The 95,528-nt window shown below is 42.6% G+C and carries 89 protein-coding genes, 1 rRNA gene and 1 pseudogene (1 of these 91 running past the window's edge); 10 read left to right on the top strand and 81 right to left on the bottom strand.

The genetic code is table 11. The features are described 5' to 3' along the window. Both ACPUYX_RS03410 and ACPUYX_RS03405 read right to left on the bottom strand, forming a co-directional pair. Positions 1-226: ribosomal RNA gene (locus ACPUYX_RS03410) — 16S ribosomal RNA — on the bottom strand; the annotation flags it as partial. A 448-nt stretch (positions 227-674) separates the two neighbouring features. Then, entirely contained in the window at positions 675-2,339 is a 1,665-nt protein-coding gene (locus tag ACPUYX_RS03405) for a ribonuclease J (protein ID WP_088224822.1), read from the bottom strand. 427 nt (positions 2,340-2,766) lie between these two features. Here ACPUYX_RS03405 and ACPUYX_RS03400 point away from each other — a divergent pair, with 427 nt between their 5' ends. Beyond that, positions 2,767-2,910 carry a DUF1540 domain-containing protein gene (locus ACPUYX_RS03400; RefSeq protein WP_088187445.1) on the top strand — a complete coding sequence of 48 codons (144 nt, stop codon included), beginning with the start codon at positions 2,767-2,769 and terminating at the stop codon, positions 2,908-2,910. A gap of 472 nt (positions 2,911-3,382) precedes the next feature. On the opposite strand, the gene dapA is transcribed toward ACPUYX_RS03400, so the two are convergent. The 45 genes from dapA to ACPUYX_RS03175 form a co-directional block, all read right to left on the bottom strand. Further along, positions 3,383-4,321 (bottom strand): 4-hydroxy-tetrahydrodipicolinate synthase, encoded by a 939-nt coding sequence (dapA, locus tag ACPUYX_RS03395; RefSeq protein WP_426378287.1) that lies wholly within the window; start codon positions 4,319-4,321, stop codon positions 3,383-3,385. Positions 4,322-4,363: 42 nt separating this feature from the next. Beyond that, positions 4,364-5,593, bottom strand: coding sequence for an aspartate kinase (dapG, locus tag ACPUYX_RS03390; RefSeq protein WP_426378286.1), 1,230 nt, complete (start codon positions 5,591-5,593; stop codon positions 4,364-4,366). Between the two features lie 121 nt (positions 5,594-5,714). Next, complete coding sequence (locus ACPUYX_RS03385) at positions 5,715-6,704, bottom strand: aspartate-semialdehyde dehydrogenase (protein ID WP_426378285.1); 990 nt, start codon at positions 6,702-6,704, stop codon at positions 5,715-5,717. 88 nt (positions 6,705-6,792) lie between these two features. Further along, positions 6,793-7,380, bottom strand: coding sequence for a dipicolinate synthase subunit B (locus ACPUYX_RS03380; protein ID WP_426378283.1), 588 nt, complete (start codon positions 7,378-7,380; stop codon positions 6,793-6,795). Between the two features lie 18 nt (positions 7,381-7,398). Beyond that, positions 7,399-8,310, bottom strand: a complete 912-nt coding sequence (gene dpsA / locus ACPUYX_RS03375; protein WP_426378282.1) for a dipicolinate synthase subunit DpsA — start codon at positions 8,308-8,310, stop codon at positions 7,399-7,401. 85 nt (positions 8,311-8,395) lie between these two features. Next, positions 8,396-9,199, bottom strand: coding sequence for a 4-hydroxy-tetrahydrodipicolinate reductase (gene dapB, locus ACPUYX_RS03370; RefSeq protein WP_426378281.1), 804 nt, complete (start codon positions 9,197-9,199; stop codon positions 8,396-8,398). A gap of 112 nt (positions 9,200-9,311) precedes the next feature. Beyond that, on the bottom strand, positions 9,312-9,581 hold the full coding sequence (locus ACPUYX_RS03365) for a YlmC/YmxH family sporulation protein (RefSeq protein ID WP_426378280.1): 270 nt from the start codon (positions 9,579-9,581) through the stop codon (positions 9,312-9,314). A 7-nt stretch (positions 9,582-9,588) separates the two neighbouring features. Beyond that, complete coding sequence (locus ACPUYX_RS03360; protein ID WP_426378279.1) at positions 9,589-9,903, bottom strand: hypothetical protein; 315 nt, start codon at positions 9,901-9,903, stop codon at positions 9,589-9,591. A gap of 133 nt (positions 9,904-10,036) precedes the next feature. Next, on the bottom strand, positions 10,037-10,486 hold the full coding sequence (gene dut, locus ACPUYX_RS03355; protein WP_426378278.1) for a dUTP diphosphatase: 450 nt from the start codon (positions 10,484-10,486) through the stop codon (positions 10,037-10,039). Between the two features lie 14 nt (positions 10,487-10,500). Further along, positions 10,501-11,772 (bottom strand): M16 family metallopeptidase, encoded by a 1,272-nt coding sequence (locus tag ACPUYX_RS03350; RefSeq protein ID WP_426378277.1) that lies wholly within the window; start codon positions 11,770-11,772, stop codon positions 10,501-10,503. Positions 11,773-11,785: 13 nt separating this feature from the next. Then, a complete protein-coding gene (locus ACPUYX_RS03345; protein ID WP_426378276.1) occupies positions 11,786-13,024 on the bottom strand; it encodes a D-alanyl-D-alanine carboxypeptidase family protein in 1,239 nt (412 codons plus the stop codon). A 22-nt stretch (positions 13,025-13,046) separates the two neighbouring features. After that, positions 13,047-13,805 (bottom strand): polysaccharide deacetylase family protein, encoded by a 759-nt coding sequence (locus ACPUYX_RS03340; RefSeq protein WP_426378275.1) that lies wholly within the window; start codon positions 13,803-13,805, stop codon positions 13,047-13,049. Between the two features lie 68 nt (positions 13,806-13,873). Beyond that, positions 13,874-16,027: a polyribonucleotide nucleotidyltransferase gene (locus ACPUYX_RS03335; protein WP_426378274.1), complete on the bottom strand. Its 2,154-nt coding sequence runs from the start codon at positions 16,025-16,027 to the stop codon at positions 13,874-13,876. 197 nt (positions 16,028-16,224) lie between these two features. Continuing rightward, positions 16,225-16,491, bottom strand: a complete 267-nt coding sequence (gene rpsO / locus ACPUYX_RS03330; RefSeq protein ID WP_088224808.1) for a 30S ribosomal protein S15 — start codon at positions 16,489-16,491, stop codon at positions 16,225-16,227. A 136-nt stretch (positions 16,492-16,627) separates the two neighbouring features. Next, positions 16,628-17,551, bottom strand: a complete 924-nt coding sequence (locus tag ACPUYX_RS03325; protein ID WP_426378273.1) for a bifunctional riboflavin kinase/FAD synthetase — start codon at positions 17,549-17,551, stop codon at positions 16,628-16,630. Positions 17,552-17,569: 18 nt separating this feature from the next. Further along, entirely contained in the window at positions 17,570-18,454 is an 885-nt protein-coding gene (gene truB, locus ACPUYX_RS03320) for a tRNA pseudouridine(55) synthase TruB (RefSeq protein ID WP_426378272.1), read from the bottom strand. Then, the gene (locus ACPUYX_RS03315; RefSeq protein ID WP_426378271.1) at positions 18,438-19,418 is read right to left on the bottom strand and encodes a DHH family phosphoesterase; all 981 of its coding nucleotides are present in this window, start codon (positions 19,416-19,418) and stop codon (positions 18,438-18,440) included. The genes truB and ACPUYX_RS03315 overlap by 17 nt, the downstream gene beginning before the upstream one ends. Then, on the bottom strand, positions 19,411-19,785 hold the full coding sequence (rbfA, locus tag ACPUYX_RS03310) for a 30S ribosome-binding factor RbfA (protein WP_088224804.1): 375 nt from the start codon (positions 19,783-19,785) through the stop codon (positions 19,411-19,413). Before rbfA ends, ACPUYX_RS03315 begins: the two co-directional genes overlap by 8 nt. A 20-nt stretch (positions 19,786-19,805) precedes the next feature. Then, complete coding sequence (gene infB, locus ACPUYX_RS03305) at positions 19,806-22,682, bottom strand: translation initiation factor IF-2 (RefSeq protein WP_426378270.1); 2,877 nt, start codon at positions 22,680-22,682, stop codon at positions 19,806-19,808. 44 nt (positions 22,683-22,726) lie between these two features. Continuing rightward, complete coding sequence (locus ACPUYX_RS03300; RefSeq protein ID WP_426378269.1) at positions 22,727-23,023, bottom strand: L7Ae/L30e/S12e/Gadd45 family ribosomal protein; 297 nt, start codon at positions 23,021-23,023, stop codon at positions 22,727-22,729. Continuing rightward, positions 23,020-23,283 carry an RNase P modulator RnpM gene (gene rnpM, locus ACPUYX_RS03295; protein WP_426378268.1) on the bottom strand — a complete coding sequence of 88 codons (264 nt, stop codon included), beginning with the start codon at positions 23,281-23,283 and terminating at the stop codon, positions 23,020-23,022. Before rnpM ends, ACPUYX_RS03300 begins: the two co-directional genes overlap by 4 nt. Positions 23,284-23,304: 21 nt before the next feature. After that, the gene (nusA, locus tag ACPUYX_RS03290) at positions 23,305-24,636 is read right to left on the bottom strand and encodes a transcription termination factor NusA (protein WP_426378267.1); all 1,332 of its coding nucleotides are present in this window, start codon (positions 24,634-24,636) and stop codon (positions 23,305-23,307) included. Positions 24,637-24,675: 39 nt separating this feature from the next. Next, positions 24,676-25,134 carry a ribosome maturation factor RimP gene (gene rimP / locus ACPUYX_RS03285; RefSeq protein WP_088224800.1) on the bottom strand — a complete coding sequence of 153 codons (459 nt, stop codon included), beginning with the start codon at positions 25,132-25,134 and terminating at the stop codon, positions 24,676-24,678. 235 nt (positions 25,135-25,369) lie between these two features. Next, positions 25,370-27,094 (bottom strand): proline--tRNA ligase, encoded by a 1,725-nt coding sequence (locus tag ACPUYX_RS03280; RefSeq protein WP_426378266.1) that lies wholly within the window; start codon positions 27,092-27,094, stop codon positions 25,370-25,372. 90 nt (positions 27,095-27,184) lie between these two features. Further along, complete coding sequence (gene ispG / locus ACPUYX_RS03275) at positions 27,185-28,264, bottom strand: flavodoxin-dependent (E)-4-hydroxy-3-methylbut-2-enyl-diphosphate synthase (RefSeq protein WP_426378329.1); 1,080 nt, start codon at positions 28,262-28,264, stop codon at positions 27,185-27,187. 27 nt (positions 28,265-28,291) lie between these two features. Then, positions 28,292-29,362, bottom strand: coding sequence for an RIP metalloprotease RseP (gene rseP, locus ACPUYX_RS03270; protein WP_426378265.1), 1,071 nt, complete (start codon positions 29,360-29,362; stop codon positions 28,292-28,294). 149 nt (positions 29,363-29,511) lie between these two features. After that, on the bottom strand, positions 29,512-30,651 hold the full coding sequence (locus ACPUYX_RS03265) for a 1-deoxy-D-xylulose-5-phosphate reductoisomerase (RefSeq protein ID WP_426378328.1): 1,140 nt from the start codon (positions 30,649-30,651) through the stop codon (positions 29,512-29,514). 55 nt (positions 30,652-30,706) lie between these two features. Then, positions 30,707-31,810 carry a sporulation integral membrane protein YtvI gene (gene ytvI, locus ACPUYX_RS03260; RefSeq protein WP_426378264.1) on the bottom strand — a complete coding sequence of 368 codons (1,104 nt, stop codon included), beginning with the start codon at positions 31,808-31,810 and terminating at the stop codon, positions 30,707-30,709. Between the two features lie 10 nt (positions 31,811-31,820). Next, positions 31,821-32,603 (bottom strand): phosphatidate cytidylyltransferase, encoded by a 783-nt coding sequence (locus ACPUYX_RS03255; RefSeq protein ID WP_426378327.1) that lies wholly within the window; start codon positions 32,601-32,603, stop codon positions 31,821-31,823. 10 nt (positions 32,604-32,613) lie between these two features. Continuing rightward, positions 32,614-33,378, bottom strand: coding sequence for an isoprenyl transferase (locus ACPUYX_RS03250; protein ID WP_426378263.1), 765 nt, complete (start codon positions 33,376-33,378; stop codon positions 32,614-32,616). A gap of 74 nt (positions 33,379-33,452) precedes the next feature. Next, entirely contained in the window at positions 33,453-33,671 is a 219-nt protein-coding gene (locus tag ACPUYX_RS03245; RefSeq protein WP_426378262.1) for a hypothetical protein, read from the bottom strand. Continuing rightward, on the bottom strand, positions 33,668-34,225 hold the full coding sequence (gene frr / locus ACPUYX_RS03240) for a ribosome recycling factor (RefSeq protein ID WP_088224794.1): 558 nt from the start codon (positions 34,223-34,225) through the stop codon (positions 33,668-33,670). The genes ACPUYX_RS03245 and frr overlap by 4 nt, the downstream gene beginning before the upstream one ends. Beyond that, on the bottom strand, positions 34,222-34,947 hold the full coding sequence (pyrH, locus tag ACPUYX_RS03235; protein WP_088224793.1) for a UMP kinase: 726 nt from the start codon (positions 34,945-34,947) through the stop codon (positions 34,222-34,224). Before pyrH ends, frr begins: the two co-directional genes overlap by 4 nt. Before the next feature lie 98 nt (positions 34,948-35,045). After that, a complete protein-coding gene (tsf, locus tag ACPUYX_RS03230; RefSeq protein ID WP_426378261.1) occupies positions 35,046-35,699 on the bottom strand; it encodes a translation elongation factor Ts in 654 nt (217 codons plus the stop codon). A gap of 131 nt (positions 35,700-35,830) precedes the next feature. Beyond that, positions 35,831-36,565 (bottom strand): 30S ribosomal protein S2, encoded by a 735-nt coding sequence (gene rpsB / locus ACPUYX_RS03225; RefSeq protein WP_426378326.1) that lies wholly within the window; start codon positions 36,563-36,565, stop codon positions 35,831-35,833. A gap of 227 nt (positions 36,566-36,792) precedes the next feature. Then, a complete protein-coding gene (locus ACPUYX_RS03220) occupies positions 36,793-37,251 on the bottom strand; it encodes a hypothetical protein (protein WP_426378260.1) in 459 nt (152 codons plus the stop codon). Positions 37,252-37,275: 24 nt separating this feature from the next. Beyond that, on the bottom strand, positions 37,276-38,067 hold the full coding sequence (gene codY, locus ACPUYX_RS03215) for a GTP-sensing pleiotropic transcriptional regulator CodY (protein ID WP_047811196.1): 792 nt from the start codon (positions 38,065-38,067) through the stop codon (positions 37,276-37,278). A gap of 38 nt (positions 38,068-38,105) precedes the next feature. Further along, a complete protein-coding gene (gene hslU, locus ACPUYX_RS03210; RefSeq protein ID WP_426378259.1) occupies positions 38,106-39,488 on the bottom strand; it encodes an ATP-dependent protease ATPase subunit HslU in 1,383 nt (460 codons plus the stop codon). Positions 39,489-39,505: 17 nt separating this feature from the next. Next, a complete protein-coding gene (hslV, locus tag ACPUYX_RS03205) occupies positions 39,506-40,036 on the bottom strand; it encodes an ATP-dependent protease subunit HslV (protein WP_426378258.1) in 531 nt (176 codons plus the stop codon). A gap of 84 nt (positions 40,037-40,120) precedes the next feature. Continuing rightward, on the bottom strand, positions 40,121-41,035 hold the full coding sequence (gene xerA / locus ACPUYX_RS03200) for a site-specific tyrosine recombinase/integron integrase (protein WP_426378257.1): 915 nt from the start codon (positions 41,033-41,035) through the stop codon (positions 40,121-40,123). Then, positions 41,029-42,357 (bottom strand): methylenetetrahydrofolate--tRNA-(uracil(54)-C(5))-methyltransferase (FADH(2)-oxidizing) TrmFO, encoded by a 1,329-nt coding sequence (trmFO, locus tag ACPUYX_RS03195; protein ID WP_426378256.1) that lies wholly within the window; start codon positions 42,355-42,357, stop codon positions 41,029-41,031. The genes xerA and trmFO overlap by 7 nt, the downstream gene beginning before the upstream one ends. Positions 42,358-42,387: 30 nt before the next feature. After that, on the bottom strand, positions 42,388-44,478 hold the full coding sequence (gene topA / locus ACPUYX_RS03190; protein WP_426378255.1) for a type I DNA topoisomerase: 2,091 nt from the start codon (positions 44,476-44,478) through the stop codon (positions 42,388-42,390). 214 nt (positions 44,479-44,692) lie between these two features. Beyond that, positions 44,693-45,814, bottom strand: a complete 1,122-nt coding sequence (gene dprA, locus ACPUYX_RS03185; protein WP_426378254.1) for a DNA-processing protein DprA — start codon at positions 45,812-45,814, stop codon at positions 44,693-44,695. A gap of 110 nt (positions 45,815-45,924) precedes the next feature. Further along, positions 45,925-46,824 carry a Ku protein gene (locus ACPUYX_RS03180; RefSeq protein WP_426378253.1) on the bottom strand — a complete coding sequence of 300 codons (900 nt, stop codon included), beginning with the start codon at positions 46,822-46,824 and terminating at the stop codon, positions 45,925-45,927. A 440-nt stretch (positions 46,825-47,264) separates the two neighbouring features. Continuing rightward, positions 47,265-47,873 (bottom strand): DUF3786 domain-containing protein, encoded by a 609-nt coding sequence (locus ACPUYX_RS03175; RefSeq protein WP_426378252.1) that lies wholly within the window; start codon positions 47,871-47,873, stop codon positions 47,265-47,267. A 248-nt stretch (positions 47,874-48,121) separates the two neighbouring features. Between ACPUYX_RS03175 and ACPUYX_RS03170 the strand changes: the two genes are divergently transcribed. Beyond that, positions 48,122-48,307, top strand: a complete 186-nt coding sequence (locus ACPUYX_RS03170; protein ID WP_426378251.1) for a protein sspF — start codon at positions 48,122-48,124, stop codon at positions 48,305-48,307. 284 nt (positions 48,308-48,591) lie between these two features. Here ACPUYX_RS03170 and ACPUYX_RS03165 read toward each other — a convergent pair whose 3' ends face one another. From ACPUYX_RS03165 to ACPUYX_RS03130, 8 genes are all read right to left on the bottom strand, one after another. Beyond that, complete coding sequence (locus ACPUYX_RS03165) at positions 48,592-50,058, bottom strand: hypothetical protein (protein ID WP_426378250.1); 1,467 nt, start codon at positions 50,056-50,058, stop codon at positions 48,592-48,594. Beyond that, complete coding sequence (locus tag ACPUYX_RS03160; RefSeq protein ID WP_426378249.1) at positions 50,051-51,445, bottom strand: ATP-binding protein; 1,395 nt, start codon at positions 51,443-51,445, stop codon at positions 50,051-50,053. The genes ACPUYX_RS03165 and ACPUYX_RS03160 overlap by 8 nt, the downstream gene beginning before the upstream one ends. Before the next feature lies 1 nt (position 51,446). Further along, positions 51,447-52,145 (bottom strand): winged helix-turn-helix domain-containing protein, encoded by a 699-nt coding sequence (locus ACPUYX_RS03155; protein WP_426378248.1) that lies wholly within the window; start codon positions 52,143-52,145, stop codon positions 51,447-51,449. A gap of 342 nt (positions 52,146-52,487) precedes the next feature. Continuing rightward, positions 52,488-54,248: an adenine deaminase gene (gene ade / locus ACPUYX_RS03150; RefSeq protein WP_426378247.1), complete on the bottom strand. Its 1,761-nt coding sequence runs from the start codon at positions 54,246-54,248 to the stop codon at positions 52,488-52,490. Positions 54,249-54,353: 105 nt separating this feature from the next. After that, the gene (locus tag ACPUYX_RS03145; protein WP_426378246.1) at positions 54,354-55,286 is read right to left on the bottom strand and encodes an ABC transporter permease; all 933 of its coding nucleotides are present in this window, start codon (positions 55,284-55,286) and stop codon (positions 54,354-54,356) included. A gap of 4 nt (positions 55,287-55,290) precedes the next feature. Further along, complete coding sequence (locus ACPUYX_RS03140; RefSeq protein ID WP_426378245.1) at positions 55,291-56,364, bottom strand: ABC transporter permease; 1,074 nt, start codon at positions 56,362-56,364, stop codon at positions 55,291-55,293. Next, on the bottom strand, positions 56,354-57,874 hold the full coding sequence (locus ACPUYX_RS03135) for an ABC transporter ATP-binding protein (RefSeq protein ID WP_426378244.1): 1,521 nt from the start codon (positions 57,872-57,874) through the stop codon (positions 56,354-56,356). The genes ACPUYX_RS03140 and ACPUYX_RS03135 overlap by 11 nt, the downstream gene beginning before the upstream one ends. A gap of 82 nt (positions 57,875-57,956) precedes the next feature. After that, complete coding sequence (locus ACPUYX_RS03130) at positions 57,957-59,093, bottom strand: BMP family ABC transporter substrate-binding protein (RefSeq protein WP_426378243.1); 1,137 nt, start codon at positions 59,091-59,093, stop codon at positions 57,957-57,959. Positions 59,094-59,716: 623 nt separating this feature from the next. Between ACPUYX_RS03130 and mch the strand changes: the two genes are divergently transcribed. From mch to ACPUYX_RS03110, 4 genes are all read left to right on the top strand, one after another. Further along, a complete protein-coding gene (gene mch, locus ACPUYX_RS03125) occupies positions 59,717-60,691 on the top strand; it encodes a methenyltetrahydromethanopterin cyclohydrolase (protein ID WP_426378242.1) in 975 nt (324 codons plus the stop codon). A gap of 36 nt (positions 60,692-60,727) precedes the next feature. Then, positions 60,728-61,636: a ribonuclease Z gene (locus ACPUYX_RS03120; RefSeq protein WP_426378241.1), complete on the top strand. Its 909-nt coding sequence runs from the start codon at positions 60,728-60,730 to the stop codon at positions 61,634-61,636. Between the two features lie 129 nt (positions 61,637-61,765). Continuing rightward, on the top strand, positions 61,766-62,872 hold the full coding sequence (locus tag ACPUYX_RS03115; RefSeq protein WP_426378240.1) for a DUF362 domain-containing protein: 1,107 nt from the start codon (positions 61,766-61,768) through the stop codon (positions 62,870-62,872). A 19-nt stretch (positions 62,873-62,891) separates the two neighbouring features. Then, the gene (locus ACPUYX_RS03110; RefSeq protein ID WP_426378239.1) at positions 62,892-63,284 is read left to right on the top strand and encodes a MerR family transcriptional regulator; all 393 of its coding nucleotides are present in this window, start codon (positions 62,892-62,894) and stop codon (positions 63,282-63,284) included. A 109-nt stretch (positions 63,285-63,393) separates the two neighbouring features. Here ACPUYX_RS03110 and ACPUYX_RS03105 read toward each other — a convergent pair whose 3' ends face one another. Both ACPUYX_RS03105 and ACPUYX_RS03100 read right to left on the bottom strand, forming a co-directional pair. After that, positions 63,394-64,365, bottom strand: coding sequence for a polysaccharide deacetylase family protein (locus ACPUYX_RS03105; RefSeq protein ID WP_426378238.1), 972 nt, complete (start codon positions 64,363-64,365; stop codon positions 63,394-63,396). A 248-nt stretch (positions 64,366-64,613) separates the two neighbouring features. Further along, entirely contained in the window at positions 64,614-65,237 is a 624-nt protein-coding gene (locus tag ACPUYX_RS03100; protein WP_426378237.1) for a hypothetical protein, read from the bottom strand. Positions 65,238-65,667: 430 nt separating this feature from the next. On the opposite strand from ACPUYX_RS03100, the gene ACPUYX_RS03095 reads away from it, so the two are divergent. Further along, positions 65,668-66,672 (top strand): G1 family glutamic endopeptidase, encoded by a 1,005-nt coding sequence (locus tag ACPUYX_RS03095; RefSeq protein ID WP_426378236.1) that lies wholly within the window; start codon positions 65,668-65,670, stop codon positions 66,670-66,672. 76 nt (positions 66,673-66,748) lie between these two features. Here the strand turns inward: ACPUYX_RS03095 and ACPUYX_RS03090 are convergent, their stop codons facing one another. Then, the gene (locus tag ACPUYX_RS03090) at positions 66,749-67,024 is read right to left on the bottom strand and encodes a hypothetical protein (RefSeq protein ID WP_088187492.1); all 276 of its coding nucleotides are present in this window, start codon (positions 67,022-67,024) and stop codon (positions 66,749-66,751) included. A gap of 205 nt (positions 67,025-67,229) precedes the next feature. Beyond that, positions 67,230-68,498 carry a two-component system sensor histidine kinase NtrB gene (locus tag ACPUYX_RS03085; RefSeq protein ID WP_426378235.1) on the bottom strand — a complete coding sequence of 423 codons (1,269 nt, stop codon included), beginning with the start codon at positions 68,496-68,498 and terminating at the stop codon, positions 67,230-67,232. A 405-nt stretch (positions 68,499-68,903) separates the two neighbouring features. Between ACPUYX_RS03085 and ACPUYX_RS03080 the strand changes: the two are divergent. Together ACPUYX_RS03080 and ACPUYX_RS03075 are read left to right on the top strand one after the other, a co-directional pair. Next, positions 68,904-69,494, top strand: a pseudogene (locus ACPUYX_RS03080) (transposase); the annotation flags it as partial. An 86-nt stretch (positions 69,495-69,580) separates the two neighbouring features. After that, positions 69,581-69,805: a ferritin family protein gene (locus ACPUYX_RS03075; protein WP_426378234.1), complete on the top strand. Its 225-nt coding sequence runs from the start codon at positions 69,581-69,583 to the stop codon at positions 69,803-69,805. A 110-nt stretch (positions 69,806-69,915) separates the two neighbouring features. Here the strand turns inward: ACPUYX_RS03075 and ACPUYX_RS03070 are convergent, their stop codons facing one another. The 9 genes from ACPUYX_RS03070 to ACPUYX_RS03030 all read right to left on the bottom strand — a co-directional run bounded on the left by ACPUYX_RS03070 (position 69,916) and on the right by ACPUYX_RS03030 (position 79,483). Beyond that, complete coding sequence (locus ACPUYX_RS03070; RefSeq protein ID WP_426378233.1) at positions 69,916-70,173, bottom strand: TIGR03905 family TSCPD domain-containing protein; 258 nt, start codon at positions 70,171-70,173, stop codon at positions 69,916-69,918. A gap of 245 nt (positions 70,174-70,418) precedes the next feature. Continuing rightward, complete coding sequence (locus ACPUYX_RS03065; protein WP_426378232.1) at positions 70,419-71,933, bottom strand: methyl-accepting chemotaxis protein; 1,515 nt, start codon at positions 71,931-71,933, stop codon at positions 70,419-70,421. A gap of 201 nt (positions 71,934-72,134) precedes the next feature. After that, a complete protein-coding gene (locus tag ACPUYX_RS03060; RefSeq protein ID WP_426378231.1) occupies positions 72,135-73,583 on the bottom strand; it encodes an MFS transporter in 1,449 nt (482 codons plus the stop codon). A gap of 365 nt (positions 73,584-73,948) precedes the next feature. Beyond that, positions 73,949-75,157, bottom strand: a complete 1,209-nt coding sequence (locus ACPUYX_RS03055; RefSeq protein ID WP_426378230.1) for an ABC transporter permease — start codon at positions 75,155-75,157, stop codon at positions 73,949-73,951. 1 nt (position 75,158) lies between these two features. Next, entirely contained in the window at positions 75,159-76,322 is a 1,164-nt protein-coding gene (locus ACPUYX_RS03050; protein ID WP_426378229.1) for an ABC transporter permease, read from the bottom strand. Continuing rightward, on the bottom strand, positions 76,315-77,022 hold the full coding sequence (locus ACPUYX_RS03045; RefSeq protein ID WP_426378228.1) for an ATP-binding cassette domain-containing protein: 708 nt from the start codon (positions 77,020-77,022) through the stop codon (positions 76,315-76,317). Before ACPUYX_RS03045 ends, ACPUYX_RS03050 begins: the two co-directional genes overlap by 8 nt. 2 nt (positions 77,023-77,024) lie before the next feature. After that, a complete protein-coding gene (locus ACPUYX_RS03040) occupies positions 77,025-78,092 on the bottom strand; it encodes an HlyD family secretion protein (RefSeq protein ID WP_426378227.1) in 1,068 nt (355 codons plus the stop codon). A gap of 6 nt (positions 78,093-78,098) precedes the next feature. Further along, entirely contained in the window at positions 78,099-78,758 is a 660-nt protein-coding gene (locus tag ACPUYX_RS03035) for a TetR/AcrR family transcriptional regulator (RefSeq protein ID WP_426378226.1), read from the bottom strand. A gap of 302 nt (positions 78,759-79,060) precedes the next feature. Continuing rightward, complete coding sequence (locus ACPUYX_RS03030; RefSeq protein ID WP_426378225.1) at positions 79,061-79,483, bottom strand: metal-dependent transcriptional regulator; 423 nt, start codon at positions 79,481-79,483, stop codon at positions 79,061-79,063. Between the two features lie 169 nt (positions 79,484-79,652). Between ACPUYX_RS03030 and ACPUYX_RS03025 the strand changes: the two genes are divergently transcribed. Beyond that, positions 79,653-80,939 carry an Nramp family divalent metal transporter gene (locus ACPUYX_RS03025; RefSeq protein WP_426378224.1) on the top strand — a complete coding sequence of 429 codons (1,287 nt, stop codon included), beginning with the start codon at positions 79,653-79,655 and terminating at the stop codon, positions 80,937-80,939. 232 nt (positions 80,940-81,171) lie between these two features. On the opposite strand, the gene ACPUYX_RS03020 is transcribed toward ACPUYX_RS03025, so the two are convergent. The 13 genes from ACPUYX_RS03020 to ACPUYX_RS02960 form a co-directional block, all read right to left on the bottom strand. Next, positions 81,172-81,978, bottom strand: coding sequence for an undecaprenyl-diphosphate phosphatase (locus ACPUYX_RS03020; RefSeq protein WP_426378223.1), 807 nt, complete (start codon positions 81,976-81,978; stop codon positions 81,172-81,174). A gap of 341 nt (positions 81,979-82,319) precedes the next feature. Further along, positions 82,320-83,888 (bottom strand): YifB family Mg chelatase-like AAA ATPase, encoded by a 1,569-nt coding sequence (locus tag ACPUYX_RS03015; protein WP_426378222.1) that lies wholly within the window; start codon positions 83,886-83,888, stop codon positions 82,320-82,322. 82 nt (positions 83,889-83,970) lie between these two features. After that, the gene (locus tag ACPUYX_RS03010; RefSeq protein WP_426378221.1) at positions 83,971-85,803 is read right to left on the bottom strand and encodes an ATP-binding protein; all 1,833 of its coding nucleotides are present in this window, start codon (positions 85,801-85,803) and stop codon (positions 83,971-83,973) included. After that, positions 85,803-86,492 carry a response regulator transcription factor gene (locus tag ACPUYX_RS03005; RefSeq protein WP_088224741.1) on the bottom strand — a complete coding sequence of 230 codons (690 nt, stop codon included), beginning with the start codon at positions 86,490-86,492 and terminating at the stop codon, positions 85,803-85,805. Before ACPUYX_RS03005 ends, ACPUYX_RS03010 begins: the two co-directional genes overlap by 1 nt. 103 nt (positions 86,493-86,595) lie before the next feature. After that, entirely contained in the window at positions 86,596-86,955 is a 360-nt protein-coding gene (locus tag ACPUYX_RS03000; protein WP_426378325.1) for a YraN family protein, read from the bottom strand. Between the two features lie 260 nt (positions 86,956-87,215). Then, positions 87,216-88,661 (bottom strand): NADH-quinone oxidoreductase subunit N, encoded by a 1,446-nt coding sequence (locus ACPUYX_RS02995; RefSeq protein ID WP_426378220.1) that lies wholly within the window; start codon positions 88,659-88,661, stop codon positions 87,216-87,218. Next, positions 88,661-90,202, bottom strand: a complete 1,542-nt coding sequence (locus tag ACPUYX_RS02990; protein ID WP_426378219.1) for a complex I subunit 4 family protein — start codon at positions 90,200-90,202, stop codon at positions 88,661-88,663. The genes ACPUYX_RS02995 and ACPUYX_RS02990 overlap by 1 nt, the downstream gene beginning before the upstream one ends. Beyond that, on the bottom strand, positions 90,202-92,145 hold the full coding sequence (nuoL, locus tag ACPUYX_RS02985) for an NADH-quinone oxidoreductase subunit L (RefSeq protein WP_426378218.1): 1,944 nt from the start codon (positions 92,143-92,145) through the stop codon (positions 90,202-90,204). Before nuoL ends, ACPUYX_RS02990 begins: the two co-directional genes overlap by 1 nt. A gap of 21 nt (positions 92,146-92,166) precedes the next feature. Then, entirely contained in the window at positions 92,167-92,511 is a 345-nt protein-coding gene (gene nuoK / locus ACPUYX_RS02980) for an NADH-quinone oxidoreductase subunit NuoK (RefSeq protein ID WP_426378217.1), read from the bottom strand. Beyond that, entirely contained in the window at positions 92,508-93,011 is a 504-nt protein-coding gene (locus tag ACPUYX_RS02975) for an NADH-quinone oxidoreductase subunit J family protein (RefSeq protein ID WP_426378216.1), read from the bottom strand. Before ACPUYX_RS02975 ends, nuoK begins: the two co-directional genes overlap by 4 nt. Before the next feature lie 2 nt (positions 93,012-93,013). After that, positions 93,014-93,418, bottom strand: a complete 405-nt coding sequence (locus ACPUYX_RS02970) for a NuoI/complex I 23 kDa subunit family protein (protein WP_088228445.1) — start codon at positions 93,416-93,418, stop codon at positions 93,014-93,016. A 4-nt stretch (positions 93,419-93,422) separates the two neighbouring features. Beyond that, positions 93,423-94,466, bottom strand: a complete 1,044-nt coding sequence (gene nuoH, locus ACPUYX_RS02965) for an NADH-quinone oxidoreductase subunit NuoH (RefSeq protein WP_426378215.1) — start codon at positions 94,464-94,466, stop codon at positions 93,423-93,425. Between the two features lie 24 nt (positions 94,467-94,490). Then, positions 94,491-95,528 carry the 3' portion of an NADH-quinone oxidoreductase subunit D gene (locus tag ACPUYX_RS02960; RefSeq protein WP_426378214.1) on the bottom strand. 66 nt of this gene lie beyond the right edge of the window, so only the last 1,038 of its 1,104 coding nucleotides appear in the window; the start codon falls outside the window, past its right edge; the stop codon is at positions 94,491-94,493.

Below are 95,528 nucleotides of genomic sequence, written 5' to 3'. Positions count from 1 at the left end.
TCAGAGGCCACCTTTCCTTATAAGTTGATGCCAACTTATAAGCGTATCCGGTATTAGCCCTCGTTTCCAAGGGTTGTCCCGGTTTGTTGGGTAGGTTACCCACGCGTTACTCACCCGTCCGCCACTAAGATCTTTCTAAGTAAACTCAGAAATTTCTCCGTTCGACTTGCATGTGTTAGGCACGCCGCCAGCGTTCGTCCTGAGCCAGGATCAAACTCTCCAAAAAAGTTATCTCAACTTCTTTAAAGAAGATGATATCTTGCTCATGATTTCATGATTCTTTTTGAAACTCTTGCGAGTTTCTCTCATTGGCTGTCCTTGTTGTTTAGTTTTCAAAGACCACGGAATTTCATTTTAACATTCACTCTTAATACTGTCAACAACTATTTTCTTCAATCAACAGGCTTGAGAGAATTTAAAAGGCGCTGTTCTCGAGCGCTTTGTTATAATACCACTTCTTCCTTACCTATGTCAACACTTTTTATTTATTTTTTCTTGAGGAAGTGAATTTTTTAAAACTGTTTTCTAAAAAACAGTGAAAACAATAGAATTCATAGTAATTATCCGGTTTTATCTTAAAAATCCTGACATAACTATGAATTCTGTAATTCAGCTATTTACTTGCGCTTAACTCAATCAATTAAGGCTATTCAACGATGACAAGGAAGATAAATCTATTCGACTTCTTGAATAATTGGCAGAATCATAGGTCTGCGACGGGTTTTTTCATAGAACTGCTTACTTAAGGCGTCCCTAATTTGACTTTTAAGAACAGCCCATTCCGTAATATGATTCTCACGGCAGCGTGCCATGGTTTGCTTAACCTTTAATTTGGCTTCATCCAGCATAGACTCTGATTCTCGAACATAAACGAAGCCACGAGTCACTACATCGGGTCCGGCAACAATCGCACCTGTTGAGCGACTAATCGTCATAACGACAATCAGAATACCATCCTGAGACAGCTGTTTGCGGTCTCTGAGAACAATATTGCCTACGTCGCCAATACCTAATCCATCTATCAAAACCTTGCCAGCTGTAACCTTGCCCCCTATAGCTGCTCCGTGACGTGTAAACTCAACAATTCCTCCATTTTCAGAAACGAAAATATCTTCGCGCGGAACACCCAGTTGTTCAGCTAATTGAGCATGCTTAATCAGCATCCGATATTCACCGTGAACTGGCATAAAGTATTTAGGGCGTACCATATTTAGCATCAATTTTTGTTCTTCCTGACTTGCATGACCAGAAACGTGCATTCCCTCCGCCGATTCATAGATAACGTTGGCACCGAGTTTAAATAACTGATCAACAGTTCTGGCAACAGATTTTTCATTGCCTGGTATCGGGCTTGCAGAGATTATGACGGTATCTCCAGGCTGGATAGCTACATGACGATGATCATGATTTGCCATCCTAGTCAGCGCGGACATGGGTTCTCCTTGACTCCCTGTTGTTAGAATGCAAGCTTGATTACCAGGCAAGCCGATAATCTCATCGATATCAACCAACGTACCATCGGGTATATCTAAGTATCCTAATTCTGCAGAAATTCCAACAATATTAAGCATGCTTCGACCTACAACTGCCACCTTACGATTGGTTTTGACCGCTGAAGTAATAGCCTGCTGTAAGCGATAAACATTTGACGCAAAGCTCGCCAGAATAACCCGTTCTTTGGCATTACGAAACGCCTCGTCGATCATCTCTCCAACATTTCTTTCTGACGGGGTAAATCCAGGCCTTTCCACATTGGTACTATCGGAGAGAAGGCACAATACTCCTTTATCTCCCAACTCGGAAAATTTATGAATGTCTAATATTTCTCCTGATACAGGCGTGTGGTCCAATTTAAAGTCGCCGGTATGAACAATAGTCCCCAAGGGAGTATGGATAGCCAATCCAACAGAATCCGGAATGCTATGATTGACTCGAATAAATTCAATTCTAAATACTCCAAGCTTGATCGTATCTCGCGGTTGGACCACAGTAGCCTTGATATTATTTAAATTACTCTCTTTCATTTTAGATTGAATAATACCTAACGTGAGACGAGTTCCAAAAATAGGTACATCAATATCTCGCAAAAGATAAGGTAATGCACCTATATGATCTTCATGTCCGTGAGTTATTAAGATACCAAGAAGCATCTCTTTGTTTTCAATCAAATATGAATAATCAGGTATAACAATATCAATTCCAAGCATCTCATCTTCAGGAAATGCAAGGCCAGCATCAACAAGTACCATCTGGTTATCATAACGTATGACGGTCATGTTTTTGCCGATTTCCCCAAGTCCGCCCAAGGGGATAATTTGTAGTTTATGCTCTTTGGGCAATAAAATCTACCTCCAGTAAATTATTTTATCTCTTGATTGTGCCTTAAAAGCTAAGGAGATCCCCGTGGTTTCTTTTGACGCCAAAATTAGGGCAACAAAAAAAGCGAAATACTCTAAGCGAACACAATGACGTCCAGTGTTCGTCAGTATTTCGAAAGCATCTATGAAACTAGCCGCACAACAAATATACTTCATTATAGCGCGCAAATCCCTTACTGGCAAGTTCCTTCAATGCTTTCGGGGTAATAGTAAAAAATCTTACAATTTATTAGAAGATTTGATCCAGTTTTCTCTAATAGTCAAGCAATCCGATCCTCTCCAAAGTATTGTGCCAAATCCATATGCTAATGCCCTAATATGGAATAAAGTCATTTATTCTGGAGACTATAGTCTTAGATTTTGTTTGAGAAAGGTGGTTAAATTTATCATGCCTAATACAAATGTAGTATGCTCTGCTACAGACTGCAGCCACAATGAAGAAGGTCATTGCCAACTGGAGACACTTAGTGTAACGTCAAGTGTTGCAGATCGTGAAGCTGAATGTGCTTTCTATGAACCAAGCGAAACATAAATGTTGCTATTAATCAGAGGAATCGTCCAGCTTAGTAGTATATTAGTCATTACTCCTTAGGGGTAATGGCTATATCTTTTTTAAACATAATATGAATTTAGAAATAGCATACTTCTTCTGAAATCAAAGTATTCTTTAAAATCGGTAAAAGCATAAGAAAATCATTGTTGAAATGGTTACATTTCCTCTAAGGTTTCCATAAGCGAATATAACACTTGGTCAAAGTATGACTTATTCATTATGATTATGCTCTTCAAACCATCTCATTTAGAGTGACTAAAAATTTTTATTAAAATTAATCCTTCAGTAATCAAAGACAATGGATTTTGCGAATCGCAGGCAAAAAAATAAACTCCGTACCACCATTCCGAAATGGGTACGGAGTTGAGTTAACTAATTTATTCTATTAAATTCTTTGATCTTCATAGGGGACTAAAAGAATCAAATAAGCTGATTACTAATAAACCTATTCTCAGACCATTTGCTCCATGGCTCTTCCGGAGGCTGCTTTAAGTTCCAATCTTTGCATAAGCTCTATCCGTTTAACGTTAGTCATAAGATCCTGCAAAAATTTAAGTTCCTCTGCTGTCGCCTTAACTAAGGGCAGACGTACCCCCCCAACCTTGTGACCATACATGTTCAGGAGAGCTTTGATAGGAACAGGGTTAGCGGTGATAAAAATTCCTTTAAAAACTGGAAACAGTTCAAGATGCCAATCTGTGGCTTTGACTGTATCTCCGGCAAACCAAGCATCAACCATGGCTTTCATTTCGTCTCCGATCACATGGGCTGCCACGCTGATAATCCCGCTGCAGCCTAACGCTAACATCGGCAATGTCATAGAGTCATCTCCGCTATAAACTGCAAAGCTGGCTGGCAACATTCTTTTAAGTTCACTTACCTGATCAAGAGATCCTGCCGCTTCTTTTAAAGCAACAATGTTAGGTATTTCTGACAATCGTTTTACAGTTAAAGGCATGAGATTAGCTGACGTTCTTCCCGGAACATTGTATAACATCAAAGGTAAAGGCGTTGCTTCGGCAATTGCCTTAAAATGCTGAAACATCCCTTCTTGAGAAGGCTTATTATAATATGGCACAACTGCCATTAAACCGTCTACGCCCGTGGCTGCGGCTTTACGGGCCAGAGATATGCTTGCGTCTGTGGAATTTGTACCGATTCCTGCAATGACCGTACCCTTAGATCCCACGGCCTCTTTGACAACTTTAAAAAGTTCAATTTTTTCCGTCTCAGTAACGGTCGGAGATTCTCCTGTTGTTCCACAAACGACAATCCCATCAGAACCATGGGCAATCAAATACTCCGCCAAGTGTTTTGCTTCTTGATAGTCTACCTCCATCGTATCGCTCATAGGAGTCACCATGGCCGTGAGTATTCTTCCAAAAGACATTTTACTCATCCTTTCTCAATAACATCCAGTTCTCTCCTCTTTCTAACAAACACCTAACCGAAACTTTTGATGTAAAGCCTGTACCGCAGTTGCCATGTCTTCCTTATGAACTAAAACCCAAATAGTAGTATGTGAATCTGCTGATTGCAAGATTGTTACACCAGCGTCTGAAAGTGCTTCGACCATATCAGCCATCACACCGGGTACACCAGCAATTCCGGCTCCAACTATGGATACTTTTGCACAACTCGGAATAACACCCGGCTCAAAGCCCATATTCTGTAATATTTTAATGGCCTTCGAGGCTACTTCATCAGAAACAGTAAACTCTACGGCTTCCGTCTGAACACTAATAAAATCTACGCTTATATCGGCGAGCGCCAATGCCTTAAAAATCCGTTTGTCTGTTAGATGAAGATCCGGAGTATTCTCAGTTAACACTTTCAATTGAGTGACATTGGGAGTATGAGCAATCCCCGTTATAATACGATCATTAGTTATATCTGTACCTACTCCTCGATCCGGAAGCATATTTGTAACTAAGGTCCCTGGTGCATCGGAAAACGTGGATTTTATCCTCAGTGGGATGTTTCGCTGCATCGCAATTTCCACAGCTCTGGGGTGAATCACTTTAGCTCCTTGATAAGCTAATTGACATATTTCATTATAGGTTACTGTATCAATAATCCGTGCGTCTTCTACAATTCTTGGATCAGCTGTCATGATGCCATCAACATCGGTGTAGATATCTATCGTCTCAGCTTCCAGAGCAACTCCTAAGGCTGAAGCAGTAGTGTCGCTTCCTCCGCGCCCAAGAGTCGTAATCTGACCATCTTCCGTTATGCCCTGAAAACCTGTTACAACAACCACTTTCCCCTTCTCCAATTGTTCTAAAATAGCTCCCGGCTCTACTCGAACAATCCGTGCATCGCCAAAATCATCGTTGGTAATAATTCCGGCATGCGCTCCGGTGAAAAGCACAGCTTCGAAGCCAATGCTATTAAGAGTGCTTACTAAGACTGTTCCGGAAATAACTTCCCCGCAGCTCATCAACAAATCTAATTCCCGTTTGGGTAAATCTGAATAAATTCCTTTTGCCAAATTGAGAAAAGTGTCCGTGGCATAGGGGTCCCCGGATCTGCCTATCGCCGAAACAACAACCACCGGAGAATATCCGCTATGCACAGCTTCTGAAACTTTAGATGCCACTTGAGCCCTGCGTTCTGGTGTCGCTACAGAAGTTCCTCCAAACTTCTGAACCAATATCCGCAAAACAACCCCCTCTTTCGAGGTCCGATTCTCGAACCTTACCCTTTACATTAATTCTTTTTATAATTAAGATCTAAGTTCATAGCAACACAAAGTCATTGTATGTTACGTAGTTGCAGATAAATTACAGTAAAAGTTCTGCGATCTGCACAGCATTTGTAGCCGCACCTTTACGAATTTGATCTCCTACCACCCACATATTGATTCCTTGAGCAATTGAAAAATCCTTCCGCAATCGTCCGACATAAACTTCATCGGTATCTGCACTAAACCATGGCATAGGATAACGATCACTGCTGGGATCATCATCAACGATAACACCGTTAGCCTTACTTAAAGATTCACGTATTTCGGCAATACTAACGAGTTTTTCAGTTTCGACATTGATTGATTCAGAATGACTGCGGAAAACCGGCACTCGAACAGTCGTTGCGGTAATTGCCATATCCGGTGCATGGAAAATTTTCTGTGTCTCTTTAACCATTTTCCACTCTTCTTTGGTATAGTCACCTTCTTGAAATACATCAATGCGCGGAATAAGATTAAAGGCAATTTGATATGGAAAAACAGCTGGCGTTATTTTATCTCCTTTTGACCAGGCTTTAACCTCACCTTCCAATTCTTCGATCCCTTCACGCCCTGCTCCGGACACAGCTTGATAAGTCGATACCACAATACGCCGGATACCTGCCAAATCAAAAATCGGTTTTATAGCCACGGCCATAATAATGGTCGAACAATTAGGGTTGGCAATAATCCCTTTATGTTTTTTTACATCCTCGGGGTTAACCTCTGGGACAACCAATGGAACTTCCGGATCGAGACGAAAAGCACTGCTGTTATCGATTACAACTGCACCGCTTTTTACGGCCGAAGGAGCAAATTCCGTACTTGCAGAACCACCGGCAAAAAGCGCTATGTCGATACCTTTGAAACTCTCATGAGTTGTTTCTTGAACCTCAAGTTCTTGACCTTGCCAAAATACTCTTTTCCCTGCAGATCGTTTCGTGGCCAATAGCCTTAACTCTTCAACAGGAAAGTGACGTTCGGCTAGGATCTTTAAAAATTCCTGCCCGACTGCACCCGTGGCGCCAACAATTGCTACATTTGACATTCGTATATTCCTCCTTAAGTTGGGTTGATCAGGTGGGTGCCTTGTTTTGAACAAGGCACCCTCTCACAATTTAATTAAACCAATCGATTTATCGATAATCCCAAAGAACAGGCTGAATCTGTTTCCCTTCAAGCGCCATGAGGATTGTTTCGGGAACTTTATCCATATGAGCGACCAATGAATTGGCTTTTGTTGCAGGATTATCTTGCCCAAATGGTACCAAATAGATATTCTTTGTTATAAGCAGCGTTCCAATATTACGAGCATTTAATCCTAGTCCATCATTCGTTGATACAGCTAAGACCACAGGTCTTTGATTACGAAGATGGGATTTGGCGGCCATAAGAGCCGGAGTATCAGTTATCCCATTCGCTAACTTAGCGAGGGAATTTCCAGTACATGGAGCAATCACAACACAATCAAACATTTTTTTAGGCCCTACAGGTTCGGCGCCAGGTATTGTGTGAATAATTTCCTGCTGAGTTATTTCCTTAAATTGACGTTTCCAATCATCAGCGTTTCCGAAACGAGTGTCCATAGTATCTACAGAATACGAGATAATTGGTGTTACAGTCGCACCTTCATCTACCAAACGTTTCATTACTTTGACCACTTCATGTAACATACAGTGTGATCCAGTAAGAGCAAACCCGATTTTTAACCCGTCAAACTGCATCCCTTCGCACCTCCACATTTAAGACTGAACATTGGCAATCATGGTGGTCAAGTGACGAAGAATAAGTTGCGGATAAATTTGAGCAAGAATTCTGCCGGCAGATTTGGGAGCTACAATACCTGGGAGACCCGGAGCAAGGATCGCTTTGATGCCCAGCAATTGAGCAAACTCAAAATCTGTTCCTCCCGGGATAGAAGCCAAATCAACGATAACAGCATCCTTTGCCACCTTTTCCAACATTACGCGGTCTAAAATAAGATGAGGGACTGTGTTAAATATGATTTCCGCACGCCCAATCTCTTCTTCCAAATCCGCAAAATGTACCCCTTTGATTCCCATTTCAACTGCACGGGCTAAATCTGTTGGCTTACGGGCTACTCCTGTGACGTGGGCTCCAATTCCTTTCAGCATTCTCGCTAAGGACCAGCCGGTACGTCCCAAACCCAGAACGAAACTTTCACTCCCGTGAATAGTAATGTTCGTAGCTTCCATAGCCATTTGGATAGCTCCTTCAGCAGAAGGAATGGAATTTAAAATGGCAAGTTCATCAAGATAAATCGTTTCTACTAACTGGATTCCCATTTTTTCTGCAGCGGACTTCAAAGCCGGACGCGCAAATCCGATAATCAGCGGAACGCGTGTTGGAATAGCCTGAAGTACGTCTTTGTTAAGCATAATTGGAGAAGCCGAGTATTTGGCTTTAACTGTCCCACGTTCATCGGTACCGAACATTGGAAAAAGCAACACATCCACCTTATCAACCGCTTCGATAAGGGATGATACAAATGTCACCCCCGGAATGGGCGAAGCTTTTTCAAATCCGACCCCGACTATGTAGGCCCCCAGTTTTTGAAGTTCGGGAATTAAATATAGTTCCCTTTCATCCCCCCCAATTACCGCTACACGAATTCCTTTCAGATCCGCACTCATCTTTATGCCCCCTTTGAGACAGTGTCCCATTGACTACTATCCATTATATGAGGGAGGAAGAGCAGCGGTTACGCATGACAATTACCTAATCGAGGAAATTCTCCAGGCCAACCACAAGATCGGTTAAGTCAACAGCTTTACGTATGGCCAGCAAAACCCCCGGCATATAAGTCTCTCTTGTATAGGCGTCATGCCGAATTGTTAAAGCTTGTCCTAATCCACCAAATAAAACTTCTTGATGAGCTATTAGTCCCGGCAGCCGAACTGAATGAATGTGAATCCCGCCTATATCTGCGCCGCGGGCTCCAGGAATTTTCTCATATTCATTCGGGTGTCCTTGTACCATCGGGGGACGAACTTCAGAAATGAGTTCAGCAGTTTTTAAAGCAGTTCCAGAAGGAGCATCAAGCTTTTGGTCATGATGCAACTCAAGAATATCTACATGAGGGAAATATTTGGCCGCCTCTCGTGCAAATCTCATCATCAATATTGCTCCAATAGAAAAATTTGGTGCAATAAATGCCCCTACCCCTTCCTTTACTGCCAGAGTTCGAATCTCTTCGAGTTCAGCGTCATCTAAACCCGTCGTACCAACTACTGGAACAACTCCAGCAATAATTGCGGTTTTAGCATTCTTTAAGACCGATTGAGGATTTGTAAAATCCACTAAAACATCGGCATTGGAAGTACGCAAACATTCTACATCTAAAGGACCAGAAATATCTAAACCCATTCGCGGAAGGCCCACAACAAATCCAACATCCATTCCTTGATGACGTGTATCTGAAGCTCCTGCCAGAATTAGGTCATCCTCTTTAACAAGAGATCGTATCACTTCCTGTCCCATTTTCCCACTTGCCCCAGCTACAAAAACTCGGATTTTCTTCAAAGGAAACCCCTCCTGCGATAATAAGGCAAAACCCCGTTGCCAAACGCAATGCGGGGTTAAAGCTTTTCCCTTCATTTTATTGGGTATCCCGTTCTCTGTCAAATTGAATATTTTAGCGATTATTGTCAAACTTGTCGTGCAAATCAATAATAATTACCTCTGAACCCACTTTTTTTATGGTTTGCCAGGGAATTACCAGCTGGTCGTGGTCTCGATCCCCTCTTGAACTCCAAAACCCGGAAAATCCTCCTCGGGAGGCAAGAATGATCGCTTCAACAGTTCCATTTAATGAGATATCAAGGTCTGCATCTCCGACAAGCCCCAGTTTCGCACCGTCATGTAAATTTATTATTTCCTTCCCGGCCAGATCACTTAATAACATTCGCTCTTTACCTCCCTATCTTCTTCAGCCTTAGCCAGACCTTTAAGCCAAAAGGTTGCAAGATAGCTAATATTAATGAAAAGACAGCTAAGGGTTCAACAAAAAAGCTTGAGCTATTCCACCAATCCTCGGGAATTTTCAAAAAAGAGAATAAAAGTTCAAGGGAAAGATATATGCCTCCGGCTGTACCTACTAACTGACTTAAGGCAGTAGCTAACTGGTTATTTGATGAGGGCTTAGAGCGCCACATGATCATAAATTTTCGCTCACGTACTGAAATTATCACCCCGATAATTAATAACGTAACCCCAAGGGCCTGCATGTTCATTCCCCCTCATGGGGATTGTATGATTTAGCTTATCACCCTAGAACAAGAAAAAGAAGGATATAATAGTCCTTCTTTTTCTCCTTTTCGTATTTTTATGTTCAGCATTAGCAGTACGACTTCACTAAGTTCAGATCCCAGTGGAGCCAAAACCACCTGATCCCCGATTCGATTCTCCCAGCTCTGATACTTCTTGCCACTGAACCTGAAATATAGGCATAAAGACCATTTGAGCGATACGATCCCCCGGATTTATAGTAACCGTCTTCGCGCCGAGATTCTGCAGCAACACTTGAATTTCTCCGCGATAATCGGAATCGATGACTCCAACTCCATTGGTTAAGCCAATCCCAGATCGATTTGCCAATCCGCTCCGAGCAAAAACTAAAGCAACAGCATCTTGACACGGGAGCTCAATTGCTATACCCGTCGGGATCTTCACATTGTCACCTGGATTAAGAAGGAGTTTTTCTTCAAGGCAAGCACATAAATCTACACCCGCTGAGGCTGAAGTTGCATAAGCCGGAAGGGACACAGAAGGTGACAGTTTTTTGATCTTAACGTTAAGCAAATTTGTCATCTGAAACTCCCACCTTAATCATCCCAGCCTATCTTCTTCAACAAATCTGCTAATACAACTTCATGACCAGCCGGGCCTAAGGTCATAATACTGATTTTATCCTTCTGCCAAAGACGCCCAATTACCCGTATGACGTCCTCTTGGGTCACATTTTCAAGCTTTTCTACTACTTCTTCCGGAGAGAGTACCCGATTATAGGTTAATTCTGTTTTCCCTAAACGGCTCATACGACTACTCACGGATTCCAGTCCTAAGTACAAACCACCCTTAATCTGGGCTTTTGTCCGTTCTAGTTCCTCTGTAGTAATTCCCTTATTCCGAATGGTCATAATTTCTTCAAGAATACACTCAATAACTTCCTGTGTATTGTTGGGACTAGTGCCCGCATAAACAGCAAACAAACCCGTATCTACATAGGTTGAATGATAAGAGTAAACAGAGTAAGCAAGTCCGCGTTGTTCCCTAATCTCCTGGAACAAGCGAGAACTTAATCCTCCCCCTAAAACATTATTAACGATATGCATGGCATGAATATCCTCATCATCTTGACCCAAGCCAGGAACACCGATGAGAATATGCATCTGTTCCGTATCTTTCGTTTGGTAGCGTTCTACCTGCTGTCCGACCGGTGTTTCCTCAAGAATTCGGCGTCCCCCTCGTTTAAAGGTCCCAAAGTGAGCAGAAAGTTTAGCTACAATATCATTATGTTTAATCTTTCCTGCTACAGATATCACGACATTGTCCGGAGCATAATGTTCGGAAAGATAAGTCAAGATTTTTTCCCGATTTAAAGCACGAATGCTCTCTTCTGTTCCTAAAATGGGTTTGCCTAAAGGATGATCATTCCAAACCTGTTCGGAAAAAATATCATGAATCAACTCATCCGGAGAATCTTCATACATTTTGATTTCTTCGATGACTACGTTCTTTTCTTTTTCGATTTCTTTTTCTTCAAATAGCGAGCCAAAGAACATATCACTCAAAACATCAATGGCCAAATCGAGATCTTCATCAAGTATTTTGGCATAGTAGCACGTGTATTCTTTCGTTGTAAATGCATTCAGCTGGCCTCCAACGGCTTCAAGAGACTCAGCCAGAGCACGGGCATTTCTATGTTCAGTGCCTTTAAAAAACATGTGCTCAATAAAGTGTGAGATTCCCTCATATCCGGTCTTTTCATCTCTCGAGCCTGCTCCAACCCAGATTCCTATGGCAGCCGATCTCACATGCTCGATTTCTTCAGTTATAATTCTAACTCCATTCGGTAATACCATCTTTTGATACAATTAACTCACTCCCCTATTTCCCAAAGGAATAGAAACTTAACAACGAGTGATTCTTAGCAACGTCACACTCACTTAATAACGGAACAGTGCCTAGTTTTTGTTTTCCTAGCCAAATTTCCCAGCGTCCTAGTCTCTCTCCGGCCTCTAGCGGCAGATCTCCATTCTTTTCCCATACAATATGAGTTTGAAGTTTCAAACGTTCTGTTTTAGGGATACTTACATCTACAGGAGCTTCTGTGAAAACTCGAACCGGATCCTTAGACTTAGTAAACTCTGTAATCGTCTGTCCGGCATTTGCCAAGTGTACAATCTCAGTATTGTTAAAACCCCACTCCAATAATTTCTTAGCATCTCCAAAACGATCGGGTGCATGAAGTACCACGACTAATAGTTGACGTCCGTCCTTAGTCGCCGAAGCAACAAGACATTTTCCCGCTGCTGTGGTCGTTCCGGTTTTAACCCCGTCTGCATAGGGATAGTTCCAAAGCAGTTTATTCGTATTGCGCAAATCCATCATCACATCGGGTTCCAGAAAATGAATCTCCGTTTCTTTTTGGCGAGTAATTGAGGCGAATTGAGGTATAGATAATCCATGCCGGGCCATAAGGGCAAGATCATAGGCTGTGGAATAATGATCCTTAAGAGGTAATCCGTTAGTATTTCCGAAATGCGTGTTTTGAGCGCCTAAAGCCAAGGCTTTCATATTCATCAACTGAACAAATCGCTCCTCGCTTCCAGCGACGTGCTCTGCAATCGCTACACAAGCATCGTTTCCGGATTTAACCAAGGCCCCGGTAATTAGTTCATAAAGATTAATTTTCTCTCCCGGGTCAAGATGTAAGGTTGCTTCACCAACATTGGCAGCCTTTTGACTAACAGTAACAACTTCATCCGAATTTCCAAGTTCAAAGCCTAAAATTGCCGTCATGATTTTAGTAGTACTGGCAGGGGGACGGCGTTTGTTTTCTTGTTTTCCAAAGAGAATGTCCCCTGTTTTAACGTCCATAAGCACTGCCGCATCTGCGCTAATTCTGCCAGGTCCCTGCTGGTCGGCAACTGATTTTTCAGATGCTGCAGACTTCGTCGGGTTCGTGCGCTTTGCGGGTTGTTTTGGCCGAGCAGCTTTTGACGATTTTATTGATTTAACGGCTTGACTAGAAGAGGCATAGGCGGGTTCTACCCCACAGAAAGCGAAACATGTGATACAAAGAAAGACGCAGCACCAAGCACGCGTCCACGTTCGACTGATCATCAAACCACCTCAACTTTTAAGTTCATCGTGAGGTAGTATTTCCGATCTGATCAAATGTTATTAGTGCATCGAGAGTTTGGAAGGTAAATCCTTCGCGAGTCAACTGGCCTAAAATAATCGGTAAAGCCTTTACTGTATTTAATTTCGGATGCATTAAAACGATGGCACCATTTTTTTCAGGCTTGATGCCAAACCGTACAGCTGGATTAATAACTCTTTGAGCAATGATTCCCGGTGTGCTTCCCTCGCGCCAATCCACAGTATCTAAGGTCCACAAAATTGTCTGATACCCTAACAGATCCGCCGCCCGTAATCCTGGCGTTCCCTTTTCTCCATAGGGCGGCGCATAGAAGTGAGTTCTTCTGCCGATAATCCCCTGGATAATACTCTCTGTTTTTTTGATCTCTTCCTGGTTTGCTCCAACTGATAAATTATCAGGATGGGGATGGGAATAACCATGATTTTCAATCTCATGACCGCGATTTGCTATCTCTTTTAACAATTCCGGGTTTTTTTTAGCCCAGCGGCCCGTTACAAAAAACGTAGCCTTCGCATGGTCATTATCTAAAGCTTCTAACATTGCCGGAATAAACTCTTCTCCCCAATCAACATTGATTGTAAGGGCCATGACTTTCTGATCCGTATTAATTTGTTCCACAGGCTTAGAAACATGGGAATTGGAAAGCACCATCTTATGCTCAACGATAATTCCAAGCAACAAGAGAAAGAAAATCCCGCCTAACGAGAGAATTCGTCGCGAGATTTTTAAGTTAATAAACATTCGCGTCCCCCCTTCCATAAATTTATGCTCAGAGGGGAATTAACAGACTGATCATTAAAAAATATTAGCTACTTTGATGAACTAACAGCAGGGTCCTTGCGAGCACTTGCCATCGCTTCTTTACGAGAAAGATTCAATCGACCCTGTTTATCAATGGCCGTAGCCTTCACCGTAATTTCATCGCCAACTTTTACAACATCTTCAACCTTTTCGACTCGTTCCTGAGACAGTTGTGAAATATGCACTAACCCTTCTTTTCCGCTCAGTCCAAGGACTCCGGGAATAACCTCTACAAAAGCTCCGAAATCCATAACTCGGGTAACTTTTCCTTTATAGATTTTACCAACCTCGACGTCTTGAGTTAAAGCCTGAATAATTCTTAAAGCTTGCTCCCCGCCTTCTCCGGCAACAGAAGAGATAAAGACGCGGCCATCATCCTCAATATCAATTTTAACGCCCGTTTCCTCAATAATTTTCTTGATGGTTTTTCCACCTGGTCCAATAACATCGCGTATTTTATCTGGATGTATTGAGGCAGTAATAATGCGCGGTGCATAGATTGAAAGTTCTGGTCGAGGTTTGTCAAGAACGGCCAGCATCTTATCGAGAATAAAGAGTCGACCAGCTTTGGCCTGAGTGAGTCCTTGGGCAAGAACTTCGCGGGAAACTCCTTTAATTTTTATATCCATTTGCAGAGCCGTTACCCCTTTGCTGGTGCCTGCAACTTTGAAATCCATATCTCCGAAGTGATCCTCTAGTCCCTGGATATCTGTAAGAATTGCGAAATTATCGCCTTCTTTAATTAGGCCCATGGCCACGCCGGCAACTGGTGCCGTAATCGGAACACCGGCATCCATCAGGGAAAGAGTACTTCCGCAAACCGAGGCCATAGAACTGGACCCATTGGATTCCAATACTTCCGATACCAGACGTATCGTATAGGGGAATTCGTTTTCATCTGGTAAAACTGGAACAAGCGCTCTTTCTGCCAAGGCTCCATGTCCAATCTCCCTGCGGCCCGGTCCACGCATGGGTCGTGTTTCTCCGACACTGTAGGGCGGAAAGTTATAGTGATGTATGTAACGTTTTGAACGTTCTAATCCTAAACCATCGAGAATTTGTTCATCTCCAGCAGCCCCTAACGTAGCGACGGTTAATACTTGAGTTTGCCCCCTGGTAAAGAGACCTGAGCCATGAGTACGAGGTAAAATTCCTGCCTCAATACTAATCGGACGTACTTCATCAACAGCCCGTCCATCAGGGCGAATATGTTCATCTGTAATTAATTTACGAACAATTAAATGGACCATGTCCTCTAAAACGGTTTCTACCGCCTTCATATCATCGGGGAACTCAGCCTCAAAGAATTTCAGAGCATCGACTTTTACTTCATCAATAGCACTTTCCCTGGCCTTTTTCTCTTCGACGCGGACAGCAGCATCTAACCTGGTATAGGCATAGGCTTTAACTGCCTCAACAATGGTTTCAGGAATTTTATCGAATTGGACTTCCATTTTTTCCTTTGCCAAGCCCTTCTGCAAAGCTTCTTCACGATACTCTGCAATGAACTTAGCAAGTTTTTTGATTTCAGAATGTCCAAACATAATAGCTTCCAGCATTAACTGTTCTTCGACTTCTTGAGCACCGGCTTCAACCATCATAACCGCTTCTTCTGTTCCAGCTACTGTTAGATGCATCTTACTCTTGCCGCTTTGTTCAATTGTAGGATTAATTATGAACTCCCCATCCACAAGTCCCACTGTGACCGCCGCAACAGGTCCCTCGAAAGGAACATTGGAGACAGCTAGAGCGGCTGATGCGGCATTAATTGCCGTAATATCGGTCGCACAGTCCTGATCAACTGACATGACAGTCGCTACTACTTGAACATCATTACGAAACCCTTCAGGAAATAACGGACGAATGGGACGATCTATTAAACGGGCAGATAAGGTCGCCTTTTCGCTAGCTTTTCCTTCACGTTTAATGAATCCGCCTGGAATCTTACCAGCGGCATACATACGTTCTTCGAATTCAACTGTGAGGGGAAAGAAATCAATACCCTCCCTCGGTGCTGGACTACATGTTGCAAAAGCAGATACTACCGTATCCCCATAACGAAGGAAAATTGCGCCACCAGCCTGCTTGCCAATTTTTCCGGTTTGGAAAGTCATCGTTCGTCCGCCGACGGAGATTGACTTTTCAAATACTTCCTGTTTCACAATGGAACCTCCTTAAAACTTTCAATCCTTCTTTTTAACTTGTTTCCTCTTCGACATATTATTATTATTTCCTGCAATTTGTAAAAAAAACTCTTTACCCGAGAATATCTCTGAATTATACGTAAATATAAGGGAAAACTTTTAAAAACGTTAAAAGAAGTGGATCAAATGACCCACTTCTGTAGTACTTGTCTTTATTATTTTCTCAAACCAAGGGCGGTAATAATATTACGATAACGTTCAAAATCAACTTTTTTCAGATAGTTTAATAACGAACGTCTGGAACCAACCATTTTTAAAAGTCCACGCCGCGAATGATGGTCTTTTTTGTGAGTTTTAAAATGTTCCGTTAAATAGGTGATACGTTCCGTAAGGAGAGCAATCTGGACTTCCGGTGAACCAGTATCTCCTTCGTGTTGAGCATATTTAACTATAATCTCTTGTTTCTTTTCAGGTGTCAGCATGTTGATTTCCTCCAATAATTAATATTCCCTACTACCCAGCACACCGTCGGAGCTTCGATAAGCCGAGTCAGCGGGTCCCATAGGTTCTATGATAGTATACATGGTTCTTTGGCTTTTGTAAAGTTCCGGGCCTTCTTTAGAACAATCCCTTGAGAAGGCTCTGAGCTTTTATTTTATCGGTTTTCAATTGAAGGAGAAGTTCGTTAATGCCATCGAATTTTCGCTCGTCACGCAACCGTTCCTCAATATGAATTGTTAATTCTTGGCCGTATAAGTCTCCGTTAAAATCGAAGAAATTCACTTCAACACTCGTCCCATACATATCATGAAACGTTGGCTTCATACCAATATTCATCATACCAGGTACAAAGGCACCATTAATAGTTGACCAAACAGCATAGACGCCTCGTTTGGGAATTAGTATGTCCTCATTTGGACGAAGGTTTGCGGTTGGATAACCCAATAATCGTCCGCGTTCTTCCCCATGAATCACTGTTCCGCTTAAGCTGGGAGAACGGCCCAGGAGGGCACTCGCCAAAGCAATATCTCCTTGCAGTAACGCTTTACGGATACTGCTCGAAGAAATAACCCTTCCTTCAAGCATCTGTGCTTGAAGAACGCTTACTCCAAATCCATATTGCTTGCCTAATAGCTGGATTAGTTCTGGATTTCCCTTGCCATGAGCACCAAACGAATAGTTAAAACCCACAACAACGCGAACTACCCCTAAGGGCATAAGAATCCTGATGACAAAGTCTTCCGGTGAGGTATTGGCCATCTCACGAGTGAAAGGAATGAGAAATACTGTGTTTACCCCGATCTCCTCAAAATATTTCAAACGTTCTTGATTCGCCGTGAGTAACTGAATTCCTCGTTCAGGCTGGAGAACTTTCAATGGATGGGGCTCAAAGAGCAAAACACTAAGACCTACTCCCAAACGTTCAGCTTGTCTCAATCCATGCTCAAGCAAACGACGATGTCCAAGGTGCACTCCATCAAAATTTCCTAATGCCAATACACAAGGCTCTTTATTAGTTGGCATATTTGTTTGAACTTGCACGGACTTTGACCTCCTAAATCATCCAATAACCTTATAGGGAAAGAGAGAATTTTCACGCCACACTCCTATTCCAATTAACAGTTCTCCCTCAAGAACTTGAACCTGAGAATTTGAAATAGGGTCTGAGGTCCTGACTAGTTCTCTCTTAGTTGATAACCCATTGCGAAAAGCATTAGCCCGGGCAGCTGATAAGTAGACCTTGGGAAGATCAATGCCGGCTGTTAAAGGCAAAAGAAAGGGAACCGGTGATATTTGAACTGTCTCATCGATCTCTTCGAGAGTCCAGCTGTCTTGAATTTCAAAGGGGCCGGACCGAACCCGAAGCAAGTAAGACATATAAGCCCCACAGCCTAAGTCCTCACCTAAGTCATGACACAATGTTCGAATATAAGTTCCTTTGGAACACTCGATATATAAAATTGCCCTCGGAAATTCACCTTCATACCACTTTTTAAGCTCGATCTTATAAAGAGTTACCTCACGCGGCTCTCGTTCTATAGAAATTCCTTGCCGAGCAAATTCATATAAGCGCTTGCCGTCTTTGTGTACCGCTGAGAACATGGGAGGAATTTGAGAAATTTTGCCTGCAAATTTCCTTAACACTTTCTCAACTTCAGTTCGTTGAAGAAAAGGCTGTTTCTCGTAGACCGTTTTCCCAAAAGAGTCTTGAGTGTCAGTTTTAATTCCAAAGGTGACCTCCGCAAGATATGCCTTCCCCTGCTCAGTAATGTATTCAGCAAGACGAGTTCCTTTTCCAATACAGATGGGCAAAACTCCGACAACTCCAGGATCTAAAGTGCCGGTGTGACCAATTTTCTTTGTCTTCAGTGTTCTGCGCATCCAAGCAACAACATCCGCAGAAGTCATCCCCGGCGGTTTAAGGACATTAACAATGCCGTCCAAGGATTAACCCCTCCTCAATGGCACTAATGACCTGTTGCTTAGCCTCAGTTAGTGAAACCTTGAATGTACAGCCGGCGGCACGCTTATGTCCCCCGCCGCCAAATTGCGCTGCAGTTTTATTGACATCAAACCATAAGTTGGAGCGAAAACCACTCTTAATCTCTTGTACTCCCACTTCTTTGAGCAGGACGGCTACCTCAACCCCTTTAATGCTCCTAGCATGATTAACCAATCCCTCACTGAGTTCCTGGTCAGCTGCGCTTTGCAGGAAATCCTCAAGAGTTAAGGTCATGACTGCCAGCTGACCTTCAGCATAAAGCTCCAGACTATTTAAGGCTGCTTGCAAGAGCTTTACCTGCTCAAGCGGTTTCTGGTCAAACAAATGATAATGGATGGCTGCTAAATCCAATCCTGTCTCAATAAGTTCTGCGGTCAGGCGATGAGTGTGCGCTGTTGTATTGCTATATTGAAAACATCCTGAATCAGTCACAATACCTGTATAGAGATTTGTCGCTATTTCTCGATTAATAGCTACTCCCAATTGTTTAAGCAACGTTAGACAAATTTCAGCACAAGCGCTCGCCTGATCATTAATCCAGTTTAAATGTCCGAACTTTTGATTGGAAATATGATGATCAATATTAATAACAATGCTATCATCTAAATAATCTGGAGTTAATTGTACACGTTTTAGATCCGTACAATCCACAAAGACTAAAACTTGAGGCATCGGGTCCGGCAAGGTTTGCCGAATACGATCAGAACCCGGCAAAAAGGCTAAAGCCATCGGTACGCGGTCCGGGTTAAAGAACGTTACCTTTTTGCCCATTGTTTCGAGGGCAAGTCCAAGAGCCAACATGGACCCTAAGCAATCGCCATCCGGCGAGACATGGGAGAAAAGCGCCACCGATGGCGCTTTTCTCAGAACTTCTAGTATTTCTTCCGTTAACAGACGTTCACTCATGCGATTCATCCTTGTCTGCAGTATCCGCTGCACCAACATCGCGCAGCAACTTAGCAATATGCGCACCATGTTGGATTGATGGATCGTTGACGAAAACTATGGCCGGTGCATGTCGCAAACGAATTCGTTTCCCAATTTCACTTCTCATAAAACCGGCCGCTCTATTAAGGGTATCTAAAGATGTTTTAGTATCCTCTTCATTGCCCATAACACTGACATAGACTTTAGCATGAGCTAAATCATTAGCCACATCCACACTTGTTACTGTGACAAAGCCTATTCGAGGATCTTTGAGTTCAACTAAAATCATTTGAGATATTTCTTCTTTAAGGGTTTCAGCCAAACGGTTAGGTCGATGTTTTGACATAGGTATCCCTCCTGGGATTACTATAATGTTCGTTTTTCCTCTTCTAGAGCAAATGCTTCAAGGATATCTCCTTCTTTAATGTCATTATATTTTTCAATTCCAATTCCACATTCAAAGCTCTCTAAGACCTCTTTGACATCATCTTTGAAGCGTCGCAGAGATTCCATTTCTCCTTCATGAACCACAATGCCATCCCTGATAACCCGCACCTTTGCCGAACGAAGAATTTTTCCTTCTGTTACCATACAACCGGCAACAGTTCCTGCTTTGGGAACTTTGAAAACTTGGCGAACTTCAGCTTTACCAAGAACGACTTCCTTAAAGGTTGGATCCAGGAGACCAGTCATAGCTGCCTTAACATCTTCAATGGCGTCATAGATAACTCTGTAAAATCGCAAATCAACGCCTTCAAGATCTGCTGTAGCTTTCATATTGGAATCTGCCCGAACATTAAAGCCAATGATAATCGCGTTGGAGGCAGAGGCTAACATTATGTCATTTTCATTAATTGCACCAACACCGCCATGAATAGGATTTACGCGGACTTCATCCGTTGAAAGCCTCAATAGGGATTGTCTAAGGGCTTCTACAGAACCTTGAACATCGGCCTTAATGATGATATTGAGCTCTTTAATTTCTCCTTCTTTGATCTTATCAAAGAGGTCCTCCAAACTGACTTTTACGACAGTACGCTTTGACTCTTCAACCTTTCTTACTGCAGTCCGTGCCGAGGTAATTTGACGCGCTAATTTTTCATCAGCTACCACAGCAAAAGGTTCTCCGGCTTCAGGTACTTCTGACAGACCCTGTATTTCGACAGGCATAGACGGACCAGCCTTTTTAACACGTCGGCCCTTGTCATCGACCATAGCTCGAATTCGGCCAAAGGCACAGCCAGCAACAGCAACATCCCCAACATTGAGTGTTCCCTTGGAAACAAGTACTGTGGCTATAGGTCCCTTCCCTTTATCCAGCTCAGCTTCGATGACGGTTCCTGCTGCCAGTCGGTTAGGATTGGCCTTAAGGTCACGAACTTCTGCAACAAGGAGTATCATTTCCAAAAGCTGCTCAATATTAACCTTTGATTTGGCCGATACGGGGACAGCAATCGTGTCTCCGCCCCATTCTTCGACCACTAATCCGTATTCGGTTAATTCTTGCTTAACTCTTTCGGGGGTAGCATTTTCCTTATCGATTTTATTTATAGCTACAATAATCGGGACTTCTGCGGCCTTGGCATGATTAATGGCTTCAACGGTTTGAGGCATAACTCCATCATCAGCAGCAACCACAAGTACCGCTATATCTGTTACTTGAGCACCGCGTGCCCGCATTGCCGTAAAGGCCTCGTGACCGGGTGTATCTAAAAAGGTTATTTTCTGACCCTTGATTTCTACCTGATAGGCACCGATATGCTGGGTAATTCCTCCAGCTTCGGAAGACGTAACATTTGTAGTACGAATTGCATCCAACAGAGAGGTCTTTCCATGGTCAACATGCCCCATTACTGTAACCACCGGCGGGCGGAAAGCAAGATCTTTGGGATCATCTTCTATATCTACAATAACAGCTAACGATTTTTCTGCCTTTACTTCAACCGTGACGCCCATTTCATTGGCAAGAATGGTTGCTGTTTCCGAATCCAGTTCTTGATTTATGGTTGCCATAACTCCTAAATTCATGAGATGTTTTATGAGTTCTCCGGCTTTGCGGCTCATTTTAATGGCTAAATCTTGAACAGAGATTGATTCCTGAATGACGATGTGTTTTGGAGTAGTATCTTTAACTTCTTTCTTTGGCTGTTTTTGAACGCGCCTATGGGGCGCGCGGAGCACACTTTCGCGTTCTTTTTCCATTTCGCGTTTTCGTTCATAGGCTTTATCTTGCGCTTTTTTGCTGGCTGGTGTTTGTCGTTTCACTTGCTCCGTTATTACCGGAGCTGCTGGGATACCTGCCCCAGCTCGGGGAGATGAAGAACGCGGTCCTTGGGATTGTCCCTGATAGCCTTGTCTTGGCCCTTGGGATTGTCCCTGATAGCCTTGTCTTGGCCCTTGGGATTGTCCCTGATAGCCTTGTCTCGGCCCTTGGGATTGCCCCTGATAGCCTTGTCTCGGCCCTTGGGATTGTCCCTGATAGCCTTGTCTCGGCCCTTGGGATTGCCCCTGATAGCCTTGTCTCGGCCCTTGGGATTGCCCCTGATAGCCTTGTCTCGGCCCTTGGGATTGTCCCTGATAGCCTTGTCTTGGCCCTTGGGATTGTCCTTGATAGCCTTGTCTCGGCCCTTGGGATTGTCCCTGATAGCCTTGTCTCGGCCCTTGGGATTGTCCCTGATAGCCTTGTCTCGGCCCTTGGGATTGTCCCTGGTAGCCTTGTCTTGGCCCTTGGGATTGTCCCTGATAGCCTTGTCTCGGCCCTTGGGGTTGTCCTTGATAACTGGGGCGTGGTCCTGGTGGTTGTCCTTGATAGCCTTGTCTCGGGCCTTGGGATTGCCCTTGGCCATGATATCCTGGGCGTGGGCTTTGAGTACCCGTGCGGGGTCCTTGAGACGGTCCTTGGGCATTAGGCCGCGGACCTTGGTTATGGACTTGATTTGAACGAGAACCTTGCGGCGGTTGTCCTTGATAAGCGGGACGTGACATTGAAGTCCGCCCTTCCGCTGTCCGTTCTTCTTGACCGATTTCAGATGTTTTAGTTTTTATTTCCTCAGAATTTTTGCGTTCAGAATGATCCAAATTTATCTCCTTTCCCTTCAGTTGATCCCTTAAACGATCTGCATCTTTTTGATCGACAGTACTTAAATGATTTTTAACATCTGTTCCTAAAGCTAAGAGTCTTGTAATCACTTCTTTACTGCTAAAGTTTAATTCCTTTGCTAATTCATGAACACGAATACTCATTTAACCACCCCCACATATTCGGCTCCCCCATTACGCTCCAAGCATCAGCTCCTTGCTAGTGAAATAGCTTTTGCAAACCCCTGATCTAATATAAGAACTGCTGAACGCGGCGAAAGTCCTATTGAATGCCCTAACTCTTGCTTAGTTCCAGTGACAACCACTGGCAATTTTAAATCTTTTGCCCATTGATCAAACTTTTTATAAGCCCCTGGTGCATCTTCGGCTAAGATAAGGCAATATCCCTTCTTCTTTTTTAATAATGCCTCAACTTGTGCTTCCCCGGAGGCTATTTTGCCCGCTCGGCGTGCGAGTCCCATTAAGGCCTGGATTCGTGAATTCACGGAGAAATCTTCCCTTCCAAATCTGCAAAAACCTTAGGATCAATATCCACTTCAAAGGCTTTTCTGAACCGATGCTCACGAACTGCTGTTCTAAAGCAAGTCAAGTCAGAGCAAATGTATGCTCCACGTCCATTCTTTTTCCCCGTAGAATCGAGTTCCACAGTTCCTTCTGGAGTTCTCACAATTCGCAGAAGCTCTTTTTTAGGTTTCATTTGTTGACAACCCAAACACATCCGCATGGGAACTTTCCGTGTTTTCATACCTTCACCCTCTCTCTTTCATTATTTCTTCTCAGAAGTAATGGTTTCGTTCAAATCGTCCTCAGACACCCAATCCAAAATATCATCCATGTCTTGATCGGAAAGTTGTTTAATTGATTCCTCGTTGTATTCGTCAGAGTCTTGATAGTCGTTAGTATCATCATTATCTAAAGCCGACTCATCTTCAACGTATTCCTGTTCATCATCCTGACTTTGATCTATATCTGCAAATTCATCATATTCCATATACTCTTCATATTCGCCATAGTCCTCAAAATTTTCGCCCCCATCCTCTGGGTTTTCCGAAACAAGATTTAAAGTAACTGCTTGAGATTCGCTTTTGATATCGATCTTCCATCCTGTTAATTTAGCTGCTAAACGGGCATTTTGCCCTTCTTTGCCGATAGCAAGAGATAACTGATAGTCAGGAACAACAACGACAGCTACTTTCTCATTAGTTTTCGGATAGACTCCCACAACCTTAGCCGGTGAAAGGGCATTAGCGACAAATTCATGAGGGTCGGTGGAAAAATTAACAATGTCGATTTTTTCCCCCTTTAACTCCGTGACGATGGTCTGAACTCTCGTTCCTTTCGGGCCAACACAAGCTCCAACCGGATCAACATTAGAATCCCGCGAATAGACTGCAATTTTGGAGCGGGCGCCCGCCTCTCGGGAAACGCCTTTTATTTCAACAACCCCATCGTGAATCTCCGGTACTTCCAATTCAAATAAGCGCTTGATCAGACCCGGATGAGTCCGTGACAGCATAATTTGGGGACCTTTCGTGGTTTTTTTAACTTCCACGACATAGGTTTTTATTCTCTCAAAGGATTGGTAAACCTCACCGGGAATTTGTTCTTGTGCCGGTAATACCGCCTCGACTTTACCTAAGTCAACGATAACATTCTTCTGTTCATATCGCTGTACAACGCCAGTAACAATATCGCCTTCCCGATTAACATACTCATCATAAATCATACCTCGTTCAGCTTCTCTGATACGCTGAACGACAACCTGTTTGGCTGTTTGAGCTGCAATTCGTCCAAAATCCCGCGGCGTTACTTCATACTCGACGATATCTTCAAGCTGATAGCTAGGATTAATTTTTCGAGCATCTTCCAAACTGACTTGAGTTCGTGAATCTTCAACATTTTCCACGATCGTTTTGCGAGCGAATACTTTAAACTCTCCCGTCATGCGGTCGATAAGAACTCGTACATTTTGTAAAGACCCGAAATTCTTCTTGTAAGCGGAAATTAGTGCGGCTTCAATAGCCTCAAATAAAATCTCGGCAGAAATCCCCCGCCCTTTTTCCAATTCATGAAGAGCCTCGATGAAGTCCATATTCATTTTTCCTTGTTCCTCCTTATTCTATTGTCCCTAACTAATCTAAAAATCTAATGCTAGGTGAGTATTCTTCGCCAAGGCACGCGGAATCGAAATCCGATTATTCTCATGCTCTAAGACAATTTCGCCGTCTATAAGGCCTACCAAATTACCGGTAAATTCATTGTATCCTTGAACCAGCGACGTCGTATGTACAGTAACTAACCTTCCCTGGAAACGGATAAAATCCCCGTCCTTTTTAAGAGGCCGTTCCAGGCCGGGAGAAGAAACTTCTAACATATATGCCTGAGGAATTGGGTTTTTCTCGTCAAGCATATCACTCACGGCGTGACTCATCTCAGCACAATCGTCCATATCCACGCCCCCCTCTTTATCAATAAAGAGACGCAAATACCAATGTGCACCTTCTTTTATGTACTCAACATCGACTAATTCAAGCCCTTTTTCTTTAGCATACGGCTCAACTAGCAATGCGATTTGTTGTTCCAATGAATCATTCATAATAAGCGCCCCTTTATCAATTTAGCTAAGGAGAAAAGAAGGTTCTCAGTATATTCTAACGAAGATGTTCTCGAGTTATACTCTGTTAATACTTTCCGATAAGGAACAAACGAAGGAGCGGGCTACTACCCACTCCTTTCCAACAATCACTACAAATTCCTTATATTAATATAGCATATCCATCCAACATGTGCAACCTTAGAACCATGGACTTTTGCTCCCCCACAGGAGACGATCAAAATGACATACCTTTTTCAATAATAGCTTTAACCTGCCCGGCGGCATCATTTAGAGAAACTAAGCGTGTATCGCCGCCTTTTCGTTCTTTAAGCTCAACTTGTCCATTGGCTAATGCCTTACTTCCAATGGTGATGCGTAAGGGATAGCCAACTAAATCTGCATCTTTGAACTTAACACCTGCTCGTTCATCCCGATCATCTAAAACAACTTCAACTCCTAAGCTCTGAAGTTCCTGATAGAGTTTTTCGGCAGCTTCAGTCACTTGAGTATCTTTCGTGCTTACCGGTACAAGAATACAATGATAAGGTGCAATCGGTATTGGCCAAATGATCCCCGATTCATCATAATTCTGCTCAATCGCAGACGCCATTGTACGACTCACACCAACTCCATAGCATCCCATGACGCTGGGCTTTTCCACACCGTTTTCATCTAAGAATGTTGCCCCCAAAGCTTTACTGTACTTGGTTCCAAGTTTAAAGACTTGACCAACTTCAATGCCCCGGGCCTCTTTGAGAGAAGCCCCGCAATTCGGGCATGCTTCTCCTGCAACAATAGTTCTTAAATCATGAATCTGATCAATCCGCAGTTCTGTTTTCGGATTGATACCGAGGAGATGATAATCGTCCTTATTGGCGCCACAAACAGCATATTCCATTAATGGGACCTCTTGATCAGCGATAACCAGTAAACTTGGCGGTACCTCAACAGGACCGACGGAACCTGGGGCACATCCCAATAGTTTCTTTACAGTCTCAGACGAAGCGAGTTGGAGAGAAATAAACCCACCTAAAGCATTATTTATCTTTATTTCATTGAGCTCCCGATCTCCGCGAACAAGTACGAGGAAAAGTTTGTCATCCCCTTGATAAAGCAGGGACTTAATCATGCTGGTTGCTGGAATTTTCAAGAAATCCGAGGCTTCGTCAATTGTTTTCACACCAGGCGTGTGTACCAATTGACGTTCTCCCTCTTCTGCTTTAGCTTGTACAGGCTGAGGCCGGCACTCTGCTTTTTCAACATTTGCTGCATAGTTACAATCCGGACAATAAACAACAGAGTTCTCGCCCGAATCAGCCAACACCATAAATTCGTGGGTACCGCCTGTACCGCCAATCGCTCCCGCATCGGCTTCAACGGGACGGTAGGCTAACCCACAGCGCGAAAAGATCCGGCAATAGGCATCGTACATTTTCTGATAACTAACATCAAGTCCTGCTTCATCGCGGTCAAAGGAATATAGGTCTTTCATAATGAATTCCCGTCCGCGCATCAAACCAAAGCGTGGGCGGCGTTCATCCCGATATTTATTTTGAATCTGGTAGAGAAGAATTGGCAGTTGTTTATAAGAGCGAATTTCTCCCCGAATTAGATCAGTAATAATTTCTTCATGAGTCGGTCCCAGGCAGAACTCTCTTTGATGACGGTCTTTTAAGCGAAACATTTCTTCTCCATAAACGTCCCAGCGTCCGCTTTCTCGCCACAATTCCGCAGGCTGCATAATTGGCATCAATACTTCTTGCCCGCCTTTACTATCCATTTCTTGACGAACTATCGCTTCAATCTTTTTTAAGACTCGTAAACCAAGGGGCAAATAGGTATATACTCCCGCAGCAGATTTGCGTATTAAGCCCGCTCGAAGCATCAATTGATGACTAATAATTTCCGCTTCGGCAGGTACCTCACGCAGAGTTGGATTTAACAATTGACTAACGCGCATTTATAGCCATTCCTTTCCTTTATGTAACAATAATAGGTATCTATTTCCAACTAATGCCCCTACTTCTATGAAGTAAGGGGGATTACGAGTTCACTGCTTATGGTGGGCTGACACGTAACTTTCAATTTCTTTAAGTAAGGCCGGCAAGAGCTCCTCTTCGCTAAGACTGGCGATAATTTCTCCCTTACGGAATAAAAGCCCTTTTCCCTTGCCTCCGGCGATTCCTAAATCAGCATCGCGAGCTTCACCGGGACCATTAACTGCACAGCCCATAACGGCAACTTTCAAAGGTTTATCTAGGGGAGGAAGCTGGGAAAGCCGTTCCTCCACTTTTTCGGCCAAGGCCGCCAGATCAACTTGAGTTCGTCCACAAGTAGGACAACTGATTAAGTCAATGCTCCGTTGTCTTAACCCAAGAACATGCAATATTTCAAGCGCGACAGGAATCTCGTGCACAGGATCACCAGTTAAGGATACTCGAATGGTATCTCCGATTCCTTCAGCAAGTAACGTACCAATGCCAACCGCCGATTTTACCACACCAGAACGAACTGTTCCCGCCTCAGTGACACCTAAATGTAAGGGGTAATCAACACATTCTGATATTTGGCGATAAGCTTGCAGCATTATGGGAACGGAAGAGGCTTTCAAAGAAACTTTTATCTTATCATAACCTTCTTCTTCCAGGAGCCGTATATGTCTAAGAGCACTTTCCACCATTCCGGCAGCCGTTGGTCCCCCATATTTTTCTAAAATCTCTTTTTCCAATGATCCACCATTGACCCCAATACGAATAGGAACTTGCCGTTCTTTTGCCGCTTTCACAACTTCTTGAACCTTCCAGCGAGCACCGATATTTCCCGGATTGAGGCGCAAACCGTGGATTCCCTGCTCAAGAGCTCGAATGGCCAGGCGATAGTCAAAATGAATGTCGGCAATGGTCGGAAGAGGACTTGCAAGGACAATAGCATTCAAAGCCTCTGCTGCATCCATATCCAAAACCGCAAGTCGCACAACTTCACACCCGGCTTGAGCAAGGTTATTGATCTGCAGCAGTGTCTTCTCCACATCGCGTGTATCCGTATTAGTCATAGATTGTACAACGACAGGAGCTCCCCCGCCAATAACTACAGAGCCTATCTGCACCGGTTTCGTTTTCTTTCTTTGCAACATATTGCCTCCAGATTCTCTCTTCGTCTAACCGGCCTTAACAAAAAGGCGCACCACATCTTTGTAAGTAACAGCAATCATTAAGGCCATGAGCAAAACAAACCCCACCAGATGAATCATATTTTCCTTTTCTGGGTTTAAGGGTTTCCCTCGTAAACCTTCAAACAGCAAGAAAACAAGTCTGCTTCCATCCAACGCCGGAATCGGAAACAAGTTAATAAGACCTAATTGAATGCTTAAAACCCCAGTTAAGCCAAGCAAATTGGACAGGCCTTCATGAGCGCCTTCTCCGATTGCTTGGGCAATCATTACAGGGCCACCCACATCAGCGGGAATTTTACCAGTAACCATTTGGGTTAATGTCACCACAATGAACTTTGTAAAGTCTAAAGTGCGCTGAAGTCCGAATCCCGTTGATTGAAGAATTGATGCGTGCATATAGACGACTTCCGGCGCAATTCCAATCATCCCATACCCTGTTTGGGCATCTTTCTCCGTCTTGACCGAAACAACATGAGTCTTATTTCCCTTGGCACTTTCAATGGTAAGGGCAAGTTGTTGATTCGGTTTGCCGTGAATAACCTCAGTCAGACGATTCCAATCAGGTGTAGGTTCTTGGTTTACTGACATAATTTTATCGCCAGGCTGTATCCCTGCGGCTGCTGCAGGTTTTCCACTGACAAGAGAACCAATAGCATTGCTATTGCTCTGAGTTGGCACTCCCAAATAGGCAAAAACGCCGACAAACAAGACAATCGCTAAAACAAAATTCATGAGCGGGCCCGCAGCAATTACCGCCATGCGCTGCCAGACCGGCTTGTTCATAAAGCTTTGCTCATCATCAACAGGGGCTATGATTGTTCTCCCTTGTTCATCGATTTCCGCATCCATACCGTGAAGTTTTACAAATCCCCCCAGAGGTATCAGTCTCCAGGCATAGAGAGTTTCCTTCCCCTGATAACCAATAATTTTAGGGCCAAAGCCAAAACTGAACTCTATAACTCTTACACCGATTAATTTAGCAACCATATAATGACCAAACTCATGAATCATGACCATACTTCCAAAAACGAAAATAATGGCGAGCGCTGTAGTCACATTTAACCCTCCTTTATCTCGACATCCAAGAACCTTCGACCATCTACGATAGAACACTTAGATAGAAGTTTTTTGAGTTCACAGTCATGAAACGTAGCAATATTTTTGAAGTACTCATCAGCTAAGCCGAACAAAAACTATACCAACTCCTAAAGGAGTTCTAAAGTACGGCCTCGTGCCCATGTGTCTGCATCGAGTATACTTCCCAATTCCGGATGATCTAAAACATGATGCTCAGAACAGACCTTTTCCACAATCTCGTAAATTTTAAGATAGCGTAGCTTATTTTGCAGAAAAGCTGATACGGCAACCTCATTTGCTGCATTCATAACTGCAGGAAGCGTTCCGCCTCTTCGTCCTGCCTTATAAGCTAAAGCTAAAGCCGGAAAGCCTTCCAAATCAGGCTCAAAAAACGTAAGAGTTTTTCCCTTTAGATCGAGTCGCTCAAAGGGATTTTTCCAGCGCGTCGGATAACTTAAAGCATATTGTATTGGTAAGCGCATATCCGCTTTTCCTAATTGAGCAAGAACAGAGCCATCACGATATTGCACCATAGAATGAACAACACTTTGTGGATGGATAAGAACTTCAATGTGGTCATAATCGACAGCAAATAAATGATGAGCCTCTATGACTTCAAGTCCTTTATTCATCATAGTAGCCGAATCGATGGTGATCTTTGCCCCCATAGACCAGTTTGGATGACGTAATGCCTTTTCAAGGGTGACATTCGCCAACTCCTGCTTGGACCAGCCAAAAAAAGGGCCTCCTGAGGCGGTCAAAATTATAGTTTCGATGGTTTCAGGGTTCTCTTCAAGGCACTGAAAAACAGCCGAGTGTTCGCTGTCAACAGGAATAATCGGGCAATTCATGGCTTTTGCTTTCGCCATAACCAACTCTCCGCCGGCAACCAAGGTTTCCTTATTAGCCAAAGCGATTGCCTTTCCGGCTTCAAGAGCCGAAAGGGTCGGTTCCAGCCCAATACGCCCGGAAAGCGCAGTAACGACGGTATCCACTTCTTGGGCAACTACCGAGTTTATCATACCATCCATGCCCTGCATGACTCTTATCGATGTATCCGACAATCGTTCCCGAAGTTCGCGAGCCGCATCTTCATCCATCATAACTACAACAGCCGGGTGAACAGAACGGGCCTGCTCTTCTATTAGTTTTACATTTTTATCAGCTGCCAAAGCATGAACCTTTAGCTGACCTTCTGAATGGTGAACAACGTCCAAGGTTTGACGTCCGATTGAGCCTGTTGAGCCTAAGATGGTTAGCGTTTTCAACTCAAACATCATCTTCTTCCTTTTAATAACTGGTTTAAGTGACCCTCCTGAACCTTTAATCCCTACGTCCAAAAATTCCAACTTTACGTAATGCCTCATAACTAATGACGATACCCGGGCCGACCAAAATGCCAACAAATCCCAAAAGCTCAAGGCCGACATACATAGATATCAATGTAGGCAGAGGGTGCAGTCCAATTCCCTGAGACATAATTTTAGGCTCCAGAAACTGCCGTACCACAACCGTAACAACCCACATAATCAGGACCTTAAGAGCTACACCGAAAGAGCCCAGAATTAACAAGCCGATAATCCAGGGGCCGAATAAGAGACCCGTTCCTACAATGGGAACGGCGTCTAATAATCCTGCAAACACACCTAAGGTAACTGCATACCTGTTCCCAATAATCAGAAGGCCGATAATCGTTGAAAATGCCGTAACCGACATCAGAATAGCCAAAGCCCGAATATAGCCGACAACCGCAGCCCCTAAATCCTGACTAACTGCCTGTGCGCTGACATGCCAGCGGCGCGGAAAAAGATTTGAGATAAACTGCCGGACATTAGGATAGCTGGAACTCATCATTAACGTTCCCACGAGAGAGACAACCATAACAATGAAGACACGAGGCAAAGCGGTAAGAAAGCCAAGCAAAAATAAGCTCCCGGATTTTGCCCATTCTTGAAGCATTCTTGCGAGGCTCTCAGTGGATGTGGTCAAAGTACTTTGAATCTGAGGATTAACAGTCACATACTTTTCGATGGTATCAATTTGATGGGTCACCAGATTTACTAAATAACCATAATTAGGAAGAGTAACTGCTAATTCAGATAGCTCTGTGTAGAGTCTGGCAACAATTAAGAAGACAAAAAGACTGAGAACAGCAATGGCTAGAATTAACGTAAGAATCGCAGCAAAGGGCCGTCGTATATGAATGACGTGCATAATTCTGACGACCAAGGGTTCGAGTAAAAAAGCAAGAATAAGCGCTATTATAAAAGGTAAAAACGCACCAAAGGCCTCCCCCAATACCTCGCCAAAGACAGGCAAAAATACTTGGAAAAAATAGGTAAAAATCTTCAATAGGATTAGAATACTCGTTACCAGAGCAAGTCTATTAAGATTAGTCCACAAAGGATGCTTTTGGTCTATGCTCATAACTCTCACCTCACGACAGTAAAATCACACCATAATATACCAACGGAAGAGCGAAAATCAGGCTGTCAAACCGATCTAGGATCCCTCCATGTCCCGGTATTATGCTTCCAGAATCTTTGACCCCCGCAGTTCGCTTTAAAGCTGATTCGAAAAGATCACCAATTTGAGAACTAATGCCAATCGCAATTCCTAAAACAAAATACGTAAGAAATGCTGCGTTATTCGCCAAGCGCCAAAACAAAAGAGCGACGAGAACACTTGACAACAATCCGCCAATGGAACCTTCGACAGTTTTCTTAGGGCTAACCTGAGGAGCTAACAGATGTCTGCCAAATCCTCTTCCAATAAGGTATGCACCAGTATCCGTCGCCCATACCAAAAAAAATGTCAGAAAGGTCCACTCTAAACCATGAGAAAGCTGGCGCAGTAAGTACAAATGGGATAGTAAAACTGTTGAATACATGACAGCTAAAAAATTAAAACTTGCTTCAGTGAGGGGTGTTTCCGGGTAAGTCAGAGCAAGACGACCAAAGGTAATAAGCAGCCAGAATATAATAGCTGTTGACATCCACTCAGAGCCGTACCTGAAAACAATGACGAGCCAGCCAACTGTCGCCAGGGCAGTCAGTATATTCCAAACCTCCATGCCCATATGTTTGCCTATGCGCAAAAACTCGCGCAAGCCTAATAAGGCCAGCACAGCCACAAGAAAAGCTGTATAAGGGCCGCCCAAATACGTCAGCCCTAAAAGAAGCGGAGCACCAATCAAGGCACTAATGGTTCGTTTAAACATCACAATTTCCTCAATTTGTATGTATTCCGCCAAAACGGCGATCTCTTTTCTGGTATTCTTTTATCGCCTCTATTAAGGAGTTTTCTCCAAAGTCTGGCCAGAACTCTTCAACAACCATAATCTCTGTATAAGCCAGCTGCCATAAGAGAAAATTACTTAATCTCATTTCACCCGAAGTTCTTATTAATAAATCCGGGTCAGGAAGTCCGCCCGTAAAAAGCTTATCGCTAAAGATTTTCTCATCAATATCGTCAATCTTTTGTTTTCCTGCTAAAACATCTTGGCTCATTTTCTTAACCGCATCAATAATCTCGGAGCGTCCACCGTAATTTAAGGCCAGATTAAGGACTAACCCTGAATTGTTTTTAGTGCGCTCTACAGCACGTTCTAATTCATGTTGTGCTTCCAGAGGAAGATCCTTAAGTATCCCAATGGCTCGAATGACAACATTATTTTGATGCAGTTCTTCGAGTTCCTTTCTGAGATATTCGGTCAACAACTTCATTAATATGCCAACTTCATCCTTAGGTCTGCTCCAGTTTTCCGTCGAAAATGCATAGACAGTTAGAACTTCAATTCCTAATTTAGAACAAGTCTTAACAATTTTGCGCAAGGCTTCAACACCTGCGCGATGTCCCATTGAACGAGGCAAGGCACGTTTCCGAGCCCAGCGCCCATTCCCATCCATGATAATAGCAATATGACGAGGGAGGCAGTCCATAGCAACCTGGTCTGGTAAATTATCTTTCGTTTGGTTCCAAGATTTGAACCACATTATTCCACCTCATAATATGATATTCGATTCCCAAACAGATCGGTCAGAATCACATAGAGAGGTCAAAGACCCCCTTAACAATTAGGGGGTCGATGCTCGCAGCGTGAGTACTTCTCATGGGCCAAAATAACATCTACTCGATCTTCAGATTCCCGCAGACGAACAACTCGTAAGTTGCCCCGCGTTTCCATTTTACCACGCGGATAAGTGATTTGGAAAGCATACGGTTTATCCAAAGCTTCAAGATCTCTTCTTACTTCATCCCAACTTAATCCATACCACGAAAATGTCATACTTCGGTGATTTCACTTTCCTTAGTTTCCATAACATGTTCAATTTCTTTAATAATTCGGTCAGTAATTTTTTGAACCTCATCCTGTGCACGTTTAACTTCATCTTCTGAGGCTTCATGATCTTTTTCTAATTTTTTTAATTTATCATTAACATCCCGACGGACATTTCTTACAGCAACTCGTGCATCCTCAGCTTCTTTTTTAACTTTCTTTACAATTTCAGCTCTGCGTTCAGCGGTTAGTTGTGGAATCAGCAGACGAATTACGCTACCGTCACTTGAGGGATTAAGTCCAAGATCAGATTTCAAAATGGCCTTTTCGATGACAGGCAAAACTGATCTGTCCCAAGGTTGAATTACGAGCAGCCTTGGTTCCGGAGCAGAGACATTAGCTAGTTGATTAATGGGTGTAGGGGCACCATAATATTCAACCATAACCTTATCCAAGACGTTCGGATTAGCTCGACCGGCACGTATCGATCCATATTCTTTGCGCAGAGCGTCAACTCCTTTACGCATTCGCTCTTCCGCATCCTTAATTACCTCAGAGATCATTGACTATCCCTCCCAACATATGTTCCGATTGATTCACCGAGAACGACTCGCTTAATATTGCCTTCTTTTGTTAAATCAAAGACGATGACAGGAATATTATTATCCATACAGAGTGACGTCGCCGTAGAATCCATAACTCCTAAACCCCTGCTTAGAACTTCAAGATAACTTAGACGATCGAATTTCTTAGCTTGGGGATTCTTTACAGGATCAGAATCGTAAACGCCATCAACCTTCTTAGCCATCAGTATAACTTCGGCTTCAATCTCTGCTGCACGCAGTGCCGCTGTTGTATCAGTGGAAAAATAAGGATTCCCTGTTCCGGCGGCAAAAATTACAATACGACCTTTTTCCATATGGCGAATCGCTCGTCGGCGGATATAGGGTTCTGCCACTTGACGCATTTCAATGGCTGATAATACTCGGGTATCAGAGCCTGCTTTTTCTAAAGCATCTTGCAGGGCCAGAGCATTCATCACTGTCGCCAGCATTCCCATGTAATCAGCAGTAGCCCGATCCATTCCCTGAGCACTTCCGGCGATTCCACGCCAGAGATTACCGCCTCCGACAACCACGCAAACTTCTACTCCCATAGCTCTGATCTCCGCCACTTGCCTGGCGACGGTGACTAACATATTATGTTCCAGACCAAACCCTTGATTTCCTGCTAACGCTTCTCCACTTATTTTCAGGATGACTCGACCATATTGCGGTTTTTCCATGGATAACCTCCAAATAATCCTTTTTCAAGTAAGTACTGAGTCACTTTACATTCGAAAAAGAGAACACCAGGGTGTTCTCTAGATCAATTTTCTAACAACTATCGATTAATTTCTTTCATAACTTCTGAAGCAAAATCCTCTTGCCGTTTTTCAATACCTGCACCTAATTCATAGCGAGTAAAGCGACGAATAACAATTCGTTCTCCGATTTTAGCAGTTTTATCAAGTACTAAATCACTAATGGTCTTATCAGGATCTTTGACAAAAGCTTGTTCCATTAAACATACTTCTTTATAATATTTCTCGATACGTCCTTCAACCATCTTTTCGATGATCTTTTCCGGCTTCCCTTCATTAAGAGCTTGAGCCTTCAAAATATCTCGCTCGTGCTGCAGGACATCTGCAGGGACCTCTTCTTTGTTGAGATATTGTGGATTTGCAGCCGCGATATGCATAGCAACATCCTTAACCAGTGATTTGAATTCTTCTCCGCGAGCCACAAAGTCTGTTTCACAATTCACTTCCAGGAGTACTCCGATGCGTCCGCCTCCATGGATATAGGAATCAACAATTCCTTCTGCGGCAACTCGTCCTGCCTTTTTCGCTGCAGCTGCTAATCCTTTTTCACGTAAAAAGTCACTAGCCTTATCCATATCACCGTTACACTCAGTTAAAGCCTTTTTGCAATCCATCATTCCTGCGCCGGTACGTTCACGTAACTCTTTAACCAGCGCTGCCGTAATTTCAGCCATAATCAACCCTCCGAATTCAATACACAATGCTCAGGGCACGTGCCAATATTTGATTATTTGCAATAATTTTTTGCACAAAATTCGAGGCGCGAACTTCGAAATTTCGCGCCTCGAACTTCGAATTTCGAGTTTTATCCTTCAGCTACTTCTCCGGTTTCTGCAGCTTCTTCAGCTTCATCCACACTGCCTTGTTGTCCTTCGATAATTGCATCAGCCATTTTAGCAGTCAGCAATTTAACGGCACGAATGGCATCATCGTTAGCCGGAATGACAACATCAATCTCATCAGGGTCACAGTTCGTATCAACAATGGCAACAATCGGAATATTTAAACGGCGTGCCTCTGCCACTGCAATGCGTTCTTTACGAGGATCAACGATGAATAACGCATCCGGAAGTTTCTTCATATTTTTAATACCACCTAAGAAACGCTCCAATTTCTCCATTTCATGGCGAAGTGCAGACACTTCTTTCTTAGTGAGTACTTCGAAAACTCCCTCAGTTTCCATTCTTTCTAGTTCGCGCAAACGGTCAACCCTTTTTTGAATTGTTTGGAAGTTCGTCAGCATTCCTCCAAGCCAACGTTCATTAACGAAAAACATGCCACAACGTTCAGCTTCTTCTTTAACAGACTCCTGAGCCTGTTTTTTAGTGCCGACAAAGAGCATAGTTCCTCCATCGGTGGCCAGGTTACGGACAAAATTATAAGCTTCATCAACTTTTTTTACAGTTTTTTGCAGATCAATGATATAAATTCCATTACGTTCTGTAAAAATATAACGGGCCATCTTAGGATTCCAGCGACGTGTTTGGTGTCCAAAATGAACACCGGCTTCCAACAATTGTTTCATAGAGATAACTGCCATTTTTTCATACCTACTTTCTTTTGTTTTTTCCTCCGCAGGTTCATCCCCGAACGCCCTTTGTCCTAACAAAGAACAGCGTTCCAATCCCACTGCGTGTGTCAATAAACCACACTGAGAATAGATTAGCATAATACTAACCTTAATGCAATGAAAAACAAACCTAATTCATAAGATCCGGCAGTGCATAAACCTAACGTAAAGGCAACATCAGCAAAAGATGATAAAGATCATTCATTTAATCCTAGATAGTTCTGTAAATTCGATCGCAGGTTATGCTCCCGAATAAAATTCTCCAAGTCGCTCATGAGTTCCGGGAAGGGAAAGTAAAATTCACTCAAATAGAAAAAGACATCTCCTGTGCGAATTTGCGCAACTTCTTGTCCCTTTCCGTCAAAATAAAAAGCAACTCGACGGATGTCTTTCGGTTCAAGAACGTGTTTTCCTAATAAGGAGCTAAAGATAATCTGCTCTTCTTTGATGAGAACACGTTTACTCTTACCGATAACCCATAAGGAGAGAATGCCAAGAACGCTAAGACAATATATCCCTATGAGTACGTTTAGTTCCATACTCGGAAACTTGTGAAATAAAAAGATACACCCCAAAAGTATAGGATAAAGGACGAGAAAGAAGAGGCCAGGGATGACAAGCGGTCTCAATTGGTAAATATATTCATGCTCATCCACGAAAACCACCTCCGGCACATCAGTTTACTTTGCATGTTTGATGTGTTTATCCAATTCATCAAGAAGATAATCATTCAAAACTCGAATATAAGTTCCCTTCATTCCCAAGGACTTAGACTCAATAACTCCGGCCGATTCAAACTTACGGAGAGCATTAACAATAACGGAACGAGTAATCCCAACTCGATCAGCAATCTTGCTGGCTACCAATAGTCCCTCTCCTCCGCCTAATTCAGCAAAGATATGTTCAACAGCTTCAAGTTCGGAGTAAGATAAAGTGCCAACAGCAATTTGTACTGCCGCTTTTTTGCGGGCTTCCTCTTCAGCACGTTCAGCTTTAACCCTTAAAATTTCCATTCCCACGACTGTTGCACCATATTCGGCAAGAACAAGATCCTCTTCCTTAAATTCTTCATCATATTTAGCCAAAACAAGTGTCCCAACCCTTTCGCCTCCGCCTAAAATTGGAACGACGGTTGTCACTTTATTGTTGAAATGGCATGGCGTATTGCAGTCAAAGATACACCCGTTAGCAACTTGAGTGGTGTTCGTCTTTGTCTCGCTGATTTTCATAAGTCCGTCATTGTAGCTTTCAGGGAAGCGCTCGGAATGCATAACGATTTCATCCATCGTCCCACAAACGAAGTGGTTCATAAAGCTATAGCCTAAGATTTTCCCCCGACGTCCGACAATATAACAATTAGCAATAATGGCTTGGCGAAGCACCTTAGCCATTTCTTCAAAATCAACGGGATTTCCAGCAGCACGCTGGATTAATTTATTGATAGCTCTTGTTTTTTCTAATAATTGTTCCATAAGTTTTTTGTCCTCCTTAACTTGCTTCGGATTTTAGATTATAAAATATAACGCGCCAAATCTTGGTTTTGAATTACATTACCCAAACGATGCTGAACGTATTCTCGATTGATCGTTACGGTGTAATCTTCAGGAAGTTCAGACGCTTCAAAGGACAGCTCCTCCAAAACTTTTTCAATAATTGTATGGAGACGTCGCGCGCCAATATTTTCAGTAGTAGAATTTACTTTATAGGCAACTTCAGCTAATTCATCAATAGCATTCTCTGTAAATTCCACCCTTATCCCTTCTGTTCCTAACAAAGCGCTATATTGCTTAATTAACGACGATTGAGGTTCAGTTAGGATACGTTTGAAATCTGCAACACTTAAAGATTCTAATTCAACCCTGATGGGGAATCTTCCTTGCAGTTCCGGAATAAGATCGGAAGGTTTGCTGAGATGAAATGCCCCGGCAGCGATGAAAAGAATATGATCAGTTTTGACTGGGCCATATTTGGTAACTACAGTTGAACCCTCGACGATGGGAAGAATATCTCGCTGTACTCCGCCCCTCGAAACATCGGGACCTCCGGAACCTTCGCGCCCGGCAATCTTATCAATTTCATCCAAGAAGACAATACCCTCATGTTCAGTCCTGTGAATGGCTTCGTTAACAGCCTCATCTTGATCAATTAAATTTTGAGTTTCTTCGTTGATTAAAATTTTGCGTGCTTCTTTGACACTTACTTTTCTCTTTTTATGCCGTTTAGGCAGTATCCCGGACACCATATCCTGAATATTCAGGCCCATCTCCATCATATTATTCCCTAACATATCCGATAGGGGCGTCGTCTCTTCAACGGAAATCTCAATAATTTTCTCTTCGAGTTCTCCACATCGAAGACGTTCCGCTACCAGAGCCCGCTCTTTATCAAGCTCTGGAGTAATATTATCGTCCTTCTCCGTCTCCGAAGATTGTCCAAACAGCATCTGGAAGGGATTCGCTGAGGATTTTTCAGAATGTTTTCCGGGAACCAGGAGTTCAATTAAACGTTTCTCAGCGTTGATTGCGGCCTGTGTCTGAACCATTTCTGCACGCTCAGACTTGACCATCCGCAAGGCAATTTCTACTAAGTCCCGGATAATTGCCTCTACATCACGGCCCACATATCCCACTTCGGTAAATTTTGTTGCCTCGATTTTAATAAAAGGAGCTCGAACAAGTTTCGCTAAGCGTCTGGCAATCTCTGTTTTGCCGACACCAGTAGGACCGATCATTAAGATGTTTTTGGGAATGATATCATCCTGCAACTTTTCCGGAAGCAAAGAACGCCGATAGCGATTGCGCAAAGCAACTGCAACAGCCCGTTTACCAGCATCTTGTCCAACAATATAGGAGTCCAATTCACGGACAATTTCTCGAGGAGTTAAGCTTTCCATGGTATCAATATCACCCCCTATAACTCTTCAACCATAATTTGTTCATTGGTATAAACACAAATCCCGGCAGCTACAAGCATTGATTCTCTAACAATTTCCGCCGGTGTAAGGTTTGTATGCTTAACTAAAGCGCGAGCAGCAGCTAAAGCATAGTTTCCTCCCGAACCAATAGCGGCAATACCATCATCGGGTTCAATGACTTCCCCAGATCCAGAAACAATTAAGAGATTTTGGCTATCTGCGACTAAGAGCAACGCCTCAAGATTCCTAAGCATTTTATCCATACGCCATTCCTTAGCCAGCTCAACAGCTGCTCGTTGCAGGTTTCCATGATATTCTTCGAGTTTTTGCTCGAATTTATCAAAAAGTGTAAAAGCATCCGCTACTGAGCCTGCAAATCCGGTAATTACCTTACCGTGATATAAGCGGCGCACTTTCCGGGCTTTATGTTTCATCACAGTGGCCTGCCCGAAGGTTACTTGCCCATCTCCCGCGATGGCAACATGCTCCCCTCTTTTCACTGCGACGATCGTCGTTGCATGAAACATGATAACTCCTCCTTTATGCAGTTTACTAGGGCATTTTCCGCGTGTCAAGTCAATTGTAGACAATTTGCAACTTTTTGTGAAAATTTATTTTTCTAATGGGTCTATAACTCTTTTTGCTCGAGGATGTGCCTTTCCGTAAACCTCTTTTAAACGTTCACGGGTCAGGTGAGTATAAATCTGAGTTGATGTTAGTTTTTGATGTCCAAGCAATTCTTGAACGCTCCTTAAATCTGCTCCGCCGTCTAAAAGATGAGTAGCAAAAGAGTGCCTAAGCATATGCGGATTCACATGCTGTTCTAAAGATACTCTCGTTACTAGCTTATCCAAAATCCGACGCACAGAACGATCTGTCAAACGTGTCCCTTGATAATTTAAGAGGAGAGCTTCATGATTGTCACCGCGCATATTCAGATAGTGATTAATCGCTTCTCGCGCATAATTTGTAATGGGCACAACCCTTTCCTTATTTCCCTTGCCCAAAACCCTAATCAATCCGCCGTCTAAATCCAGACTCTCACGATTTAAACTAACAAGTTCGCTAACTCTAAGCCCTGAGCCGTAGAGAAGTTCCATAATCACTTGATCTCGTGCACCGAGAAGCTGTGTACAATCAGACGCATGAAGCAAACCCTCAACTTGATCAAGATAGAGAAAATGCGGGAGTTTTCTTCCCACCTTGGGACTTGCGATTCGCTGTATCGGATTCATCTGCAGTATCCCTTCACGACATAAAAACTTAAACAACGATCTTAAAGCAGCAAGTTTACGAGCCATGCTTTTGCGTGACAGTCCTTGGTCTGTTAGTATCCCCAAAAAACTACGAGCAATATAAACGTCGATCTGATCAACCCTTAGGTTTTCAGGTTCTTGCCCCAACTCCAAAGCCGCAAAACGAAAAAATTGCCCCAGATCGTTTTGGTATGCTATAACCGTATGTTCGGACCGGTTTTGAGAATGCTGATAGCCCGCAAACAAACTTAGGGCCTCATCGGCTAACACCTGCCAGCCTCCTCTAAGTTTTCTCGAGAGCAGAACTCACGCAAGGAATCCAGAGCTCGCTGAGAAATTCTGCTGTTTTTTTCTCGCTTATTTCGTATCCGTTCACTCAAGGGCGGCAACAAACCAAAGTTAATATTCATAGGCTGAAAGCTCTGACTGGGTGAACCCTCAAGATGCCTTGCCAATCCCCCCAACGTTGTTTCCGGCGGAAACACCAAGGTTTCCATCTGCTGTAAACGCCGCCAGGCATTAAGCCCTGCCAAAAGACCGCTGGCCGCGGATTCTACATACCCTTCCACACCGGTAATCTGCCCTGCAAAGAAAAGTGATGGTTTGCCCTTGAGGCTAAAGTCTGCTCTGAGGACTTTGGGAGCATTTAAAAAAGTATTGCGGTGCATCACACCAAAACGTGCAAACTCGGCTTTTTCCAGACCAGGTATCAAAGAAAATACTCGTTTCTGCTCACCCCACTTAAGATGGGTTTGAAAACCTACCAAATTCAAAAGGGTTCCCGTCTGATTCTCCTTGCGCAGCTGAACAACCGCAAAAGGTTTTTTATCTGTTCGAGGATCTTGAAGACCAACAGGCTTGAGCGGCCCAAAGGTTAAGGTTTGAATGCCGCGCTTAGCCATGACTTCGACAGGAAGGCAGCCTTCAAATACCTCTCCCTGCTCAAAGCCTTGAACTTCAGCTGTTTCCGCACCGGTCAGTTCTTGATAAAACAATTCATATTCTTCCTTGGACATAGGACAATTAAGATAATCTGCTTCACCTTTGTTATATCTCGAAGCCCAAAAGGCCTTACTCATATCGATAGATTCATAGGTTACAATGGGGGCAGCTGCATCATAAAAGGAAAGAGCTTCCTCGCCGGTTAAACGGGAAATATCCCTCGCTAAATCGTCTGAAGTCAGTGGGCCACTAGCTGCGATCACAATTCCTTCCTCTGGCAGAGAACGAACTTCCTCCCTGTGAATAGTAACATTAGGATGTTCCATTAATCGCTGCGTAATCTCCTTGGAAAACAAACTCCGGTCAACTGCCAGAGCACCCCCGGCAGGAACCATGGTGTGATCTGCAGCGCTCATAATTAACGAATCTAAACACCGCATCTCTTCTTTTAATAAACCAACGGCATTCTCCAATCCTGCCGCACGCAGCGAATTGCTGCAAACTAATTCTGCAAACCATTCAGTATGGTGAGCAGGGGTAAATTTAGCAGGTCTCATTTCAAATAAGTCCACCTTCACCCCGCGTTTGGCAAGCTGCCAAGCAGCTTCTGAGCCTGCCAGCCCTCCGCCGATAACAATGACATTTTGCATATTAAAAACTCTCCTATCCCCGCAGATGACTTACTCTTCTTCGATGATCTTAGTAAATCGGCATTCCGGATTTGTACACACATACTTCTTTTGCCGCTTGGACGTCTTGATTACCATCATTTGCTGACATTCCGGACAAGGTTCAGGAGCCGGCATTTCCCACGAAACAAAATCACACTCAGGGTAAGAGCTGCAGCCAAAAAACTTACGGCCTTTCTTTGAACGCCGCAGAACAAGAGGTTTGTCACATTTAGGACAATTTGCACCAACTTGTTCTAAAAATGGCTTTGTATTTCGGCACTCCGGAAATCCAGGACAAGCCAAGAATTTACCATAACGCCCCATCTTAATAACCATATTGCGTCCGCAATTCTCACAAATCTCCTCCGATACCTGATCCTCAATTTTTACTTTACCAATGCGTTCTTCGGCCAGAGCAAGCGTCTCGGAGAAAGGCAAGTAATATTCTTGAACAACAGACTTCCAGGGAACCCTTCCTTCTTCGATAAGATCGAGTTTTTCTTCCAAATTCGCCGTAAATTCCAGGTTTACGATGTCCGGAAAATGCTCTTTAAGAAGAGAAATAACGATGTCTCCCAGTTCCGTTGGCATCAATTGCTTTTCTTCTTTAACAACATAACCTCTGGTTTGGATAGTTTCAATTGTGGGCGCATAGGTGCTCGGCCTTCCAATGCCTTCCTCTTCTAACTTCCGCACCAAGGAAGCCTCGGTATAGCGCGGCGGCGGCTCTGTAAAATGTTGTTTTTCTTGCAACTGAATAAGTTTAAGAGGTTCGCCTGGCAAAACTGAAAAAGTTAGTGAACTTTGTTCATCATCCTGGACGTCTTCCTCATCTTTTCCTTCCTCATAAACCGCTAAAAAGCCCGAGAAACGGATCGTTGAGGTGTTGGCCCGGAAAAGGGCATCGCCTACAAGGATATCGACGGTCAAAGTATCCATAATAGCTGCACTCATTTGACTGGCAATAAACCGCTCCCAGATCAAACGGTACAAACGTAATTGATCACGTGACAAAATCCCTTTCACCGATTCAGGAGAACGCAGCGGAAGGGTAGGCCGAATCGCTTCATGGGCCTCTTGAGAGCGACCCTTATTAGTAAACTGACGAGGTTCCGAGGGATAATAATCATTTCCAAAATGAGCTAAGATCCACTCTTTCGCTTCAGTTTGGGCAACCTCAGCCACTTTTACAGAGTCAGTACGCATGTAAGTAATAAGTCCGACAGTACCTTCCTTGCCTAAATCAAGACCTTCATAAAGCTGTTGCGCTAACATCATGGTACGTTTCGGTGAAAAGCTTAGTTTTCGATGAGCTTCTTGCTGTAAGCTGCTCGTCGTGAAAGGCGGTGCGGGCTGCTTTTTCTTTTCTTTGGCTCGAACGTCTGATACGTTAAACTCTTTCCCCTTAATGTCCTCCAGAATCATTTCCATTTCCGCTTTGGAGGAAATAGATATTTTTTTGTCCGCCTTTTTTAATAGTTTTGCCCCAAATCTACCACCCTTAGACTCAAGATTTGCAGTTAAACTCCAGTATTCTTCTGACACAAAAGAACGAATTTGCTCCTCCCGATCCTCGACGAGGCGAACAGCTACAGATTGGACTCGACCAGCACTTAAGCCCTTTTTAATTTTTCTCCAGAGCAAAGGACTTAATTGATAACCCACTAATCTATCTAAAACCCGGCGAGCCTGTTGGGCATCCACCCGATCCGCATCAAGTTCACGAGGATGTTTTATGGCTGCCTGGATTGCAGACTTCGTAATTTCATGAAATTCAATACGGTTCTTTTCTCCTTGCTTAAGGCCTAATAGGAAAGAAAGATGCCAGGCGATTGCTTCCCCTTCACGGTCCGGGTCAGAAGCAAGAAATATTTTTTCAGCGCCTTTAGCGGCTGAACGCAAATCTTTAATTAAATCTCCGCGACCACGAATAGCAATATATTTCGGCTCATAATCATGATCTAAATCAACTCCTAACTGACTTTTAGGCAAATCCCGCAAATGTCCCATTGAAGCTTTTACGGTATAACGATTTCCTAAAAATTTGCTGATTGATTTAGCTTTGGCTGGAGATTCTACTATTACAAGCGTTTTCGACATAATTTCACCTCAAATAAACTTAAGAACCTTGTTGATTTGTTTTCCAAACGATCAACTTGCTATAGTTTCCCATTGATTAACTGGTTTTGCAAATTTATTAAATAATTATTAATACAGAAATTTCTAAATAAAATGCCTAAAGAATGACTAACATCAAGCTATAATTTGCGCCGGTAAAACTAATGCCTATCTTAACGCCTTTTTAGTCGGATGTCTAGCACTCACGAACTAATACATAATTTTGTCCCGGTAATTGCTTAATTTTCCCTTGTAATTGCAATTCCAACAAAGCCAGTGACAGGGAAGCTACCGATAACGACGAGTGTAATGCCAGTTGGTCGATATGGAGGGGAACGTCACTTAGTTTCTGAAGAATAACTCTATGATCGTCCGTTTCAGGAGACTTACCCCTTTTATACGTATGCTGTTCAGAAGGACCCTTCTTTACAGTCGTTGCTTCCATTGAAGAAAAACACTCATTCCAAATATCCTCAATTCCTTCGGCGATTTTGGCTCCTTGACGTAATAACGTGTGTGGCCCGCGACTTTGTGGACTAAAAATAGGTCCGGGAACTGCAAAAACCTCCCGTCCTTGTTCTAAAGCAAAATCAACAGTAATCATTGCTCCGCTTCTTTCTGCTGCCTCAACCACTATAACGCCTTGAGAAGAGCCACTAATCAGCCGATTCCGTGCAGGAAAGTTCGCGGCAAGGGGTGGTGTTCCGGGAGGAAACTCACTGATCAAAGCACCCTTATCTAAGATTTCCTTAGCTAAATGATAATTCTCCCGCGGATAAATCTGATCTAAACCGCATCCCAGAAAGGCCCAGGTCATTCCATGACCTTCAAGGGCTCCTTGATGAGCCGCCGTATCAATGCCGCGTGCAAGTCCGCTAACAACAACAAGACCTTGGGCTGCCGCATCACGAGCTAACATACGTGCTGCAGATTTTCCATAAGCTGTTGCTTGCCGTGAACCAACAATTGCCAAGACAGCTGAATTGTTTTCAAGGTATCCCTGATAATAAAGAAGAGGCGGAATATCGGTTAATTCAAGTAAAAGAGAAGGATAATTACGATCCTGGGGGGTAACAACCTTAATGTTCCGTGCCCTAAGGTCTGCCCCTATTTTCCAAGGATCAATTCTTTTTCGTTCCTTCAGTACTTCAGCAACCCACTTCCTTTGAGGGGCAATCTTTAAATAATCCTTTTGGCTTGCTTCCCATGCCTGCACAGCGCTTCCAAAATAGGCAATAAGCAAACGCAGATGCTGACTACCAACACCTTTGATTGTCCGAAATGCCGCCCGAAATAGTTTCTCGTTATCTATCTCCATCCTAAGCCCCTCCCTTGACCATCTTTTCGGGGCATAAGGAGTCATCTCCTGCCTAAAACTTTGTTGAACTTTTTGATATTAAGTAAAAAAATGCGGAATCTCTCTCAAATTCACGCTCCTTTTGCTCGTCGGACAGCTCGTTTTCTGGGAGTCAGAGTAGTTTTAGGGGGTTGCTGCACCTGTTCATTAGGAGCGCCATCATTATCATTTAAATTCTGTGTTGTTTCCACAGCTTCTATTTTTCCTTTTTCTTGCTCTGTTAAGGCAATGCTAGCCCGCAGTGCTTCCATTAAATCTACGACCTGACCGCCTTTAGAAGGAGCTTCCACTTCAAAGCTTTCTCCCGCAATCTTACTTTCGATCATCTCCGCCACCTGTTCATGCACTTCATCCCTGTATTTTTCCGGTTCGAATGGACGGGCTAGATTATCGATTAATTGTCGGGCCATTGTTAATTCAGTTTCTGTTGGAACAATTCGGCCCCAGGCCGCCTCCATATGTCGTATTTCCTGTGGATAGTGCATGGTCTCTAAAACCAGCCCTTCTTCAAAAACGCGCAGGCAGGCTAAGTGTTGCTTCGATCGCATGGTAACTCGAGCCAAAGCAACTTTCCCGCTTTCTTCCATAGCTTGACACAACAGACGATAGGCTTTTTGAGCAGTCTCCTCGGGAGACAAATAATATGATTTATCATAATAGATCGGATCAATTTCACTCAAGTTAATGAAATCAAGAATCTCGATGGATCGACTAGTAGGTTGTTCTAAAGCAGATAGTTCTTCTTCATCCATAATTACATAACGATCTTTCTCATATTCATATCCTTTGACCAAATCAGCCATTTCAACTTCCCGATCACAATAAGGACATTTTTTAATTGACCGGATTCTATGCTGACAGTCTTTATGCAAATAATTAAATTTAAACTCTTGTGATTCCGTTGCAGCATGCATTTTAACAGGAACATTTACCAGACCAAAACTGATTGAGCCTTTCCATAACGTATGCATAAGCTCACCTCCTCAAATATAGTGTGAACCATAAGGAATGGATTCATGCAAAACCATTATGGCTATTTCCTCTCCAGATATTATCAGCGAATCTGTTAAAATTTAGACTTTATCAAGTCATAAGACTCCCCGCTTATATAAATGGGCGTTGTTCCCATACCTTGCTTCGTTGGGGGTAGAGTCCATCCTTCAGCGCGATAGCATTTGTTATGGGCTAGGCGCTTTCGACGAAAGCGTCCACAGGACACTTTCATCACCGAAGTCTCGATGTTCGGCTTTAGCTGAACGAGTTCACTCCGGTTAGGAAAATCGATTCGGCGCTCGAATACACTTGTAATCTCTTTTCAATATAAAAATAAAACTTTGTTCCTGCCGAACAAAGTTAAATAAATTCTAATATCTTTAATTCCAAGAATAGATCTCATAAGATAGTAGCTTATCTAAATCATAGAGCTTAACCCTTTTAGCCTGAAAACAATAGCACTGGCAAGAACGGCATAGTCTTCAGTTGGAAGCATTAACGATGCCGAAGAATCAAATAGAATATTCCCCGAAGCTGGAAATTCATCATCCCCTCTCCATAGTATCAACGTAACCGGCACGCGCGGAAAAGCCCTGATAGTCACTCCCACGTCTCCGAGGCTATTAGCAGATCCCCCTAAATGGCTGACCACTTCTTCTAGTTTATCCGGCTTCTCCCCAAAGAATCTGATCAATGGATCAATAGCCCGGTGGGTAAAGGGCTGAATATAGATGCTTCCTCCGGGTAATTCTTTAAATGATATTAGTTTTCCAGTCTCTTCAACCTCAGCTATATTTGCCAGGTAATGAAGGATTAAGATTTGCGTAGGTATAGATAGTTCTTTGTCGAAGGAATTAACAGTTTTAAAAATTCCGCCGGGATAATCCAGAATGTATTGACCACCCAGAAAATCAATGGAAAGGGTATTACCCACAAGAGGATACCTTGAATAGTACGATATAACTTCTAAAGAATTTGCTCTAAACTTTTCCAGCGCTAACTCCTGAGCTGCCGTATAATTAACCAAACTCCTCTCCTTCTTTCCGTCTGCTGTTATTTTTTTCTCACATTATATCTTTTTTCCATTTAAAAGCCAACGAAATATAAGTTCTGCATCAATCAAGGAAGAAATAGTTTCAAAACCAGTTTAATTCCAAATTATTGAACCGGAGTAAATTTTTTAGTACATAGCTTTGCCTTATAATCATATACTAACAATGCTTTCATCAGAAACAGTATATTGCAAGAAACTACCATTTGAAGGGAGGATTCCACATGTCAAGACGACGCAGCAGCATTATGTCAAACGAGTTAAAAGAGCAAATTGCTCAAGAGTTAGGATTTGCTGGGACCCTTCATCAAGAAGGTTTTGGAGGAGTTTCTTCAAGGGACTGTGGAAATATGGTGAAAATGGCTATTGAGTTAGCCGAGCGTAACCTTCCAGGGAACAGAATGTCATAAAAAACCAAACCAATGAGAGTCTCACGATTAATAATTCCTTTGTTAAGAGCCGAGGCAATTGCCTGGCTCTTCTATTTTTTCATGAATTCAGTTGATGATTCTTAAACAACAATGGAATAGCGAACCTATTCTTTATTGATTTCCTTATTATGAGCCATAGTAATGTAACACAAACTATAACCTAAAATAGAAAATACAGAAGCTGTAAGAAAAAAATCAAAACTCATTGTGGTCAACCTTTCTATTATATATTTAACAACTTATCAGTATTCCCTTTTGCTCCGTTACGGTGATGTCAGATCATACTTCTGAGCACCATTTGCTACGAAAGCTTTCTCCCAATTTTCAACATAAGATCCCGTAGCCCATTCAGCCATAACTACCGTCTCCCCTTCTTTTAAATTTATTTTCGTCAAAGGTTCGCTGCCTAACTGAGCATTTGTAATTCCGTAAACATAGAGCTTAGTTTTGGTCGTAATTATAGCGATATCCCGATTAGGTGAAGTGAATGCATCCATAGCATCAGGAACTCGGTCTTTGATATTTTGCCAGCTAAGACACAGTGTGTCATAAGAAACCATTTTGGCAGGAGGAATTAAATTGACATTATAGTCCAGATAGCGAGGGGTATTCTCGTCTTGATAGTTAATTCTCCCCTGAAGATACCAATGTCCATTTTTACGAGTAAGCCCAAAATTCTCCTCACTTTCATCATTATCCGTCGCTAAAATTCCTTTATTTCTTAGAGATTGAATAGCTTGATCCCCGGCATTGTTATAAACGACGGATCCTCCATTTTCCAGTAAGTCAGATATCTTGACTCCTTCTTGGGCTGAAATTTTGTCAACAAGTAATACCTGCAATTGATTGACACCATTAACTTTGTTTTCAATGGCCACATAATCATTACCAACATAATCTATAATTTTTTGGTGTATCTTCTCTGAAATATCATGTTGAGTAATCTTCATCGCTTTTGTTTCAAGTCCTGAAATTTTAGTCGAAACGTCACGCGCTGATAATTCATCCTCTTTTATAGCTCCGTCCGACACATTCTGGACTTGCAGAAACCAAAATCCACTGCTTCGCGGAAAAAATATGTCTTTCCCCGTTAATATCGGGTGAAGTTTTCCATTGCTTGCTGCTATCCAAAGCGTCTGATAAGCATGACCATCATTTTCAGGAATTTTTAACCCTAGCAAAACACCTGACGTTGCGGGCCTGCCTGTTTGACTTATAGTTGCTTCATTAGGATTGGCAGCAGCTAAGGAACTGTCCACTTGATCCGATACCTTTTTCAGCAGCAAGACCTTGTTCTCGGCGAAGGCGATAAGCTTGGAATCATCAACCCTGATAAATTCACCCAAAAAGTTTTCAGAAGTTGATACGGTGGTTACTTCAATTACCGTATTATTCGGCACTATACTACTTGAAAGCATCAAGTATTTTGTCATTAAATAATCTGTGGAATTGACCTTCTTAATTTTATAAGAGGGCTGGTTCCAGACATAATTTCCGAGCATAGCTGCTTCCCGGGTGAACTGGGCACTATCTCCAATCCATATCTGATCATTATCTCCTCCGTGCCTGCTGGCACTCAAGTCCTGAATCACAACCCATTTTCCTTGCAAAGGGCAGACACTGCTGTTAGGCGGAATAATTTTCCCCGCAGTAGTCCAGGAAAGTTTAGTACATCCACCAAGCAAAAAAATGATAAGCACCATTATTAAAAGCCTGACAATCCTAACCATCAAGAATCACCCCTTTGGGCAGGGTGATTATAACATTTGTTCCTTGATCTAACACGCTCTTAATTTCTAATTTGCCGCCAATTAAATTGACAATCTCCTCGCAAATTGACAAACCGATCCCATTTTTAGAGTGTGAGCTTTTCCCTTTGTAAAATTTTTCTTTGACCATGGGCAATTCATCGGCCCTAATTCCACATCCATTATCAGAAATTATAATCATAATCACTTCTTCCTGAAACTTTGCCTGAAAGGTAATCCACCCGCCAGGAGACGTAAAATTAAAGGCATTATCTAAAACATTGATGAACAACTGTTTCAAACGATTAGCATCGGAAATGATCATTGGTAAATTTTCAGGATATTCGAGGTTAAAATTTACATTTTCCCGGACTGCCCTGGGCGTTAATTGTTTGTGAATATATTCCATAAGATTTTCTAAGTTTATTTCTTCATTTTGGAGTTTAATTCTGCCGGAAATAAACTTAGAAAAATCCAAAAGTTCTTCTACCATAAGGGTTAAGCGTTCACTCTCTTTAGCAATGATGCCGAGTCCGTCATTGAGCATATCTTTATGCTGAAATTGTTCATTTTGAAGCGTTATAGCCCAGCCCATAATTGAGGTTAAAGGTGTACGAAGTTCATGGGACACCGAAGAAATAAAGTCATTTTTCAATTGTTCTTTCTTGACGATTTCATCAGCCATATAGTTTAGTGTATCGGAAAGTTTGCCGATTTCATCTTGATGGGTATTTTTACTGCGGGCTTGAAAGTTTCCGGCGGCCATCTCTTGAGCTGCTTCAGTCACTTCCTGCAAAGGAACAATTATTGTATTTGCCAGGAAGATGCTGATTAATCCGACAATAACAACGACTACGACACCAATGGCAATAAAAATAACGGCTGTATTTTGAATATCTTCATCGACAGCACTTAAGGAGGTGATAAAGCGCAGTGCACCAACGATCTGATCTTTGGCTTTTAAAGGATAAGAGACAGCCATAACCTTATGCCCACTAAGGGTCCCAATCCATTTTCCCGTCTTACCTGTCAGGGCATCCTTAATATCGTCATAGACAGCTTTCTCAGAAGGAATCGTCCCTTGTGAGTCCATGACAATGTTTCCGTCCTTGTCAACAATCTCCACTTCTGCATTACTTTGGTTCCAAAAAGCATCGACGTTGTAAAGAACATTTTCCTTGAGTGACGTATCCGAAAAATATTTGGCATATAAATCCGCTGAAATTTTTATCTGATTGGTGAGGCTTCCTTCTAAACTGCCATAATAATTGCGTCGGACAGTGTAAATAAGAAGCAGTTCCAAAATCGTGACCGTGATAATAATAACAATCATGAAATTGGCCGTTAGCCTTGTTCTTATTCCTCTCATCTTAAGACTCCTGCTGCCAGCGATACCCCGAACCCCAAACTGTCTTAATATAGTTAGGTTGTGATGGGTTATCCTCAATTTTCTCCCGCAAGCGCCTGATATGCACATCCAGTGTTTTGGTATCGCCAAAGTAATCTTCTCCCCAGACAGCATTAAGCATCTCATTTCGTTTAAGTGCCTTTTCTGGGTTTTCCATAAATATTTTTAATAAAGCAAATTCAGTCGGAGTCAACTCAATTTCAATCTGCTGCTTGAAAAATTTGTTTGAAGTTATATCCAAACACAAATCCCCACAGTTGAGGACTTGTTTTGTCTCTCTTGGTCCCATACTTCGCCGAAGCATTGCTTTAATGCGGGCAATTAATTCAAAGGGATTAAATGGTTTAACCATATAATCATCCGCGCCTAGTTCCAGGCCTAAGATTTTATCTGTATCCTGACCTTTGGCTGTCAGCATAATAACTAAGGTTTCCGGCATGGATTGACGAATTTGTTGGCAGACTTCCAGACCGCTAATACCGGGAAGCATGAGATCAAGTACGACAACATCAGGAATAAGCATCTTAAGAATAGACAGAGCTTCTTCACCTGTTACTGCCTCCTCCACTTGATATCCCGCCGCAAATAAATTCAGAGTAATAAAGCGCCTGATTGATTCTTCATCTTCAACAACCAGTATTCTTGTTTTTTTCTCCTTCATCAGACCACTCCACCTCATCGAGTTTCTAGGGTTAAACTTGCCCCTTTATTGTAAACCAACTTATACCGCCGAGGGTAATTATTTTATGGCTTATTAGGCAAACCTTAGAAAAGCAATTGAACTTCTTCATTTCTTGAGCTTAACTTGTCTTAATCGGGATATTTATACAATACACCTTTTTGTCCTTTTCTTTTTTACAAAGTTCTTAAAAAAGGTTACAAAAAGATTAAGGAAGACAAAAAACGAGAATTTCCCTCGTTTTTTGTCTTCCTTTCAATTCAGGATCTTTAATTCAACCTGAACTTAAACCAGTTTCCTTAATCCTAGAGCCCTCTGTTAAGATTATAGTTCTAAATCAATTAATTTGTGTTCGAGCACATCTACAAGCCCAAAATCTGTCAGGCCTAATTTAGGAACTGTTGGTAAGGAAATAAAACATAAGGTCATGAACGGTGAGGTCAAGGTGCACCCTAATTGCCGAGCTGCCTTATTTACCTCTTCGAGCTCTCCGAGCACAACTTCAGCCGGTTTTTCACTCATTAAACCGCCAATTGGCAATTCCATCTTTCCAATAATCTCACCATTATTAACAGCTGCCATCCCGCCTTGCAGCTTGTGAATCAGGTTTACCGCACAGGCCATATCCTTATCATTTGTCCCCACACAGACAATATTATGATGGTCATGAGACATGGAGGTTGCTAAAGCCCCTCGTTTCAGGCGAAAACCCTTTACGAAGCCAATCCCAACTCCTCCTGTTTTACCATAGCGTTCAACAATGGCAAGCTTTAAAACATCCTGATCAGGGTTATTGTCAATTTGCCCCTTAACTACAGGTAATTCCTCAATATCCCATTCATTAATAATTTGATCGTTATAGATGCGAATCACATTTACCCGAGTGCTCGGTCCTTGCCTTTTGGCAGGTATGTGAAAGGAATCTTCCGTAATAGGTTTTTGGAGTTTAACAGTCTCTTTGATCCACTTAGGATAACATCCCTGGTTGCTTTCCTTCACAAGCCGACCGTTCTCAGCAACAACGTTTCCTTCATATATAACTTTGACGGGGGTAATATCCGACAATTCTTTGACGAGAAGTATATCCGCCAATCTTCCAGGGGTAATACTCCCGATCTCATCCTCTAAGCGGAAATGCCTTGCTGGATTCAAGGTTGCCATTTGGATAGCTTGAATTGGTCTCATTCCCAGCGAAATCGCTTTATTAACATTGTAATTAATATGACCTTCGTTACGAATATCAATGACATGCTTGTCATCGGTGCAGAATATTAAATGTTCAGAGCTCAGTCCCTGCCTGATAACCCCGCGAATAAGTTCTTCAACATTACGTTCCGTGCTTCCTTCCCGAATCATCACCGTCATCCCTAACTGCACTCTCTCCAAAAGCTGTTGGAACGTCACACATTCATGGTCATCAGACATGCCCGCACTGGCATAGGCATTGAGCTCCTGTCCGGACCGGCCAATAGCATGTCCGTTAACAATCTTTCGGCGGCTTAGGGCCGCGGCAATTTTTCGCAGATATTCATCCTGGACAAAAAGAACCTTCGAGGGATCAAGTTCGCCTAAGCTAATACTTTCCCGCCAGTTTAACAATTCTTCGACTTCGGCCAGTCCTAAAACACCTCCGGTCGTCTCTAAGCCCGGGGCTGTGGGAACTCGGGAAGAAACCTGAATATAGGTTCGATAAGGAAGACTCGCAATCGAATTTAATAAAGCTTTGACCCCCTCAATCCCCGCAACATTGGCTATCTCCATAAGATCAGCCATCAGGGTTGTCGTACCTTGAGGTACAAGAACTTCGGCTAGGGACTCCGGTGAGAGCAATGTAGTTTCAAAATGCATATGTCCGTCAATTAAACCCGGTATGGCATACATCCCCTGGCAATTGAGAGTCTCTTTGGCTGTTAAACTTGCTTGAGGATCAATAGATACAATCCGTTTTCCCTTAATATATATGTCCGTGGGATAAATCTGTGAAGAATAAACATTGACCAGATTAACATTTTCCAGCTTTAGATCACAACCCTGAATTTTCAAACCTGCTTCTAGCACTGTTTTAATATCTTCATAAGTTCTCATAACTATCACCTCTTAGTAGAATACAAAGTAAGAGCCAACTTTTTTGCGTTGGCTCCCTTAAAATCAAATTTGTTATGGGCTAGGCGCTTTAGTTGAACGAGTTCACTAACGTTCCTCACGCGAGTAAGGAATTCCAAGAGCAGCCGGTGTTCCTGAACGCCTGGTTTTCGTTTCCCTCGTTGTAATAACCAAAACAATAAACGTAAAAATATAGGGAAGCATTTGCAAAAAATAGGACGGAATCATCACGCCTAAAGCCTGAAGATGTAACCCCAGTGATGCAATGACACCAAACAGCCAGGCTCCCAACAAAGCGCGAGCAGGGTCCCAAACGGCAAAAATAACAAGGGCAACGGCAATCCAGCCACGGCCTGCCGACATGTTTTCAACCCAAGAAGGAGAATAAGCCAGGGATAGATAAGCGCCCCCGGCACCTGCAAACATGCCTCCCCCTATGACTGCAGCATAGCGAACCAGAAAAATATTGTGTCCCAAAGCATCGACAGCCGACGGATTTTCCCCGGCTGCCCTAAGAAGAAGGCCTGCCTTTGTTTTATAAAAGACAAACCAAAGGACAACAACAAGAATCACACTCAGGTAAACCATAAGATCCTGATTGAATAGAATTTTGCCGATGATAGGAATTTGAGAGAGACCCGGAAGAGGAACAGCTTTAAACGTTGAAGTCGGCGGAATTCCGACGAGCGTACGACCTAAGTAAGCCGATAAGCCTGTACCAAAAATTGTCAAGGCTAAACCGCTCGCCACTTGATTGGCCCGAAAAACAATGGTTATTACCGCATGAATCAGGGCCATAAGTCCGCCGGCGACGATAGCCACTAGTAAACCCAGCCATTTATTCTGGGAAAACGTTCCCACGTAAAAAGCACTTACTGCCCCCACGAGCATCATGCCTTCAACCCCCAGATTCAAAATGCCGGCACGCTCTGTGATTACTTCTCCAAGAGAAGCATATAAAATCGGAGTGCCTGCAACAACGCCGGAGGCAAGGATGGCGATTAAATAATTCAGATCCATACCATCATGCCTTCTTTCTTACCAATCGATAATTATTAAAAATTTCGCCTGCCAGTACGAAAAATAGTATCGAGCCTTGAAACATGGAAACCATGCTTGAGGGAAAACCGGAGGTCTGCAAACTATAGCCTCCTACAAGCAATCCACCCATTAAAAAGGATACAAGGAGGATACTGATGGGATTCAGACGGGCCAGCAGGGCAATAAGTATGGCGGTATAACCGTAGCCCGGAGAAATAGTCTGCTGTAAGCGGTGGAGAACGCCTGATACCTCAGCCATCCCAGCAATTCCTGATATAGCCCCGCTCAAAAACATAACCATTATGACATTTTTAATATAGCTCATACCTGCATAATCAGCGGCTTTGCGGCTGGAACCGCTGACACGTATCTCATAACCCCATTTAGAATACTTAAGAATAAAAAATAGAATAACTGCAATAATAGCCATCAAAAAAAGCGCATAACTGATGCGAGTGTTCCCGAAAGCAGGAATTGTTCCGTTATCTGAAAACTGCTTTGTCAGAGGAAAGTTATTTCCTTTCGGATCCTTCCAAGGACCATATACAAGGTAGGCAATCCAAAGGTAAGCCACATAGTTAAGTAAAAGAGAACTGATCGTTTCATTAACATTCCAAAAAGCCTTCGGCAGGGCAGGAATCAAAGCCCAAAGTCCCCCACAAATTAACCCTGCGAGTAACATCAGGGGCAGGAGTACCAGTTTAGGCAAACCGGAAAAGAAGAGAGCAAAATAGGTTGCCCCAAAAGCTCCCATATAAAATTGGCCTTCCGCTCCGATATTCCATAATTGCATGCGGAACGCCAAAGAGACCCCTAAGGAGCACAAGGCAAGAGGAATCATTTCTACGATGGTTTCACTTAAGCCGTAGATAGAACCTACAGAGGATTGCACGATCTCAGTGTAAAGTTCCAAAGGATTTTTCCCGGTGAGCAGCACAAAAAGACCCGCAAAGATTAAACCCAGGATGATGGAAGTTACAGAGATGACAACCTTCTTTAACCCAGAGCTTGTATTTGTTTTCTTTATCTCCCAACTTCCTAAAAGTTTACGCTTCATGAAGACCTACCTTTCTTTTGCCGGCCATCATCAGGCCGATTTCTTCACGCGATGTCTCGTTCGGCTTAACGACACCCATGATTTCCCCCCCGTGCATAACGATGATGCGGTCTGTCATGGAAAGGATGTCTTCCAGGTCTTCCGAGATAAGAAGTACAGTTTTGCCCTTCTCACTTTCTCCGATAAGCAAACGTCTTACATAATCCGTGGCACCAATGTCCAGACCGCGCATGGGATAAACAGCGATAATCAATTTAGGATTGGAATCAATTTCCCGTGCCAAAAGGAGTTTCTGAATATTTCCTCCCGACATCATTTTAACGGGATTGGACATACTTGCCAGCCGAACATCAAATTTCTCAATTAATTGTTCAGAATCATGTTTGACTTTGTCCCAGGAAATAAAGGCTCCCGGATACTTGCGATAGCTTTTAAGCGCAACATTTTCGTATGCGTTAAGGTCGGTCACGAGACCGGTAGTCATACGATCCTCCGGTACATAGCTAATACCGAGGTTAATCCGCTTTTTACGCCCTGACTTTGTACAATCCTTGCCGCAGAAAGCAATCGTTCCTTGTTTGGCAGAACGCAGTCCCGCCACCGTTTCTGCCAGTTCTTTCTGCCCGTTGCCGTCAACACCGGCTATGCCGAGGATTTCTCCTTCATATATATCCATTGAAATATTTTTCAATTTTAATAAACCGTTGTCACCTAGGGCTGAAACATTTGCTAAAGTCATAAGTATATCTGTTTTGGCAGACAACGTCTTCCCAGTTGTAGAGGAAATATTCCTGCCAACCATCATTTTGGCAAGCTCTTTTTCGTTTGTCGTTTTCGTTTGCACAGTCCCAATAGATCTCCCGTCTCGGAGAACAGTGATAGAATCGGTGTTTTCCATAACTTCGTTCATTTTGTGAGAGATAATGACAATAGATTTACCGCTTGCGGCCATCTTTTGCAGGGTAGTATAGAGGGCCTTGGCTTCTTGTGGTGTCAATACGGCCGTCGGCTCATCAAGAATTAAAAATTTAGCACCTAAAAGCAGTAATTTTATAATTTCCACCCTTTGCTGTTCACCGACCGAAAGCTGCCAGATTTTCGCTTTGGGATCAATAGAAAGCCCAAACGCTTCCGATTGCTCAATAATTTGCCTTTCGATCTCTTTGAGGTTGTATATTTGTTTTAGCCCTTTAATGCTGAGCATAATATTTTCAGCGACGGTGAAAGGCTGAACAAGTTTAAAATGCTGATGTACCATGCCAATACCCTTGTTGACAGCATCCTTAGGCGAAGAAAATTCAACCTTCTTGCCTTCAATATATATTTCGCCCCCATCGGGTCGATACAATCCAGTGAGCACGCTCATTAACGTACTCTTCCCTGCTCCATTTTCCCCTAAGAGAGCATGAATTTCGCCTTTGTTAACGACCAATGAAACTTGATCATTGGCAAGGATACCCGGAAACTCTTTTGTGATTTTGCGCATTTCCACCATGGGTGTATTCCCCATCGATCTCACCCTTTCAACATTATCGCAAACCGGCGAGGAACTCGCCGGTTTGCGGATAACATCATTCTTCTGTTCTAGCCGGTTAAGATTTGGGAATTGATCCCACAACGCCTTTGACAAACCAGTTGATGGAAAGGAGCATCTCATCTGTGGCTTTATCACCGTCTTTAACCTTTAAGTTGCCGTTTTGATCGTAAACCGGTCCTGTGAAAGGAACAAATTTACCATCGATAATATCTTGTCGTTTCGCTGTGACGGTTGCTTGGAAATCTTTATCGACTTTGGAGCTAAAGGGAGTTATATCGATAACACCGCCGTCTTTGATTCCGCCGAAGTATTGACTTGATTTCCAGGTTTTGTTCGTTACATCCTTAACGACTTGTTCAAAGTACGGACCCCAATTAGAAACATCACCTACGAGAATAGAATTAGGGGCAAATTTCGACATATCTGAATCGTGGCCGATTGCCAGCACACCTCTATCCTGAGCTGTTTGCGCAAAGGATGGCGAATCTACATGCATAGCAAGAACGTCAGCGCCGGCATCAATTAAACTATTGGCCGCTGTTTTCTCTGTTGCAGGATCGTTCCATGAATTTGTCCAGACTACTTTAACTTGAACTTTAGGATTTACCGATTGGGCACCAAGAGTAAAGGCATCGATATTACGGATGACTTCAGGTGTACCAAACGGTGCCAGGAAACCGAGAATATTGCTCTTTGTATATTTGCCGGCAACCATACCGGTCAGATAGCGGGCTTGGTAGTCACGATTGAAATATGTGCCTAAATTGTCTGTTGTTTTATAACCGCTGCAATGTTCAAAAACAACATTCGGGAATTTCTTGGATACATCGACCATGTAATCCATGTAGCCATAGCTGGTACCAATAATAATATTGTTACCCTTTTGAGCAAGATCCGTGAAGACACGTTCACAGTCAGCAGTTTCCGGAACGTTTTCAACATAGGTTGTTTCAACGTTCTTCATATGAGATTCCAGGTATTTTCGGCCTTGATCCTGAGCATAAGTATAACCGAAATCACCCACAGGTCCGACATAAACAAAGGCAACTTTAATTTTTTGACCTGCAGACTGACTGCTGCCTTGATCCGAAGTCGCTGCCGGCTTACTGGTTTGCGAACAGCCACTAAGCAACAAGGTCAAGATCATGACAAAGACTAGCGTAGAAATACTGATTTTCTTAGATAATTTCATGCTCTTTCCTCCACTAATTATTCTTGAATTACATTATCAAAATTAAAGTCTTTACATCCCCTCTTCCTGACTTGACAGTCGATATTCACAAAAATACAGCTGCATTGCCCTCTTGCTTCCCGATTTCTGTGAATAGTTCAGACATATCCCTAGATCAGTTTAAATCTATATCTAAAAAATGCCGTGGCAATGCAACCAAATTTTATACTGCCAAAACCGACTATTAATGTGCTTGCCTTTGTGAAGATTATAGTAAATCCTAAAAGAAATCTGCAAAAAACATACCACTATTTAAGAAATTAATTATGTAAAATTGGCCTCTATTTCTTATGTTTTCCAGATAAACAAAAAAGAGAAGTTATATATCCCGGAAATAACCGGAAATTATAGCTTCTTTGCTACCTAATCTAATACATTGAAGACTAGCTATGAACTAAATTATAATAGGTTTTTCTCCATAGTTCAAGTAGTCTAACCCTACTTGCTTCTCTATTATAGCTTATATTAATTAATTAATTTAGTTATGATAATAGAGAGAGGCACCTGATATTTTTGATATACTCTTGGGAATACTTAATGAAGTTTAAGCAAAAATCTCTTTGTGCTAAAGGAAAGGAATCATTATGCCATTACCCTTGATTCAGCATCCTGAACTCAGTCCAAATAGCCAAGCTTTCCCCTTCGTAGAACAGCTCCTCACCAGGAATAAGCAACTTGGTACAAATGTAACTAAACGTCACGGCGTAACCATTATTGATTGCGGCATCCAAGTACTGGGCGGTTGGGAGGCAGGTATTTTATACGCTTCAGTGTGCTTGGGCGGTTTAGCTAGGGTTGAACTGCATTGGTCTCATCTTAAAGATTTTCCCTGGCCGTCCGTGGAAGTGCTAACCGATCATCCTTTACGGGCTTGCTTAGCGTCTCAGTATGCTGGGTGGCCGATTAAGAATGGCGGAAAAGTAGTTTTAGGTTCCGGACCAATTCGCTCCATCGTTCATGAGGGTGGTCTGTTTGAAACGTTAGGGTATCGAGATGAATCAAATACTGCAATTATTTGCCTGGAAAGTGATACTCTTCCGACTGATGAGGCAATCGAGCAAATATTGGAGGTATGCAATTGCGCTCCGACAAGTCTCTATATCTTAGCAGCACCAACCGCTTCCTTCGTAGGTTCTGTTCAGGTGAGCGCCCGTGCCTTAGAAACCGGTCTATCAAAACTAAGATTGTTGGGTTATGATTTAGGAAAGATTGTTTCAGGTTGGAGTACCTGCCCGCTCCCCCCCATAACAAAAGATAACCTTCAGGCTTTAGGGCGTACAAATGATGCGATTCTCTACGGGGCAACGGTCTATTTTAACCTCCAGGATGATGATACGACCATAGAATCTATAGTCAAACAAATTCCTTCGTCCTTATCCCAATATAATGCTGAACAATTTGAAGAACTTATAGAACGTCACGGAAATTTCTACGAACTTGATCCTGCAATATTTAGTCCGGCTGAAGTCTGTCTTAACAACATGAACAGCGGCAATTCCTTTCATGCCGGAGCTGTAAATATCAATCTCTTACGTCAATCTTTCTGTATAAAAGCATAATGAATAAATGTGATCGCGCTGAAGGATGGGATATCAATGCTTGATGTTTGTTTATTGGGGACAGGAGGCATGCTGCCGATTCCCAGAAGATGGCTGTCTTCCCTTCTGATCCGCTGGAACGGAAAAATGATTCTGGTCGATTGCGGCGAGGGAACCCAAATCCCATTAAGAATGGCGGCATGGGGTTTTAAGGCTATCGATGCCATCCTATTTACTCATTATCATGCAGACCATATAGCCGGATTACCTGGGCTGCTTTTGACGGTTGCCAATTCCGGAAGATCGGAAAACCTAACCCTAATCGGGCCTCCGGGCTTAAAAAAGATCGTTGATGGCCTGACAGTCATTTCACCTCTACTGCCCTACGAATTGAAACTGATTGAATTGCCGGATGCTGAGGTTGGTGAAACATCCCTTCACCAAATTCTTATCAAAAGTTTACCTGTCGACCATTCCCTTGCCTGCTTGGCCTATTCTATCGAACTGCCGCGGAGCAGAAAATTTAATGCCGCGAGGGCTGAAGCCCTAAATATTCCTGTATATTATTGGAAGTCCCTTCAGCAAGGTTTTACTTTAACTTATGGGAATCACACAATTAGCCCAGAGATGGTTTTGGGCGACTTAAGAAAAGGTATTAAAGTTTGTTACTGTACAGATACCAGGCCAACAGAAGACTTAGTAACTTTCATCAGTAATTCAGACCTTTTAATCTGTGAAGGAATGTACGCCAAGGAAGAGGATCGGGAAAAAGCAATTCAAAAAAAGCATATGACATTTTCTGAGGCCGCATTACTCGCCCGTGAAGGACACGCAGCCGAACTTTGGCTCACTCACTATAGTCCCTCCTTAACAGATCCAGAAAACTACATTGAGACCGTCAGAACGATTTTCAGAAATACAATTACAGGACGAGACCTGCAGCATAAAACCTTAAAGTATCGCTAGAGATTGAACTAAACAAATTTTGATTTTCTGTAAAAATTTTACCCTTTCTAAAAGAAAACGGCTTGACTTAGAGTAGACTCTAAGGTTTATTCTATGAAATGAATAATGTTTTAAACTGGGGGAGTATGTATGGAAAAGTCAAAAGTTTATTTTACGAACTTACACACAACAATAAATGAAAACTTGCAGCAAAAACTAAACCGTTTAATTAAAACTGCCGGAATGCAGCAAATCGATTTTGACAAAAAATTCGTCGCCATCAAAATCCATTTTGGTGAGCCGGGAAATTTAGCCTATTTACGCCCTAATTTCGCCAAAACAGTTGTAGATATGATCAAAGACCTAGGCGGAAAGCCGTTTCTTACAGATTGTAACACTTTGTATGTGGGAGGACGAAAAGACGCTCTTGAACATTTGGAATCTGCCTATGTCAACGGCTTCTCTCCTTTTTCTACAGGTTGTCACCTTCTCATTGGTGATGGCCTGAAAGGGACTGATGAAGTTTTAGTTCCTGTTGAGGGCGGCGAATATGTTAAAGAAGCGAAAATTGGTCATGCTATTATGGATGCCGATATCATAATTTCTTTAAATCATTTTAAAGGCCATGAACTTACAGGTTTTGGCGGTGCCCTAAAAAACATTGGTATGGGATGCGGTTCACGAGCAGGTAAAATGGAGATGCACAGTAATGGTAAACCCCATGTTTCCCAGGAACAGTGCATTGGCTGCGGTATGTGTACAAAAATTTGTGCTCATAGTGCTAATAGTGTTGCTGATCATAAAGCGTCTATCGATCATGATAAGTGTGTTGGCTGTGGTCGTTGCATTGGAGTTTGCCCGACTGGAGCGATTTTGCCAGCGTGGGATGAATCTAATGACATCTTGAATAAGAAAATGGCGGAATATTCCTGGGCCGTTCTCCATGATCGCCCACATTTCCACATTAGCTTAGTTATTGATGTTTCTCCTTTCTGCGACTGTCATGCCGAAAACGATATTCCGATTGTTCCGAATGTAGGGATGTTTGCCTCCTTTGATCCGATTGCTCTCGATGTAGCTTGCGCCGACGCAGTCAATCGTCAGCCGGTCATGAGTGGAAGTCTGCTCGAAAAAAGCGGCCACAATCATAGTGATCATTTTACCGATGTTAATCCAAGCACCGACTGGAAAGTAGGTATAGACCATGCGGTAAAACTAGGTCTGGGCAGCAAGGCATATGAATTGATTACAATCTAATCAGAGGAGTCGTATTTTAATGGGATATACGATCAGCCAGGTCGCAAAAAAATTTGATCTTACTGCACACACCATTCGCTATTATGACAAAGAAGGTCTTCTGCCCTTTGTCGATCGAAGCAAAACGGGAAATAGAGAATTTACAGATGATGATCTTGATTGGATAAAGCTCATTTGTTGTTTGAAAAACACCGGAATGCCTATTAAACAAATCAAGCAATACATTGAATGGTGCCTTTTAGGGGATGACACCCTGGAAATTCGCCGACAAATGTTTATTGACCATCGAAAAGAAGTCCTAAAACAGATGGAAGATTTAAAAGAAAACCTTAAAACGATTGATCATAAACTTAAATGTTATGATAAAAGCTGCAACATTTCACCCAACACCAGACAATTACACTCACTATAACGCTAATCAGTAATTCGCAGGTTTTAAAAAAGCTTCCTTGACTGGCATGATTGTATTGCGCAGTCGGGAAGCTTTTTAATAATCAGTCCCAATTGGGTAAGAAAGTTCTTTAATCTGCAGCCTCTTCCTTAGGCCAAGTGATAGGAAACTTATTTGGATGATTCAAGGCGTAAGGCAATGAAGCGACTCCCAGATGTTGCTTTGCTATAATATTAAGCAATTTTTGCAGCTGAAACCCTAAATTAGCGTTCCAATGTAATAAAATCACGCTTCCAGGAGCAAGGGGTTTCCCATTATATGTCTGAAGCCCACTGTCACTCATGGTTGCATTCCACATGATTAAATGTTTCATACCCGCTTGATATGCAGCTTGACAAACTGTTTGATTATAATCCCCGTAGGGTGGACGGAAGAGTGTAGGTGTTGAAAATGATGTTAAATAGCTTTGCGCAGTTTTAATTTGGCTCAGCACATCTGCTGTGGAATTTTTCGTCAGATCCGGATGAGATACTGTATGATTCTCGATGTCTCCTCCTGCGGCAACAAATAATCGCCAAAAATCCGGGTGCTCCTTCGCAGCATTTTCAATTAAAAAGGCCGAGATCGGTACATGCTGGGCATGCATGATTCCTAATACAGAGTCATCCGGGTACCATCCATCATCTACCGTTATAAACACCGCGTTCGCTGTGGCAGGAAGAGACCAAATAACATCAGCTGCAGGGCCATTAAGATGATCTGCTGTGGCTGAGGATTGGCTTAAGGTATTCTCTTCCGGCTTTTCCGGCTTGGTCGCAGGGCTTTGAGAGGGTGAAGATGAAGACGAAGGTGAAGACATTGTTTGGGGAGACGTCTCAGCAGAGTTAGGCAAGGAATTACTAGAATTTGAATCCGTTCCGTCGTTCATTGTCTTAGCCTTCTTAGGAGGTAAATTATTGCTACTCCCCAAGGACTGAGAAACAACAGACGCCTTCGTTGCCGCATTACCGTTAAACCACATAGCACCTAAAACCGTCAGGCCAACAATTAATCCGCCCAAGCCTGTTAAAATGGTAACAATTACTGCCTTTTTTCTCCTCATAGTTTCACATCCTTAATACCGATTAAACTACACAGCTATAATCTTGAGGCTAATAATGACATTATGCATGAAGCTCTATGGAATTTCACTCCTTATTCTAATTATTCGACACCCCGAGCTTATTACCTCTTCTTTTTAATACTATCATGTACAATGAAATTCCCTTAACATAGCGAAAGGCCAAAAAATAAGGCCCTCATTACCCAAAATGAGAGCCTTTATTTATTAGGAAAAAGCCTTCCCTAATACTATTTATTAAAATCAACTAACTGAACTGAGGTAGTATATTGACCTACCTGATTATCTTGCGTGACATAATCAAGTTCCATATTGAACGTTTGGTTTTTTTCAAACTTAAAAGTATCTCGCCCATTTTCATTATTGAGTTCCGAAATATATAAATCGAAATCTGCTAAACCGTCTACCCGGTACCCATTATCATTCTGAGGCAATATTTGATTACCAAGGCTGTCAAAAACAGCCATCTTATATCCGTCTATTGAAAGGTTTTTGTTATATATCCATCCCCATTTAAAAGACTTGCCAAATTCAGAATAGCGAATCCAGATAGATTTTACAGCTGACGATTGGTTAAATGGGACAGTCAGATGGAAATGTCCATCCGGTTGTCCATCAGTTTTTAGGTCATTTGGACTTAATTGATCCTTATCTAAGCCAATCCACTTAAGGGAGACCGTCGTTAAGGGCGTTGGATCGGCAGACGCAGCTTGTCCCTGCGGGGTAGAGGCTTGTGATTTCGAGGTTTGAGTTTCTGTATTCGTTGTTGAAGCTGTTGTTTTCACTTTAGCAGCGCTACATCCCATTAGGGCAAAAATAATCAGCATTGAAGCGATGGTTTTCAGAACCTTCATCTATTTTACCTCTCAAACTTTTTAAATTAATACCTCAAAAGAACAACTTGCACATCTTTACCTCTTACATTCTCTCTCAAATCATTACAGATGGCAACTGTGAAAGTCTAAAATTGGGCAAACTTTAAATACAGATCAGACATCTAACCATTAAGTCAACTTATTGATGGCAACACAGATGAAGTCCTTCAGACAGTTCATTTCATCTCCTATTCACACGTGGGTCTAAGATTTAATACAATGTGAACATTATCTTAAGAAAATGTGAACTATCATTTGCCTTGAAGGATTCTATCCATTCGTAGAGAATAATACCAACAGATTATTCACCTTGTATTTATGGGGGTGACCTAAAAACTCTATTCAACGATTTATAGACTAGGCAACATTGATGCTTCTTTAAGTTAAACCAGAGAGGAGGAGATACCATTTGAAAATTAAGTCGATTAAAATTAAAGGGCAAATTCTTGCTCTAGCTGTCTTTGTTGGATTGGGGGCCTGCTCTCTTACTAATGGAATGCCAATTCCCACTGCAACGAATCAGAAGCTGGCGTCTTCTTTCGAAATGTCTAGAAATTCCCAGCACAAACATATGCCAATTCCTCAACTCCAAGAACCACAAAGTTCCAATTCCACGACTACTACGACTACCCTTCCGGAAAACACCCAAGGCTCTGAGAATTGGGCAGGATACATTAATACTCCCGATACCGGAGAGAGTTATACAAGTGTTTCCGGAAGCTGGACGATTCCTACTATTAGTGCAAGTCAAACAGATGCCGTAGCGGCCCAGTGGATTGGTTTAGGGGGAGTATCCTCTACAGATCTTTTGCAAATGGGGACGATTGAAGAAATTGATAATGGTCAGCCTGTTGCTAAGGTGTTTTGGGAGAAATTGCCCTCGACAGCCCAAAATGTCATGACTGTCCCAATTGGCTCCACCATTAGTGCCAGTATAGCCCCCTCCACAGGCTCAAGCTCAACATGGACGTTAACCTTTACCATTAATGGTGAGACGCCAGGTCAAACAATTCCTTCTGTAACATTAAGTTCAGATTATGCACAGGGAATTGGAACTTCGGCTGAGTGGATTAGTGAAGATCCTTCCAATCAGAATGGACAATTATATCCTTTAGCAAATATGGGATCGTTCACCTATCATTCTGCAATGGTAAATGGACAATCCTTAAAATCCATTGGCAACGTACAGCCTGTTGCCCTCGTTTCCCAAAGCGGCGATGTGTTAATTGCTCCTTCCAAACTTGGATCTGATGGTGAATCATTCTCGACCAATGTTGTAAACTCAGCTTCAAGTACTGGAAGGAGTCAAGGATATCGTCCAAATAGAACTCAGAGATTTCCTTCCAGTTGGATTCACGTCTCTATCACCCAGGGATCACAAGATGACGGATTTGTCTGGACTTGGGATTTTTAAAGCTCGTCATAACCTGTAACAGACGCACAATTATAACCAGGCATAAATTCATGCCTGGTTTTTGCATTTTAACAATTCACACGTCCTTAACAGATTCGCTGGCAAGAAGCCTTAATTTATAGATACTGCTATTCGTATAAATTTCCAAGTGATCCGAAGTTCTCTTTATACTTTTTATTCGGCTGAGACTAGTAACATTGCATTCACCATCTTCAAAAAATATAAGTTTGCCTTTCGCCCCAACTTCAATATCCCGAAGCCAAACCTTTCTGCCCCATCTATATCGAGACGATGGCACTTCAGGTAAGAGGAGGTCAAAAACACCTTCAATTATTGCAACATCTTCGTTCATTCTCCTGCCCCCCTACTCAAAGAGTTTCCTTTTATCAGGATATGCCAAGGCGAACTAACTATTGTATAGTTTCAATAAGCATGATGAATCCATGTTCATTCTTAACCATCTTTACAATTATCATTCTACACTTTTCCTTTATATTCCTTCTATAAACCAAAGTATCTTTACCTTTTTCAGTAACCTTTTATTCTCTCTTAGAAGATCATAAACTAAAGGAAACTCTTACAGTCGTCCCCAGGTTACTGGTCTGAAAATTAATAGTCCCCTTATGACGAGCTACGATGCTTTCACAAATAACTAAGCCTAATCCGATTCCTCTTTCCTTCGTGGTCAGGAACGGAGTCCCTAGTTGATTTAGAATTTCCGGAATTATGCCGGGACCGTTATCCTGAATTTGTAAAACCAATAATTCATTTGAGGATGTTGTAGTTATGGTAACCGTCCCCCCTGTTGTAATAGAATCCAAGGCATTATCAACTAGATTCCTAATCAATTCTTTAATTTCATTTTCATTTAAAAAAATATCCGGAATTTCTTCTAGATAACATTTAATTATTTTGCCTTGCGCCTCGGCAGTAACTTGAATTGACGGTATCATCGTTCTTAATAGTTGATTAAGATTTTTAAGTTCCAAGTTGAGAACCTTGTCATTTGAGGCGAGAATTAGTTGACTTAGAATGTAGTTAGCGCGGTTAAGTTCCTGAAGCATTAGAGTACAATGTTCTGTGAACTTATCCTGAGTTAGCTTTTGGCGAATTGCTAGTTGGAGAAATCCATGAACACCTGTGATTGAATTTCTAATTTCATGGGCTAACCCTGAAGCAATCTTTTCAAGGATAGTTAAGTCTTCTCTGTTAAGAGAATCCATCTTCAAACACTTTTGTTCTGCACTATTTCGTATAATACTTACCAATAGCTTTTCAGATCTAATCATAATTTGCTGGGAGTTTACTTCAACCGAAAATCGTTCTCCATTTCGTCTAACATGATAGGTTTGAAAGGTTATCCCTTTTTCAATTGCCTGTCGCAGCTGAATGTGAATAAGATCCTTTGTCCCCTCCGCCCTAAGGTCGTGAACTTTCAGGCAGTATAACTCTTCCCGAGTATAGCCATAGGTCTTTAAGGCCGCCCTATTAGCTTCAAGAATTTGCCCTTCTAAATTAACGATTAATAAGCTGTCATGAAAATGGTCAAAAAGCTTGCGATAGTTTCTGAGCAAATTATCGCGCCTAATGTCCCTTTTTAAGCCTGACGATTCTTGAACGCTAATCTCGCTTAAAGAATCTATTGTCTCTCTGCCTAAACCACTAACTCTGTCAAGTCTGTTCAGATAATGTTGTCGATTATGTTGAGTATTATCATTTTTAACGATAAAACCATGGGATTTAGAAAGGAACTTCGATTTAATCATATTTTTTTCCGGGTAAATATACAATGAGTAATCCACAAGTTTATTTTGATTTTCCATCATTAAAATCATTCCTTTCTAAACTTATTCATTGAGATGTTTCTAATCAGAGATTAGGAACTCACCCGCACCTCCTTTTTAGTCAGTCATTTGTCGAGGCAATGAATTACTCTTAATTCCAATTAATAACTATTAAAAGCTACTTCTTCAAGAAAGACCTATTTTCCTCTTCTGAACAGAAAATTTTTATAATTCGTATTTCTTGGAACACTAAACGGCAACCACTTGCATTTTGTATAAAATTTAAAATATAAAGGAGATTGCTATTATGTGTCGAATTCAGAATTATATTTTATTTTGGATTTCCTATTTACTAACGGCCAAAATAGAGGAGGGATAAATCACTAATTAAATCTTTATAAAAGTGTGTAAAACTCTATTGATAATTTATATTGGTTTACCATTACCAAGCATCTTGCTGACAAACCTAGATTTAAGAGTAGGAAAAGGTCAAAACAATCCTTTTATAATGATAACGTAAAAGTTAAAGGTTAAAATTAGGATCGTACTAATTGAGTAAGTTGGATGGGTTAAGACTTTTCAGAGCAGTTATCGATAGATGTAAAATACACCAATCCTAGAGTATCATTTGACGGAAAGTATTGGTATCTCGGTGTAGGAATTGAGCAAAAACAAATTATAGAGCAATTGACGGATGAAATAATAGGCATTGACGTTGGTGTTAAAGAACTTGCGGTATGCTCTAATGGAATGACAATTGAAAATAGCAATAAGTCTCAACGTGTTAAAAAGCTAGAGAAACGGCTTCGCAGGTTGCAACGTAAAGTTTCTCGTAAATATGAAATGAATAAGGAGGGAAACCGTTTCGTCAAAACCAGCAACATTATAAACGTCGAAAACCAAATCCGTATGCAACATCGAAAGTTAAACGGAATCAGAAATAATCATATCCATCAAGCCACAAATACAATAGTGAAAACCAAACCTTGTAAAGTGGTTATGGAAACGACTTTTATAAAGTTTTGGCAACGGTCGAAATTATGCCTGATTTCGGAAATCCGTTTTCCGGCCTAGCAAAAAACTGCAAACTATCCGAACAAGAATTAATAAGAGCCATTCGCTTCATGATTTCTGCAGAATATGAAGCTATCCAGCTATACATGCAGCTGGCTGAATCCATAGATAATCAATTGGCCATCGAAGTCTTAACGGATATTGCTGATGAGGAAAGAGTTCATGCCGGCGAATTTATAAGACTCCTAAAAGAATTGGCTCCCGACGAAGAAAAATTTTATACACAAGGAGCACAAGAAGTCGAGGAAGAGATAAAAAAGCTTACTAAAAAGTAACTTACTCCATATAACAACAATTAGCAGTGAGCACACATCTCACTGCTAATTGAATTTTGAGGTAGTTACCGCCCACAAGAGTTAATTCGTACCAGCAGAAGCGGGAAGCCTCACAAAGGTTGATCCTTGAACAAACTTTCTATCGCAAGGGCTAGTTGATCCGGACACGAGGTTCCGTTCTGACATTTGATTCCTTTTAAGCGCTGCGCAACCTCTGCAGCGTCCATTCCTTCCACAAGCTTCGATATTCCCTGAGCATTTCCCGGGCAGCCTTTAATAAATTTCACATTCTTGACTTTACCATCAATGATGGAAAAGATTATTTCCTTTGAACATACTCCCTGTGGCATAAAGCGAATATTCCCCATATTAACAAAAACCTCATTTCATTGCCCCTATAATAGCTGCAACAAATTATAAATTCTTTGCTCCCACTCCTTGTTTTCGGATAGCGCTAGAATTTAAGATAAAAGGATAACTAGATACTCTTCCAAACTTATTTAGTTATTATAATGCTAACAAAACGATCTTTCCAATATCTTTGTACAATCATTCCATTTAAGTTATTTGTTTTTTAGCATCTCCATTTAACTCGTTAATTAATGTCTTTCGATTAACATGCAGCACATTTAGAACAAGCTTCCTCCATTTTTCCTGCAAACAACGTTGTACCTTGTTTAGTTAGTTCTTCAACTTTCTCTGTAATAGCATCCAGATATCGGAAAATCTCATTCGAAAGGACTTCAGCCTGTCGATACAATTCCAGTGCCATAGGCTGCTGTTTTTTATTAACAACGTCAATGACGCGTTCACCAAGTTTATGAAATTCATCATGAACAGCATCAATCGCTTTCCATTCATCTTTAATAGCTGGATGGGTTACGTTCATTGATTGATAGAAATGACCAAAAGCACACTTAGCTGAATTCGTTTGCAAAGGGTAAACGACCATTTCTTCAGCAATGCGCTTCAAATTTTTCAGCCAAGAATCATGGGCAATTTTAGCTTTTTGGATGTTGTCCAAAAACTCATCGTTCGTCATTGCATTTACGGTTCCATGTAAAGACTTCATTTGCCTTTTCACAATATTTGAAAGCTGCTCGTCAATTTGAGAGATTTTCTTTGCATAATCTGCGCTTATCATAGCATCTTGATGAATTACTTGGGTCATTTGAGTAAGCTTTTCTGCTTCACGGCTGGAAACATCCATTGCTTGGTTAATTTCCTGCGTTGAAGTCCTAATTCCATCCATAGCCTCGCTTATTAGCTGCACATCAGTAATCGTAGTTTGCAGCATACTAACATCTTGTTCCATAGTACCCGTAATTACTTCAATTTTATGACTCATCTTTTCCGTTAAGGAAATAGTATTATCCATACTTTGTTTGCCCTCTTGAGCCGCTTTCTGGATGCTTGCCATAAAATTCTTCATGCCTTCAAGGCTCTGCTTGGTATTGTCGGCAAGTTTTCGTATTTCTTCTGCGACAACTGCAAATCCTCTTCCGTTTTCACCTGCCCTAGCCGCTTCTATCGAAGCATTTAAAGCCAGTAAATTAGTCTGTTCTGCGATCTCTCCCACTCCATACACAATCTCGTTTACCTTATTGGCCATATCAACTAATTGATCAACCTTTTCGCTCATAATACCAGCGTCAACCATAACTTCTTCTTTTAACTGGTTAACCTCTTTTAGTTCTTGAAGACTATTTTGATTACCCTTTACTAACTGTGCCGATGCTTCAGATAGTTGAGAAAGAGTTTCCGAAGTGTTTTGCACGGTATTATTAACTTCCGACATTCCAGCATTTGTTTCCTCAACAACCGCTAAATTTGATTCACTAAGGACAGACATTTCCTTAGCAAAATCAATTAATTTGCTTGAAATATGCGACATATCAACATCAAAACTACTTAACGATGCGGTAATTGATAAAAGTTCTTTTGTTGAAGCTCCCATTTGTTTTTCATTTTCAAAAAGCCGCCGAAAATAGTTTAAAAATGATATATGAATCGGATATTCAACCTTTGGTTCCTCGACCTTCAAGCCATTTAACGTTTTTTCCACGTATTTCAGAATATAGTCCGCTTCGTAACAAGGTTTTTTGGAGAAAATAGGCAAATAAAACATCTCCCTTTCTATAATTTACTAAATCTGATTAATTCTTTATTTGCATTAATTTTTTATAATACTCTTTTCCGATTCTACGCAATTCCATGGATTTCCTCTAAGATCTGAAAATTTTTACATAAAAATAACATAACCGGAACGTTTGTACACGTTCCGGCATTTTTCAAGCGTTTGAGCGCTCATCAAGTTCTATACATTACATTAAGAACGTTGAACTTTATTAAGATCACTTGCAAGATAACCCTTACGACTCATGGAAAGAAACGCTGCAATAAGAGCAACAACACCTCCAATAATCATTACCGTATGATAAGCAGAAAGAGATGCACTAACTTGTTGTACAAGAGTTGGTTTTGTTAACCCAGTCAATATTCTATTTTGGCGTGCGTCAAAAACGGAAACGGCCAGTGTTGTACCTACCACCATGCCTACGTTACGTACTAGAGCATTCAACCCTCCGGCAGTACCCAGCATGTGCCTGGGAACAGCACCCATTACACTGCTGTTATTAGGCGATTGAAACATTCCCGAACCAAGGCCCATGAGAATTGTCCCAATCATAATATACCAAAAAGGGGATTTGATAGTTAATGTCGCCAGAAAAAAGAGACCCATACCGGTAATTACAAGACCACCGGTTGTTAAAAAAACCGGTCCGATTTTATCCGACAGATAACCGCTTGTTGGAGCAATAATTGCCATAACAACTGGAAACGTTGCCATCAAAAGTCCGATTTTTTCCGGAGACCAATTGAACGAGTGCTGGAGAACAAAAGGCATTAACATAGTGTTGCAAAATGTCGCTACAAACGACAAGAAACCCGAAATATTGCCAATGGCAAACGGCTTTATTTTATAAAGTGAAAGATTAATCATTGGGGCTTTAACTTTTTGTTCAATAACAAAAAATGAGGTAAGAAGAATAAAGCCAGCTATAATTCCTAAAAGGATAGGAGCAGAATACCAACCATAGTCTTCACCATTATTAATTGCAAAAAGGAGAGCGACCATCCCGATAGAAAAAAGAAAAGCACCAGAAACGTCGAAAGGCTCGCGCTCTTCAGTTGGTTTATCATCAGGTAAAATGATTTGTGAAGCAATAAAACCAATAATACCTATAGGAACATTAATGTAAAAGATATATTCCCATCCCACTAAACCTACTATTAATCCCCCCAAAGCCGGTCCAGTTAAAGAGCCGAGCGCAACCGTAGTTCCTGTTAATCCAAGTGCTCGTCCACGTTCATGTGGTGAAAAAGCGGCAACAGTAATAGCTTGAGAGTTTGCCATAAGCATTGATGCTCCAAGGGCTTGAAAGACGCGAAAACCGATTAACATAAAAACGTTTGTTGATAAGCCGCAAAGTGCTGAACCTACAGTAAAGATAATAAAACCAATTGAAAAAATACGTTTTCGGCCTAAGATGTCTGCCAATCTTCCGAATATTGGCAAGAGGCTTGAGATCGTTAATAAATATCCTGTAACAACCCATTGTAATGTTTGGAGGTCTGTTTTAAAGGCAGTTGATATTGTAGGTAAAGCCACATTTACGATACTTGAATCAAGCGTAGACATAAATGTGCCAACTGATACAGTCAGGAGGATAAACCAGCGAATATTGGGATGTTCTCTTATGCTTGCTGCTGCCATGCTAAAACCTCTTTCTTACTTCATTTGAAGTTAGATTACCCCAAATACTGAATCTTTAATGACAAACCCATATGTAGAGAGAACTCAGCTTTGGTTCTATTTTTTGTTCTATTCCAGATGGGTTAAAGGATTCCATCCTTACCGAATCTATTGAAAGCAATACCTCCATTTCCCAAATTATTTATTCTTTATGTACTTACTATAGTTATAATACACGAAAAAGGTATGTTTACAAAATCATACCTTTTTCGTGTAGATGAAGAAAAGTACCTCTCCCCCCTTGTTCTAAAGAGTCGAAGTACTTCCGAATGGTTGAAGGATTAGTACCCATCAGTGATGGTTAAATAACCGACCTAATAACCGATCTATAAACGCAAGCAAGACTTATCAGGATAACTAATCGTTCCATTTACGGCCAAACCAGTTTGGACAGGGGGTTTTCTTCTCTTCGAGAAGGTCAGAGCGAAAAATAAGCTTATTGCAGCCATAACTATTAGAACCAGAATTTCATTAATTATATATGGAAGGCCTAAGTTTTTTACGGTAAGTAAACGAAACCCTTCAGCCATCCAAGTATAAGGCATAAGGCGAACTAATTCATTGATGATCTTCGGTATATGAGTACTGGGCCAAGAATATCCCGAACTTACAAAAATGGGAACTGAAATCAGCATCAAGTATCTCGTTACTAATAAAGAATTGGGAACGTAAACGGAAACAACAAAGCCTGCCGAGACAACAATAATGTCAAAAAGCAAGCCCAAGAGAACAATCAGGCCCACCGAACCTTCGATCTTGACATTAACAAAACGCACCGCAACCCACATCACTAAACCATAGTTGAAGAAATTGGCAATAAAATAGGGCAGAGCTTTACCCGAAAAGATCTTCCATGGCGAAACGGCGGCACAAAGAAACTGAACCCAAGTATGCTGTTCTTTCTCCCGAGTCACCGTCAAACCAATGCCAAGCAAACCGATCTGCTGAAAAATCATAAGAGCTAAGCCCATATAGATGAAGGTAGCATAACTTAAGGTCGGGTTGTACCAGATCTGCATACTGTAGGATACTGTATCCATGACGTTCGTGATCTCTTGTTTCGTCATGCCTAAACCACTGAGGTAAGCAGCAGTATGATCAGCACTGAAGGTATTAAGAACTTGTTGCAAGTACTTACGAATATTAAACCCATAGATAAGATTAGACCCATCATAAATCGTCAAAATCTGGGTGAGTTGATGCTGAGATAATTTCTGAGCATAATCTTCAGGTATTACAACGCCCGCTCGAACCGAACCGGTTTTCATTCCCGCTTCTAAGTCTGTATACGATTTTACTTCCGGAACCACTTTAAAATTAGGGGTATTTTCAAAAGCAGAAACAACAGCACGACTTTCCTTAGAATGATCAAGATCAACAATCCCAAGAGGTACATGCTGCAGAATACCTGAAACGTAGACGAGGCCAAATAACGAGGCGTAGAGAAGCGGTACTAGAAAAATCATTAGGAAAAGAACCCGCTCCTTTAAGATATGCATCATTTCGTAGTAAGCAATGTTTAAAATCTGTTTCACATCATATCCCCCCCTTAGGCAAAAGATTCTCAACCATAAGGCGTAAGGCCGCTGCGCTATAGAAAAGAACAGCCATCAATCCTAAAGCCAAATAGTAGTGACTCATAAATCCCCAGCCCGGATTCTTAAAGGTCAAATAATTTATCCCCTGAAAAAACCAGGTTTGAGGAAGGAGCCAAGCCACATGCTGAAACCACTGCGGCATGGCTTCGAGGGGCCAGGTGTAACCCGAAATTACAAAGGCCGGCAAAGCAATAATCATTCCATAGCGCGTAGCATTCACAGCGTTTCGCGAAATACTAGACATCATCATGCCAAGGCTATGCAGGGCAATAGTAAAAATCAAGGTGAATGACAATAAATTCAACCATCCACAGGCCAACGGGAGCTTAAAAACTACAAAAGCCAAATAATAGAGCGGTAAAACGACCAGCATAAAAACACCTATGTGAACCAGCGATTTACAGAAAAAAAGCACTGCTGAAGATATTCCGGAAGTTTTAATTTGAAACCAGCTGGCCAAACCATTCTCCCCGATAATGGTCATACAGGCAGCGAGGGTCAAACATTGCTGCCAAATATTTAAGGCAAAACCTAAAACCGTAAAATAAGCGTAATTCAACGTTGGATTAAACCATGCTTCTTCTGGAAAAGCGATGGACTGATAGGCTTCTTGGGCTTGATTGGGCTGAATTCCCTGGGCAATTAGAGTTTGAATCCCCACTTGAGCCCCAAAAGTTCTTGTTACAGTCAAAATGGCGCTGGAGGCATTGGTAGCATAAGCCATATTCATACCGTCAATAAATACTGCTACCTTAGTTTGCCGATGTAAGGCAACATTTTTGCCAAAGTTATCGGGAATGACAACCCCGACAATTACTTCTCCCCTTTTAATGGACTCCTCCAGTTGAGCAAAACTGTCAAAATAGGCTGCTGCCTGTAAATTTTGAGTATTTTTCAGTTCACTAACAACTAGCCGGCTTGTGCTGCTGTTATCCAGATCCACGATCCCCGTTGGTATATCACCTATCCGTTGATAGCTATAGACACCTGCAAACAGCAGCAGTCCGAGCAAAGGACCAATGAGCAAAATATGACGCAAGCTCTTGTCCCGCCACATATAGAATAGTTCACGCTCTAAAACTGCACGACACTGTTTAAGCATGACAACGACCACTCTGTTCTGCGTAATATTTCTCCTGCCTGTCCCATTCCGCTTGGGCTTCTGGCAAATCATAGAGGGTTATAGTTCCACCCTCTAACCAGGCGACTTTGTCCATATAATCACAAATAGTCAAAGTACTAATTGAGCTCACACAAGTCCCACCTGCTGCTAAAAATTGTTCCAGCTCTCTCAAGATAAGATTGCGGGAATGGAAATCGATATCTTTCATAATTTCATCAACGAGTAATAATTTCGGCCGATTGAGCATTGCGCAAGCCAAGGAAAGCCTTTGCACAGCGCCAATGTCTAAAACTGCTGCCGGTTTAGAGAGAAATTCCTGAAGATTAAATCGTTCAATCATTTCAAGAACATTAGCCCTTGGTGCCTTCTTTAGAGCTGCAATGAAATCAAGATTTTCAACGACAGTCATATCGCGAAACAAACTGTTTACTTGAGTTACAAGTCCGATATCGCGTTTAAATTTCTCAGTTTTTCTTATATTATACCCATATATTTCGATCTGACCGGAAGAATAACGATCAACTCCCGCTAAAATATGCATCAGAGACGTCTTGCCCGCTCCTCGAGTGCCAAAAATGCCCAAACACTCTCCGGCCATGACTTCAAAAGTGATTCCATTTAAAAGGGGTTTGCGGCCAATGTTCTGTACCAGATTATTAACCCTAATTACTGGCTCCATGTTTACTTAGCCCCCTCTACGATCTTAACTTTTGCCGTCATCCCTGTTTTTAAGGCCAAATCCTGATTTGGCAAATTAATCTTAACTTCAAAACTTTGAATGTCATGTTCGTACTGGTCATTTATTGCTTTTTTTACTGCGAATTCTCCAGCCCCATTGATTAAAACTACCTTTCCTTTAAAGACCCGGTTCGGATAAGCATCCACTGTAACGTCTGCTTCCTGATTTAAATGAACGCGTCCGATTTTTGTTTCGCTAATGTAAACATTCACATATGGATTTGCTAAATCCGTAATTTCATAAACAGGAGTACCGGCATTTAACATTTCACCGGCCTGAAGGTACTTTTTAGTAATATAGCCGGTCAGCGGGGAAAGCAAATGAGTATCGTTAAGATAGGCTGTCGCTTTATCCACTGCCCCGCTCGCTTGCTTAACTGCACCCTGAGCTGCAGCATATTGTGCCTGGGCGATTGTTACATTGCTCTGAGCTGACAAAGCCTGTTGCAGAGCGGCTTGAGCTTCTTGAAGCTTGCTTTGGGCCAAATCATAGGCATTTGTCGCATCATCGAGTGTCTTCTGAGGAACAGCTCCTCCTTTAAACAGCTCTGTAGCCCGGTCATAGGATAGTTTTGCATCTTTTACACCTATTTCAGCTTGGGCTACTTTAGCTTGAGTCTGGGCGATCGTGCTCTCAACCTGCTGCTTTGTCAAAGGAACCGCATCTGCCGCTCGCTGAGAATCCTCCTGAGCAGCGCTATAAGCACCTTGGGCAGTCACAACATCGGAACTGATTTCTTCACTTTCCAAGGACGCTATTTCCTGTCCAGCTTTTACTTGACTGCCTTCATCCACCAACGTTTTGGCTAATTTGCCTGGAACCTTAAACGAAGCCATCACATCCGTAGCTTCAATAGTGCCTGTCGCCGTCAGGCTCTGTTGTTCATCAGCCAAAGCGACTTGATGTTTGTAGAAGTACTGATTAAAAATCGCCAGACTTCCCCCGATAATTCCCATGAACAAAATGAAAATACCTAGTTTTTTGAAATTAATTCTAGCTAAAGCATCCATCAGTCTCTATTCCTCCTCATGACTAAAAATTCCATCAAAAATCAGGGTCAATATATGCTGTAGTCTTACCTCGAGCATTTTTTCAGAAAGTAAATCTTCCTGCCAAAGAGGCTGAACAATCTCACGTCGGTTAAAATAAACAAGACACAAAGCCTGCACACTCACAATCACCTGACGAATATCCGTATCCGGTCGAATGAAATTTCGTTTGATGCCATCCTTAATAATGTCACCGAACTCTAATTCAACAAGATCAAAGAATTGCGGAATTACCTTTCTAGCAAACCGACCGCCATTAAGTGCTTCCCAACTGGTAAGCCGAACAAAGTCCTCATTCTTAGCCAGAAAGTAAAAGTAGGCCCGAACTGCCCGCGTAACATTTTCTTTTGGATCATCAGCTAATTTAAAAGCATTTTTGCTTAAGGTATAGATTTTTTCGTAGTTAAAACGTAAGACTTCTCCATACAGGTCTTCCTTACTGCCATAATAATGATAGAGCATACGTTTGTTAATTCCCGCATCCTCCGCTATTTCATCAATTCGTGCACCATCAAGTCCTTTCTCTGCAAAGATTCTTGTAGCAGAATCTAAAATCCGTCCTCGGCTCTCTTCAGAACGCTGTCCCCGCCCATCGACCTTCTTAAAACCTTTTTCTTTAGCACCCATTATCCCTTGTTTCCCCCATTAGAATCGAAAAGTATGTAACCAGTTAGTTACTTATGTATTAAGGATTATTTTAATAGGTCTGCAATTATTCGTCAAGGAATTTTATGGCAACAGGAATGTTTTTACACACTTCATTTTCTCTGGACAATATTGCCAAAATCCAAAAGTAGCAGTTTTAAATTTCCTACGTATTCTATTTTCAAGCCAAAGACTTCAAGTTAGCTAGAGCTAACCTAGTTAACCAGAAGAATAACATAAGGAGGTCACCTGAATGCTTATTCTATATCCCTGCTCATTATTTTTTAAGATGATGTTGCGTCTTTAATCTTAAAATCCTTAAACGCTTGTTGCCAGGACGGATTCGCTTTAATGAAGTCCACCAGAGTTTTAATGGCATCAATCGTTGCTATTGAAAGGTAGTGCTCCATTGCTTCGGCCTCAGCAGCAAAATTGCATTGGCTACATATGAGGGCAAGGAACTCCTGCAATAATTGGTTTCTCGCTACTAGGTAGTCCCCAAACTCTTTTCCTTTATCGGTAAGCTTGATTTCGCCATATGCTTCGTATTTAATATAGCCTTCATTTCTCAATTTATAGAGGGCTTTAGTAACTGATGGTAAAGCAACGTTAAGCCTTTTACTGATATCCGAAACCCGAACAGTGTTTTGGCTTAAAGAGAACCGATATATCTCCTCCAAATAATCTTCCAAGCTGGGTGTCAGCACGCACGACACTTCCTTTGATAGCCTTGTCCCTCTACCTTTTATACTCTTTGAGTCCTTGTCGGACTTCAGGGTAAAATCATTCTCTCTATAATTATGCCGGCCAGGTATAGCAGTATGTTTTTTTAGATGAACAGATTTTCGATCCAAATGTAACAAGGGAGGTAAAATAATGAGTGAAGGGTTTAATTTATCCAGACCATCGCTTTCATTGCCATTATCGCTGCCAAAAGAAACTTTTGCGACAAAAGCAAAAAGTATGCTCAAATTTATAGGTCCGGCATTTATTGTAAGCGTTGCCTACATTGATCCTGGTAACTTCGCCACAAATATCAGCGGAGGTTCAACATTTAATTACAGCCTTATTTGGGTCATTCTTTGGAGCAATTTAATGGCCATTTTCTTACAAAGTCTTTCTGCAAAATTAGGCATTGCTACCGGTCATAACCTGCCAGAGATGTGTTCGAAGATTTACTCCCGGAGATTGAATTGGTTCTTTTGGCTTGAAGCGGAATTTGCTGCCATGGCAACAGACCTTGCAGAGTTTCTGGGCGGAACATTAGGATTGTATCTACTCTTTAAGATCCCCATGATTTATGCCGGTCTCCTCACAGGCGCTCTTACGTTCTTAATTGTCTATATGGAAAAATACGGGCAAAGAGTTGTCGAGTGGATTATTGGTACATTAGTATCAGTTATTACTATTGCTTACACCCTTGAAGTTTTTTTGGCCAAACCGGACTGGTCTCAGGTAGGCATCCATACTCTTGTCCCATCACTCCCCAATGGTGATGCTGTCTTAATTGCCGTTGGAATGCTTGGCGCAACAGTAATGCCGCATGTAATCTATCTTCACTCACAGTTAGTGCAAGCAAGAAATAGGGATAAAACAGAGGAAGAGAAACGAAAACACCTGCGCATGGAGAGAATTGATATTGCCATCGCCATGAATATTGCCTTTCTTGTCAACGCTGCGATGGCTATAGTCGCTGCAGCAGTATTTTTCAGGAATGGCATGGCTGTAGATACTATTGAAGAAGCGCATAAATCCCTGGAACCTCTTCTGGGAACACTATCCAGCGGTGCTTTTGGAATCGCTTTACTGGCATCTGGTTTATCCTCGTCTGCAGTAGGTACAATGGCCGGACAAACTATTATGAAAGGTTTTGTTGGGTTAAGTATCCCTGTCAACATACGGAGGTTAATAACTATGACGCCTGCGTTACTCATCATCGCTTCAGGTGTTAACCCCATGTATGCTCTCGTTATGAGCCAAGTTGTTTTGAGCTTTGCCTTGCCATTCGCTATTGTACCAATGCTGATGATTACCAGCCGCAAAGACTTGATGGGTAGTTTCGTCAATAAACCTCTTACCAAAATAGTAGGCTGGATAATTACTAGCCTTATTGTAGGACTAAATTTAGTTCTGCTTTACCTGACGTTCACAGGTAATGTGTAGCAACGTATAGATACCACTCCCGCTTGCAGAAGTGGGGACTTAAAAATTGGATAAATTTCCAAATTAAAAGGGCCGGAGAATCTACTCCGGCCCATCGTAAACATTTACAGTTCTTTAATATTCTACTCATCCAGTCAAACTCCTACATCTTCTAGATGAAGTGGGACCCCGGGCCACTTTCCTTAGGGAAGAATTCCCATCGAAGTCACGATGTTCAACGTTGCTCAACAAATTACTTTAAAAAGCTGAAATATAACAATACGAGAATTCCCAAAACGATCCTATAATATCCAAATAGTTTGAAGTCCCTCTTGGAAATGTAATTCATGAAACCTGAAATAACGAATAAGGCAACGATAAACGATACTACGAAGCCGATTGCCAGCAACAACAACTGATCTGCAGTCATCCCAAAACCTATTTTTAAGAGTGAGTACCCTGATGCCGCAACCATTGTGGGAATAGCAAGAAAAAAAGAAAATTCTGCAGCTACCAGCCTCGAAGAACCCAAAAGCATCGCTCCGATAATTGTCGCTGCGGACCTTGAAGTCCCTGGGATCATGGCCAAACACTGAATAAAACCAATGCTCAAGGCTGTCTTATAGCTTAATTGTTTAATAGAACTGATTTTCCCACCAGTGTTTTTGCTTTCGATAACGATTAAGATAATACCGCCAATAAGTAAAGCTAAGGCAACGACCACCGGCGTAAATAACTTGTCTTCAATGCGTTTTCCTAAAATTGCCCCAATAAACAAAGCAGGCAGTACTCCAACAATCGTCTTTTTCCATATGTCCCAGATTTCAGCCTTTTCCAGTCGCGATTTATGCCTTCCAAAGGGGAAAAGTTTATGCCAAAAATAAACGACGACAGAAAGAATAGCGCCAAGCTGGATAATTACATCAAACATTTTGGCAAAATTTCCGGTAAAATTAATAAATTCGTTGACGATAATTAAATGACCGGTAGAGGAAACCGGTAAAAATTCAGTAATCCCTTCAACTATACCTAAAATGATTGCTTTGATTATTAGACTCACCTTTTTAAAACCTCCATTATTTTTTTAAGACACTTTGGACCATTAATTAGCCCTCATACAGATAGAATTAGGCTCTACTATGCCTTCTCTGACCTTTAAGAGTCTATTGAAATTTTCATCTATTCAGCTTTAATTTAATTAACGCCATAAACGATCAGCATTGTTGCCAACTTAAAACTTGAAGCGAACCGATCATGAATGGATCGCGTTGAACTTCTACTCCTTTCTAATTTTACCTTTATGTAATACCTTTATATCTTACCACTTTTCCCTTTAAAATTGCTTAAAATATTTCATATGTTACTCAATCATCCTATCATAATGTGCTGATGAAATTCTTCTTATAACTGTAACCGTTTGTCCAGAGCACGATACTGTATAGCTTCAGCCAAATGCTCCGGATGTATAGCGGCAGAGCCTCCGAGATCGGCAATTGTACGAGCTACTCTTAAAATCCGGTCATGAGCTCGAGCACTTAAGCCCTGTCCATCAAAAACCCTCTGCAAAAGGTCCTCTCCTTTCGGAGTTAAGCGACCAAACTCCTTGCTTTCCTTCGCAGTCACCTCGGCATTCGTTTTTGCGGGTCCAAGCCTGGCCCACTGTTTTTCCCGAGCAGCTATCACTCGCTTTCTCACCATCTCCGATGATTCTTGGGAGCCGCTGACCTTCCTTAATTCCGAGTAATTTAGCCGTGGTACTTCAATATGCATATCAAAGCGATCTAAAAGGGGTCCGGAAATCCTCCCTCGATAGTTCTGAATCTGCAGAGGCGTACAACGGCACTCTCTGGCGGGATCACTAAAAAAACCGCAGGGACACGGATTCATACTAGCAATGACACTAACGTGAGCGGGATAGGTAATACTGCCTGATTGACGTGATATTGTCAATTCCCGGTCTTCCAAAGGCTGGCGAAGACATTCTAAAACTTCGCGGGAAAACTCAGGCAGCTCGTCCAGAAATAGAACACCATAATTGGCAAAGCTTAATTCACCCGGGCGTAAATCACGCCCCCCGCCAATCATCCCGACTTTTGTAATAGTGTGGTGAGGACTGCGAAAAGGGCGATACTGAACTAATGAACCATTGCAGGGCTGCAAGCCGCAGACGCTGTAGAGCTGCGTTACTTCAAGGCTCTCACTCTCGCTTAATGGAGGAAGTATTCCTGAGTAGGCCTTGGCGAGCAGTGTCTTGCCCGATCCCGGCGGACCTACTAGAATAACATTGTGGCCCCCTGCCGCTGCAATCTCCAAAGCGCGTTTTACATGTTGCTGTCCGTGAATATCTGTCCAATCAACCTGACTTCCATGAGCTATTTCTTCGCCAGGAGATCCTTTAGGCGACCGTTCATCTTCAAAATCATGGTCACCCTCTAAGGCCGCAATGAGTTGTTTTAAGGTTGAGGCGCTGTGGGTTTCTAATGCTGTCACGAGGCGGGCTTCGGCCAGATTCTCTGGAGAAATTATCAGAGACAGCTCCCTTGTCTTCCTCGTCGATTCTGATTCATACTGTTGATTATCCTGATACAGTGAAATAGCCATGGTTAACACACCTGGAACAGGCCTTAAAGATCCCTCCAAAGACAATTCGCCTGTAAATACATAATGATCCAGGCAGGCGCCACGGTATTGATTTGTTGCTGCGAGAATCCCAAGGGCAATTGGCAGATCAAGTCCTGATCCCTGTTTACGCAAATCTGCCGGAGCTAAATTAACGGTGACCCGCTGTAAGGGAAACTGGTAACCTGAGTTTCTTATCGCAGAGCGCACTCGGTCACGAGCTTCTCGAACAGCAGTGGTTGCTAACCCTACAATCTCAAAGCTAGGTAAGCCGTTAGACACATCAACTTCTACTCGAATTAAGTGAGCATGTAATCCTAAAACGGTCATTCCGTAAATTGAAGCGAACATCACACTCTCCCCCAAAAAGGCAATAGTAAAATGTTCGCTTTAAGAGTCTTTAATCCTTCCAGAATAATCAAAAAAATACATCTTATTCTAAGGAGGGGCCATTGAAATCTTTGGGCAATATTATAAGGAAGGTCGTCCCTTTTCCCATGTCGCTTTCCACTTTTATCTGTCCTCCATGAGCTTCTACAATTTGACGAACTATCGCTAAACCTAGTCCCATTCCTCCGTCTTTTCTAGTGCGTGCTTTATTAACCCGGAAAAAGCGATCGAAGATATAGGGCAGCGCTTCCCGCGGAATCCCCTCTCCTTCATCTTGGATAGCAAATTGGACATGATTTTCATGATCTTTAAAAAGGACTCGAACCGTTTTACCCTGCGGGGTATGGCGCATTGCATTGTCCAAAAGATTAATAAATACCTGTAAAAGGCGATCAGGATCCGCCATGATTTTTCCCGAACCTTTGGCGACTTCCAACGTTAAGCCTAAATCTTGAGCTCTGCCCTGAAAACGTTGGTAAACTTCACTTAAAAAGCTCTCCAGATCTAAGACAACCGGCTGTAAACTCTGTCCCCGCTCCAGCCAATTAATGTCTTGCAGATCCTTAACTAAACGGGCTAAGCGTTTCGCCTCTTCCAAGACCAAGTCAATATATTCTCCCCGTTCGTTCTTAGGTATCACATCATCCTGGATTGCCTCTAAGTACCCTTGAATAAGATGGAGCGGAGTTCTTAGTTCATGGGTGACACTGGCCAAAAATTCACGTCTTGCCTTTTCCGCCCGCAGCGAGGCAGTTATATCGCGAAGAACGGCAACATGTCCTCGAAATCCCTCTGTCTCTGTCATAGGTGCCATGATTACCTGAAGGACTTGCAGCCCTAACGTTAGAGTTCCGTAATTTTCAGCTTGCTCTTCGGTTTCTCTCATGGCCTGCAAAAAATTAATAATTTGAAGTTTCCGATCTTGGAGTTCCGCCTCTTGCTCTTGCCATAATGCTTTTGCTGTGTCATTGGCATAAAGTATCGATCCGTCACAGCCTAACATGACGACAGCATCACTAATGCTTTCAATAATACCCTGAAGCAGGTTTTTTTGCTGCGAAAGCCATTCCATATGGTTTTTTAAACTTTCCCCCATAGAATTGAAAACTTCAGCCAGTTCTCCAATTTCATCTTGACTGGTTACTCCCTGGATCGGCAAAAAATCGCCTTTTGCCATTCTCGAAGCACTTCGCTGCATCAAAGCAAGAGGCCTCGTTACTTGCCTGGCAAAAATGAGGCTGACTATTGTAGCGAGAAACACTGCAATTAAGGACGCATAAACGATCAAGCGCCGAAAGGTTGCGATACTTTCTTGGATAGGAATTGGTGAACTACCCAGTAAAACAACGGCTTGCACCGGTTTTGCTCCGACAGGTGCCGCCGCTATGAGCATGGCTTGACCCTCCCCACTGGCGGGCAGAGCTTTAATCGAGATGGTATTGCCGGCAAGGACTTGCGCTAAATTGTCGTCGGAAAAAAAATCAGAAGGGAGCAAGGATCGCGTCCAGCCCCCAAGTAACCCATTAATCTCGCCGATAGGTCCTCGAAGTCCTATTCCTTGATTTTTACTTGATGTTGATCCCGCGATCACAAGAATATTTCCTTGAGGATCAAGTAAAACCAGCTGGGTTCCTGAAGTAAGTTTAAAGGTTTCCAATAAGCTTAAACGTTCACTCCAGCTAGGGATCGAAGCTAATTGGGCCGAAACTTCTGTTGCTTCAGTTTGAAGAGAATCAAGTTTTTGGTGCAAATAAAAATCCCCGAACAGCCAAGTAATAGTAACTCCTAATCCTCCCAGGACCACAAGAATCAAGAGGGTCATAGCCATCCAAAGTTTTATGGAGATGGTCCAAGAACGCCGTTTTCTCCATTTCATCAGGACACCATATCCGGATCAAATTTATAACCAACACCCCATACTGTAACCAGCATTTTTTTAATAGTAGGATGGGCCAATTTTTCCCTTAATTTTTTGACATGGGTATCCACTGTACGAGCATCTCCATAAAAATCATATCCCCATACCGTTTCCATGAGTTGCTCACGGGAAAAAACTCTTCCTCGATTTTTGGCGAGAAAATAGAGTAAATCGAACTCCAAAGGGGTTAAGTTTATCACCTCTTCGCCAATTGTGACGCGATGCCTTTCTTTATCAATGTTGAGCAAGCCAATAGTTATTTCCGAAGAAACTGTGTGCAGCTGACCGCTGGACCGGCGCAGAAGTGCCTTAACTCTGGCGACTAATTCTTTCGTACTGAATGGTTTGACTAAATAATCGTCTGCACCCAGTTCCAAGCCTAGGACACGATCAAACTCTTCCCCGCGTGCCGTCAGCATAATAATGGGAATCCCTGAGCTTTCGCGTATTTCACGGCAAACCCGCCAGCCATCAACATCGGGCATCATTAGATCAACAATTAATAAAGAGAATTGGCCTGCTTTAAATTTAGACAGGGCAACACTACCATCCTCTGCCTCTTCAACCGAAAACCCTTCCCGTTCAAGGTACAATCTAACCAAACTACGAATTCGTTCTTCATCATCAACAATTAGAATTGGATCCACGTTATAACTCCCCTTTGAAAACTTGATGCAAGATTTTTCTTGGGTATTCGTTTTTAGTTTACCACGTTATCATGGTTATTTTGTGAAAATTAGATGAAGAATATTATAAAGCGCCTTTTATCCACATAAGATCAGGATTATCTCCCAGCCATCGTATGGCAATGACATCGATTCGCATTTCCGGCCAGTTTGCATACCCTTGCTGCAGGATATAATAAGCTGCTATTGACCTAAGACGCTGTGCCTTCTGAAAGGTGATACTCTCCTCGCCCCATCCCCTATATGCGGAACTGCGGGTCCGCACCTCAATAAACACCAATGTCTCTTGATCTTCGGCAATAATATCCATTTCTCCTTTTGGGCAGCGATAGTTCCGCTTAAGGACTCTTAATCCTGATACTGTCACAGAATGAACCGCCAATTCTTCCCCTGATCGTCCCAAGCTATTTTTCTTGATTCCGATAATAATTCACTCCTTTCAGAGCGCAATATCATGTAATTCTTTGTTCTTGATCGGAAGTCCTTTCTACAAGTCCTCTCAAAACAAAAATCTTAGCACCATCCCCACCAGCGACAGGTTAGTTGCAACTTAGGCAACGGGACAGTATAAAACCAAAAAGTTATGCTTTCCGGGCACACGAAAAAAGAGGCACTCAGAATGACTGAGAACCTCTTAAATGATAATACAGGGAACAGAGCCCAAATAATGGTGGACTTTAGTTCCTATTGAACGAGACTTTGTGCTGCCGCTATAGCCATTTGGGCCAAGGGAGTTGGATAAATCCCAATAGCGATGGTAATAATCATCGTGAATAACATTGTAAATTTGACTGCCCCATGAACAGGAATATCAGGAAGTCCTTCACCCTCTCCAAGGAACATGACTTTAACAACCGAAAGATAATAATAAACGGACACCATACTCATGACAAAACCGATATAGGCGATGGCTGTATAGCCTTGACCCATGACGGCAGAGAAGAGATAAAACTTCCCGACAAACCCTGCCAAAGGCGGAATCCCGGCTAAGGACAACAAGGAAGCCGTCATAACTACTGCTGCCAGGGGAGACCTGCGAGCCAACCCAGCAAAATCCTGAATTTCGTCGCTGCCTTGTTTTTCGGAAACATGCGTCGCCACGGCAAAGGCACCCATATTAGCAAAGACATAAATCATCGCATAAAAGAGTACGCCTTTGACACCGGGAATAGACTCGGCGATGATGCCAACCATCAGATATCCTGCTTGGGCAATACTCGAATAAGCAAGAAGCCGCTTAATATTTGTCTGAGGTATGGCTACTAAGTTCCCGATAATCATCGTCAGGGCTGCCAGAACCAGGAGCAGTGTTTGACCTGTTGCTGAAAAAGACTGGCTGTTCATGGTAATCAGATAAACTCTGATCAACGCCGCAAAAGCAGCGGCCTTAGAAGCAATTGCTAAAAAGGCAGTGACAGGTGTCGGCGCTCCTTCATAAATATCAGGAGCCCAGAGATGAAAGGGAACCAGGGAAATCTTAAAGCCCAAACCTGCTAAGATAAAGACAGTAGCCAAAAATGAGGTTGGGGTTAACGTCGCTCCTAGTCCGCTGGCGATCTCTGAAAGTTGAGTCGATCCTGTCAGTCCATAGATAAGACTGATACCATAGAGCAAAATAGCCGAAGAGGTTGCTCCCAGGACCAGATACTTGATTCCCGCTTCAGAGGAACGGGCATCTTCAGACAGATAGGCAACAAGAATATAAAAGGAAATCGTCATTAATTCCAGACCGACATACAGGGTAATCAGCTCACCGGCTCCCGCCATAAGCATCATACCTAATGTTGCCGTCAAAATTAAGGAATAAAATTCTCCACGGTATTTCGGCAATTTCTGTATATATCCGCCCGAAGAGAGCACAACCAACAGGGCCGCCGCTAAGAAAAGAACTTTAAAATAGAGAGCGAATTGATCGTGCCAGTAAAGTCCATCGAGAAAGGACGTCTTAGTCCCAAAGTAAAAATCATAAAGGGTATAACTAAGGATCCCGATTAGAGAGAACGCGGTGAGAGGCATCATACCTTTTCTCGCTCCGGGTGGTATCAGAAGTCCAATGGCCAAGAGAATCAAGGCCAGTGCAGCAAGCGCAACTTCGGGCGTGAGTACTGCCAGGATATTGAAATCAACCATTAGAACAGCCCCCCCATCTTCGCCTGACTCACCGTCTCAAGAACCTTCGCAAGGCCTGAGGAGGTAACACCAGTATTAACTAAACCAAACAAGATATTCGGGAAAATCCCTGTTGCGAAAATAACGAGACCCAGAACAACTAAGGGAACAAGTTCAGGACCTTTGATATCGTTCAGGTGATCCCATTCCGAGCGCCGCGGTCCAAACATCACATTAGCAATCACCCTCAAGGTATATACCGCTGTAAAGATAATCCCGGCAATTCCGAGAATAGCCTGTACAGGAAGAACCTTGATGGTACCCATGAAAATAGTGAATTCAGAGATAAAGTTAACGGTACTCGGTAAACCCAGCGATGCCATACCGGCAATGATAAAGCCAATGGCCAAACGAGGCATCTGATGGGCTAAACCACCTAAATCAGGAATGTTGCGGGTATGCGTTTTTTCATAGATAAACCCGATCATGGAGAAGAACAAGGCTGACATCACTCCATGGGCAAACATCATGGCCACAGCGCCTCCAACCGCTGTCGGATTTAGGGCTGCAATGGCAATGAGGACATAGCCCATATGGCTCACTGATGAATAACCAATAACATATTTGAGATCTTTTTGAGCCAGAGCAATAAACGCCGCATAAAGAACATTGGCAATTGCCAGAACCGCAATCACCGGAGCCCAATACTTAGCTCCAATGGGGAGAACATAAATTCCAAGTCGAATCAATCCGTAACCACCGATTTTTTTCAAGACACCGGCGTGAATCATACTAACCGCAGTAGGAGCTCCGGCGTAACCATCCGGTGACCAGGAGTGGAACGGAAACATGGAGATTAGGGATCCAAAGCCAAAGAGCATCAAGCCGAAAGAAACTATTTGGAACGATGCACTGTAATGACTTTGTCTTGCGGCTAATTGGTCAAACATAAAGGTTGGCGGTCCCTGTTTAGCTGCTGCCAGATAGAGAGCCACTAAGCCAACGAGAAGGAACGCTGATCCGATGAGAAGGTAGATCGTCAGTTTCATACCGGCGTATTCTTTGGAGACTCGTTTGGTACTTCCCCAGATAATAACCATGATGTAAATTGGAATGACGACGATCTCGTAGAAAAGGAAGAATATGAAGAGGTCGCGTGCAATAAACGTTCCCATGACTCCGGTAATAAGGATGAGCAGCAGGGCAAAGAATTCTTTGGCGCGCTTTTCCATATTCCAGGATGCATAAATTGAGGAGAAGCCAATTAAATTCGTCAGAAGCAGCATCGGCAAACTAATTCCGTCAACCCCGAAGGCCAAATTGACACCAAGGTCAGGAACCCAAGGGATTGTCAGGGTAAACTGCATGCCGCCTGCTGCCCGGTTATAGGCGAAGAAAGCATAAAGTGAGAGCACCATAGAGGTAAAGGTACCCAGGGCTGCAACAATCTTTATCGTTTTCGTTTCTTCTTTCGGCAGGAATACAATAATAAACATGGCTAAAAGCGGTGCCAGTAAGATAAAAGGAAGCAGGTAAGACCCTCCTGATGGCAGTGCTGACATTATTTCACACCTCCCAGCATCGCTAAGGGATTAAGGGATGAGAACTGTCCTTCCCCAAAAGCGAAGACCATGAAAATGACAACAACTGCGAAAAAGAATACCATAGCATAGGTTTGAAGTTGTCCGGTACTCGTTCTGCGCAATCCTTTAGCACTCCCACGTGTCAATAGAGCGATTCCATTGATAATCCCGTCAATAATATAGATGTCAAAGAAATAGAGTACTTTAGCCAAGCCATCCATGATATTGTGGATAATCCAGAGATACAGCTCATCAATATAGTATTTGTTCTTGAGGATTTTATAAGGCACCGGGAAACGAGCAACAATGCTCTCTGAGCTGATTGCTTTTTTGATATAGATATAATAGGCCAGTCCCATGCCTAATAATCCGGCAATGACTGAAATTCCCGCCAAACCCCAGTTCATACCTTCTGGTTCAAATTCACCAAAGTGAATAAAGAAGGCAAAGTTATGCTCGGGTAAGGCAGCAAAACCGCCGAAAACACTGAAGAGAGCAAGAATAATTAAGGGAATTGTCATCGTCAACGGTGATTCGTGCGGATGATTCTCCGGTTTTTCAGGGCCCATAAAGGCGACGAAGAAGAGGCGGCTCATGTAAAAGGCGGTTAAAAACGCCGTAAATAAGCCAACTGCATAGACTATAGGGTGACCATTTTGTAAGGCGTTGGCTAACAGTTCATCCTTCGACCAGAAGCCGGCAAAGGGTGGAATACCGGAAATTGCTAACACACCAATAAAGAACGTCCAGCCTGTAATAGGCATCTTCTTCCACAAACCACCCATGTCCCATATGTTCTGTTTTTCATGCATCGCATGGATTACAGAACCTGCACCTAAGAACATTAAGGCTTTAAAGAAGGCATGAGTCATCAGATGGAACATCGAGCCTGAATAAGAGCCAACCCCAAGAGCGAAGATCATATAGCCTAATTGACTCAAGGTCGAATAGGCCAAAATCCGTTTTATATCATCCTGGGCAATGGCGATGGTCGCCGCAAAAAGTGCTGTGAAAGCACCGATTCCTGCAACAAACTGCAGCGCAGTCGGGGAAGCCTGAAACAGGAAATACATTTTAGCGACAAGATACACACCGGCAACGACCATGGTTGCAGCATGAATCAAGGCACTTACAGGTGTAGGACCTTCCATAGCATCAGGCAGCCAGACGTGCAAAGGGAATTGACCGGACTTGCCCATCGGTCCCATAAAGATCAGGAAAGCCAGAACCGTGACATAGCCGGCTGTACCTACGACGGCCACGTTTTGCAGGCTAGTACTCAAAGCAGCGGAGAGGGCCGTGAAATCCAGAGTTCCAAACCTGTTATACAGAAAGAGGATTCCCAGCAACAAACCAAAATCCCCAACACGAGTTGTGATGAAGGCTTTCTTGGCTGCTTCCCGAGCGGAGACTTTAAAGTACCAGAAACCAATCAGCAAATAGGAACAAAGACCGACAAGTTCCCAGAAAATAAAGAGCTGCAATAAGTTAGTCGCTAAGACCATCCCCAACATGGAAGACGCAAATAAAGATTGGTACGCATAGTAACGGGACCAGCCTTTATCCCCATGCATATAGCCCAGGGAGTAAATTTGCACCATAGAGGCCACCAGGGTCACGACAAACAACATCATACCACTCAAGGGATCTACGATTGTTCCAAAATTAATCGTTAAACCCCCAATAGTTAGCCAGTTCGCGCTTACAATCACCGGATGTTCCACAATTTCAGCACCAGACTGAATAATGCCTAAGCCAATTGCGATCGCTAAACCCAATGCAGTCAGGATCGCAAGGATTGACACCGTGGAAGACAGTCCTTTGGATCGTTTCGTGACAAAGGCGATGAGTAGAAACGACAGGAAGGGCAAAGCGGGAATTAACCATGCCCACTGAAAGAGATCATGCATTTCCTTGAACACCTACCTTCTCCATAGTCTCTCTTACCACTTCAACCAATTAAATTCATCAACATTTGTTGAATGACGATTACGATAAATGGTAATCACAAGGGCCAGACCCACTGCAATTTCAGCTGCAGCCACCACGATGACGAAAAGTGCAGCAACATTTCCTGTTAGGATGTAGTGAATATCAACTTTTTGATTCCATAGAAACCGGTTAAAGGCCACAAAATTGATGTTAACCGCATTGAGCATCAGCTCAAGGGACATGAGTATGGCAATAATGTTCCTCTTAGCGAAGACGCCGTACAGTCCAAGGCAAAAGAGCATCGCTCCTACCAAAAGATAGGTTGAAAGTCCAACACTTAAATTACCTAAATTCATTTGTTTCCCTTCACTCCCTTCGCCAATATTACGGCTCCGGCTAAAGCTACAGTCAGCAATACAGCAGCAGCCTCAAAGGGAATCATAAACTGTGAAAGCAGCAGGAGTGACATGTCCTCTGCAGAACCGCCGCTGGTCCAGGCCGATGGTAAGATACGCCAGTCCGGATTTGTAAGAACGACGAGGGCAATCACCGCGAAGAGCAGCACAGAAATAAACGCTCCCCATCCCCATTTGCGATTCTCCGGATTACTGTCATTGACCTCTCCGCGCAAAGTCAGCATCACTGCGAAAACGACCATAATCGATACGGCACCGGTATAAACGAGCAATTGAACAGCTGCGAGGAAATCCGCGTTCATAAGAACATAAAGTACGGCTACTCCCGAAAACGAAAGCGCCAGATAGAACGCACTGTGGACAATGTTCCTGGACGTGACAACCCCCCAGGCTGCAGCTATTGCCAGTATTGCAAAGATAAAGAAAACGATAGTGCCCACGCTTAGCCCTCCTTCCCTTTCCGCTCAGCCCGTGCAATCATATCCCATTTCATATCATCAGCCTCATATACTGCATTTTCATACTCCTGGGTGACTGTCAAAGCCTTAGTCGGGCAAGCTTCCGTGCACAAACCACAAAACAGGCAGCGACCAAGATCCATATGATAGCTTTTAAGAACTCGCTTTTTGCTTTCTTCATCTTTTTCGCTGGTTAATTTAATCACGCCGTTCGGACAAGCCATAGCGCACATATTGCAGGAAATGCATTTTTCCCGCTGCAAACCCATCGAACTCCGCACCTTAGTTGGAAGCACAGGCTTCTGGTCGGGATAAAACTCTGTGATATTGGGACCGACCATGCGTTTGAACGTGATGCCTAATCCTTGAAACAGACCTTTACCAAACACTGCGTCAACCTCCCATCACGAGCCGGTAAATGTAAATTCCCAGACCCGTTAAGAAAATGTTCAAAATCGAAAGCGGCAGCAATACCTTCCATGCTAAATGCATCAGATGATCCACCCGGATTCTGGGGAACGTCCAACGAACCCACATCATAAAGAAGATGATTATCCCGACTTTCATCCAAAACCAAATCCAGCCCGGCAGGAAAGGACCTTGCCAACCACCTAGAAATACCGTTGCCGCAAGAGCTGAGACCGCCGTCATATTGCCATACTCTCCTAAGAAGAATAAGCCCCAGCGAAGACCGGTGTACTCGGTGAAGGGTCCGGCAACAACCTCTTGATCTGCTTCAACCAGGTCAAAAGGAGCACGATTGACTTCAGCAATTCCCGCAATAATATAAATAACAAAGGCCAAAGGCTGTAGAGCTATAAAGGGAATCGTATGCTGATCTTGAACGATAACACCAAGATTAAAGGACTGAGTAATCATAACTACTCCCAAAAGGGAAAATAACAGGGGAATTTCGTAACTGATCATTTGAGCAACTGCCCGCATACCGCCCAACAAGGAGTATTTATTGTTGGACCCCCAACCAGCCATTAAGAAGGCCAAAGTAGAAATAGCCGAAATTGCCAAGAAATAAAAGATTCCTAAATCGAGATCTATCGGAGCCATTCTATTTCCATAGGGAATGACGGCCAAGGTCATCATCGGCAGCGAAAAGACAATCATTGGGGCAATTTTGAAGAGAATTCTATCGGCACCGGCCGGAGTAACATCTTCTTTTCCCATTAATTTCAAAGCATCTGCAATAGTCTGAAACCATCCCCGCGGACCGAGACGATTGGGCCCTGTTCGTTGTGAAGTCCAACCCGCGATTTTACGTTCAAGTAAAATTAGAATTAAAGCGGCCAGGACAATGATGATAACCACGATGATAAAATTAATGACATCCATGGTTAAATTAGCCCAAACTGAGTGGGGATCCGCAAAAAGACTGCGGATAAAATCCGCGATAATCAAAAACAGATTATTTAAAGCCTGCATCTTATTCTCCCCTCATTGGATTTTCTACTTGTCCACTTCACCCAAGACTGCATCCAAGGTTGCAAAGATGGCGACAACATCTTGAATTTTCCATCCCTTAGCAACAATCGGAAGCATTTGCAAATTAACAAATGTCCCTGGGCGAATACGGACTCGTGACGGTTTCGTCGATCCATCACTGACGATATAGAATCCCAATTCCCCTTTTGGGTTCTCCACGCGGTGATAAACTTCGCCAACCGGAGGCTTAATGACTTTCGGTACTTTGGCCATAATCGGCCCTTCTGGGATATCTCGTACAGCTTGCTTAATAATCTTAATGCTTTCCTTAATTTCATCCATTCGAATCATCGTTCTGTCATAACTGTCGCAGCCGTAGCGAACAGGAATGTCAAAGTCAAAGCGGTCATAAATACTGTACGGTTCTGCCCGGCGCAGGTCGTATTGAACTCCGGATCCGCGCAAGACCGGACCAGTAATCGACAGACTTTGTGCCAGCTCTTTGCTTAAAATTCCAACGTTCTTCAAACGCCCCTGAGCAATTTCATTGCCTAAAAAGATCCCATAGTATTCCTCGAGCATCTCCGGGGTATCATCTAAAAATGACTTCAAGGCAGGCCAAAATTCAGCCGGAGGTTCTGCGCTCATGCCGCCAATACGCATAATGTTAACTGTTAAGCGGCTTCCAGCCGTCATTTCATACATATCCAGGATACGTTCACGATCCCGGAAAGCATAGGACCAGGCTGTCCACCCAGCAATATCCAAAGCGGTACTGGCAATCATAACCTGATGACTGGCAATTCGAGAGAGCTCACCGAAAATAACTCGAAGGTATTCTGCACGCTCAGGAATCTCCACACCCATCAACTTTTCAACAGTCTGAACGTAGGCCCAGTTATTATGTGGAGACGCTAAGTAATCCAGGCGATCCGTATAAGGAATAAACTGTGTATAAGTTCGGCTTTCTGCTAGTTTCTCTATTCCTCGATGTAAATATCCAATTTTGGGATCAATTTCTGTAACTGTTTCTCCCTCTAAATGAACCACCATCCGAAATAA

The sequence above is a fragment of the Desulfosporosinus sp. SYSU MS00001 genome (assembly GCF_049943955.1).
Classification (GTDB): Bacteria; Bacillota; Desulfitobacteriia; order Desulfitobacteriales; family Desulfitobacteriaceae; genus Desulfosporosinus.
This window is presented reverse-complemented; position numbering and strand designations above follow the sequence as displayed.

Coding starts and splice junctions, on each gene's coding strand:
- ACPUYX_RS03400 (WP_088187445.1), top strand. CDS start 2,767: ATGCCTAATACAAATGTAGTATGCTCTGCTACAGACTGCAGCCACAAT.
- dapA (WP_426378287.1), bottom strand. CDS start 4,321: ATGTCTTTTGGAAGAATACTCACGGCCATGGTGACTCCTATGAGCGAT.
- ACPUYX_RS03385 (WP_426378285.1), bottom strand. CDS start 6,704: ATGTCAAATGTAGCAATTGTTGGCGCCACGGGTGCAGTCGGGCAGGAA.
- ACPUYX_RS03380 (WP_426378283.1), bottom strand. CDS start 7,380: ATGCAGTTTGACGGGTTAAAAATCGGGTTTGCTCTTACTGGATCACAC.
- dpsA (WP_426378282.1), bottom strand. CDS start 8,310: ATGAGTGCGGATCTGAAAGGAATTCGTGTAGCGGTAATTGGGGGGGAT.
- ACPUYX_RS03365 (WP_426378280.1), bottom strand. CDS start 9,581: ATGTTATTAAGTGATCTGGCCGGGAAGGAAATAATAAATTTACATGAC.
- ACPUYX_RS03360 (WP_426378279.1), bottom strand. CDS start 9,903: ATGCAGGCCCTTGGGGTTACGTTATTAATTATCGGGGTGATAATTTCA.
- dut (WP_426378278.1), bottom strand. CDS start 10,486: ATGACAAATTTGCTTAACGTTAAGATCAAAAAACTGTCACCTTCTGTG.
- ACPUYX_RS03345 (WP_426378276.1), bottom strand. CDS start 13,024: ATGATCAGTCGAACGTGGACGCGTGCTTGGTGCTGCGTCTTTCTTTGT.
- ACPUYX_RS03340 (WP_426378275.1), bottom strand. CDS start 13,805: ATGTTTATTAACTTAAAAATCTCGCGACGAATTCTCTCGTTAGGCGGG.
- rpsO (WP_088224808.1), bottom strand. CDS start 16,491: ATGCTGACACCTGAAAAGAAACAAGAGATTATAGTTAAATATGCTCAA.
- ACPUYX_RS03315 (WP_426378271.1), bottom strand. CDS start 19,418: ATGAGTGAACGTCTGTTAACGGAAGAAATACTAGAAGTTCTGAGAAAA.
- rbfA (WP_088224804.1), bottom strand. CDS start 19,785: ATGTCAAAACATCGACCTAACCGTTTGGCTGAAACCCTTAAAGAAGAA.
- infB (WP_426378270.1), bottom strand. CDS start 22,682: ATGAGTATTCGTGTTCATGAATTAGCAAAGGAATTAAACTTTAGCAGT.
- rnpM (WP_426378268.1), bottom strand. CDS start 23,283: ATGAAAACACGGAAAGTTCCCATGCGGATGTGTTTGGGTTGTCAACAA.
- nusA (WP_426378267.1), bottom strand. CDS start 24,636: ATGAATATGGACTTCATCGAGGCTCTTCATGAATTGGAAAAAGGGCGG.
- rimP (WP_088224800.1), bottom strand. CDS start 25,134: ATGAATGATTCATTGGAACAACAAATCGCATTGCTAGTTGAGCCGTAT.
- ACPUYX_RS03280 (WP_426378266.1), bottom strand. CDS start 27,094: ATGCGCGTTAGTCAATTGTTAAATCCAACTCTGCGTGAGGTACCTGCC.
- ytvI (WP_426378264.1), bottom strand. CDS start 31,810: ATGAGCATAGACCAAAAGCATCCTTTGTGGACTAATCTTAATAGACTT.
- ACPUYX_RS03255 (WP_426378327.1), bottom strand. CDS start 32,603: ATGTTTAAACGAACCATTAGTGCCTTGATTGGTGCTCCGCTTCTTTTA.
- ACPUYX_RS03250 (WP_426378263.1), bottom strand. CDS start 33,378: ATGTGGTTCAAATCTTGGAACCAAACGAAAGATAATTTACCAGACCAG.
- ACPUYX_RS03245 (WP_426378262.1), bottom strand. CDS start 33,671: ATGACATTTTCGTGGTATGGATTAAGTTGGGATGAAGTAAGAAGAGAT.
- frr (WP_088224794.1), bottom strand. CDS start 34,225: ATGATCTCTGAGGTAATTAAGGATGCGGAAGAGCGAATGCGTAAAGGA.
- pyrH (WP_088224793.1), bottom strand. CDS start 34,947: ATGGAAAAACCGCAATATGGTCGAGTCATCCTGAAAATAAGTGGAGAA.
- tsf (WP_426378261.1), bottom strand. CDS start 35,699: ATGGCTGAAATTACGGCAGCGCTGGTTAAAGAGTTACGTGAACGTACC.
- rpsB (WP_426378326.1), bottom strand. CDS start 36,565: ATGGCAGTTATCTCTATGAAACAATTGTTGGAAGCCGGTGTTCATTTT.
- codY (WP_047811196.1), bottom strand. CDS start 38,067: ATGGAACAATTATTAGAAAAAACAAGAGCTATCAATAAATTAATCCAG.
- hslU (WP_426378259.1), bottom strand. CDS start 39,488: ATGGAAAGCTTAACTCCTCGAGAAATTGTCCGTGAATTGGACTCCTAT.
- hslV (WP_426378258.1), bottom strand. CDS start 40,036: ATGTTTCATGCAACGACGATCGTCGCAGTGAAAAGAGGGGAGCATGTT.
- trmFO (WP_426378256.1), bottom strand. CDS start 42,357: ATGCAAAATGTCATTGTTATCGGCGGAGGGCTGGCAGGCTCAGAAGCT.
- topA (WP_426378255.1), bottom strand. CDS start 44,478: ATGTCGAAAACGCTTGTAATAGTAGAATCTCCAGCCAAAGCTAAATCA.
- dprA (WP_426378254.1), bottom strand. CDS start 45,814: ATGGAGATAGATAACGAGAAACTATTTCGGGCGGCATTTCGGACAATC.
- ACPUYX_RS03180 (WP_426378253.1), bottom strand. CDS start 46,824: ATGCATACGTTATGGAAAGGCTCAATCAGTTTTGGTCTGGTAAATGTT.
- ACPUYX_RS03170 (WP_426378251.1), top strand. CDS start 48,122: ATGTCAAGACGACGCAGCAGCATTATGTCAAACGAGTTAAAAGAGCAA.
- ACPUYX_RS03165 (WP_426378250.1), bottom strand. CDS start 50,058: ATGGTTAGGATTGTCAGGCTTTTAATAATGGTGCTTATCATTTTTTTG.
- ACPUYX_RS03160 (WP_426378249.1), bottom strand. CDS start 51,445: ATGAGAGGAATAAGAACAAGGCTAACGGCCAATTTCATGATTGTTATT.
- ACPUYX_RS03155 (WP_426378248.1), bottom strand. CDS start 52,145: ATGAAGGAGAAAAAAACAAGAATACTGGTTGTTGAAGATGAAGAATCA.
- ade (WP_426378247.1), bottom strand. CDS start 54,248: ATGAGAACTTATGAAGATATTAAAACAGTGCTAGAAGCAGGTTTGAAA.
- ACPUYX_RS03145 (WP_426378246.1), bottom strand. CDS start 55,286: ATGGATCTGAATTATTTAATCGCCATCCTTGCCTCCGGCGTTGTTGCA.
- ACPUYX_RS03140 (WP_426378245.1), bottom strand. CDS start 56,364: ATGAAGCGTAAACTTTTAGGAAGTTGGGAGATAAAGAAAACAAATACA.
- ACPUYX_RS03135 (WP_426378244.1), bottom strand. CDS start 57,874: ATGGGGAATACACCCATGGTGGAAATGCGCAAAATCACAAAAGAGTTT.
- ACPUYX_RS03130 (WP_426378243.1), bottom strand. CDS start 59,093: ATGAAATTATCTAAGAAAATCAGTATTTCTACGCTAGTCTTTGTCATG.
- mch (WP_426378242.1), top strand. CDS start 59,717: ATGCCATTACCCTTGATTCAGCATCCTGAACTCAGTCCAAATAGCCAA.
- ACPUYX_RS03120 (WP_426378241.1), top strand. CDS start 60,728: ATGCTTGATGTTTGTTTATTGGGGACAGGAGGCATGCTGCCGATTCCC.
- ACPUYX_RS03115 (WP_426378240.1), top strand. CDS start 61,766: ATGGAAAAGTCAAAAGTTTATTTTACGAACTTACACACAACAATAAAT.
- ACPUYX_RS03110 (WP_426378239.1), top strand. CDS start 62,892: ATGGGATATACGATCAGCCAGGTCGCAAAAAAATTTGATCTTACTGCA.
- ACPUYX_RS03105 (WP_426378238.1), bottom strand. CDS start 64,365: ATGAGGAGAAAAAAGGCAGTAATTGTTACCATTTTAACAGGCTTGGGC.
- ACPUYX_RS03100 (WP_426378237.1), bottom strand. CDS start 65,237: ATGAAGGTTCTGAAAACCATCGCTTCAATGCTGATTATTTTTGCCCTA.
- ACPUYX_RS03090 (WP_088187492.1), bottom strand. CDS start 67,024: ATGAACGAAGATGTTGCAATAATTGAAGGTGTTTTTGACCTCCTCTTA.
- ACPUYX_RS03085 (WP_426378235.1), bottom strand. CDS start 68,498: ATGATGGAAAATCAAAATAAACTTGTGGATTACTCATTGTATATTTAC.
- ACPUYX_RS03075 (WP_426378234.1), top strand. CDS start 69,581: ATGATTTCTGCAGAATATGAAGCTATCCAGCTATACATGCAGCTGGCT.
- ACPUYX_RS03070 (WP_426378233.1), bottom strand. CDS start 70,173: ATGGGGAATATTCGCTTTATGCCACAGGGAGTATGTTCAAAGGAAATA.
- ACPUYX_RS03065 (WP_426378232.1), bottom strand. CDS start 71,933: ATGTTTTATTTGCCTATTTTCTCCAAAAAACCTTGTTACGAAGCGGAC.
- ACPUYX_RS03060 (WP_426378231.1), bottom strand. CDS start 73,583: ATGGCAGCAGCAAGCATAAGAGAACATCCCAATATTCGCTGGTTTATC.
- ACPUYX_RS03050 (WP_426378229.1), bottom strand. CDS start 76,322: ATGCTTAAACAGTGTCGTGCAGTTTTAGAGCGTGAACTATTCTATATG.
- ACPUYX_RS03045 (WP_426378228.1), bottom strand. CDS start 77,022: ATGGAGCCAGTAATTAGGGTTAATAATCTGGTACAGAACATTGGCCGC.
- ACPUYX_RS03040 (WP_426378227.1), bottom strand. CDS start 78,092: ATGGATGCTTTAGCTAGAATTAATTTCAAAAAACTAGGTATTTTCATT.
- ACPUYX_RS03035 (WP_426378226.1), bottom strand. CDS start 78,758: ATGGGTGCTAAAGAAAAAGGTTTTAAGAAGGTCGATGGGCGGGGACAG.
- ACPUYX_RS03025 (WP_426378224.1), top strand. CDS start 79,653: ATGAGTGAAGGGTTTAATTTATCCAGACCATCGCTTTCATTGCCATTA.
- ACPUYX_RS03015 (WP_426378222.1), bottom strand. CDS start 83,888: ATGTTCGCTTCAATTTACGGAATGACCGTTTTAGGATTACATGCTCAC.
- ACPUYX_RS03010 (WP_426378221.1), bottom strand. CDS start 85,803: ATGAAATGGAGAAAACGGCGTTCTTGGACCATCTCCATAAAACTTTGG.
- ACPUYX_RS02995 (WP_426378220.1), bottom strand. CDS start 88,661: ATGGTTGATTTCAATATCCTGGCAGTACTCACGCCCGAAGTTGCGCTT.
- ACPUYX_RS02990 (WP_426378219.1), bottom strand. CDS start 90,202: ATGTCAGCACTGCCATCAGGAGGGTCTTACCTGCTTCCTTTTATCTTA.
- nuoK (WP_426378217.1), bottom strand. CDS start 92,511: ATGAATTTAGGTAATTTAAGTGTTGGACTTTCAACCTATCTTTTGGTA.
- nuoH (WP_426378215.1), bottom strand. CDS start 94,466: ATGCAGGCTTTAAATAATCTGTTTTTGATTATCGCGGATTTTATCCGC.